General features: G+C 50.0%; 107 protein-coding genes and 1 pseudogene (2 of these 108 only partly in view). 42 read left to right on the forward strand and 66 right to left on the reverse strand.

Features of this window, described 5'->3' with window-relative positions; all coding sequences use genetic code 11:
* From DMB82_RS15250 to phoB, 4 genes are all read right to left on the reverse strand, one after another.
* On the reverse strand, nt 1–642 hold the 5' portion of the coding sequence (locus tag DMB82_RS15250) for a cobalamin-independent methionine synthase II family protein (RefSeq protein WP_103942507.1). Its footprint begins 465 nt before the window's first position; 642 of the gene's 1,107 nt are visible here — the first part of the coding sequence; the start codon lies at nt 640–642; the stop codon falls past the left edge of the window.
* A gap of 242 nt (nt 643–884) precedes the next feature.
* The gene (locus DMB82_RS15255; protein WP_102116796.1) at nt 885–1,823 is read right to left on the reverse strand and encodes a PstS family phosphate ABC transporter substrate-binding protein; all 939 of its coding nucleotides are present in this window, start codon (nt 1,821–1,823) and stop codon (nt 885–887) included.
* A 15-nt stretch (nt 1,824–1,838) separates the two neighbouring features.
* The gene (phoR, locus tag DMB82_RS15260; protein ID WP_102116797.1) at nt 1,839–3,161 is read right to left on the reverse strand and encodes a phosphate regulon sensor histidine kinase PhoR; all 1,323 of its coding nucleotides are present in this window, start codon (nt 3,159–3,161) and stop codon (nt 1,839–1,841) included.
* Nucleotides 3,162–3,188: 27 nt separating this feature from the next.
* Nucleotides 3,189–3,878 carry a phosphate response regulator transcription factor PhoB gene (gene phoB / locus DMB82_RS15265; protein WP_102116798.1) on the reverse strand — a complete coding sequence of 230 codons (690 nt, stop codon included), beginning with the start codon at nt 3,876–3,878 and terminating at the stop codon, nt 3,189–3,191.
* 294 nt (nt 3,879–4,172) lie between these two features.
* On the opposite strand from phoB, the gene sbcD reads away from it, so the two are divergent.
* From sbcD to rdgC, 3 genes are all read left to right on the forward strand, one after another.
* Nucleotides 4,173–5,411 (forward strand): exonuclease subunit SbcD, encoded by a 1,239-nt coding sequence (gene sbcD, locus DMB82_RS15270; RefSeq protein ID WP_116164573.1) that lies wholly within the window; start codon nt 4,173–4,175, stop codon nt 5,409–5,411.
* Entirely contained in the window at nt 5,408–9,091 is a 3,684-nt protein-coding gene (locus DMB82_RS15275) for an AAA family ATPase (RefSeq protein WP_116164571.1), read from the forward strand. The genes sbcD and DMB82_RS15275 overlap by 4 nt, the downstream gene beginning before the upstream one ends.
* Nucleotides 9,092–9,420: 329 nt before the next feature.
* The gene (rdgC, locus tag DMB82_RS15280; RefSeq protein ID WP_116155824.1) at nt 9,421–10,350 is read left to right on the forward strand and encodes a recombination-associated protein RdgC; all 930 of its coding nucleotides are present in this window, start codon (nt 9,421–9,423) and stop codon (nt 10,348–10,350) included.
* A 95-nt stretch (nt 10,351–10,445) separates the two neighbouring features.
* Here the strand turns inward: rdgC and DMB82_RS15285 are convergent, their stop codons facing one another.
* From DMB82_RS15285 to DMB82_RS15300, 4 genes are all read right to left on the reverse strand, one after another.
* A complete protein-coding gene (locus tag DMB82_RS15285; protein WP_102116802.1) occupies nt 10,446–12,236 on the reverse strand; it encodes a methyl-accepting chemotaxis protein in 1,791 nt (596 codons plus the stop codon).
* A 702-nt stretch (nt 12,237–12,938) separates the two neighbouring features.
* On the reverse strand, nt 12,939–13,223 hold the full coding sequence (gene ppnP / locus DMB82_RS15290) for a pyrimidine/purine nucleoside phosphorylase (RefSeq protein ID WP_005975968.1): 285 nt from the start codon (nt 13,221–13,223) through the stop codon (nt 12,939–12,941).
* Nucleotides 13,224–13,363: 140 nt separating this feature from the next.
* Complete coding sequence (aroL, locus tag DMB82_RS15295) at nt 13,364–13,885, reverse strand: shikimate kinase AroL (protein ID WP_102119323.1); 522 nt, start codon at nt 13,883–13,885, stop codon at nt 13,364–13,366.
* A 403-nt stretch (nt 13,886–14,288) separates the two neighbouring features.
* Nucleotides 14,289–15,338: a type II asparaginase gene (locus tag DMB82_RS15300; protein WP_010298495.1), complete on the reverse strand. Its 1,050-nt coding sequence runs from the start codon at nt 15,336–15,338 to the stop codon at nt 14,289–14,291.
* 754 nt (nt 15,339–16,092) lie between these two features.
* Between DMB82_RS15300 and pelI the strand changes: the two genes are divergently transcribed.
* Complete coding sequence (gene pelI / locus DMB82_RS15305) at nt 16,093–17,136, forward strand: pectate lyase PelI (protein ID WP_102119324.1); 1,044 nt, start codon at nt 16,093–16,095, stop codon at nt 17,134–17,136.
* A 104-nt stretch (nt 17,137–17,240) separates the two neighbouring features.
* Here pelI and uxuA read toward each other — a convergent pair whose 3' ends face one another.
* Nucleotides 17,241–18,431, reverse strand: coding sequence for a mannonate dehydratase (uxuA, locus tag DMB82_RS15310; protein WP_102119325.1), 1,191 nt, complete (start codon nt 18,429–18,431; stop codon nt 17,241–17,243).
* Between the two features lie 406 nt (nt 18,432–18,837).
* Complete coding sequence (locus tag DMB82_RS15315) at nt 18,838–19,572, reverse strand: FCD domain-containing protein (protein WP_102119326.1); 735 nt, start codon at nt 19,570–19,572, stop codon at nt 18,838–18,840.
* Nucleotides 19,573–19,782: 210 nt separating this feature from the next.
* Here DMB82_RS15315 and DMB82_RS15320 point away from each other — a divergent pair, with 210 nt between their 5' ends.
* The 5 genes from DMB82_RS15320 (at nt 19,783) to DMB82_RS15340 (ending at nt 24,141) form a co-directional block, all read left to right on the forward strand.
* A complete protein-coding gene (locus DMB82_RS15320; RefSeq protein WP_116164569.1) occupies nt 19,783–20,976 on the forward strand; it encodes an alpha/beta hydrolase in 1,194 nt (397 codons plus the stop codon).
* A 204-nt stretch (nt 20,977–21,180) separates the two neighbouring features.
* The gene (locus DMB82_RS15325) at nt 21,181–22,425 is read left to right on the forward strand and encodes a SpoIIE family protein phosphatase (protein ID WP_102119328.1); all 1,245 of its coding nucleotides are present in this window, start codon (nt 21,181–21,183) and stop codon (nt 22,423–22,425) included.
* A gap of 13 nt (nt 22,426–22,438) precedes the next feature.
* Entirely contained in the window at nt 22,439–22,993 is a 555-nt protein-coding gene (locus DMB82_RS15330; RefSeq protein WP_102119329.1) for a SiaB family protein kinase, read from the forward strand.
* A gap of 1 nt (nt 22,994) precedes the next feature.
* Nucleotides 22,995–23,447: a DUF1987 domain-containing protein gene (locus DMB82_RS15335; protein WP_116164567.1), complete on the forward strand. Its 453-nt coding sequence runs from the start codon at nt 22,995–22,997 to the stop codon at nt 23,445–23,447.
* Nucleotides 23,434–24,141, forward strand: coding sequence for a GGDEF domain-containing protein (locus DMB82_RS15340; RefSeq protein WP_102119331.1), 708 nt, complete (start codon nt 23,434–23,436; stop codon nt 24,139–24,141). Before DMB82_RS15335 ends, DMB82_RS15340 begins: the two co-directional genes overlap by 14 nt.
* Before the next feature lie 196 nt (nt 24,142–24,337).
* Here the strand turns inward: DMB82_RS15340 and mltB are convergent, their stop codons facing one another.
* From mltB to DMB82_RS15355, 3 genes are all read right to left on the reverse strand, one after another.
* On the reverse strand, nt 24,338–25,408 hold the full coding sequence (gene mltB, locus DMB82_RS15345; RefSeq protein WP_116156107.1) for a lytic murein transglycosylase B: 1,071 nt from the start codon (nt 25,406–25,408) through the stop codon (nt 24,338–24,340).
* 134 nt (nt 25,409–25,542) lie between these two features.
* The gene (locus DMB82_RS15350; RefSeq protein WP_102119333.1) at nt 25,543–25,884 is read right to left on the reverse strand and encodes a zinc ribbon domain-containing protein YjdM; all 342 of its coding nucleotides are present in this window, start codon (nt 25,882–25,884) and stop codon (nt 25,543–25,545) included.
* A 120-nt stretch (nt 25,885–26,004) separates the two neighbouring features.
* Nucleotides 26,005–27,627, reverse strand: a complete 1,623-nt coding sequence (locus DMB82_RS15355) for an EAL domain-containing protein (RefSeq protein ID WP_102119334.1) — start codon at nt 27,625–27,627, stop codon at nt 26,005–26,007.
* Between the two features lie 338 nt (nt 27,628–27,965).
* Between DMB82_RS15355 and fecI the strand changes: the two genes are divergently transcribed.
* The 11 genes from fecI to DMB82_RS15410 all read left to right on the forward strand — a co-directional run bounded on the left by fecI (nt 27,966) and on the right by DMB82_RS15410 (nt 37,894).
* On the forward strand, nt 27,966–28,487 hold the full coding sequence (gene fecI, locus DMB82_RS15360) for a ferric citrate uptake sigma factor FecI (protein ID WP_162847974.1): 522 nt from the start codon (nt 27,966–27,968) through the stop codon (nt 28,485–28,487).
* Nucleotides 28,484–29,440 carry a ferric citrate uptake sigma factor regulator FecR gene (fecR, locus tag DMB82_RS15365; RefSeq protein WP_102119336.1) on the forward strand — a complete coding sequence of 319 codons (957 nt, stop codon included), beginning with the start codon at nt 28,484–28,486 and terminating at the stop codon, nt 29,438–29,440. The genes fecI and fecR overlap by 4 nt, the downstream gene beginning before the upstream one ends.
* Before the next feature lie 92 nt (nt 29,441–29,532).
* Nucleotides 29,533–31,881, forward strand: a complete 2,349-nt coding sequence (fecA, locus tag DMB82_RS15370) for a TonB-dependent Fe(3+) dicitrate receptor FecA (protein ID WP_116164565.1) — start codon at nt 29,533–29,535, stop codon at nt 31,879–31,881.
* A 71-nt stretch (nt 31,882–31,952) separates the two neighbouring features.
* Entirely contained in the window at nt 31,953–32,867 is a 915-nt protein-coding gene (locus DMB82_RS15375; RefSeq protein WP_116164563.1) for a Fe(3+) dicitrate ABC transporter substrate-binding protein FecB, read from the forward strand.
* On the forward strand, nt 32,864–33,859 hold the full coding sequence (gene fecC, locus DMB82_RS15380; RefSeq protein ID WP_116164561.1) for an iron-dicitrate ABC transporter permease FecC: 996 nt from the start codon (nt 32,864–32,866) through the stop codon (nt 33,857–33,859). Before DMB82_RS15375 ends, fecC begins: the two co-directional genes overlap by 4 nt.
* Nucleotides 33,859–34,818, forward strand: a complete 960-nt coding sequence (fecD, locus tag DMB82_RS15385) for a Fe(3+) dicitrate ABC transporter permease subunit FecD (protein WP_102119340.1) — start codon at nt 33,859–33,861, stop codon at nt 34,816–34,818. The genes fecC and fecD overlap by 1 nt, the downstream gene beginning before the upstream one ends.
* Nucleotides 34,819–35,586, forward strand: a complete 768-nt coding sequence (gene fecE, locus DMB82_RS15390) for a Fe(3+) dicitrate ABC transporter ATP-binding protein FecE (protein ID WP_116164559.1) — start codon at nt 34,819–34,821, stop codon at nt 35,584–35,586.
* A 196-nt stretch (nt 35,587–35,782) separates the two neighbouring features.
* On the forward strand, nt 35,783–36,412 hold the full coding sequence (locus DMB82_RS15395) for a glutathione S-transferase family protein (protein WP_116156100.1): 630 nt from the start codon (nt 35,783–35,785) through the stop codon (nt 36,410–36,412).
* Between the two features lie 258 nt (nt 36,413–36,670).
* The gene (locus DMB82_RS15400) at nt 36,671–37,150 is read left to right on the forward strand and encodes an Hcp family type VI secretion system effector (RefSeq protein ID WP_010296476.1); all 480 of its coding nucleotides are present in this window, start codon (nt 36,671–36,673) and stop codon (nt 37,148–37,150) included.
* Nucleotides 37,151–37,221: 71 nt separating this feature from the next.
* Nucleotides 37,222–37,557 carry a hypothetical protein gene (locus DMB82_RS15405; protein ID WP_039557101.1) on the forward strand — a complete coding sequence of 112 codons (336 nt, stop codon included), beginning with the start codon at nt 37,222–37,224 and terminating at the stop codon, nt 37,555–37,557.
* Nucleotides 37,550–37,894: a hypothetical protein gene (locus DMB82_RS15410; protein WP_116164557.1), complete on the forward strand. Its 345-nt coding sequence runs from the start codon at nt 37,550–37,552 to the stop codon at nt 37,892–37,894. The genes DMB82_RS15405 and DMB82_RS15410 overlap by 8 nt, the downstream gene beginning before the upstream one ends.
* A 14-nt stretch (nt 37,895–37,908) precedes the next feature.
* Here the strand turns inward: DMB82_RS15410 and DMB82_RS15415 are convergent, their stop codons facing one another.
* The 9 genes from DMB82_RS15415 to DMB82_RS15455 form a co-directional block, all read right to left on the reverse strand.
* Nucleotides 37,909–38,703 (reverse strand): DUF4225 domain-containing protein, encoded by a 795-nt coding sequence (locus DMB82_RS15415; protein ID WP_116156346.1) that lies wholly within the window; start codon nt 38,701–38,703, stop codon nt 37,909–37,911.
* 805 nt (nt 38,704–39,508) lie between these two features.
* On the reverse strand, nt 39,509–40,426 hold the full coding sequence (locus tag DMB82_RS15420) for a nucleotidyl transferase AbiEii/AbiGii toxin family protein (RefSeq protein WP_105879248.1): 918 nt from the start codon (nt 40,424–40,426) through the stop codon (nt 39,509–39,511).
* Nucleotides 40,419–41,192 (reverse strand): type IV toxin-antitoxin system AbiEi family antitoxin, encoded by a 774-nt coding sequence (locus DMB82_RS15425; protein WP_044206245.1) that lies wholly within the window; start codon nt 41,190–41,192, stop codon nt 40,419–40,421. Before DMB82_RS15425 ends, DMB82_RS15420 begins: the two co-directional genes overlap by 8 nt.
* 244 nt (nt 41,193–41,436) lie before the next feature.
* Nucleotides 41,437–41,634 (reverse strand): HNH endonuclease, encoded by a 198-nt coding sequence (locus DMB82_RS20810; protein ID WP_105879411.1) that lies wholly within the window; start codon nt 41,632–41,634, stop codon nt 41,437–41,439.
* Between the two features lie 653 nt (nt 41,635–42,287).
* Nucleotides 42,288–45,725: an AAA domain-containing protein gene (locus tag DMB82_RS15435; protein ID WP_125176142.1), complete on the reverse strand. Its 3,438-nt coding sequence runs from the start codon at nt 45,723–45,725 to the stop codon at nt 42,288–42,290.
* A gap of 16 nt (nt 45,726–45,741) precedes the next feature.
* Entirely contained in the window at nt 45,742–46,197 is a 456-nt protein-coding gene (locus tag DMB82_RS15440; protein ID WP_105879246.1) for a hypothetical protein, read from the reverse strand.
* Nucleotides 46,198–46,206: 9 nt separating this feature from the next.
* The gene (locus DMB82_RS15445; protein ID WP_105879245.1) at nt 46,207–46,758 is read right to left on the reverse strand and encodes a hypothetical protein; all 552 of its coding nucleotides are present in this window, start codon (nt 46,756–46,758) and stop codon (nt 46,207–46,209) included.
* Entirely contained in the window at nt 46,755–47,990 is a 1,236-nt protein-coding gene (locus DMB82_RS15450; RefSeq protein ID WP_116164555.1) for a hypothetical protein, read from the reverse strand. Before DMB82_RS15450 ends, DMB82_RS15445 begins: the two co-directional genes overlap by 4 nt.
* Nucleotides 47,991–48,410: 420 nt before the next feature.
* Complete coding sequence (locus tag DMB82_RS15455) at nt 48,411–49,883, reverse strand: hypothetical protein (RefSeq protein WP_105879243.1); 1,473 nt, start codon at nt 49,881–49,883, stop codon at nt 48,411–48,413.
* A 1,035-nt stretch (nt 49,884–50,918) separates the two neighbouring features.
* On the opposite strand from DMB82_RS15455, the gene DMB82_RS15460 reads away from it, so the two are divergent.
* Nucleotides 50,919–51,380 carry a hypothetical protein gene (locus DMB82_RS15460; RefSeq protein ID WP_105879242.1) on the forward strand — a complete coding sequence of 154 codons (462 nt, stop codon included), beginning with the start codon at nt 50,919–50,921 and terminating at the stop codon, nt 51,378–51,380.
* A gap of 112 nt (nt 51,381–51,492) precedes the next feature.
* Here DMB82_RS15460 and DMB82_RS15465 read toward each other — a convergent pair whose 3' ends face one another.
* From DMB82_RS15465 to DMB82_RS15475, 3 genes are all read right to left on the reverse strand, one after another.
* Nucleotides 51,493–53,154: a DUF927 domain-containing protein gene (locus tag DMB82_RS15465; RefSeq protein ID WP_105879241.1), complete on the reverse strand. Its 1,662-nt coding sequence runs from the start codon at nt 53,152–53,154 to the stop codon at nt 51,493–51,495.
* Nucleotides 53,155–53,311: 157 nt separating this feature from the next.
* On the reverse strand, nt 53,312–54,100 hold the full coding sequence (locus DMB82_RS15470; protein ID WP_228400001.1) for a hypothetical protein: 789 nt from the start codon (nt 54,098–54,100) through the stop codon (nt 53,312–53,314).
* Between the two features lie 53 nt (nt 54,101–54,153).
* On the reverse strand, nt 54,154–54,348 hold the full coding sequence (locus DMB82_RS15475; protein WP_105879240.1) for a helix-turn-helix transcriptional regulator: 195 nt from the start codon (nt 54,346–54,348) through the stop codon (nt 54,154–54,156).
* Between the two features lie 232 nt (nt 54,349–54,580).
* Between DMB82_RS15475 and DMB82_RS15480 the strand changes: the two genes are divergently transcribed.
* Nucleotides 54,581–55,249 (forward strand): hypothetical protein, encoded by a 669-nt coding sequence (locus DMB82_RS15480; RefSeq protein WP_116164553.1) that lies wholly within the window; start codon nt 54,581–54,583, stop codon nt 55,247–55,249.
* Between the two features lie 80 nt (nt 55,250–55,329).
* Complete coding sequence (locus DMB82_RS15485; protein WP_105879238.1) at nt 55,330–55,638, forward strand: hypothetical protein; 309 nt, start codon at nt 55,330–55,332, stop codon at nt 55,636–55,638.
* A gap of 3 nt (nt 55,639–55,641) precedes the next feature.
* Here DMB82_RS15485 and DMB82_RS15490 read toward each other — a convergent pair whose 3' ends face one another.
* Genes DMB82_RS15490 through DMB82_RS15500 form a run of 3 tightly spaced genes read right to left on the reverse strand, consistent with a single transcriptional unit; the run spans nt 55,642 to nt 57,536 of the window.
* Nucleotides 55,642–56,574: a tyrosine-type recombinase/integrase gene (locus tag DMB82_RS15490; RefSeq protein ID WP_116164551.1), complete on the reverse strand. Its 933-nt coding sequence runs from the start codon at nt 56,572–56,574 to the stop codon at nt 55,642–55,644.
* A gap of 46 nt (nt 56,575–56,620) precedes the next feature.
* Nucleotides 56,621–57,073: a RadC family protein gene (gene radC / locus DMB82_RS15495; RefSeq protein WP_044206258.1), complete on the reverse strand. Its 453-nt coding sequence runs from the start codon at nt 57,071–57,073 to the stop codon at nt 56,621–56,623.
* A gap of 1 nt (nt 57,074) precedes the next feature.
* Nucleotides 57,075–57,536 (reverse strand): hypothetical protein, encoded by a 462-nt coding sequence (locus DMB82_RS15500; protein ID WP_044206263.1) that lies wholly within the window; start codon nt 57,534–57,536, stop codon nt 57,075–57,077.
* A gap of 188 nt (nt 57,537–57,724) precedes the next feature.
* Between DMB82_RS15500 and DMB82_RS15505 the strand changes: the two genes are divergently transcribed.
* A protein-coding gene (locus DMB82_RS15505; RefSeq protein ID WP_102119033.1) for an IS5 family transposase occupies nt 57,725–58,569 on the forward strand; the annotation gives its coding sequence in 2 pieces (ribosomal slippage) (nt 57,725–58,070 and nt 58,070–58,569; 846 coding nt in all).
* 10 nt (nt 58,570–58,579) lie between these two features.
* Here DMB82_RS15505 and DMB82_RS15510 read toward each other — a convergent pair.
* Nucleotides 58,580–59,002: a DUF2787 family protein gene (locus tag DMB82_RS15510; RefSeq protein ID WP_044206461.1), complete on the reverse strand. Its 423-nt coding sequence runs from the start codon at nt 59,000–59,002 to the stop codon at nt 58,580–58,582.
* A 327-nt stretch (nt 59,003–59,329) separates the two neighbouring features.
* The gene (locus DMB82_RS15515) at nt 59,330–59,830 is read right to left on the reverse strand and encodes a hypothetical protein (RefSeq protein ID WP_044206266.1); all 501 of its coding nucleotides are present in this window, start codon (nt 59,828–59,830) and stop codon (nt 59,330–59,332) included.
* A gap of 120 nt (nt 59,831–59,950) precedes the next feature.
* Between DMB82_RS15515 and DMB82_RS15520 the strand changes: the two genes are divergently transcribed.
* The 5 genes from DMB82_RS15520 to DMB82_RS15540 all read left to right on the forward strand — a co-directional run bounded on the left by DMB82_RS15520 (nt 59,951) and on the right by DMB82_RS15540 (nt 61,917).
* Nucleotides 59,951–60,229 carry a helix-turn-helix domain-containing protein gene (locus DMB82_RS15520; RefSeq protein ID WP_044206271.1) on the forward strand — a complete coding sequence of 93 codons (279 nt, stop codon included), beginning with the start codon at nt 59,951–59,953 and terminating at the stop codon, nt 60,227–60,229.
* Between the two features lie 2 nt (nt 60,230–60,231).
* Nucleotides 60,232–60,759 carry a hypothetical protein gene (locus DMB82_RS15525; RefSeq protein WP_044206273.1) on the forward strand — a complete coding sequence of 176 codons (528 nt, stop codon included), beginning with the start codon at nt 60,232–60,234 and terminating at the stop codon, nt 60,757–60,759.
* 13 nt (nt 60,760–60,772) lie between these two features.
* A complete protein-coding gene (locus DMB82_RS15530) occupies nt 60,773–61,132 on the forward strand; it encodes a hypothetical protein (RefSeq protein ID WP_044206275.1) in 360 nt (119 codons plus the stop codon).
* A gap of 25 nt (nt 61,133–61,157) precedes the next feature.
* On the forward strand, nt 61,158–61,316 hold the full coding sequence (locus DMB82_RS15535) for a hypothetical protein (protein WP_155278025.1): 159 nt from the start codon (nt 61,158–61,160) through the stop codon (nt 61,314–61,316).
* A 208-nt stretch (nt 61,317–61,524) separates the two neighbouring features.
* Nucleotides 61,525–61,917, forward strand: a complete 393-nt coding sequence (locus DMB82_RS15540) for a hypothetical protein (RefSeq protein ID WP_044206276.1) — start codon at nt 61,525–61,527, stop codon at nt 61,915–61,917.
* A gap of 125 nt (nt 61,918–62,042) precedes the next feature.
* Here the strand turns inward: DMB82_RS15540 and DMB82_RS15545 are convergent.
* Both DMB82_RS15545 and DMB82_RS15550 read right to left on the reverse strand, forming a co-directional pair.
* A pseudogene (locus DMB82_RS15545) lies at nt 62,043–62,189 on the reverse strand (IS256 family transposase); the annotation flags it as partial.
* A 194-nt stretch (nt 62,190–62,383) separates the two neighbouring features.
* Nucleotides 62,384–64,462, reverse strand: a complete 2,079-nt coding sequence (locus DMB82_RS15550; protein ID WP_228400002.1) for an AAA family ATPase — start codon at nt 64,460–64,462, stop codon at nt 62,384–62,386.
* A 50-nt stretch (nt 64,463–64,512) separates the two neighbouring features.
* Between DMB82_RS15550 and DMB82_RS15555 the strand changes: the two genes are divergently transcribed.
* Nucleotides 64,513–65,640: an ISAs1 family transposase gene (locus DMB82_RS15555; protein WP_102119602.1), complete on the forward strand. Its 1,128-nt coding sequence runs from the start codon at nt 64,513–64,515 to the stop codon at nt 65,638–65,640.
* Between the two features lie 51 nt (nt 65,641–65,691).
* Here the strand turns inward: DMB82_RS15555 and DMB82_RS15560 are convergent, their stop codons facing one another.
* The 3 genes from DMB82_RS15560 to DMB82_RS15570 form a co-directional block, all read right to left on the reverse strand.
* Nucleotides 65,692–66,135, reverse strand: a complete 444-nt coding sequence (locus DMB82_RS15560; protein ID WP_202902040.1) for a hypothetical protein — start codon at nt 66,133–66,135, stop codon at nt 65,692–65,694.
* Nucleotides 66,135–67,058 (reverse strand): hypothetical protein, encoded by a 924-nt coding sequence (locus tag DMB82_RS15565; RefSeq protein WP_044206284.1) that lies wholly within the window; start codon nt 67,056–67,058, stop codon nt 66,135–66,137. The genes DMB82_RS15560 and DMB82_RS15565 overlap by 1 nt, the downstream gene beginning before the upstream one ends.
* A gap of 241 nt (nt 67,059–67,299) precedes the next feature.
* Entirely contained in the window at nt 67,300–68,580 is a 1,281-nt protein-coding gene (locus tag DMB82_RS15570; RefSeq protein WP_044206287.1) for a tyrosine-type recombinase/integrase, read from the reverse strand.
* 239 nt (nt 68,581–68,819) lie between these two features.
* On the opposite strand from DMB82_RS15570, the gene mutS reads away from it, so the two are divergent.
* Nucleotides 68,820–71,378: a DNA mismatch repair protein MutS gene (mutS, locus tag DMB82_RS15575; RefSeq protein WP_208644335.1), complete on the forward strand. Its 2,559-nt coding sequence runs from the start codon at nt 68,820–68,822 to the stop codon at nt 71,376–71,378.
* A gap of 60 nt (nt 71,379–71,438) precedes the next feature.
* On the opposite strand, the gene nlpE is transcribed toward mutS, so the two are convergent.
* The gene (gene nlpE / locus DMB82_RS15580; RefSeq protein ID WP_102118262.1) at nt 71,439–72,134 is read right to left on the reverse strand and encodes an envelope stress response activation lipoprotein NlpE; all 696 of its coding nucleotides are present in this window, start codon (nt 72,132–72,134) and stop codon (nt 71,439–71,441) included.
* A 73-nt stretch (nt 72,135–72,207) separates the two neighbouring features.
* On the reverse strand, nt 72,208–72,762 hold the full coding sequence (locus DMB82_RS15585) for a YaeQ family protein (protein ID WP_102118263.1): 555 nt from the start codon (nt 72,760–72,762) through the stop codon (nt 72,208–72,210).
* Between the two features lie 240 nt (nt 72,763–73,002).
* Here DMB82_RS15585 and DMB82_RS15590 point away from each other — a divergent pair, with 240 nt between their 5' ends.
* Both DMB82_RS15590 and rof read left to right on the forward strand, forming a co-directional pair.
* A complete protein-coding gene (locus tag DMB82_RS15590) occupies nt 73,003–73,203 on the forward strand; it encodes a YaeP family protein (protein ID WP_010285748.1) in 201 nt (66 codons plus the stop codon).
* A complete protein-coding gene (gene rof / locus DMB82_RS15595) occupies nt 73,190–73,450 on the forward strand; it encodes a Rho-binding antiterminator (RefSeq protein ID WP_029367608.1) in 261 nt (86 codons plus the stop codon). Before DMB82_RS15590 ends, rof begins: the two co-directional genes overlap by 14 nt.
* A gap of 173 nt (nt 73,451–73,623) precedes the next feature.
* Here rof and tilS read toward each other — a convergent pair whose 3' ends face one another.
* The 19 genes from tilS to rpsB form a co-directional block, all read right to left on the reverse strand.
* A complete protein-coding gene (tilS, locus tag DMB82_RS15600; protein ID WP_116163940.1) occupies nt 73,624–74,976 on the reverse strand; it encodes a tRNA lysidine(34) synthetase TilS in 1,353 nt (450 codons plus the stop codon).
* Nucleotides 74,966–75,355 carry a VOC family protein gene (locus DMB82_RS15605; protein ID WP_116163942.1) on the reverse strand — a complete coding sequence of 130 codons (390 nt, stop codon included), beginning with the start codon at nt 75,353–75,355 and terminating at the stop codon, nt 74,966–74,968. Before DMB82_RS15605 ends, tilS begins: the two co-directional genes overlap by 11 nt.
* Nucleotides 75,356–75,481: 126 nt before the next feature.
* Nucleotides 75,482–76,441: an acetyl-CoA carboxylase carboxyl transferase subunit alpha gene (accA, locus tag DMB82_RS15610; protein ID WP_102118266.1), complete on the reverse strand. Its 960-nt coding sequence runs from the start codon at nt 76,439–76,441 to the stop codon at nt 75,482–75,484.
* 12 nt (nt 76,442–76,453) lie between these two features.
* Nucleotides 76,454–79,936 carry a DNA polymerase III subunit alpha gene (dnaE, locus tag DMB82_RS15615; RefSeq protein ID WP_116163944.1) on the reverse strand — a complete coding sequence of 1,161 codons (3,483 nt, stop codon included), beginning with the start codon at nt 79,934–79,936 and terminating at the stop codon, nt 76,454–76,456.
* 85 nt (nt 79,937–80,021) lie between these two features.
* The gene (rnhB, locus tag DMB82_RS15620) at nt 80,022–80,618 is read right to left on the reverse strand and encodes a ribonuclease HII (RefSeq protein WP_102118325.1); all 597 of its coding nucleotides are present in this window, start codon (nt 80,616–80,618) and stop codon (nt 80,022–80,024) included.
* 20 nt (nt 80,619–80,638) lie between these two features.
* Nucleotides 80,639–81,790, reverse strand: coding sequence for a lipid-A-disaccharide synthase (lpxB, locus tag DMB82_RS15625; protein ID WP_116156339.1), 1,152 nt, complete (start codon nt 81,788–81,790; stop codon nt 80,639–80,641).
* Nucleotides 81,791–81,793: 3 nt separating this feature from the next.
* Nucleotides 81,794–82,582, reverse strand: coding sequence for an acyl-ACP--UDP-N-acetylglucosamine O-acyltransferase (gene lpxA, locus DMB82_RS15630; protein ID WP_010284845.1), 789 nt, complete (start codon nt 82,580–82,582; stop codon nt 81,794–81,796).
* Nucleotides 82,583–82,586: 4 nt separating this feature from the next.
* Complete coding sequence (fabZ, locus tag DMB82_RS15635; RefSeq protein WP_005975923.1) at nt 82,587–83,042, reverse strand: 3-hydroxyacyl-ACP dehydratase FabZ; 456 nt, start codon at nt 83,040–83,042, stop codon at nt 82,587–82,589.
* Nucleotides 83,043–83,143: 101 nt separating this feature from the next.
* Complete coding sequence (gene lpxD, locus DMB82_RS15640) at nt 83,144–84,166, reverse strand: UDP-3-O-(3-hydroxymyristoyl)glucosamine N-acyltransferase (RefSeq protein WP_102118269.1); 1,023 nt, start codon at nt 84,164–84,166, stop codon at nt 83,144–83,146.
* A 3-nt stretch (nt 84,167–84,169) separates the two neighbouring features.
* On the reverse strand, nt 84,170–84,667 hold the full coding sequence (gene skp / locus DMB82_RS15645) for a molecular chaperone Skp (protein ID WP_012773638.1): 498 nt from the start codon (nt 84,665–84,667) through the stop codon (nt 84,170–84,172).
* Nucleotides 84,668–84,861: 194 nt separating this feature from the next.
* Complete coding sequence (gene bamA / locus DMB82_RS15650; RefSeq protein WP_102118270.1) at nt 84,862–87,306, reverse strand: outer membrane protein assembly factor BamA; 2,445 nt, start codon at nt 87,304–87,306, stop codon at nt 84,862–84,864.
* Nucleotides 87,307–87,341: 35 nt separating this feature from the next.
* Nucleotides 87,342–88,697 (reverse strand): sigma E protease regulator RseP, encoded by a 1,356-nt coding sequence (gene rseP / locus DMB82_RS15655; protein ID WP_102118271.1) that lies wholly within the window; start codon nt 88,695–88,697, stop codon nt 87,342–87,344.
* 21 nt (nt 88,698–88,718) lie between these two features.
* On the reverse strand, nt 88,719–89,576 hold the full coding sequence (cdsA, locus tag DMB82_RS15660; protein WP_116163946.1) for a phosphatidate cytidylyltransferase: 858 nt from the start codon (nt 89,574–89,576) through the stop codon (nt 88,719–88,721).
* A gap of 9 nt (nt 89,577–89,585) precedes the next feature.
* The gene (gene ispU / locus DMB82_RS15665; RefSeq protein WP_116163948.1) at nt 89,586–90,347 is read right to left on the reverse strand and encodes a (2E,6E)-farnesyl-diphosphate-specific ditrans,polycis-undecaprenyl-diphosphate synthase; all 762 of its coding nucleotides are present in this window, start codon (nt 90,345–90,347) and stop codon (nt 89,586–89,588) included.
* Between the two features lie 198 nt (nt 90,348–90,545).
* Complete coding sequence (ispC, locus tag DMB82_RS15670) at nt 90,546–91,742, reverse strand: 1-deoxy-D-xylulose-5-phosphate reductoisomerase (protein ID WP_116163950.1); 1,197 nt, start codon at nt 91,740–91,742, stop codon at nt 90,546–90,548.
* Nucleotides 91,743–91,985: 243 nt separating this feature from the next.
* Nucleotides 91,986–92,543 (reverse strand): ribosome recycling factor, encoded by a 558-nt coding sequence (frr, locus tag DMB82_RS15675; protein WP_116163952.1) that lies wholly within the window; start codon nt 92,541–92,543, stop codon nt 91,986–91,988.
* Nucleotides 92,544–92,678: 135 nt separating this feature from the next.
* Complete coding sequence (gene pyrH / locus DMB82_RS15680) at nt 92,679–93,404, reverse strand: UMP kinase (protein ID WP_005975910.1); 726 nt, start codon at nt 93,402–93,404, stop codon at nt 92,679–92,681.
* A gap of 154 nt (nt 93,405–93,558) precedes the next feature.
* Nucleotides 93,559–94,410 (reverse strand): translation elongation factor Ts, encoded by an 852-nt coding sequence (gene tsf, locus DMB82_RS15685; RefSeq protein WP_010296401.1) that lies wholly within the window; start codon nt 94,408–94,410, stop codon nt 93,559–93,561.
* Between the two features lie 134 nt (nt 94,411–94,544).
* Entirely contained in the window at nt 94,545–95,270 is a 726-nt protein-coding gene (gene rpsB, locus DMB82_RS15690) for a 30S ribosomal protein S2 (protein WP_102118277.1), read from the reverse strand.
* 344 nt (nt 95,271–95,614) lie between these two features.
* On the opposite strand from rpsB, the gene map reads away from it, so the two are divergent.
* From map to DMB82_RS15710, 4 genes are all read left to right on the forward strand, one after another.
* The gene (map, locus tag DMB82_RS15695; RefSeq protein ID WP_102118278.1) at nt 95,615–96,409 is read left to right on the forward strand and encodes a type I methionyl aminopeptidase; all 795 of its coding nucleotides are present in this window, start codon (nt 95,615–95,617) and stop codon (nt 96,407–96,409) included.
* Between the two features lie 113 nt (nt 96,410–96,522).
* Nucleotides 96,523–99,237 (forward strand): bifunctional uridylyltransferase/uridylyl-removing protein GlnD, encoded by a 2,715-nt coding sequence (gene glnD / locus DMB82_RS15700; protein ID WP_102118279.1) that lies wholly within the window; start codon nt 96,523–96,525, stop codon nt 99,235–99,237.
* 28 nt (nt 99,238–99,265) lie between these two features.
* Complete coding sequence (dapD, locus tag DMB82_RS15705; RefSeq protein WP_039490396.1) at nt 99,266–100,093, forward strand: 2,3,4,5-tetrahydropyridine-2,6-dicarboxylate N-succinyltransferase; 828 nt, start codon at nt 99,266–99,268, stop codon at nt 100,091–100,093.
* Nucleotides 100,094–100,376: 283 nt separating this feature from the next.
* Nucleotides 100,377–100,766 (forward strand): DUF3461 family protein, encoded by a 390-nt coding sequence (locus DMB82_RS15710; RefSeq protein WP_010284811.1) that lies wholly within the window; start codon nt 100,377–100,379, stop codon nt 100,764–100,766.
* Between the two features lie 72 nt (nt 100,767–100,838).
* Here DMB82_RS15710 and DMB82_RS15715 read toward each other — a convergent pair whose 3' ends face one another.
* The 4 genes from DMB82_RS15715 to syd form a co-directional block, all read right to left on the reverse strand.
* On the reverse strand, nt 100,839–101,294 hold the full coding sequence (locus DMB82_RS15715; RefSeq protein ID WP_102118280.1) for a flavodoxin: 456 nt from the start codon (nt 101,292–101,294) through the stop codon (nt 100,839–100,841).
* 66 nt (nt 101,295–101,360) lie between these two features.
* Nucleotides 101,361–102,149 (reverse strand): tRNA pseudouridine(65) synthase TruC, encoded by a 789-nt coding sequence (gene truC / locus DMB82_RS15720; RefSeq protein ID WP_116163954.1) that lies wholly within the window; start codon nt 102,147–102,149, stop codon nt 101,361–101,363.
* Entirely contained in the window at nt 102,142–102,492 is a 351-nt protein-coding gene (locus DMB82_RS15725) for a YqcC family protein (protein WP_102118282.1), read from the reverse strand. The genes truC and DMB82_RS15725 overlap by 8 nt, the downstream gene beginning before the upstream one ends.
* Before the next feature lie 833 nt (nt 102,493–103,325).
* Nucleotides 103,326–103,874: a SecY-interacting protein gene (gene syd, locus DMB82_RS15730; RefSeq protein ID WP_116163956.1), complete on the reverse strand. Its 549-nt coding sequence runs from the start codon at nt 103,872–103,874 to the stop codon at nt 103,326–103,328.
* A 70-nt stretch (nt 103,875–103,944) separates the two neighbouring features.
* Here syd and queF point away from each other — a divergent pair, with 70 nt between their 5' ends.
* The 3 genes from queF to xni all read left to right on the forward strand — a co-directional run bounded on the left by queF (nt 103,945) and on the right by xni (nt 107,322).
* Nucleotides 103,945–104,793, forward strand: a complete 849-nt coding sequence (gene queF, locus DMB82_RS15735) for an NADPH-dependent 7-cyano-7-deazaguanine reductase QueF (protein WP_102118284.1) — start codon at nt 103,945–103,947, stop codon at nt 104,791–104,793.
* A gap of 310 nt (nt 104,794–105,103) precedes the next feature.
* The gene (gene ppnN / locus DMB82_RS15740) at nt 105,104–106,468 is read left to right on the forward strand and encodes a nucleotide 5'-monophosphate nucleosidase PpnN (RefSeq protein WP_102118285.1); all 1,365 of its coding nucleotides are present in this window, start codon (nt 105,104–105,106) and stop codon (nt 106,466–106,468) included.
* Between the two features lie 71 nt (nt 106,469–106,539).
* Nucleotides 106,540–107,322: a flap endonuclease Xni gene (gene xni / locus DMB82_RS15745; protein WP_039552223.1), complete on the forward strand. Its 783-nt coding sequence runs from the start codon at nt 106,540–106,542 to the stop codon at nt 107,320–107,322.
* 53 nt (nt 107,323–107,375) lie between these two features.
* Here xni and rlmM read toward each other — a convergent pair whose 3' ends face one another.
* The 4 genes from rlmM to DMB82_RS15765 all read right to left on the reverse strand — a co-directional run bounded on the left by rlmM (nt 107,376) and on the right by DMB82_RS15765 (nt 110,775).
* Complete coding sequence (gene rlmM, locus DMB82_RS15750) at nt 107,376–108,476, reverse strand: 23S rRNA (cytidine(2498)-2'-O)-methyltransferase RlmM (protein ID WP_102118287.1); 1,101 nt, start codon at nt 108,474–108,476, stop codon at nt 107,376–107,378.
* Entirely contained in the window at nt 108,469–108,864 is a 396-nt protein-coding gene (locus tag DMB82_RS15755) for a DUF423 domain-containing protein (RefSeq protein ID WP_116163958.1), read from the reverse strand. Before DMB82_RS15755 ends, rlmM begins: the two co-directional genes overlap by 8 nt.
* A 103-nt stretch (nt 108,865–108,967) precedes the next feature.
* Entirely contained in the window at nt 108,968–109,891 is a 924-nt protein-coding gene (locus DMB82_RS15760) for a transcriptional regulator GcvA (protein WP_010296350.1), read from the reverse strand.
* A gap of 662 nt (nt 109,892–110,553) precedes the next feature.
* The gene (locus DMB82_RS15765; protein WP_005975888.1) at nt 110,554–110,775 is read right to left on the reverse strand and encodes a YgdI/YgdR family lipoprotein; all 222 of its coding nucleotides are present in this window, start codon (nt 110,773–110,775) and stop codon (nt 110,554–110,556) included.
* 183 nt (nt 110,776–110,958) lie between these two features.
* Here DMB82_RS15765 and csdA point away from each other — a divergent pair, with 183 nt between their 5' ends.
* Nucleotides 110,959–112,164 (forward strand): cysteine desulfurase CsdA, encoded by a 1,206-nt coding sequence (gene csdA, locus DMB82_RS15770; RefSeq protein ID WP_102118288.1) that lies wholly within the window; start codon nt 110,959–110,961, stop codon nt 112,162–112,164.
* A gap of 3 nt (nt 112,165–112,167) precedes the next feature.
* Nucleotides 112,168–112,641 (forward strand): cysteine desulfurase sulfur acceptor subunit CsdE, encoded by a 474-nt coding sequence (gene csdE / locus DMB82_RS15775; protein ID WP_102118289.1) that lies wholly within the window; start codon nt 112,168–112,170, stop codon nt 112,639–112,641.
* Between the two features lie 15 nt (nt 112,642–112,656).
* Here csdE and tcdA read toward each other — a convergent pair whose 3' ends face one another.
* Entirely contained in the window at nt 112,657–113,475 is an 819-nt protein-coding gene (tcdA, locus tag DMB82_RS15780; protein WP_116163960.1) for a tRNA cyclic N6-threonylcarbamoyladenosine(37) synthase TcdA, read from the reverse strand.
* A 68-nt stretch (nt 113,476–113,543) separates the two neighbouring features.
* Nucleotides 113,544–115,343 carry the 3' portion of a molybdopterin-dependent oxidoreductase gene (locus DMB82_RS15785; protein WP_116163962.1) on the reverse strand. Its footprint extends 459 nt past the window's final position, so 1,800 of the gene's 2,259 nt are visible here — the last part of the coding sequence; its start codon lies beyond the right edge, outside the window; its stop codon occupies nt 113,544–113,546.

Consider the following 115,343-nt stretch of genomic DNA (forward strand, 5'->3'; position numbering starts at 1 on the left):
TGCCGGATCTTCACCACGTTCACGAATCTGGCGTTTTTGATCGTCAGAGCACAGGTAGGCCCACACGGTGTCATCCAGTTGCAGGAAGCGGCAACCTGCATCATAAAATGCGTGGATCGCATCGCGCCAGGTTTGCGCTAGATCGTCGAAATAGTCAGCCAGATCGGGATAAACCGTCGCATCAATCGCTTTTCGTCCACCACGGAAATGCATCACGCTAGGACTTGGAATCGTCATTTTCGCGACGGCATCGCCAGAAATGCTGTTCAGGTAACGGAAATGATCGAGCATCGGATGCTGGGGATTGAAACTCACTTTATCCACAACGCGAATCGCATGGGATTTGGTCTGAATCCCGTTAAATTGAATACCGTGATCGGCTTCGTAGCGCTCCACGCCGTGCAAATCGGCAAAGAAGTCGAAATGCCACCAGGCACGACGTAGTTCACCATCCGTCACAACCTGCAAGCCCGCTTCACGCTGCTTTTCTACTACTCGCAGAATCTCACGATCTTCAATGCTACGCAGCGCAGCATCATCAATCTCGCCTGCCTGATGCTGAAGACGTGCTTCCTTAATCGCTGCCGGACGCAAGAAACTGCCGACGGTATCGGCACGGAAAGGGGATAAGGTATTCGCCATATGTCGCTCCTGACATGTTGCCAGCACCGCTCTTCGGGAAAGAAGTGTACTGACAGATAGTTTCAGTATGAAATATTTGCCCAGAGGGATAGTTACATTTAATCTTATTTAGCCATCTGGACGTCTAACTTTAAAGCTATCCTGTCACGTAGCGAATCACAGGGCAATAGAAGAATTTTCACGTCACATGAAGAAAGTTCATATGACGTGAAAACATCACAAATTCGTCGTGGAAAGAGGAATTATTGCGGCAGGCCAATCTGCTGACGCGCCTGACGACGCGTTTCTTCCGGCAGCGGTAAATAACCATCCTGATTCACCAGCGACTGCCCCGTTTCGGACAGCACACGATCTAAAAATGCCGCCGTCAGCGCTTCCAGCGGTTGGCTGGGCGCTTTGTTTACATAGATATAGAGATAGCGGGTGTAGGGATACAAACCGCTGCGGATATTTTCAGTCGAGGGGTAGATGTAGTCGGTGCCCTGTGCGGCTAACGGCAGCATTCTCACACCGCTGGTACGAAACCCCACGCTGGCATAGCCGATGGCATCGGTTGACGCCGCAACGGCCTGCACAACGGACGCCGAACCCGGCAATTCATTAACCTGAGGAAGGAAATCGCCACGGCATAGCGCCTTTTGCTTAAAGAACCCATAGGTTCCCGACGCAGAGTTTCGCCCATAGCGCAGTAGCGTGCGTTTTTCCCAACTGCCATGCAGGCCAAGATCGCCCCACTGTTTTATCGGCTGGTGGTTACCGCAGCGCTGCGTAATCGAAAAGATGGCGTCCAACTGCGACAAGTTCAGCCCAGGCAGTGGGTTATCCTGATTGACCAGCACGACCAGCGCATCCAGTGCCACCGGCACCGCCAGCGGCGGGTAACCATAATGCTGGACGAACGCCTCAATTTCGCTGGCCTTCATCGCTCTGCTCATCGGCCCAAGCTGCGCGGCTCCCGATGCCAGAGACGTCGGCGCAGAGGACGAGCCGGCGGCCTGAATCTGTAAATTCACGTTCGGGTAATGCTGGCTGAAATCCGCCGCCCAAAAGGCCATCAGGTTAGCCAGCGTATCCGACCCCGCGCTGGAGAGATTGCCCGCCAGCATCTGACGAGGCTGTGCGGAGCACAACGCACTGAGCAGTAGTAAAAAAGCGCTCGCAATACGAGTGGCGGAGATCATGGATAGCGTTTTCCGTCAGGCTGAAGGTTTCACCGTATTTTCAGCCAGAGAGGCAGGGACAATCAACCGATTCGGCAACGTAAAGACGAAACGTGAGCCCAGCCCATCCTCACTCATGATCTCCAGACGAGAATCATGATGGCTGAGCGCATGCTTAACAATCGCCAGCCCCAGCCCGCTGCCGCCCGTTTGTCGTGAGCGCGCCTTATCCACCCGATAAAAGCGTTCCGTCAGACGCGGCAAGTGCTCGGCCGCAATGCCCGGCCCGTTATCGCTGACCTGAAATTGCGCGCCCTGTGGGATCTTCTGCCAGCAAACTTCGATACGCGTTCCCGCTGGGGTATGGTTGACTGCGTTATACACCAGATTGGATACCGCGCTGCGCAGCTGTTCTTCATTACCAAACACGCGGAGGCTTTCATTCACACGAAAGACGATCTCATGACGCCCCTGACTCAGCGTCTGCGCTTCACGCTGCAATACGCGCAGCATCAACGGGATATCAACCTTTTCATTCAAATCGATTGCCGTCGCCGCCTCAATACGGGACAGGGTCAGCAGCTGTTTGACCAGCCCGTCCATGCGTCGGGTCTGCTCCTGCATGGTATTCAACGCTTTTCCGCGTAACGCCGCATCCAGCGTTTCTTCCTGCATCATTTCCAGATAGCCCTGCAACACCGTCAGCGGCGTACGCAGTTCATGGCTCACGTTGGCAAAAAAGTTACGTCTGGCGCCTTCAAGCTGGTGCATTTGCGTAATATCACGCGCCACCATCAATAGCTGGCCTTCGGAATAGGGCATCACGCGGAATTCAACATGGTGGGAATTATTCAACTGCAGCGTGAGAGGACGGCTAAAATCCTGTCCTTTCATGTAATTCGTGAATTCGGGATAGCGCAATAAGTTGAGGATATTCTGACCGTTATCTTCCGGCCAGCGAAAACTCAGCAGGTGCTGCGCCAGATGATTACACCAGAAGATCGTTCCTTCTTCGGTGGTGATCACCACGGCATCAGGTAAGGATTCGGCACCGCTGCGAAACCGTTTGATCAGGAGCGCCAGCTCACGGCGTCGGCGTCGATTACGCAACTGCATCTGATAGAGCCCGTAAAACAGCGGTTCCCAACTCCAGCGGCCGGGCGGCGGCGTCATGCTGCGGTCAACCCACAGCCAATACGAGAGTTTTAGCTGGTTATAAAAATTCCAGCACAGTAAGCCTAATACGGCGACCAGCAGAAACCAGGGCAGATAGCCAAAAATCAGCCCCAGCAGTAAAGCGGGCAAACAAAAAAAAGCCAGCTCCAATGCCAGCCTTTTCCAGGATAAACGTTCTAGCACGTTAATATTTCTCCGGTTACGATCACCTCAGTAACGCGTTGAAAAACGGTAGCCCGTTCCCCGAACGGTTTGCACCATTTTGTCATGTCCACTGGTTTCCAGCGCTTTACGCAAGCGACGAATATGGACGTCGACAGTACGATCCTCAACATAAACGTTAGTGCCCCAAACGTGATTCAGCAACTGTTCCCGGCTATAAACACGTTCAGGATGCGTCATAAAGAAATGCAGCAGTTTAAATTCCGTCGGCCCCATGTCCAACGCATGCTCCTCGGTCGTCACGCGATGTGAGGAAGGATCGAGGTTCAGGCCACGCATTTCAATCACTTCTTCCACCGCCATCGGTGAAATTCGGCGCATGACGGCTTTGATACGCGCCACTAATTCTTTGGGTGAGAACGGTTTGGTAATGTAATCATCCGCCCCCACTTCAAGCCCACGCACGCGGTCTTCTTCTTCGCCACGCGCGGTCAACATCATCACCGGGATATCACGCGTCAGCGCCTCGCGCTTCATATGCTTGATGAATTGCAGGCCCGACCCGCCTGGCAGCATCCAGTCCAATAACACCAGTTCCGGGAATGGCTCCGACAGTTGCGTCACCGCGCTGTCATAGTCTTCAGCTTCAACGGGTTGATAACCATTTTGTTCCAGTACAAAGCAGACCATTTCACGAATTGGTGCTTCATCTTCCACGACTAATATGCGTTTTGCCATTGTTAATCCTGTCGTTAATCATCGTCGCTGTTAGCAAGCGGAGGCATTATGCGTCAGTTTTATGACAGATTTATGAAAAGCACACGGACCGCTCTGCACGATTGTTACAACGCGTACATCCGATTTTTCGAGTCACTTTCCAAAAGCCTGATTCCACCGCGACAGCCGCCATCCCTGCTATATATAATCATGGCATTACGATGACAAAGCACCATGGCGACGACACACCCTTTCACATAATAAATAATGACAACGTTATCCACCGCAACGCGGCATGAATATCGAGAGAGCACGATGCGCATTATCCATACTGCCGATTGGCATTTAGGGCAATATTTTTATACCAAAAGCCGCGCTGCTGAGCATCAGGCTTTTCTAAACTGGCTTATCGTTCAGGTGGAACACCATCAAGTCGATGCCATTATCGTTGCTGGCGATATTTTTGATAACGGTTCGCCCCCCAGCTATGCGCGGCAAATGTATTATAGCTTCGTAGTCGCGCTACAGCGCACAGGCTGCCAGCTCATCGTTCTCGGCGGCAACCACGATTCTGTCGCGATGCTAAACGAATCGCGCGAGCTGCTAGCCTGCCTGAACACGCAAGTGATTGCCTGCGCCAGCGACGATCCGGCCCAACAGGTGCTCCTGCTAGAAAACCGTCAAAGACAGCCCAGAGCCCTGCTCTGCGCGATTCCTTTTTTACGTCCGCGTGATGTGTTGACCAGCAAAGCCGGGCAATCCGGGGATGAAAAACAGCTGGCGTTACAGGAAGCGATTACCGCGCACTACTTGCAGTGTTATCAACTGGCTTGCCAAAAGCGCGACGAGCTTGGCCTGCCGCTGCCGATTATCGCAACCGGACACCTGACGACGATTGGCGCAACCGCCTCAGAATCCGTACGCGATATCTATATTGGTACGCTCGATGCCTTTCCTGCACAGGCTTTTCCGCCTGCGGATTATATCGCGCTCGGCCATATTCACCGCCCGCAGCGCGTGACCCAAAGCGAACATATTCGCTACAGCGGCTCGCCCATCCCGTTGAGTTTTGATGAACTCAACAGCGAGAAATCCGTCTGTCTGGTGAGCTTTGCACCTGACGCGTTACCGCAAACGCCTCCGCAGATAGACATCCTGCCGATTCCCATGACTCAGCCGATGCAGTTGATTAAAGGTAGCTTGAGCGACATTGAACAACAGCTGGCCACCTTCAAGAACTATCAGGGCGACAAGCCCGTGTGGCTGGATATCGAGCTCAACACGCAGGATTATCTGAGCGACATGCAAAAACGCATTCAGACGATGACCGAGAACCTGCCCGTAGAAGTGCTGCTGCTGCGCCGCACGCGCGAACAGCGCCTGCAGGCGATTACCCGGCAGGACAAGGAAACGCTAAACGAATTAAGCGTACATGACGTTTTTGACCGTCGTCTGGTAACGGAGACAGACATGGAAGACAGCCGCCAACAGCGTGTTCGCACGCTGTTTAATCAGGTTATTGATGAACTGGAAAATAGCGAGACGGCCCAATGAAAATCCTCAGTCTGCGCTTAAAGAATCTCAACGCGCTGAAAGGCGAATGGAAGATCGACTTCACGCAGGAGCCGTTTTCCAGCAATGGCTTATTTGCCATTACCGGCCCGACCGGCGCGGGAAAAACCACGCTGCTGGATGCCATCTGTCTAGCGCTGTATCACGAAACGCCACGGCTTGGCCTGCTTTCCGCCAGCCAGAATGACCTGATGACGCGTAATACCGCTGAGTGCCTTGCCGAAGTCGAGTTTGAAGTTAAAGGCGTCGGATATCGCGCTTTCTGGAGCCAGCGTCGGGCAAGAAACGCCCCAGACGGCAATTTGCAGTCTCCCAAAGCCGAACTCGCGCTCATAGAAGACGGCAAAATTCTGTGTGAAAAGCTCAATGATAAGAAAGAGATGATCACACAGCTCACTGGTTTGGATTTTGGCCGCTTCACGCGATCCATGATGCTGTCACAGGGGCAGTTTGCCGCCTTCCTCAACGCCAAAGCAGACGACCGAGCGGAACTGCTGGAAGAGCTGACCGGCACGGACATTTACGGCCTGATTTCCGAACGCGTCTATGACAAGCACAAGCAGGCAAACGTCGCATTGAACACGCTACAGGCGCGCGCATCAGGGATTCAACTTTTAACCGATGAGCAGCGTCAGCAGGTGGAAGGACAGCTTGCCGAATTGCTCCAGCAGGAGCACCGGGGCAACGTCGAACGTGAGCAAGCGCTGACTACGCTGCGTTGGTTTGAGCAACTGACGCAGCAGCACACGCAGAAAACCAATACGCAGGCGCAACATGAAAGTGCCGAATCCGCCATTCAGCAGGCTAAACCGCAGCTCGACCGCTTAACTCACAGCGAACCGGCAGAAAAACTGAGGCCGCTACATCAGGAACGCGAGCGCTACCGACAGGAGTCCCTTGCGCTCGCTCAGAACCTAGAACAACTGACCGCGAAGCAGGCCGCCGAACAGGTGACGTTAACCGCGCTACGCCAGCAGGAAGAAAAAGCAGAGCAGGATGGTAGTGAGCACAAACGGGTACGACAGCAACAAGAGCAGGTGATCAACGAACAGGTTGTGCCACTTGACCATCGCATTACCATGCTGGAGCAGCAAAAAACGCAGCAACAGGACGAACTGGCAAAAACGCAGGCTCGTCTGCACGCCGATGAAAGTAAACAAACACAGACAGCGGCGGAACAGCAGCAGGCTACACAGCAGCTTGAACAGATCCAGTCTTACCGCCAGCAATACGCACATCATCAGCAGTGGGGAGAACAACTTCCTCTGTGGCGCACCCAGTTCCGACAGTTGCGCCAGCTTCAGTATGAGCAAGAGAAGCTGAAGCAAAAACAGGCGCAGCACACCGCACAGTCAGCAACATTACAGCAAGAGGCTGTGACGCTGGCGGCACAACAGCGTGAACAACAAGCAGTCGTTGATGCAGCCCGCCAACAATTCACGCAACACGATGAGACACGGCAACATCAGGAAGCCCACCAGTCGCTTTCCGCCCTGCAACAGCAGTTTAATCAACGCATTGACCAGCGCGCTGAACGCCAACGGCTCGCGACAATCAGCGACCAGTTCCAGCGTCTGCATGTCCGCAAGCAGCAGTACCTCACCAAACAGGGTGAGGTACAAGAGCATATCAGCCAATCGCAAATATTACTGAAACAGCAGCAGTCTGAACATGAGCAGCGCAGCCAGCATCTTGCCGATCTGGAAACGCTGCATCGGCAGGAAGAGCATATCGTTAAGCTGGAAGCCGAACGTCAACGGCTACAGGCTGGCGATCCTTGCCCGCTATGTGGTTCAACCGAGCATCCCGCTATCGAACGCTATCAGGCGCTGCAACCGTCTGAAACCCAAAGCCGCCTGACAGCGCTACAGCAGGAAGTGAACCAGTTAACGACAGCGCTGGCGAATACGACGGCACAGTTGGCCTCGCTAGAGCAACAGCGGGAACAGTTGCAACAGGACATCGCTCAGCTCGATAGCGAACATCACGCCTTGCTGCAACAGTGGCAAGATGTCAGTGAGCGCTTACAAGTTAACTACACGCTGGAACAACCGGATGAGATCGCAGCCTGGCTTACGCAAAATGAAGCCGAAGAACAGGCTATTCGACAGCAGATTACCACACGCGAGCAAGTGCAAAAACAGTGGCAGGAAAGTAAGGATTTACTGACTGCCACAGAGGCATTGCAGCGGGAACTCGACCAGAAAATCGCGCTCAACACCCAGCAACAAACTTCGCTAAACGTTACGCAGCAAGAGACCGAACAATCACTGCAAAACGTACACCAGCAAATCACGCAGCACATTCAGGAAATCACGCAGGCGCTGGCAAATGTGGGGCTTCTGCTGCCGGAAGCTGACGCACAGGATGACTGGCTAACTCAGCGTGAAAGCGAATGGCAAGACTGGAAAACCAAAGAGCAGGAGCAATCTCGCTTAGTTCCGCTGTTAGCCACACTGGAAAGCGATCTTCAGCATCTGAATCGCAGCGTGACCGAGGCAAAACAGCAGCTCCAAACGCAGCAACAGCAGTTGGAACAGCACCTCGCGTTGCTCAACGCGAGCCAACAAGAGCGACTGGCGCTGTTTGGGGATAAGCAGATCGTCGCCGTGCGCGAACAACTACAGCAAACCAGCCAACAGTATGACGATGCGCTCCGCCTAGCCCAGTCAGCTCGGCAGCAAACCGAAACGACGTTGAGCCGCCTGACAGGGGAGCTAGCGAGCACGCAACAGCAGTATGAGCAGAGCACCCGCAAGCATGAGAATGCGGCCGACCGCTTTAGTCAGGCCTTACAGCAAAGCACGTTCGCTGATGAAATGACGTTCCTCAATGCGCTGCTTGATGAGCAGGAACGTCAGACGTTGCAGGCATGGAAGGAAAAGCTGTACCAAAGCTTGCAGCAGGCGGCGGCACTTCACCAGCAGGCTGAGCGGGATCTGCTTGCCCATCAACAAAAGCGCCCCGCCTCATTGACGGAAGATGCCACAGAAGAAGCGGTACAGCAGCAGTTGGCAGCACTGGATGAAACGCTGAAAACCAACCTGCGGCAGCAGGGAGAGTTCCAGCACCAGTTAGCTGACGATAAACAACAGCGCCAGAACCAGCAGGATTTGCTCAATGAGATCGCCCAAAGTCAGCAAATGTACGACGACTGGAGCTGTCTTAATACGCTCATCGGCTCACAAAGCGGGCATAAATTCCGTAAGTTTGCTCAGGGGCTAACGCTGGATCATCTGGTTTATCTCGCTAATCTCCAGCTTTCCCGCCTGCATGGGCGCTATATGCTGAAACGGAAACCCGGCGACGAGCTGGAGCTGCTGGTGATGGATACCTGGCAAGCGGACGCCGAGCGTGATACGCGTACGCTGTCCGGTGGCGAGAGCTTTCTGGTGAGTTTGTCGCTGGCGTTGGCGCTATCCGACCTCGTCAGCCACAAAGCCAGCATCGACTCGCTGTTTCTGGATGAAGGCTTCGGCACGCTCGATGCCGAGACGCTGGATATCGCGCTGGACGCGCTCGATAACCTGAACGCCGCCGGTAAAACCATCGGCGTCATTAGCCATGTTGAAGCCATGAAAGAGCGTATTCCGGTACAGATCAAAGTGCAGAAGGTTAACGGCTTAGGCGTCAGTCGGCTGGCGCCGCAGTACGCCGTTTAGCCATTATTCCGTCTTCGGCCAGAGCCAGGCGGCTCCGCGTACCCCGCTGGAGTCGCCGTGTATAGCCTGCCGCTCAGGCGTTGGTAATCCACGGCAAACTCGGTGCCGGAGATAAACGTTTCAATATAATTTGAGTCGTGCTGCCAACGCACATGCAGCTTGAAGTATGACGGGGATAACTAGAGAAACCAATTAGTTGCCATTCAGAACGTGATGGTATTCCTCTGAATCTCGGTATTTTATTCCACATAACCGCCTCGAATTCGTTATCATGCGCGCAACATTACAAACCCGCGTGCAAACCTGCGCGCCCAGTCAGGGATAACACCATGTTGTGGTTTAAGAACTTAATGATTTACCGCCTAAGCCGGGACAGCGTACTGTCCAAAGATAACGTTTTGTCTGCGGACGAATTGGAAAAACGGCTCAGTGCTTTCGCGTTCACCCCGTGCGGCAGTCAAGATATGATGAAAACGGGCTGGGTATCACCGATGGGATCCCATAGCGATGCCTTAACGCACGTCGTAAATGGGCAAATCGTTATCTGTGTCCGCAAAGAAGAAAAAATCCTGCCGTCCCCGGTCATCAAGCAAACCCTTCAGGCCAAGATTGAACGCCTGGAAGCAGAACAGCACCGCAAGCTGAAAAAAACCGAAAAAGACTCGCTGAAAGACGAAGTGCTGCATAGCCTGCTACCGCGTGCGTTCAGCCGTTTCAGTCAGGTTTGGCTGTGGATCGATACGGTTAACGGCCTGATTATGGTCGATGCCGCCAGCGCAAAAAAAGCGGAAGATACGCTGGCGCTGCTGCGTAAAACGCTGGGCTCGCTACCTGTTGTGCCGCTGACGATGGAAAACCCCATCGAGCTGACGTTGACCGAGTGGGTTCGCTCTGGTGAACCGGCGACAGGTTTCGCACTACAGGATGAAGCAGAGCTGAAAGCCATTCTGGAAGACGGTGGCGTTATCCGCTGTAAAAAACAGGATTTGGTCTGCGATGAAATCGCCGTACACATTGAAGCAGGCAAACTGGTTACCAAGCTGGCGCTGGACTGGCAGGAACGGATTCAGTTGGTCTTGTCTGAGGACGGTTCGGTAAAACGCTTGAAGTTCTCCGATACGCTGCGGGAACAAAACGACGATATCGATCGGGAAGATTTTGCTCAGCGGTTTGATGCCGATTTTATTTTGATGACCAGCGAGCTGGCGGCATTGATTGCGAATCTGATTGAAGCATTGGGCGGAGAAGCCCAACGTTAATATTATCGTAGTATTAATACCATCGATTGTTAATATCATAGATGATTGCCCGCCACCGTTCTGGCAGCGGGCAATGCAACTCAGTGACGAATCCGTTAAACCCGGAATGCCCCAACCACAGCGTTCAGCTCTTCAGCCTGTGACTGCAACGCACCCGACGCAGCGGCAGATTCCTGCACCAGCGCGGCGTTTTGTTGCACCATCGAATCCAACTGTGCGACCGCTTTGTTAATTTCGTTGATGCCACGCATTTGCTCATCTGCCGCATGCGTGATTTCAGACATCACCGAACTCACCGTAGAGACGCCGCCGACAATTTCATTCATCGTGTCGCTGGCTTGACGAACCTGCACCGAGCCAGACGTCACGCTGGAGACTGTCGCTTCAATCAGCTCTTTAATTTCTTTTGCAGCCTGCGCACTGCGCTGTGCCAAACTACGAACTTCACCAGCAACCACGGCGAAACCACGCCCCTGCTCGCCCGCTCGCGCGGCTTCCACCGCAGCGTTAAGCGCCAGAATGTTAGTCTGGAATGCAATGCCATCGATCACGCCGATGATATCGCCGATTTTGCCAGACGCGACCACGATCTCTTCCATCGTGACAATCACATCGGATACCACCTTTCCGCCCGTACCGGCATCTTTCGACAGCAGTAACGCTTTAGCATTAACCTGCTGTGCAGAACCTGCCGACTGCGTGACCGCCGCAGAGATTTCTTCCAACGAAGCTGCGGTTTGCTGAATGCTCGATGCCGCAGATTCAGTACGCGCAGAGAGATCGTTGTTCCCCGCCGAAATTTCATCCGCCGCGACCTGAAGCGATGCGCTGATATCGCGAATCTGCATCATTACCTGACTGATTTTGTCGACAAAGATATTAAACGAGCGGGCAATTTGCGCCACTTCATCATGCCCTTCATCCGGCAGACGCTTCGTCAGATCGTTATTACCGTTGCTGATATCATCCATTGCATCACGGATTTGCAGCAAGCGCTTAAGCGTTGACGCAATAATGAAACCAATCACCAGCGTGCCCAACAGCGCGATAACGACCAGCGTGATGACAGAGGTAGACAGCAGAGAACGCATGCTCGCGGTGGCTTCGGCTTTATCCAACGCCACCAGCATGAACCAGTTCGTGCCAGCAATCGGTTTTGCCACCACAAGCTTTGTCGACCCAGAAAAATCGACATCACGGGCGCTATCTGCTGAAAGAATATCGTTCAGATCAATACCAGGGGCAATGTCGGTGATATTTTTCAGCGTCAGTTTTTCATCTGGGTGAGCAATGATCAGACCGCTGCGCTCGATGAGAACACCGAAGCTATCTTTAGCTGGGTTAATTGCTTTTACGTTTTCAATCACGCTTTTCATCGTGACATCGCTACCGACTACGCCTCTGACCGTTCCGCCTTGCACCACGGAAGCAACGAAAGAAACCACCAACGTATTCGTCACCGCATCAACGTAGGGGGCAGTGACCAGCGGTTTGCCCTCTTTCACCGCCTGCTGATACCAAGGCCGGACAGTTGGGTTGTAATCAGCAGGAATACCGCCAGAATCGGCAAACTTGGCCGTGCCATTAGCATAACCCATGTAGACATTCAGGAGGCCACCGGATGCCGCAATCTGTTTAAACAGCGGAATCGGATCCTCATCAGTGGTGACACGGTCATGCAACGCAGAGATCATCAGCGTTTTAGAAGAAACCCAGTCGCTAATAGCGATACTATGGCTTGTCGCTACCGCATTCAGCGTATTCTGGATCGATTCCTTATTGGCGTTATTGGCGATGGTGTAATTAAAAAAGGTATTGATAACAAGCGAAAGCACAACAATTGTCGAACAGGCCGCAAGAATGCGGGAACGCGTCGTTTTCAGCATAAAATACTCTTTGCATAGAATAGTTATACTATCCATAACGGCAGAGCAAAATAAAACTTGAATGCGATCACATTCCACAATCACCATTTATCTTAAAACTCAGAAAAAAAATTAATATGTTCAACCAAATCCTTATAAAAAAAAAGACATCAAATGGATTTTAAACCAACAAAACAGAGCATTAAACCAATTTAACAAAAATAAAAGGAATAAAATACTTATTAACCTACCATAATATAAAATTATCGGTCAATGCTGTAATCCGCCGCATTTTAACAATCATGGGATTATTCCTAATAGCTACAACATTCTTTTACGCTATTAATTAATAAACACCATTAAATAAAATAACTCATATATGGAATTAATGATGGGCGTGACAAAGATTAGATGACGCTTTTGTGACAGATAAACATGCTAGAAATAACCAAATATACTTTATTTTCTGTGGCAAAATCGCGATTGCCATTTTCAGTAGAGAGGTCACAATCCCAGCAGTATTGTGACCTCTACGCAGGCCGACCAGGATCAGAAAAGAATGGAACACGCGCATACTCGATTAATAGAACAACTTACTCAACGCGTTGTGACAACAGATAATATCCCACGCGACCTAAAGAGTGCCGAAAGGGTAAAAAAATGCCGCGTTATGTCGTACATAACGCGGCGAGCATGACCTAACCTACAGCGATAGAATAGAAATTACAGGTACTTACACAGATAAGAGGTCGGTTCGACCACCTGCAAATTGAACTCACTTTTTCCCGGAACGAAAAACGTTTCTCCCGGTGTGAAAACCTGCCAATCCGGTGCGCCTGGCAGCAGTACTTTCAATGCTCCGGTGATCACCGTCATTTCTTCCGGCTGTCCGGTTCCAAAGGTGTATTCACCCGCATCCATGACGCCGACACTGGCCCGGCCAATGCTGTCGCCTTCAAAACCGATTGATTTGACCTTCCCTGCAAAATACTCATTTACATTCAGCATAGCGCGGCACCCTATCATCGAAAAAATTCATGAAATTCATCTTAAAAGGAGAGTCGAGCCACTGTCACGATCTATTCATTGAAAGTTGGTGTTCGGTAACACTGACTGGTGATTATTTTGCCAGTGTCCAGCCCACCGGCCTATGCAGCCGACGAGCGCAGCACTTTCAACACGCTTGCCACAATCGCTTCCGGCGTTTGAGCTGCATCAATAACGTGATGCGCGACACCGCGATAAAGCGCCTCGCGCGCGGCCAGTACATCGGCCATTTCCTCTGCGATAGGGCGACCGGTCAACGTCGGCCGCTGGTTATCCTGCGGGTTTTCTTCCAGCCGCTGAGCCAGCAGCTCCGCATCCGCATGGAGGTAAATAACAGCGCCTTTCTCATGCATAAAGCGTCGATTGGCTTCCGCCAACACCATACCTCCGCCTGTTGCGACGATGCAGCGGTTGGACGTCACCTGCTGAAGCGCCAGACTTTCACGCTGGCGGAACCCATGCCATCCTTCCTGCGCAACCACATCAGCCACCGTCATATTGGTGGTCTGCTGCATAAACAGGTCGGTATCGACAAAGTCATATCCTAACGCCTGTGCCAGTTGATGCCCAACGGTGGTCTTCCCACAGCCTCTGGCACCAACCATAAAAATGGGGTGTGTCATGTAGTGACGTATCCTTCTTCTTTATCCCCCTCCACCATACTTCAAGCTGGACGCGCGTAGGCAGTCCCACCACTCGAATTATTTCGGGTATCAAAGATAAATAGGGGTGATTACCTGCTTTGTCGTGGGCTGAATCATACCGATAAAATCAATAGAGAGGGAAGTGACTTCTCAGTGAAAACGAAAAGTTGAATAACCAAAAGTAAAAATAGGATGACAGGAAATATACCCTAAATAATTCGAGTTGCAGGAAGGCGGCGAGCGAGGGCATCCCGATGAGCTTACTCAAGTAAGTGATTCGGGTGACTGAACGACGCCAACGCACATGCAGCTTGAAGTATGACGGGTATAAAAAGCCCCGCGTTTAAAGGCGGGGCCATCACACGACAAACCGATCAGGCGATTAATACGCGTGGAAATAATCCTGAATCACCGCTGGGTTCGTCGTTTTTGTCAGCGCCAGCATCAGCAAAATGCGTGATTTAGCTGGGCTCAGAGAATCGGCAACCAGACCCGGTTGGCCCGCATCCGGTGGCACGATGCCGCTGCCGGTACGGCTGGAGCGCACAACAACGATACCTTTGCTTTCCGCTTTACGGATACCTGCATCGCCGCGCTTGGATACAGAGCCTGCGCCCATGCCCGCATAGACAATCCCTTTTACACCGTGTTTGATAGAGGCGTCATACATATATTCTGGATCGTCCTGATAGCCATAAATAATGTCGACAGCTGGCAGTTTATCTACGTTGGTCACGTCAAATACGGAACGCGTGGTGTGAACTTTATCCAGACGCGTCTGGTAATAAACTTTGTCACCGATAATCACGCCCAGATAACCTTCTTCTGGCGCTTTAAAGGTGTCCAGCGTAGAAGCGTTGGTTTTGCTGATGAAACGAGCAGAACCAATACGGTCGTTCAGCACAACTAAAACGCCGCGACCGCGAGAGTTTTTATCCGCTGCCACTTTTACTGCGCCGTACAGGTTCATTGGGCCGTCGGCACTGATTGCCGTTGCCGGACGCATCGCGGCGGCAAAAACCACCGGTTTGTCACTTTTCACCGTCAGGTTCAGGAAGTAAGGCGATTCGTCGAGCGTATCCGTACCGTGCGTAATGACCACGCCATCAACATCGCTGCGTGCCAGCAGCTCGTTCACGCGCTTGCTCAGCTTCAGCAGAACATCGCTGGTCATATTTTCACTGCCAATGCTGGCAACCTGCTCACCTGAAATATTGGCAAGCGTTTTCAGCTCTGGTACTGCTTGAATCAGCGTCTCTACGCCCAGCGCACCCGCTTTATACCCCGTGGTTTGCGTATTGGCCGCAGCAGAACCGGCGATTGTCCCGCCTGTTGCCAGAATGACAATGTTAGGTAGATTTTCTGCCGCATTTGCCAGAGACGAAAAACAAACAAAAACAACAACGAATAATGCGTTAAATATCCTTTTCATAACCTATACCAACTTATTGAGTTAAGTGGCAGATCAGATACGTCAGGTGCCTGATCTGTAAGCAAAAACGTCAACTCTGTTAGCAGCCTGCCAACATTGGCGCTTATTCTGCCCCAGAATTCAACGAATTAATATATGCCTGTCAGACTTCACGCTAACGGTGTGTGATACCTCACAGCACGGTGTTCAGTCGCACCGATTTACGTTACCGACTAATCTGCGCCACGGCATCCTGCGAGGCTTAATTACGAGCTTTCCTCGTCAGTTCTGACAGCGTTCCCTGATGCATTTCCAGAAGCAAACGCCGATGCGCTGCACTTGTTATCTGAATTCACGCCCCAATTTATCAATAAAAGCATTCAGTTTTACATGAGGTTAAATGATCACCACAAATTAAATAACACATCAACGAAACGTGGAAACACACTGAATCCCATCACGCACAGCAATAGGCGAGTGATAAGATCCCTATCTCTTCAGTCCATTAATTTCTTTTATCCTTTAATAAGAACTTTTCGCGTGTTTATTAATTTCCAAAAAAATAATTAATAAAAATATAATAAACAATTAATAAAGTTAAATGAAAAATAATAACATGCTAAATCAAATAACCTGATTAACCTCAACAATTTCGTCGAATTATTATTCATTTCATATTCCCTGCTATATAATCATTTTCGATGTGCAAGGACTCCCTCTTTATTTGGAATAAATAAAGAGAAAAAATATCCGTTTAATTTACAAGGAAAAACAAATGTTTAAGTATTTAACACCGATATTTTTATGTACTGCTGCTTTCTCTTTTCAGGCTCAGGCGAGTGACACCATGCTGATGCTTCTGAAAAAAGACAATGCCACTTATTTAAGCTGGTCTACCGATGCAGGCAACGTTGTTCGCCAGGATGTGTATCGCAGCACCAGTGATAATCAGGCAGGCAGCGAAAAAATCGCAGAGCTCAATTCCACCGATAGAACCTTTACGGATTTAACCGCCAATCCGAAGTCGGATTATTGGTATTGGGTAGATACCGTTAGCGGCAATAAGAGTGTCCTGAAATCTAATGCCGCATCAACGGCACCAGCACCATTGCGCGCCGCGCCGCTTAAGGCTGCAAGCTCTGAATGTAAGGCCGGCGCAGTCATCAAAAACAAATCTGTTGACTGCGATGGGATTACTCTGGGTCTGAGCTGTAGCGGTGACAGTGATAAGCAACCTCCTGTTATCACGCTGGAAAATGCCAGCATCAAAAATCTGCGCATTTCGGCAAAAGGCGGTTCTGACGGCATCCACTGCGCAAGCGGCGACTGCCGTATTGAAAACGTGATTTGGGAAGACATCTGTGAAGATGCAGCAACCAACAACGGCAAAACCATGACCATCGTCGGCGGTGTTGCCCATAACACCACCAATGGCCCTGGTGGAAAACCGGACAAAGTGCTGCAACAGAATGCCAAAAACAGCCACACTATCGTTCAAGGTAACTTCACCCTGACTGGGCAACACGGCAAACTGTGGCGCTCTTGCGGTGACTGCACCAACAATGGCGGCCCACGTAACCTCACCATCATCAGCGCAACTGTTGACGGCACCATCGGTAGCATTGCTGGTGTAAACCGTAACTTTGGCGATATTGCTGACATCCGCGATCTGCGTATTAAAAACTACAAAGAAGGTAAACCCCCTGTATGTGAAGAGTTTACCGGTGTAGAAAAAGGTCAGGGTGAATCGCCTAAACACGGCGAGAAATGGGATACCAAGAACTGCAAAGTCAGCCGTTCAAACGTTAAAGCCCTGTAATTCTGCTAGCAGAATTCACACGTAACTAACTTCCTCTGGGGTCCTGACGCATCAGTCATCTACAGACCGTGCTACTAAGCACGGTCTGTTTCATTTCATTACCCTTACTGCAATTCGGTAAACAGCGTGCGCTTCAACGCCAACTCGACGCCACGCAGTTCCGCCAGCCCTTTCAACCGCCCAATTGCCGAGTAGCCGGGGTTGGTTTTCTTTTTCAGATCGTCCAGCATCTGATGCCCGTGATCTGGCCGCATCGGGATCGGACGGCGATCGCCCGCCTTCTGACGCCGCAGCTCTTCCGCCAGAATAGCCTTGATGATCGCCACCATGTCCACATCCCCCTGCAAATGCGCGCCTTCATGGAACGAGTTGGGATTGTCTTCCCGACAGGTGGCACGCAGATGGGTGAAATGCACGCGATCGCCGAACGTTTCAAGCATCGTCAACAGATCGTTATCGGCCCTTACGCCATAGGATCCTGTGCAGAAGGTAAAGCCGTTATGAAGGCTATCGACCGTCTGTTTCAGCCAGCGCATGTCGTCAATCGTCGACATCACCCGCGGCAACCCCAGGATCGGACGCGGTGGATCGTCTGGATGAATGGCAAGGCGAAGGCCGACGGCTTCCGCAATGGGCACAATCTCACGGAGGAAATGTCCAAGGTGCTCGCGCAGTTTCGCATGGTCAATACCGTCATATTCCGCCAGACGGTCTCGGAATTGCTCTAGCGTATAGCCCTCTTCAGAGCCCGGCAGTCCGGCGATAATGTTGCCCGTCAGGCGCGCGATATCTTCTTGGCTCATCGCACGGAAGTAGTCGGCGGCCTGTGCCTGTTCATCCGTCGTATAATCTTTTTCAGCACCGTGACGTTTCAGGATGTGCAGCTCAAAAGCCGCAAAGGCAATATGATCGAAACGCAGCGCTTTTGCACCATCCGGCAGAACGTATTCCAGATCGGTTCGCGTCCAGTCCAGTACAGGCATGAAGTTATAACACACCGTATCGATCCCGCACTGCGCCAGGTTACGCAGCGATTGCTGGTAATTGGCAATATGCTGTTGATAATTCCCCGTCTGCGTTTTGATCTCTTCATGAACTGGCACGCTTTCTACTACCGACCACACCAGCCCTTTCGCCTTCAATTCGGCTTTGCGCTTTTCAATCTCTTCAATCGACCAGATTTCGCCATTCGGGATGTGGTGCAACGCCGTCACCACGCCGGTCGCACCTGCTTGCCGCACATCATCCAGTGAGACAGGATCGTTCGGGCCGTACCAACGCCAGGTTTGTTCCATACTGAGTTACCTTTTTTCGCCAAGTGAGGGAGTTGTTTTCGTCACTTTCTTTCATCAATAAATAAGGAAAAGCCTACCTCACCGACACAGGCTGTCAAACGAAACTCGCGAATTGATTGACCAATTACACAAAAAATTCGTATTTTGGACTAACATCATGCGTAATAAAGCTGAAATCGTGAGGAGAAAAGTCAGAAATGGATTATTTGGTCTGACATCTTTTCTCTTCGTACACCGATGCAATGCCGGAGAGAAAATTCACACAGGGACACATACCCTAAATAATTCGAGTTTCAGGAAGGCGGCAAGAGAAGACATCCCGATGAGCTTACTTAGGTAAGTGATTCGGGTGGGTGAACGCAGCCAACGCACATGCAACTTGAAGTATGACGGGTATACAGGGGAATCAGGATTCCAGACGTGAGGGAACAGACTCGAACAGGTAGCCGTCGAAGGCTGGGTCGTCCACGTTGGAGATTTCCAGCAGTTTAATTTTTACATTTTCCAGATGCTGCCACATTGCCTGACGCGCCATGTTCACATCACGGCGAGACACGGCACGCAAGATTTGTTCATGATCGTCCAGCCACTGGCGCTGATAGCTGAAATCATCGGTATGGGAGTGAATGCCCTGCCACATTGGGCTGCGTTTACGCGCCTGCCACACCTCATACACCATATTGGCTAAGACGCTGTTTTGGGTAGACTGCGCCAGCAGGCAATGGAATTGTTCATCGGCGCTTTCATCCACGCTGCCGTTCTCAAGCGACGCCCGTTCTTGTTCAATGGCCTGCCGCATTTTCACGATGTCACTTTTGGTCGCCTGCATCGCGGCAAACGCAGCAACTTCGCCTTCCAGTAGCTGACGCGCCTGCATCAGCTCGAAGGGGCCATAGCCGCTGTCTACCACGCCGTCTTTTCCCTGCGCGGTCGGCAGTTGCATGACATAAACGCCAGAACCTTTACGCACCTCAATCAGCTTTTCCAGCTCCAGCATGATCAGGGCTTCACGCACCACACTGCGGCTGACGTTGTAGGTTTCAGCAATATCACGCTCAGGAGGCAAGCGGTCGCCAATCTGATAGTTTCCCTTCAGAATTTCCGCGCGAAGATTGTCGCCAATCTGCTGATATAAACGCATACCGCCATCCCTTTATTCAACATCGGCCATCGTAATATTGGCCTGACCAAAAGACAGAAAAAACGCCCAATTTGTCGGAAGTATAACATGAAGCCTTATAGCGCAGCACGTTGAGCAATCTGCATGATAAATAATTTCAGATATAGTGTTGTCGAAACGCCATATCCCGTTAGCGATCAGACTGATGTTGCCAGCAGGCAAGGAGCATAAATGACAATAAACGTATTCCGGTTCGTTTCGTGGGTAGTCTGGAAGCGGGCGATGACAGGACTGTTCGCCCTCATCGGCGTACTTTTCATGGTGGGATGCAACAGCAGCTCGCGCGACATCGCGCCATTAGGGCAAACGTCATTCGAGCGTTACCAGCAAGACACCACGCGCTGGGTCGCTGAGCATCGTGCCTTTCAAACCACGGATAAACAGCTGGAATTACGTTGGAATACGCCCAGTGAAACCCGCCCCATCGGCCAACCACATAAAGCCATTTTGCTGGTGCATGGGCTGGGTGACTCACCCGGTTCATTCACTGACATCACCCCAAAATTGGTCGAACAAGGCTTTCTGGTCAGAACCGTGTTGCTACCGGGGCATGGCACCCGCCCCGCCGATCTGTTGCACGTTACCGTCGACGACTGGCGCAACGTGGTCGCCGAGCAGGCTGCCATCCTCAGCAAAGAGGTCGATGAGGTGTATCTGGGCGGCTTTTCCACCGGCGGCAATCTGGTACTGGAATACGCTTTGCAGCACCCTGAAATCAAAGGGCTGGTGCTGTTCTCCCCCGCGATTAAATCCAACGAAAAATATGCCTTCATGGCACCAGTGCTGTCCGTGTTTACCGACTGGCTGATGCCACCGCGCCCTGGCTATCCTCAGCAGCTGGCAACCCGCTATATGCGCGTGCCGACCAACGGCTTCGCCCAATATTATTATTCCAGCAGCGGTGTGCGTTCAGAGCTTGCCAAAAAGCCTTATGACAACCCAGTGTTAATCGTGCTGGCGGAACATGATTCCGTCGTCGATACGACTTACCTTGTCGACACGTTCGATAAGCAGTTTACCCACCCACGCAGCCGTCTGATCTGGTATGGCGATCGCCCTGCCGGTATCCATTCCTCACGCGTGTTGGTGCGGACAGGCTCGCTGCCCGACTGGCGCATCAGCCAGTTCTCGCACATGTCGCTCCTGTTTTCACCAGAAAATAAGGAGTACGGCAAAACCGGATCAATCGTCATCTGCGCCAACGGCCAACCCCTGAACGACCTAGAAACCTGTCAGGATCGCAGCACGCTGTGGTATTCCGACTGGGGATACGTGGAAAATGGCAAAACCCATGTGCGCCTGACCTTTAACCCGTATTTCGACTGGCAAAATCAGATCATGGCCAACGTCCTGCACACGCAATAGCACGAGCCCCCTAAATAATTCGAGTTGCAGGACAAAACGTTATCGTTTTGAACAACACGAAGTGTTGACCCTTTAGGGAGAGGCTCAGAGATGAGCCGAGTATTGCCAACGCACCTGCGGCTTGAAGTATGACGGGGGCTGTCATCATTTGGTCATCAAGGGCATGTATTTTGGCTTAAAGATCAATACGCCCAAAGATTAACCATGATCGCCATGCCTGTTCCTTGCGCCCGACCACTCCTGCGGGGTACACCCGTGGCGCGAGATCTTTGCATTCCTCTGCCGGACGTTTCTCCTAACACCGACAACGCCACCGTATTGCAGTTATTCAGTAAGAATAAAGAGTGGGTCAGTCTGCCTGTGGTGGAGGATGGACGCCCTTTCGGCTTAATCAACCGCCATATTTTTCTCTCGCAGATGTCCCGGCCTTTTTATCGCGAACTGTACGACAAAAAGAGCTGCATCGCGTTTATGGATAAAAATCCGCTGATTGTCGATGCGCTGGCGTCATTGAACGACGTCGCGGATCAAACGGTGATTACCGGTGATAAATCGCTGACGGATGGCTTTATGATCACCGAGAACGGGCGTTATATCGGTATCGGATTAGGCATCGATCTGATCAAGGCCGTCTCCGATATGCACCTACGCCAGCATCAGCAGATTATGCAGAGCATCGAATATGCCAGCGTGATTCAGACAGCGATGCTGGCGACATCAACACAGGCGATGTCCCGCACGCTGGCCGACTGGTGTTTAGCCTGGGAGCCGCGAGACTGTGTGGGCGGCGACTGTTATGCCTTTAAAACCTATCAGAACGGCTGGCTTGCCGCCGTCGCGGACTGTACCGGACACGGCGTACCCGGCGCATTCATGACCCTGATTTTCTCTTCTGCACTGGAACAGGCGCTGACACAGCACGGTCCGATGCTGCCGGCGCAGTTATTACAGGCAATCAACCGTCATATCAAAGATACGCTGGGGCAGCGTGACGAAATGCGTCAGCTTGCTACCTCTAACGACGGCTGCGACGCGATGCTGGTGTTCTGCGATATGACGCGAAACACGCTGACGTTTTCCAGTGCGCGAATGCCCGCGTTCATGTTGCAACGCCAGACAGGACAGTTGACACCACTCCAATGCGATCGTATGGGCGTCGGCTATACCGAAACGCCTTATGACTACCAGTGGTCAAGCTATGAATTACCGCTTCATGATAACGATATGTTTTTCACCACCACGGATGGATTGACGGATCAAATTGGCGGAGAACGCCGGATTATGTTTGGTAAACGTCGCCTACAGGAGTACCTCCGACACCATCAACACCAGCCGATGCGCGAACTGGCTAACCAGCTCCTGTCGACACACAAGATCTACCAGGGCGATCAGACCCGACGAGACGATTTAACATTTTGGGGCTTCCGACATTGTTCGACTTTTGTTTAATCAGGCAGACAGAATGATGCCAAACATCAAATACACCGAATTTTTTTCACCCTCACACCAGCATGACATTACGCTGTATTACGTGGGCTATTTTTCACAAAACATCATCAGTTCACTGGCCGAAACCATGCGGCTACAGTTGGAGAAAAAACAGCTTCCTGCCGGCATCCGTCGCCGACTGTTTTCTACGTTCGTCGAAATGGTGCAGAACATTACCCGCTATTCCGCTGCACCGTTAACCGCGCGCGATCATACCGTCGAAGTCCGTCATGGTTCTGTGTGTCTGGGTTACGAAAATGGGAAATACTTCCTGTTGTGCGCCAATCCGGTACACCCCGACGATGTCGAGACACTGCGAGGACGTCTTGAACCGCTGCGCAATATGACGCTTGATGAAATCCGACTCGCCTACAAAGTCTCTCTGCGTGATGAAACCCCGTCATCAAGCAAAGGCGCGGATATGGGGCTGTTGACCGTCGCGCGTGATGCCAGTGAGCCACTCCAGTTTACGTTTCGGGCCGATGCATCAACGGGGCTATCTACGTTTTATCTGAAGGCAATCATTTGACATGAAAAATATAACAACCCTAAGCAACCTCTATATTTCGGGGACATCCTGTACCCCGACGGTTGATTTTCACTTTGACACACACTGTCTTTATCTTTCCGGCGAATCTTATCCTGAGAACGCTGCGGCGTTTTATCGCCCGCTGCTCACCGAGATTCAAGCGTATTTACATGCGTTAACACGCTACGCAGAAAAGATGCCGCCGGATGAAGCGCTGCCGAGCATCGAAATACACGTCTCCCTGATTTATTTCAACAGTTCCAGCACCAAGATGCTGTTCAGTTTATTCAACCAGCTTAATCAGGCTGCGGAACAAGCACTCTCGATTACGCTGTATTGGTATTACGACAAAGACGACGATATTGCGGAAGAATTTGGTGAAGAGCTTCACATCGATTTCCCTGCCCTAACCTTTCACAGCACGATTTTGAGTGATAACCATGAGCACAATTGAATTGTTTACACCGGAATACGACATTCTGCTCGCCGCGCGCAACATCGCTAACCAGCAGGAAAGACCAGCAGAAGTCTATCGCGACACGCTGCTGGCATTAACCGACCACTATCAGCGGTTGGTACGCGAGTCGCACCGCCTGATTTCGCGCAGCGACCGAGCGGAGAAAGAACTAAACCGTCTGAACGCGCAGCTCAATCAGTTGGCAGTCGAACTGGAGTACAAAGCCAGCCACGATCCGCTGACCAGCGTGTATAACCGCGGTGCGATTATTGAACGCATCAACCATGCGCTGGAACGCAATCAGGCGGCGCTCATCGTGCTGGATATCGATCACTTCAAGCAGGTGAACGATGCCTATGGTCACCCTACCGGTGACGCCGTGATCTGCGATCTGGTCTCGCGCGTGCAGCACGTACTGAATACCTCGAACAGCATTGGTCGCGTCGGCGGTGAAGAGTTCACCATCCTGCTGGAAGGGCACTCGCTCATACAGGCCGTCTCGCTCGCCAACCGCCTGCATCAGGATCTCAACAGAATGCCGCTCAGCGTGCTGCCGCAACAACGCGTCACCGCCAGCTTCGGCGTCAGTTGGGCACCGCAGAAAACCCGTTTCGATGCCCTTTACGGTGCCGCAGATGCCGCGCTCTATCAGGCCAAGGAAAAAGGCAGAAATAGAGTGGAATTTCAGTGAGTCGCAGCCTGGGCGATTGCCGTCGTCTTAACTCACGACCATACATAATAGTGGGTATCGGCTCCTCCGAGACAGACTCCCGCTATGCGTATAGCCTATGAATAGCAGCGTTATGGCGCACGAAACTGTCTCTGCGTCTGTATTGAAAATATGACGAAGAGACAGCCTGTAAAGGGAAAACTTAATCGCTCGGGCCTTAGCGCGCGCGGCCTACGGCTTCGCCTAGCTGCCATACAGCCATCGCGTAGTGCGTGCTGTGATTGTAGCGAGTGATGGTGTAGAAGTTCGGCAAACCGTACCAGTATTGATACCCCGTACCGATGTCCAGTCGCAGCAGGCTGGCTTCATTGTATCCCGCCAGCGAATGCTGTGGCGTCAGACCCGCAGCCTGTAGTTCCGTGAGCGAGTAGCGGGTATTGAAACCGTTCGGGAGCAGCGGCGCCTGACCGTTTGCCTGCACCGCGACAGGGGCACCTTTCACCCACCCGTGCGCTTTGAAATAATTGGCTACGCTGCCAATCGCATCCACCGGATCCCACAGGTTGGTATGCCCGTTGCCGTCAAAATCCACCGCGTAGTTCTTGAAGGATGACGGCATAAACTGCCCATAGCCCATCGCGCCAGCGTACGAGCCGCGCAAACTGAGCGGATCGTTGCCTTCTTTACGCGCCATCAGCAGGAAGGTTTCCAGCTCGTCCGCAAAGTAATCGGCACGTCGCGGGTAATCAAACGCCAGCGTTGCCAACGCATCAATGATGCGCGTTTTCCCCATCACTCGGCCCCAACGGGTTTCCACGCCAATAATGCCGACAATGATCTCAGGCGGGACGCCGTAAATGTTCTGAGCACGCTGTAGCGCATCCTGATATTGATTCCAGAACGCCACGCCGTTTTGCACGTTGTCTGGCGTAATAAACTGATTGCGATAACGGTTCCAAGATCCGTTAGGCCCTGAAGGCGGGCGCGATGCTGGAGCTTGCTTATCCATCAGACGGATCACCCAATCCAGACTTTTTGCCTGCACCAGCACATCATGCAGTTGCTGGCGATTAAAGCCATGCTCCAGCACCATTTTATCGACAAACCGTGCAGTAGCCGGGTTAGTCGCAAAATCACCGCCTAGCGGATGGACATTGTGTGCGGGTTCAAGCAGGAAACCACCTTTAAAAGGATTACCTGAAGGCGCTTCTGCGGGAGGAGGGGAAGGCTGACTGCTACAGGCCGAGAGCAAAATGAGCAGAGGGAGAAAACGAACCAAATGACGCATCAGATATCCGTATAGCCAGGTAAGAAATCAATACAGGCTATGGTAAAGGATTGTCTGATGTGAAAAAACCAGCCAGAGGTGAAAAAATGCAGCGCGCCGACCAGATGGAAGACCAGCGCGCCATCACACGCGAATCAGTTCTTCTTCACAAACTCGGATTTCAGCTTCATCGGGCCAAAACCGTCGATTTTACAGTCAATATTGTGATCGCCTTCCACCAGACGAATCCCCTTCACGCGGGTACCGATTTTCAGCGGCGTCGAACTGCCTTTGACTTTCAGGTCCTTAATGACTGTTACCGTATCGCCGTCCGCCAGCAGATTTCCGTTGGCATCTTTCACCACTAAACCGTCATCCTGCGCTGGTGCATCGCCTGCTGCCGACCACTCATTTCCGCATTCAGGGCAGTTAAGCATATCGCCTTCTTGCCAGGTATATTCAGAACTGCATTTTGGACAATGAGGTAACTGTTGCATGATAAACTCCTGAAAAATTCACAATAAAAAAGTAATAAATATCATTAGGTAACTTCCCTATTTTCGATATTTTACCTTTTTATGCATATTTTTGATAGTAAAGCCGCGTTTATCCTGACTTTACGGCTCATCTGACACCGTTTCGTCTCTTGCCGCCAGAAACGCAATCAATGCTTCTTTCGTTAGCGCTTTGGAATACAGCCAGCCCTGCGCATAAGCGACGCCAAGGCTTTTCAGATAGGCTTCCTGAGCCGGAGTTTCAATCCCTTCGGCAACAATATGCAGATTAAGGCAGTGTGCCATGCTGACAATATGAGACAGCACGATATCAGTCGGTGAATGGTCACTAATATTCCCCACGAAGGACTTGTCGATTTTAAGCTTATTGGCTTTTACCCGCTCAAGATACGACAGCCCAGAATAGCCGGTACCAAAATCATCAATGGCAACATCAATGCCTTTTTGTTGATACAACTCCACCATCGGTGCTGCTTTCTGAGGCTCAATCATGGATGATTCGGTTAATTCGACATTAACATTGGCACCATTAAGATCGTATACGGCAACCTGCTCCACGAGATAATTAAAAACAGACATATCCTCAAATTCAGCCGCCTCAAGATTAATAGAGACAAACATGTCAGGGTCACTTTCCTTCAGTACACGGGCCGTTTGTAGCGCCTGATTAATGACGAACAAGGTTAACTCTTTCATCAACCCAACCTGACGAATCATGGGAATAAAAGAGTCTGGCGTAATCAGATGACCGTCCGAATGACGCCAGCGAATCAGCGCTTCACACCCCACGACCTGCGCAGTATCCAATTTAATAATCGGCTGATAATGCAATTCAAACTCTTTTTGCCTCAGCGCCTGATTGAGAACATAGCGTGGACTTTGAATTACCAGAAATTTTCTGGAGATAACCTCTGATAGCAGCAGGGAAATTAGCATGAAAATGGGCAAGGAAGAGAAAAAAATCGTTAAGTAAAATAAAAAATCCGCAGATTTATCTGCCATAACCACCAAAGTAAAATCGCTATCCAGCAGTGGTTTCAGGACATAATATTTATCGTCAATATAAAATCTATCGGGGTTATTTCCCCCTGAAGTCAAACGTGAATAAATATGGCTACTCATCGAGTCCGATAGAATAACCCGACCATCCAGCTTATTTTTCGCCAGTAATGCATATTTGATATTATAGCTGTAGGAAGGAACATCCAGAAATGAACGTGGATTCAACACCACAAGATGACGCGTAGTACCAACATAAATCATCGGCTTATCTTTATTCAGCGGACTGTCGACTTTATACCAGATGTCATAGATGCCTTTATAACGGCAATCAGGCTCTGGAAGAAACATTGTATTAATGTCATTCAGCATTGAAGAACAGCGAAGCCGATTTCCATCGATATAGACCACATCCTGAATATAATCATTGTCGTAAGCAATTTTACGCAATAAATCCAGATGCGAATTATCACAATAAGGTGGATAGCTTTTTTCTAAAATATCGAGTGCAGATGTCGCCTGCAAGATTATTTTTTCAGCATGTTCAATGGTGACCTTAGAAAAATCATCCACTTCTCCTTCAAACTGTCTGAGCGAAAATGTCGAATAAACCGCAAGCACCAACGCAAAAAGCACAACCAACGTAAAAAACAGGCTGGAGGGTAATAAGAAAAAATTTTTCTTAAAATAGAGCGTTTGAAAATAGGCTAGCAGGCTTTTTTTCATAGGAGCGACGCATCATCATTATGAGAAATCCAACATAGCACACAACCCTTCCCGACAATGTAGCACTACCTCAAATAATTCTGATTTTAAGATGCCAGTAACCGTCGGATTCTGCGGCGCCTCTCAGCCAGAGGCTGACATCACTATTTGCTTTTCTATTTGCTTTTCTATTTGCTTTCTTATTTTCTTTCCTATTTACCTTAAAAAACAGACAGTTGCTATCCATCACTTTTTCTTATCACTATCGCATTGTGATTTAATTGTAATGAGAACCATTATCATATTAACATAACGCCCTATTATTGACTGTCGATACATTTTTTCTATCTCTGCCCATGATATCTGACCACGCCACTCCCTCTGCTGAACTGACGCTTGAATCACTCTATGGTTCGCATCACAGCTGGCTGAAGCATTGGCTAACGGGCAAGCTCCAATCCTCTTTTGACGCCGATGATATTGCTCAGGACACCTTCCTGCGCGTGATGAACGGCGGGTCGCTGACCGCAATCCGCGATCCTAAATCGTTTCTGTGTACCGTTGCCAAGCGCGTGATGGTCGATCTCTTCCGCCGCAATGCGCTGGAGAAAGCCTATCTGGACAGGTTGGCGCAGTTGCCAGAAGCGCTTGTCCCCTCACCAGAAACCCAGCAACAACAGCTTGAGACGCTCCAACAGTTGGATCTCATGCTCGATGGACTAGGCCACAAAGCACGGCAGGCGTTTCTGCTTTCCCAGCTTGATGGCATGGCCTACGGTGAGATCGCCACACGGCTGAATGTCTCCGTCAGCTCCGTCAAAAAATACGTTGCCAAAGCCACAGAGCATTGCGTGCTGTTCCGTCTGGAGCACGGGCTGTGAGCCTGACGCTGACCGATTCCCAGCGTCATGCTCTGCGCTCCGCCTCGCATTGGTATGCGGTGCTGAGCGACGAACACGTGAGCCCCCAGCAAATCGAGAAATGGCAGCAGTGGTATGAGCAAAGTCGGGATCACCAGTGGGCTTGGTCGCAGGTAGAAAACCTGCGTAGCCAGATGAACATCGTGCCTGGCAACGTCGCCCACCGCGCCCTTCAGGATACGCAACTTACCCGTCGCAGAGTGATGAAAGGTCTGTTACTGCTGTTAGGCGTGGGCGGCGGGTGGCAGCTTTGGCGTTCCGATATCGGAACAGGTCTACGGGCCGACTACACCACAGCGAAAGGCGCGATCCGTCAGCAGCGTCTGGAAGACGGAACATTGCTTTCGCTGAACACCGACAGCGCCGTCGATGTTCGCTTCGATCCACAGCAGCGGCGTATTCACCTCTGGTACGGCGAAATCGCGATTACCACCGGACAGGATACCAGCAGTCGCCCTTTCTACGTGCAGACACGACACGCGCAACTGACCGCACTCGGCACTGAATTTACGGTCCGCCAGGAAGCCGACAGCACGCTACTGAGCGTGCAACACCATGCGGTGAAAGTCGTACTGGCAGAAGATCCAACCCAAGAGCGCATCGTGCGGCAGGGTGAAAGCCTGCGCTTCAGCGCACGGGAGCTAGGCGAAACCCTATCCGCAGAGGAAGAAGAGAGCAACTGGGCACAGGGCATTCTCAGTTTCAGCAATAAGCCACTCAGCGAGGTGATGGCGACACTATCGCGCTACCGTCATGGCGTGCTGCGCTGTAGCCCTGAGGTCGCGACGCTGCGGTTAAGCGGCACCTTCCCGCTGAAAAATACCGATACGGTGTTACAGGTCATCGAGAAAACGCTTCCCGTTAAGATTCAGTATATTACCCGTTACTGGGTCAACATCCTTCCCGCAAACTAAACGATAACGAAAAAAATTATCATTCTTGATTGTCCTTTTTCTCCCTCTCGTTCGACTTAGGTGTATAGCATAAAAATGATGATGGAGACGTTATGACGCGCTTACGTGCCTTTCGTAAAGCAGCCCCTTTAGCCTTGGCGATACAGCTCAGCCTGCTGTCAACAGTTGGTCTCACGACAGGAATGGCCTACGCGGCGATTGCGCCCGCCACCGCACGCTACGATATTGCTGCTGGTGAGTTAGACAAAGTGCTCAACCACTATGCCGCCCGCAGCGGGATTACGCTATCGGTGGATGCTAACCTGACGCAGGGAAAACGCAGCAACGGCCTGCACGGCGACTACACCGTTGACGGAGGCCTGAAAGCTCTACTGGCGGGTAGCGGTCTGCAACTGAAAGCGCTGGGCGATAACGTCTGGACGCTGGAACCTATCCCAGTAGCAGCGGAAGAAACGCTGACGGTCGTTGGAGACTGGCTGGGTGAAGCGCGTGAAAATGACGTCTTTGAACATGCGGGCGCACGCGATGTGATCCGTCGTGAGGACTTCGCCAAGACCGGTGCCACCACGATGCGCGATGTCTTAAACCGTATGCCGGGCGTGTATGCGCCGGAAAATAACGGTACGGGCAGCCACGATCTGGCTATGAACTTTGGTATTCGCGGTCTCAGCCCGCGTCTTGCCAGCCGTTCCACCGTGCTGATGGACGGCATTCCAGTACCTTTTGCTCCCTATGGTCAGCCACAGCTTTCCCTCGCGCCCATTTCGCTTGGCAATATGGACGCCATTGACGTCGTGCGCGGCGGCGGTGCCGTGCGCTACGGACCACAGAGCGTCGGCGGCGTCGTGAATTTTGTCACCCGAGCGATCCCGAAAGAGTTTGGCATTAGCGCTGGCATAGAAGGCCAACACAGCCCGACGTCTTCACAGCACAATCCGAAAGAAACGCACAACCTGCTGGTTGGCGGCACGGCGGATAACGGTTTTGGCTCGGCGCTGCTCTATTCCGGCACGCGTGGCAGCGACTGGCGCGAACACAGCGCTACGCGCATTGACGACGTGATGCTGAAAAGCCGCTACGCGCCGAACGACGTACACACCTTTAACAGCCTGCTGCAATATTACGATGGCAGCGCCGATATGCCAGGCGGCCTGTCGCGTGCCGATTACAATGCTGACCGCTGGCAGTCAACGCGCCCATACGATCGTTTCTGGGGACGCCGTCAACTTGCCAGTCTGGGCTACCAATATCAGCCGGATCAGCAGCATAAATTCAACATTCAGGGCTTCTACACGCGCACGTTGCGCAGCGGCTATCTGGAACAGAACTCAATCATCACCCTGTCGCCACGCGAATATTGGGTACGCGGCATCGAACCCCGCTACAGCCAAAGTTTTACCCTCGGTTCTTCCGCTCATGAAGTGGGCGTTGGCTACCGCTATGTCAGCGAATCCACCCATGAGGTGCGCTACTTCACCAGCACCGCCAGCAAGACGTTGCCAAGCGCCAACAGCCCTATCGATCGCGAAACCCGCGCGGGTACAGAAGCGCACGCTTGGTACATCGACGACCGCGTTGATATTGGCAATTGGACGATTACACCGGGAATGCGCTTTGAGCACATCAAATCCCATCAGGACAACACGCTGAAAGGCACAGGCGAAGCGGTCAACTACAACGCACCGCTGCCCGCCTTGAACGTGCTCTACCACGTTAACGAGAGCTGGAATCTTTATGCAAACACCGAAGGATCATTCGGCACCGTACAGTACAGCCGAATTGGCAAGGCGGCTCAAAGCGGCAAAGTGGAGCCAGAAAAAGCGCGCACCTGGGAAATCGGTTCCCGCTACGACGACGGCGCGCTGACGGCAGAAATGGGCGTTTTTCTGGTTAACTTTAATAACCAGTATGACTCCAATCAGACCAACGATACCGTCACCACGCGGGGCAAAACCCGCCATTCTGGGCTGGAAACGCAGGCACGCTATCACCTCGCCGAGCTGTCACCTCGCTTAGACACAGTGTCGGTTTATGCGCGCTATTCGTATGTGAATGCGGAAATTCGCGAAGTGGGCAACACCTACGGCAATCAGGTGCCCTTCTCTTCAAAACACCGTGGCGGATTCGGCGTCGATTACCAACCGGGCAACTGGACGTTCAACCTGAACAGTGAGTTCCAGTCCAGCCAGTTTGCCAATAACGCCAACACCGTTGCCGAAAGCGCCGATGGCAGCGCCGGACGGATCCCAGGCTTTATGCTGTGGGGCGCACGCGCGGCCTACGACTTCGGCCCGCAGTTCTCTGACCTCAATCTGGCCTTGGGTGTGAAAAACCTGTTCGACCACGATTACTACACGCGCTCGAACAGCGATGACAACAACAAAGGCATTTATGCCGGCCAACCCCGCACCTTCTACATGCAGGGCTCGCTGAAATTCTGATTGTCACGTTATCACTCGCCGGGCATCTGCCCGGCCTGACTAACAATCATGACCTCTAACGGAGTTACACTATGTTTGCTCTACTTCGCGTCGCACTAATTACCACGCTTTGTCTGTTCGGACTAGGCCGCGCCAATGCCGTCACGGTGCAGGATGAACAGGGTTCCTTTACGCTCGACACGCCACCGCAGCGCATTGTGGTGCTGGAACTCTCTTTTGCCGATGCGCTGGCCGCGATAGACGTCAGCCCAGTCGGCATCGCCGATGACAACGATCCAGACCGGATCCTGTCAGAAATCCGTGAACACCTTAAATCCTGGCATTCCGTAGGCACGCGCGCGCAGCCGAGCCTGGAAGCCATCAGCGCATTGAAGCCGGATTTGATTATCGCCGACAGCAGCCGTCATAGCGGCATTTACACGGCACTGAAGGCCATCGCACCGGTGCTGTTACTGAAATCACGCAACGAAACCTATGAAGAGAATCTGCACTCAGCAGAGATCATCGGTAAGGTATTGGGGAAAGATAGCACGATGCAGACTCGTCTCGCCCAGCATCGCGAGACGATGAAAGGCTACGCTGCCCAGCTTCCCCAAGGCACGAATGTGGTTTTCGGCACCTCGCGCGAGCAGCAGTTTAACCTGTACTCCAGCGATGCCTACACTGGCAGCGTGCTGGCCGCACTTGGTCTGAGCGTCCCAAAACCGATCAACAATGCCCCGATGGCTTCCATCAATCTGGAACAGTTGCTGGCGATTAACCCACAGTGGCTGATTGTTACGCACTATCGAGAAGAAAGTATTGTGAAACGCTGGCAGCAGGATACGCTCTGGAATCTGCTGGAAGCACAGCAAAAACAGCAAATTGCCGCCGTTGACAGCAACGCCTGGGCGCGGATGCGCGGTATTTTTGCAGCGGAACGCATCGGCAGCGATACGGTGAAAATTTTTAAGCATCAGCCCGTTAGCGTCAGCAGCGAGCAATGAGGCTAGGTTTCCACCCGTTCTGGCGTTGGGGATTACCAATAGCGGCACTGCTGAGCGTGTTCTGGCTCAGCCTGTTCTGTTATTCCGCGATCCCCATTCCCGCCTTGAGTGCCGTCAAGGCACTGATTACGGGATCGCCCTCTTCACTACCGGAAGCGCTGGTGCTAAACCTGCGTCTGCCCCGCAGTCTGGTTGCCGTCCTGATCGGCGCCAGTCTGGCGCTGTCCGGCGCTTTGCTCCAGACCCTGACCCATAATCCGCTGGCATCGCCCTCTTTGCTCGGCATCAACAGCGGTGCGGCGCTGGCGATGGCACTGACCAGCGCATTCAGTTCTTCACTCTCCGGTTACCCCATCGCTTTTGTTGCTGCTATCGGCGGCGGCCTGTGCTGGCTGATGGTGATGGCGGCGGGCGGCGGCTGGCGACAAACGCTCGATCGTAATCGGCTGATTCTGGCGGGCGTCGCGCTTTCAGCCCTGTGCATGGCCTTAACCCGCATCACGTTGCTGCTGGCGGAAGATCACGCCTATGGCATTTTTTACTGGCTGGCGGGCGGCGTATCGCACGCACGCTGGGTGGAATTCTGGCAACTCTTCCCGTTTGTCATCACCGTCACTCCTGTTGTCCTGCTGCTGTCTAACCAGCTTAATCTGCTGAACATCAGTGACGTGAGCGCCCATACGCTGGGCGTCAACTTAGGCCGTCTGCGCCTAATCCTCAATCTGGCGGTGCTGATTCTGGTGGGTGCCTGCGTGAGCGTCGCCGGTCCGGTAGCGTTTATCGGCCTGTTAATTCCGCATCTGGCGCGTTTCTGGATCGGTTACGACCAGAGAAAGGTGCTCCCCATGAGCATGCTGATGGGCGCGGCGTTGATGTTACTGGCCGATCTGCTTGCCCGCGCACTCGCCTGGCCGGGCGAACTGCCTGCCGGTGCGGTGCTGGCCCTGATCGGCGCTCCCTGTTTCGTGTGGCTGGCAAGGAGGCGAGGATAATGCGCCCCGCAATTGTGTTTATCTCGATTACGCTACTGCTACTCGCCACCAGCATTCTGTCGCTGCGCATGGGCACGATTCCGCTGCCGTGGTCGGCGTTGATAAGCGGCTGGCACAGCACCAGCGAACATCATTATGTCCTGACGCAGTATCGCCTGACGCGCGTACTGCTGGCGCTGTTTGTCGGCGCAGCGCTGGCGATTTCCGGCGTGCTGGTGCAGGGGATTGTGCGTAACCCGCTGGCATCGCCGGATATTCTCGGCGTGAACCACGTGGCGAGTCTGGCGACCGTCGGCGCACTGATGCTGGTGCCTGCGCTGCCCGTGATCTGGCTACCGTTGCTCGCATTTATCGGAGGCATCGCCGGGCTGCTGCTCTTACGGCTCATCGCGGGAACATCATCCCCGATGCGGCTGGCACTCATCGGCGTCGCGCTATCCGCCACCTGGGCAAGCGTCACCGACTACCTGATTCTCTCCCGCCCACAGGATATCAACAACGCACTGCTGTGGCTGACGGGTAGCCTGTGGGGACGTGACTGGTCATTCGTGATGGTCGCGCTGCCTGTACTCTGCGTATTGATTCCACTCAGCCTGCGCTTTTGCCGCGATCTGGATTTGCTCGCGCTAGGCGACGACCGCGCCAGCACGCTGGGCGTCAATATCGGGCGCATTCAGTTCTGGGGATTGGCGCTCGCCGTGGCACTCGCCGCAACCAGCGTGGCGGTGTGCGGGCCTATCGGCTTTATCAGCCTTGTCGTACCGCATCTGATCCGTTATCTGGTAGGAGGCCGGCACCGCTGGCTCCTCCCAACTTCTGCCGTTACCGGTGCGTTGGTACTGCTGCTTGCCGATCTGCTAGCACGCACGCTGAACCCGCCGATGGAATTACCCGCAGGGGTGCTCACTGCCATTATCGGCGCACCCTGGTTTTTTTGGCTTCTCGTGAGAATGCGCTAAATGGAACTGACAACACAAAACCTGACGGCGGGCTATGGCGACAAGCGTATTCTTGACGGATTGTCGCTGTCGCTGCCCGCCGGAAAAATTACCGCCCTGCTTGGCCCCAATGGCTGCGGCAAATCAACGCTGCTGAAGTGTTTCGCCAAGCTGCTTACCCCGGAATCCGGCGCTATTCAGCTCGACGGCAAGCCGCTCTCTACGTTCTCTGCGCGCCAGCTCTCGCGCCATCTGGCGCTGTTACCGCAGCAGCATTTGACGCCAGAGGGGATCACCGTGCGTGACATGGTGGCCTACGGGCGCAGCCCTTGGCTGTCACTGTGGGGACGATTATCGCAGGACGATCGCCAGCACGTGCAGCGTGCGATGGAAAAAACGCACATCGTCGACCTCGCCGACAAACGGTTAACCGACTTATCCGGAGGACAACGTCAGCGGGCGTTTCTGGCGATGCTGCTGGCGCAGGATACCCCCGTCGTCCTGCTTGATGAACCGACAACCTATCTCGATATCAATCATCAGGTCGAGTTAATGAAGTTGCTGCGTGAACTGAATCAGGCGGGCAAAACGGTCGTCACCGTCCTGCACGATCTGAATCAGGCCAGCCGCTACTGCGATCATCTGGTGATGCTGGCAGGTGGACGTGTGATGGCGCAGGGCTCACCGCACGAGGTAATGAAACCGGCATTACTCCAGCAGGTGTTCAGCATTGATGCGGAGATCCACGCCGACCCTGTATCAGGCCAGCCGATGTGTGTGGTGCGGTGATAGCAGGTCATGTTTTTTATCCAGTATTCGTGGGCATAACTATCTCATAAAAATATTTATGCCCTCTCGAAAATAGCCTTGTTAGCCGTGAGCCAGCAGAACCGCTACTCTGCCTGTGTGACATGGGATCAATACGCGTAATGGAAACAACATCATGGCTATTAGCTCAAACCATCAGGACTTAAGGAAGCGCGATATGAGATTAAAATTGCATCATCTTAATGATTCACGGTCTGTTCGTATCCTCTGGCTGCTTGAGGAAGCGGGGATACCCTATGAACTCGTCAGATATCAGCGGGATGAAAAAACGCATTTAGCACCGGCCTCCTTGAGAACGATCCATCCTTTAGGTAAATCACCGTTGATTGAAGAAGATGGCAAGATCATTGCAGAATCCGGCGCTATCGTGGAATACCTGATCAATCGCCACGCAAAGCACCTAGCCCCGGATGCAAACGCTGCCGAATACATTGACTATCTGCAATGGATACACTTTGCAGAAAGCTCCGCCATGCTCCCAGTTTTATTGAAGATCTTCGGCGAGTTTGAAAAGAACACTGGCACTACACTGAATTTTCTCGAAAATTACGCTGACAACGAATTCGAGAAAGTCTTTTCATTCTTAGACGATTCGCTATCTTCACGGGAATTTATTGTGGGCGATAAACTGAGCGGCGCAGATATTATGCTGGGCTTTGTTATTAACACCGTCGTGGAGAGACTCGTTCCCAGCGAGCGCTTCCCGAATATTCAGCGCTACTCACAGCGCCTGAAAAATCTGCCGAGCTGGCAAAAAATTCAGGCCATTGAATCACGCGCAGAATAAGGGATCAGCGCGAGGCATCACGACATACTTTGGAAAAATTGCCAACGGCCTCGCGCGCCCAGCTTCCCCTCTTCTAATTAATATTAGTTAAATTAAAAATAATTATCATATTAATCAATTCAAAAAAAAGCATTTCAAGTTATATACATCGCCCGATAACCACTATTGACTCGTTGACTAAAAAATGCAGAAATTACCCTCCCATAAGGAAAAAGGATTTATGGGGGCTGGATTATGGACAACATTAAGGAATAAATAATGGCAAATTTGATCTATCTAAAACTCACCGGCATCAAACAAGGTCTAATCTCTGCGGGCTGTTCAAGTGCAGACTCGATTGGTAACAAGTATCAGATCGCTCATGAAGATGAGATTTTTGTTTATGAGTTAATGAATAGAATAACTCGACAGGATAATGTTGCTCTCAATCCCGTAGAAATAAGAAAGCCGATAGATAAAGCCACCCCACTTATTGCTCAGGCATTAGGCGATAACGAAAAACTAACCTGTGAATTTCTGTTTTACAGGACATCACAATCCGGTGGCAACGAACTCTATTTTAAAATGGTGCTGAGAGATGCGGTTATCAATGACATTCAGTTTTTTTATCCTAACTCATTGACACATAATGAAACCCAGCCACAGGAAAGTATTTCGTTCAAATTTGCATCAATCGAATGGGAGCATGTGGTAGCAAGAACCAGTTCTTTCCTCTTATGGACTGATTCGACTTACTAATACATAATTGATGGGCGATAGTGTTAAAATGTCTCTACGCCCTATCAAACACAATAAAATCGGGATAAAAAATGAATGATCAGGAAATGGAAAAAGAACTCTTAGAGAATGGCTTCACTCAGGATGATGTTAACTTCATGAGAAAAATAATCTCTCGTGGTGAGGATAGTGAAGAGACATTATTGATGTTAACGCACACGCTAAAAAACAGATTTCACACCGGATGCTTTTTATGCGTTGTTCTAATTACTATATTTATAGCAATCCTGACTATAAGAGATGACATTATTGTAATTTCGGTATATTTTTTATTTACACTTATTTTTGTTTTTATAGTCTATTATCTTACTCCAATGAAATTAGCATATAAGTCATATAAAATAATAAAAGAGAAAAAACATGAATGACCAAGAGATAGAAAAAGAGCTCTTAGAAAATGGGTTCACACAAAACGATATTGCAAAAATGAGAAATTTAATATCTCGTGGAGGGAATAGTGAGGAAACCTTATCGAGGTTAACACACTCACTGAAAAAGGCATTTTTAAATGGATTTTTCATATTAGCAATTCTTATCTCTTCATTTATTATCAATGCCATATTTAATATCTCCAATGATGGAGTGGAAGTATTGGTTCATTTTATCCTTACAGTATTTTTTATTTTACCTATATATTACCTTACCCCAATGAACTTAGCATATAAATCATATTCTTATCTAAAGAGAAAAAGTAAGATGGGCTGACTCAGCCCATTAGATTAAAGAGAATCATCTTTGTATATATCAGACATTATCCGTATCTTATTTCCAGCCCCAACCATCTTCAACATCAGCGATGCTCTGCTCATCGTGTTTATTTTTCTATAATAATCACTGGGAATATATCGAAAAAGCCGCCAAGCATCAGGTTTTAGTGTTAATTTGACGATACCATAGAATGAAGTGACAAGATCGACTGAGTGATAAGCCAACAGGCCTGATTTTTTATCAAACCCCAGAAATTCTGCCGTACGTATATAGCCAGACTTCATAAATCCAATTTCATTATCATCCCCAATAAGATGGAAAAAACTCTCTATGGATGAACTTGCACCAGTGAAGGCAATGTGAGCACCAATAAATCTCCCAATATATGTTGTTGCACCAGCAAGAATACCAAATCCAGAAACAAACTGAGCACCACCAACCATCACACCAATTGCATTTATTGTATAACCAATTTCCTTCTCTCTTTTCTCCATGTTGATGGTAATAAATACCTTGGCTTTTTCAAGAGAAAGCATTGTTCCCTGTTTTTCAATATTGGCACACTCTTCCTTGATGTTATTAATCGCAACCTGACATTCCGATGAGCTACTGGCATTTCTAACAATGTCCAGATTGCCATTAGAAAAACGTCGAATTTCATCCTCAAATTTTGCTTTAAGAAAGAGATCGTTAATATGACGAGAGGAAACAATTCTGGCCGTTTTTATTAGATCAAACGCGGCGGCCTGAGCCATGGACAAAAAATATTGATTATTAACGCTGTTTCTATTTAGGTAATTGTCCATATTTCGCATCCTTGACGTTAAAGAACATTGATAACCATTAATACCATTCCCTTGGTTATCTGTTCTGCTAATCAGCTAACTTTCAGCCCTTCGGCTCAATCCGTTGCTTTCTCAATTCCTGACGAGCCAGTTGTTTGAACCCATTGCGGAGACTGACACCTTATTTTACTACTGTAATCTTACCCTATGATTGACTTCGGCATTAGGCAAAAATGCCACCCATTATAAGCTCAATAACATTGATTGTTCCCCGATTTGACTTAATCCTCACCTTATTGACCTTATACCTTTTCCGGACAAACTTGCGAGCCGCCTCGCGCGCCTGAGCGATAGAGGAAAAATCGCATACGCATCCCGGTCCCAGTCTGGTAACGTCGTCTGACGCCAAATAACGGCCACCAGTGGTAAGATAGCGCATTCGCGGGTGATGTTTTTCATCCATCAGTCAGTATACTTCTGGCATTCCATTTCAATGCTCAGGTGATGCGCCATCAGCAAGGTTGACCATCAAACCCAGCGCCATCACCTGAACGAACAAAAGCGTTAAAACTGAGTAAAATCAATATGAATGAAGCCACAGAGAAGGACTTCACTGCCCACACACCAATGATGCATTGGTGTGTTAGTACTGATAAATAGAGATTATTTAGATAAAGTCAGTAAAACCTACGCTTTAACCTACACTTACGTAACCAGTTGATTTATCTGTTATTACTACCATGCTGTACTTTAGCTGATTAGTACGTGCGGTTTATTAAAAATCGCATAGTAACACTAAAGGTGAATGTACAGATAAAATGCTAAACTACCTTATCCACTCAGCGAGAACCGTCTCAAGCTTCGCCAACGCCTGAATATGCTTATCTTTTGGTATGCGCACAATATTTTGCAACTTCCACTTAACCGCGGGCAGATGCTGAATCTGATCTTCAGGCGCTAGACTCCAGTCCGGTTGACCACTTTTGAAAGACATCAAAAAGTCATAATCCTGCTGCGTGAATTGTGCTTTGAGGGCGGTGACCATCAAGTTGGGTATCGCATTGAGTTCTTCCAGAGAGACCGTATCGAATGTCATTCCGTTAAATTCATTTGCGTATGGCAAAGAAATATCTTTCCAATGAGGATCTAAGATTTCTGATAACGGGCGCTTATGTCCCAGTAGATAGGTGATGAAACCATTAAAAATGTGGCGATCAATACCTTGCGTTTCGAGTAGCATTTTGACGTCATAAAAATCACGGGGATGTTGCCTATCCAATGCAGCGCAAAGCTTTCCACCATAGAGATCGGCAAGCGATACAACCGGAATAGTAGCAAAACCGAATTCGTCTTCTACCGCTTCAACAACGTCACGTTCTTCTGGAGGATACAGTGTGCCTCGTGCAACAGGCGAAACTTCTATCTTTATCTGCGCCTCCGGAGAAGAAACCACAATGCGCATTTCATCAGGATTATTCGTTTGTAGTACCGCCGAAATACCAACCTGTTGTTGCAGTATTTCAGCAATCCGCGTCAAAGCAGCCCGAACATTTGGCAATGCCACATCTCTGCTTTCCAGCGGAATGTAAGCCAAATCGATATCAACCGACAAACGTGGAAAATCACGGACAAACAAGTTTATTGCCGTTCCTCCTTTTAGTGCAAAGCATCGCTCTGATGCCACTACAGGTAATGCGCTGAGCAGCAACGCAACTTGCCGATAATAAGGTGATTGCTTATCCATGTGAGATCCCTTTGCTAACAAAACGCTCTGGAACGGTGATCTGATATTTTTGATCCAGTTTGCCACCCGATACGATCTGCCGTTTTCCGGCCCCTAACTCAACGTTGGCTTTATCTATTCGCTTACCCCATGCATGAGCATAGTGATCGGCTAGAAACAGATAAAGGCGGTTAGTTTGCACTGCTCGACTAGATTGCAATAATACTTCAACTTTACGCGGACTCAGGTTTACCAGCCCCTGAAACAACTCCGCAGCGTGCTCAAATGAAAGCGAACCAGGGACTGCATTAGCAATCTCGTAAGCCGCTAGTTCCGGCACACTCGCTTTCAACAGCTCCCCTTTAATTTCGATCTCTGTCAGATACTTTTCATCATTCATATTGAGCTTCTGATTAGAAAGTAAAAGCCACTCGACATTGGGGAATTCTTTGAACCACTTTGGCAGAGAAGCTTTATCTTCTACACAGAGCCAAATGGCCTGATGCTTTAAGTGAAGATAATGAGATCGCCCCTGATAAGTCAGGCTAGTAAGCCCCGCCAGATGTACAGAAATCCCAAGCTGATTTTGCAAGCATAGAACGGCATCACTCCACTGCGCTTCACGCCCACTCCGCACGTATACCCCAGCACGTAGCTTTTGCAGCCAGTCGCTGTGCATATACTTATTGGCTAAAGAAGGGCTAATACCGTTTTTTGTCAGCCAAGACTGTAATACCAAAGAGCCCGGTGCAGTGTTCTGCAAAAGCCAGTTTAGTTTTGATGACATACATTCACTTTTGGTTTAATAAAAACATAAATAGTAAACTCTCGAGTTGAAAATATGTCAATAGTGATGGAGAGCAGCCCAACTACACTATGGGGTATGACTGAATAGCAACGGCTTTCGTAGCCATCCTTCATTGTAGGCATAAATATATTAACGTCCGCTGCTCACTCATGTCGGACAAATAGTCCACACGGGAGCCTGACCGCTAACTTTGATCCCATGACGCTTAAACAAAGCATCATGTTCATCCCCAGTTTTTTTGATATTCAACCCAGCGCAGGCCTAGTTTTTCTTTGTCCAGGTTATAAATCAGAGGTGTGATCGTCCTTCCTTCTAATTCAGGAAGTTCGGCTTCAACTCTGAAATGAACTGTCAGTGATTCAGGGTTAACGCCAATCAGGTGACGATCAAACAGCCTGTGCAGGGTTGGTGACAGCAGGATGCCATTAACTGCTCAACCGAAAGTGTGTTTTTGTCTCTGCACCGCTTTGCCATTGCTGCCTCCTTTGCCTGACAGACTTTCTCAGAATGCTCCTGAGCTTTAGTTAATTTACCCGATACCTAACACCGACATTTCGTAAATTACGCCGCCAGTTACGGACACATTTTGTCAAAGATTTAGTAAAGGACAGACTTCCGTTTTCACCCATTGCAGGTCATACGGTTCTTCAACCTGACCGCTTAGTGCCAGGAGCGGAAGTAACGTACGTTAGGATGATTTTTAACCTACAGAATAAGTAATTGATTGATTTAATGTAATCAGTTATCGCTTTTAAGTTATTGCGTAAGGTGATCTCATTACCTCAAAAGCCAGCCAAACACCGTATAGCGCAGGAGCAGCTCCTACTGCAACAACGTAACCTATTAAAAAATAGGCTTTTCGTACCGTATTTCCCGATTCACTCCGTATAGTGTGATTACAAGTCTGACACTACACCCACATAATCGAGTCTTTGCAGGGATGCTTAAACCTCAATTAGGCTTGGGTAAGAATATCAATCACCGTTCCGTTACCCTTGACACTTCTGGTCGGCACGTATATAGCTGAAATAGCAAACTGTATACGGCCTAAATTAATCAGAGAGATACGGTCATTTAATCGCTACTGATATTTTTCCCGTGTTGAGGTTGATGATTTTTCGACTTGTGCAAAATTTTACCCGCATCGGGTATCTGTTCGATCACTTCAGCAAAAAGATTACGTTCACCGTTAGGGGAACATTTTCTCTTCAGGAAAGTGTAATCCCCAAAAAAGATTAAGTTCTCCTTCGCCCGGGAGCATGCGACGTTTAAACGTTTCCAATCAAGAATAAAGCGCAGATTGCCATGGGTTCGCACCACAGAGTACAACACAATTTCGGCTTCGCTTCCCTGGAAGCTATCCACGGTATTGATTCGAATATGATAAGGACCTAACTGGTACTCACCGTTGCTTTCCTCACACACCTGTCCGAGTAGCGTACGCAACAACCTTTTTTGTGCGCCATATGGCGTGATCACCGCAACATTTTTATGTTCAGTACTCTTCTGCATTGCTAAATTGACCAAGAACGTTTTAATCGCCTTCGCTTCTTGATAATTTTTTTTGCTCGTCCCCTCCTGCTCTTCTTTACCCCGGATATCTCTCCATATCAGTGACTCAGGATAAATAAAGCCCGACGTATCTTTAATATGCCCATTGTGCAGTAAACGCTCCCCACCAGGGCTATAGAATAGCCGCGCAACAAGATCACCAATTGGCTTTGGCATACGAAATTGCTCGCTCAGGAAGCGGGTGGATGACTCAGGTAGTCGCGTATAAAGCGTTTCGAAAAAACTGGTTTCCAGGAAACACTTCTGTAAAAACGGCATTTTTTCGGCGGCATCATCCGTCTGTAACAGTGGCGCGACACTGGGAGGTAACTGAAAATGATCGCCGATCAGCACCACTTTTTTCCCCCTGAGCATTGGGATCATCAATTCAGGCACCGTTGAACGCCCAGCCTCGTCAATAATGACAATATCAAAACGTAGCTGATCGATACTCTGCTTACGAGAAGCAAGTCCGACACACGTCGCCCCTACAAGGTTGTTATTGCTCAGCAGCATCCAGATAAGCTCCTGATCGAGGCTGTTCTGGCCGTCTTCTTCGTCGTCAGGCCCTAATACGTCATAAAGCCATCTACAGGCCAAGGCTGCCTGCGCTTCTCCTGCTGCCGTCACTGCTTTTGTAGCAGCAGCCCGACTTTTTTGCACAAATTTATGCTGGCGCTGCTGAATGGTAAACTGACGTAATTTGCCCTCGACCTTATTTTCCGGACCAATACGCAGCAAACGAATCTCTTTGGTTTCTAGCTGTTGGCTATGTGACTCTATAAAGCGATCCAGAGCGTTATCCACCGCAGCATGCTGTTGAGACACCAGCAGAACTCGCGTTTCTGGGCGATAGGCATAAATCTGATGTAACAGTTCAACGATACAGGTGGTTTTCGCGGTACCCGGCGGCCCTTGGATCAGAGCGAGGTATTTTTCGCACAATACGGTTTCAATAACCTGTTTCTGAGCCGTTGTCAGTTGCTGGTTTTGCCATATAAATCCCTCACGCTGCCGTGCTTGCCAGAAACTATCTTGTTCAGCACTGTAGGATGCCGGGGCCAGCAGGATATCTTTTATCCGTGGCTCTACCAGTAAATCATTTCGAAAGGCGTCCAGAGCATCCCGCTGACGCTCTAAGGAAGCGTCCACCAGATACAAACTCAAACGTAACAGACATCGTTGTGGATCGGCATCGTATGCTGCCAGCATCGTTTTCGCCTTGGCCGCAGGCAGACAAAATGTAAATTGGCCGCCCTGCTCAGAGACACTCAACTGCCGTCTTTCATATGATGCCAGGGATTCCAGCCAGTTAAATTGTTCAGGAACCCCCTCTCCCCAGTAAGCAAGTCGACACTGAGGAGTGAATTTTGATTTCAAGACATCTCTGAAAGACTTCAGAAACGCATTAACTGCTGTCGACTGATCTGCCGCGGATCGGAAAACAATGATGACATTATATCCCTCCTGACTGACATCATCGATCGTCCCCAGCAGATGAAACTCATTCTGTTGTTGCTGGTAGTCCAGGACCTCTCCCCACTGAGCAAGCAATCGGGTTTGGGCCAGACGGGCTGTATTATCCTGGCGATGACTAGTGACGTTATTAATAAATCCGATTAATGCTTCCAGAGCGTCAGGGCTGCGTAACAATTGAGTTTCCAGACGTACATCTGCCGGGATCAAGGTAAAGGGTAATTCGTAACCTTCAGCATTAAGCTGGAAATCAGAGAAATGGGTCACCCGCAGGCAGGCCCCTTCAATATCTATCTGACATTCACAACAGACCTGGTTACGGGCAATGGTGATACCACTCTCGCTACTGGACAGAAGAAGCCAGGGTGTGGGATCATCCGCGTACAGCGAGGTTTGCCACTGTTCACGCAATTCCTTAGATTCCAGATAGAGATAGAGCTGCGAATTTTCAACGGTGCCAGGTTCAATATTACCCAACATGCAGATTTGAATTCGACGATTCTTCTCATCCCCCCCTGGAATATCATCCAGTTTCAGAGTGTACAAGTCAGGCCAGGCTTCGATAGTCTGCCCCGGGATTAAATCAATTAAGGGGTTACTCGTCAGTTGACGGGGTAAAAATGCTTTGATCGCCTTACCTTCCGTATTGGCCAGGTAACCCTTGTGCAATTTCTTTTCTATTTCAAACGTCAGGGGCTTTCCGGCGAGGATGTGATCAACATAGGCGATGCCCCGGGCAATACAGCCATAAAAAATCCGACGACCATTTTTGCCTGTTTTTTCGCTCAGGACCTGTATTGGAATGGCATCTCTTTGCTGATAGTTGAGCAACTGACTTTGTTGAAAATCATTGCTCCAGCCCTGCAGCCCCGTATTGTTGGATAAGTGCAGACGGCTGTTGAAAGGTAAATCCGCATCGATTTCGTCGTGCTCAATCAGCAACACTTTACCCGGATACAGCCATTCCGTAGGCAGTGTTGGTGAAGGCGGCTGCAGATTATTCAGGAGAGCCTCAAGCTGTTGTACATTGGGCTCACTCTCCAATGTGGCTCTATGCTTTTGAAGATCGTTTTTATACCAATCAATATAGGCTTTGTAGGCCTGTAACCTCGACAAAGCATCTTCAATTTTACAAAAGGTTTGCTGAAGAGCTCTACGGCGATAGGGGCTGAGCGTCTCTTGTCGAAGTTCAGCCTCGATATTACGCGGTAGGTGGCATAACTCGTCTTCAATTGGCTTGATTTTCGCGAACAACTCCTGTCGATGTGTTTCCAGCTTTGCCAGCGTCTGAGCAGTACTCCGTTTCAGTTGCTCCAGCTTATGTGTCTCACGTTCACGTTCGGCATCACGTAGTTGCTGGTTGCGGTGTTTTATATCATCACGCAGTTCATTATGTCTGCGTTCTTCCTGCTCTGTGGCGGAGTCCAGTACCCAGGCCACTGCTCCTGCAACAAGAGTGATACCGACGGCAATCAAGGGAAACACTTAAATGACCCCGCATTCACTGATCAGAGGAAGGTGTATGGAGACGCTCCAGCATTTCAAGATCTGCTGCTGTCGCGACCCCTTGTCGAATTCTTTCACGTAATAACTCGATAGTTTTCTCTCTCATCTCGTAGTCGTGCATCCATTCCTCATGTTTTTTGTCCGCTTTCTGACGGGAATTTTCCAGCGCCATACGCTCGGTAATTAACTCATCGTGGCGGATGGCTTGTTGCCGAAGGGCTATTTCTACTTCGTTATTTGACAGATGCATATCACGCAAGCTCTGCGCTTTTACCTGCTCGGTGCGCTCTTTTTCACTTGCGAGGCCCATGGCAGCACTAGCAATCTGATTCAAGGAGTTAAACATTTGAGAGACATCAATATCTGGCCTGGTAGAACTGTTAGCGCCGCCAGTTTTTGTCATTTTTGGAGGCTTACTTTTTTGCGGAACCTTTGCGGGCATTTTCATCATCGTATTCTCTTATGAATTTGGCTCATCAAAGGCTGCCACCAGACAGCTTAGCTGGGCCTGCATTAACTTATCGACACTGTTGACAAGTGCGAGGAGTTCGGGAGTCCGGGCATGAGGTTTATGGCGTATCTTTGTTAATTCAACAAACAGAAGGTCCATCGAATTACGATAGCCGCTAATCATGCGTAGAAGTTGCACCGATGACTGTCGGTCACGACGTAAAATAGCATCCAGCGCTTCCAGCCTGTTTTGTTGTTCCTCCTGCCAAACTTGCTGTTCTACCTGCAGTATCTTTCGGCAATTCTCGATTTGTTTGTCGAGGGCCTCTTTTTGAGACTCCAGTTGTGCGGTTATCTCTTTTGCTTGCTGGTAGCGTAAATAGGCACCAATACAATCCATCACCGAGCTAGCGGCATCCATCCATATTGCGGCGGCGTTCAAAGACTTTGCGCCTTTTGTTACCAGCTGAAACAGCGTTTTCCCAGCCCGTAGGTTGCGGGACTGTCGTTCAGTGAAAACATCGCCGAGTAAATTGACATCAAAAAGGGGGACCGTTTTCATTGTTCAGTTTCCGATAGCAACGCCACATTTTTGGCCAGTTCTTCGGCAATCGTCCCGAAACTTAGCGCGAGTTTTCGCGTCGCTGGCGCCAATGAAACCTCCTGGCCGATCAGCGGATCAACTGCGGGTGAAAACGCACGAATTTTTGCCAGTAACTCCGCTCGCGCCAGCATCGCCTCCAGTGGCCATGAACTGGTGGCATCACTCGGCCCGGCAGCATCGAGACTCTCTCCAGTCAGTAGACAAAATGCCTGACTCTGAGGAGCGGGTAGCGAAATGTCAGTCCCTAACCAGGGCGACAAACTGTAATTCAGACGGTAATTCACTATCGGTGCATATAACGATAATGATTTTGATTTTATCTCACCGAGAGGCAACCCTTTTGGCAATGTCAGTTCCAGGTAGCTACAAGATTTAACACTCCGGTCAATTTCCAGTCTGAAATCCCAGGCTTTATCCTGCTGATCGATGACATCATGAAAAGCGACATCGCATAACTGTTTCAACAACGGCAATAGCTCACCCTGGCTATTCTTTCCTGCACTGAGTCGCCGCGTGAGCCGCTGTTGCTGTAAGACACTGAGAATATTCCAGTCACTCTCAAATTCAGGTAAAACTGTTTTTGCCGATACAGCCTCTTTCGGCAGCAGGGCTTCATCACCGAGTACAAACTGAGAAGAGGAATAAGGATCGTAGCCATCAATCCAGAGGGAAAATTTTTGCCCTGCGAGGGTTGCAGCCTGTGCCATGATTTTTCCCTTAGGCGTAAGGGTTCTACTGGCAGGCTCATACCAATCAAGGCCAGCAAGGCGTTCAAGAATCGGCGATAGATGTTCGTTTGACAGTCCGGTAATACGCAGAACATCGTCAATACCGAATCCGTCTGTAGCTAACGATTGAAGAACAAACTGCGAAACTTTACCGAGATTAGAGAGGATCTGGTGGCGCAGGATTAAGGTATATTTGCGAAATGGAATAAATACTGCCAGCTCGGCAGGTAATTGAGAAGCAGCCCGCTCTATATGGGGTTCTGTATCATAACGGACTGGGTTATCCGAACCATGCCCTGGTTTTTTCACCACCACCTCAACCACAACTTTTGGTCTTGCCGATGCAGCGGACACATGAAGAGTCGTTTTTTTTGTGTTTTGTGATGAATGAGTGGGCTGTTGTTGAGTTTGCCCTATTGCAGCCAGAAAAGCACTCATATTAGCAAAAAAACCACTGGACATACTCTTTCTCGCAATCGTTAAGTTACATACAAACATACTGCAGGCAAAAATTAACGTTTGCGTCAGTACTGTAGATATAACTACATGTAACCAAAAATTTTATTCATAAAATGAATAATATAATTTTTTTGAGTCAATACAATTTTTATTCATATCCCTCAGTGTCAGGATAGTTATCATCCTCGCTGAAAATGTAATGATGCAATGGATATCCCTCCCTCAGCGCAAGTCCTGTGTAAGCATTCCTGTTAAACGGACCATTCTCTTTTAGAGTGTGGATTTACCCTTAAAGCAAACTTCCGCTCCTCGCTCAAAGCCGACATGGATCACCTGCTGGCTATGCACATCATGAAAGAGCTTTTCAAATATCTTGTCAAGTTTATCAACCGGGATAAACTTTAGCTAACTGAGTGGCTCCCTTTAATGCTTTTTCTCAATCAAAAGATATGGATGAGACCAGTCCGTAACCTTCTGGTGTGTAACAAACCCATCATGCTCCAGTGCGCACACACCCTTATGGCTGGCAACGTAATCGTATACGGCCTTGCTTTCCAACCCCTGTAACATGTGCGACAACAGCTTCCGGCGCATCACATCTGATTTCCAGCGTTTACGAGTTGCCACATCTTTAAAGGTAATGTTGAATGGTTGCCCCACCGCATTGGTAACGCATTTGCCATAACGGTTGGTTTTAGCTGTGCCTTCGTAATGATCCAACAGCACGGCCAGATCTCGCCTTAAGGGTTTCAGAAGGCGCTTCCAGTGTTCCAGTACTTGCTTTGCTTTTGTCTTACCTAACTCACGGTTCAACAACCGTCTGGTACTGGATTTTAGCGATAGCGTAACGAACCCGGCGTTGAATACGCTGGAGAACCTAAATTGCTTTACCAGCTCCTCCGCGACACGTAACACCCGGCAGATATAGCTCGTTTCCAATACTTTCAACGACTTTGCCGAAATACCAATACTCAGCAGTTCATGGCGAAGGATCTCAAGCTGACATCCCTTGATGTCATAATTATGCCCCCGTGCCAGACACGCCCACTTCATTTTAGACGGTAGACTCTGGAAGCCAGTGCCAACCTCAAAGGATCTCCCGCCAATGCTGGCCGTTTTATACGATTGCCTGTAAGAAACCGTTAACGGTGATTCCTTTACCAAATCTACACCTGTTTCAGCCAGTTGCGACAGGAAGTTAAAAATGAATATTTTGTTCTTATCTGTGGGATGTTTGCGATGATAAGCAAGTAGTGCATCCAGATTGATTTCAAGCGGCTCAAGGTTGTTCCATACACTCACCACGAGTTCCCTGAAGGCAGCGTTAGGGATATCGCGCTTAGACTGCTTATGTTTAGCATCCTGCCCACGGTCAATCGCAGCTCCAATCAGATCATCAAAGGAGTAACTTTTACGCTTGGTGAAAATGTCCGTCAGATAATGGTAGCGATCCTTACGGCTAAGGTATGCCTCCCTGTCATTTCCAAACAACTTATTCAGAAAACGTTTAGAAACAGCATATTCCCGGCACGAATGCTGAGCATTGGAATAACCGGTTAGTTTGATGATTCCAGCCTTTTCAAGTACTTCCATTGCACGCTCATGGGTCGGCCCACTTTTCTTGAATACTCCGGGAAGTTTCTCCCGACCCAACTCAAACGGTACTGGCACAGAATAAGACCATTTCTTACCCACCTGAATCTTTGCTTTTTTCCTGTTCTTACGACTACAGGTAGCGACACAAATAACGTGCTGGAGAAATACTGAAATATTACGATAAAAAGGACGCCGTAAACTTGGCACGCCATTATAAGGAATACTGAAAATAATCTTCTTGAAATAATCCAGCGTTGAATCTGTCACAAGAATATTGTTATGCGTAATGTATGACTTCATAATTCACCTGTATATAGAAACCAGAGCACCATGCCCTGACCCCATTTATTTACAACTGAATTACGCAAAATCACGCGTGAACCCAACAAGGTTCAGATGGTTATTAGATGATAATAATATTGGAGGCTGGAGCCTCATGATAGCTGATACAGGATAATGGCTATAGTATGGATAAACCATATATACAATATATAGAGATACAGTACCTATAGAGCTTAATAGATACAGTAATATACCTGGTAGACTGAAGGAGCGATTAATTCCCAGCTTAGCCAGAATGGGAGTAGCGGTCACCCCCAACGTTACCCGTTATTAGGCGGTATAATAACGGTCAGGGGCTAATAGATTGCGGTGGTAGACGCACGTTATTTCCTGGATTTCACTCAAAACCGCCGATCCTTGCCATCTTCAGGATCCGCAAAACCCATCGCCAGTTTACCCCTACCATTGTACGAGGTGCCAATCTGACGCCCAGCAACACCGGTAGTTAGCTGGTCAACCATAGCAAAACCTGGCAACGTTGGGCGGTTTAAAGCGGAGCTATTTCACAAATGATATATTTCTGCTCTGCCTCTAGCCGAGCAAGCGGTGAGGTGACCGACCTGTAAATCTGCCGAGTGATTCAGTGTGCTACAGGTAGATGATGAACCCCAGGACCAGGCATCAGTTCGTCGACTTATGACCTGATTATTGATGAAAATCGGTACACAGGCTCTGTAACTTCCAGCAGAGTTTAACAACCAGAAACCAAACGTGCCCATAGAATCGCAATCACTAAATCACTTTTTTTCAAAGCGCCAAATATTTTCGTCATCATTAGCCTGTCAGTGCTGAGTAGTGTTGATCGCCCATTTTCAGCAACTATGCGAGTTAACGCATCTACATACCCTCCCGATACCCTCTTTGAACGATTTCAGCGAAAAGCTCATCAACAAACCTTGTTGCGATTATGGGTATTCAGCGACAGAATGGTCACCATGTTGAACCCGTATTTCAACAGATTGCGATCACTTACAACGTAAGGTTAAGAGGCTTATGAATACCGATTTGATGCCCAATTTCTGGAAGCTGTCACATGGCTGGAAGGAGTTCTCATTCCTGGATATGGTCGAATGCATTGATGAAAAACTCGTCTACATCCATCGTACAACCGCTGGTAAGGGACAGTCGTCTGTCAGCCAAGCAGAGGAGTTTGCAAATGCTCCGATTGGTGATTATTTCTACCTAACTCACGGAAACCAAGGGGTGTACCTGCTTGGTCAATTCACAGGTCCTGTTAACTACTTCACAAAACATAGTGGCGGTTGGATGGACAGGCCGTTTCGTCTGATACTCAAGGCCAAAAATCAGGAAAGATACACAGGAGAGCAAAAATGGTGGACGCCAAACGATAACTCTACATTCACGAAAGTGCCACGTCATGAATATGAATTATTTGAAAAGCTGATTTTGACTCCCTATTTTGATGTTGATATGAAGAAATTTCGTAAAGCATAAGACGCTGATATGAAACCACTCTAAATAGGGATCGCAATTATAGATTAATATAGCCACCCCGAAATACATAGCAAAAAAGCCCTCAAAAAGGGGGCCTATGATTTGACACTTATTAATCAACAATAAGTTTATTTATTTCGCTGAGTACAAAACAGTAGCGCCGCTCATAACTTCCGTCAACATGCTTGATCTGGATGGTGCTGAAAGGCTTTTGAGAATCGGATAACATCAGCCCGCCACTGGTCATTTTGGGGAATATGTTTTTCCGAGCCTGCAAGCTAATTAAATTATGAACGAAATTCTTCTTAACAGCGATAACCTGAGTTTTTTTGATAAAATGAATAATAGCCATTTCATTCCTGGCATCCTCTGCGCTAGATTTCGAAAGGTCCAACAATTCATCAGAGGCCATAACTTTCATCAGTGCGTTAGGCAGCATTTCGGTTATCTTCAAGAGTGGATTACATTGATTAGCCACAGAATCAAGATAGCACTTTGATATAGCTTCGAGGATGACCCTAGGTCTGAACGGAAAGACTTTATATTTTGATGCAATAAAACCCGCCGCATAAGCCAGTGCGAACCGACTGGCAATACGCATGTCTATACCGGAGTTCATATCAACGCCATGCTTCTCAATAAAATAGTCCATCTCACTTTCTATTAACGCCTTAAGTTCCTCTGGATCACTTTGCAAATCGGCAACCAGTTTAGCCAGGAATCTGGGTTTTGCCGAACCATAATAACAGCGGGTGACACGCTTTATATCATTCGCCAGTTCGTTACCTGAATTACTCCCTGCTGGCAAACGCTCAAAAATCCCCAACCCACATCCCGCATCAGCGGGAACATCAATGACACGCACATTCTCACCGTTCAGACGTTCAATATTCCCTGCTTCTGCATGCTGTGCAAGACTCAGCTCTCCGGTACTAAATACCCCTACACGCCATTCAGGGACGTTATTTTCATACAGCGCAGACCTTAGCTTTCCTTTCCCTCCGGATAACGTATAAACCCGGTTTTGCATTATCCTGGCCGCAGATACAGGATCCTTGTCGAGTAACTTACTTTCATCAAGGATCAGAGTACTGTCGTTATGCGCAACCGCAATCTCTTCCAGCCCCTTATCTGTATTGCTCCACAATGTCACAATATCCGAAGGCCTGCCTGCTATAGAAGCCATCATCTCAGCTGATGAGCTCTTACCCATGCTACTGGTTCCCCAGAGATGAAAACCTCCACCTTCCATGTTAACTATTTTGAGTAATGGCCCTGTAAAGCCACAGCAAACCGCCAGCATCAGACGAGAGCTGTAGCCAGCCAGACTAGCCACCTGCTCCTTCCACTCTTTCAAAGTGCGCTGCTTCACTTCCTTTGGAAAATGATTTTTGGCAAACGGATTAAGAACCGGCTTATCTCCTTTTATTTCACCAACAATCCTGTCATCTGCACGCAGGTAGACCCCACAATTAAAACCAGGGCTGTTACACAGCATAAAATAGACTGAAACCGATTTAATTACCTCTTCGTAGATAAGCTCTTTATTGTTAGCCAGTAACGACGGTGGATATCCTGCTTTCAGTACAATTTTCATCACCTCATTTTTATTAGCTAGTGCTACATTTGGGATCACTGACTCAATGCATCCATTTGTATTTTCGCTATAAATGCTGACCAAGCGACAGGCGCTGTTGTTTTTCTCATTCATTCGGGAAATGGCAATAAGCTTAACGCCAATACCCTGAAAATCTTTTGTTTTTTTCACTTTCATATACCCACCATTTATTAATCAATTTTTCATTTTTTGACATGCGTAAACTTACTCACACAGAATAATGTGAGTAGTGTTGTATCAACGTTTCAACGGGTTTCTGCATTCCTTTGCGACTGCACTAACCTTTAATCGCTCTTGAAGGGATATTGCTCTCTTAGCTCATCAACAAATGATCACCATAACGTCTCACCTTATACATAAAGGTTAATGTCTGTATTCCCTGCTTATCCATCATCACTAATGAATGAGCATGCTGCCTGGGACGTAATCTGCGTTTTATAGTCCGGCGCTTAGGTTTAATACTCTTATCGTTGATAAATGTAAGCGTGTTTTCTTTATACGATTCAACACGCCACCATATCGTCTTAAATAAATAGCTTATTTGTTTCTCCGGATCATCTATTCCAGTGTCAAACATTGGTCTAGAAATGACGTTCTTTCTTACCGACATATTGCGTTTATTTTTCATCCTATTCCTAAGTTTATTTAATGCCTCCTCTTCATTGAAAGTGATTAAGTGAAAATGAGGTAGCCACAATCCGGTGTCTGTGTGGTAATCCATTTCGAAACCACCTATCACCATATACCTGAATCCACATTCTTTTAACCACCGCTGGAGACGTGCAATCAGAGCATCTGGCGACCATGCGGGTGCTTCTACATCTGTGAACGCATCCTGGTAGAAAACCAATGTCACATTGCGCCACTTGTGTGTCTTGCTGCATAAACGTAGAACTTCACGGGTCATCTTCAACCGATATCGCCTGCGGCATTCCGGGCATGCTGCGCTGTTACACGGGTATTTCGGGTGGCATTCTGTTAATTTTGCACAGAGCGTTTTGTAACGTGCTCCGGTATATGTGGATAAACTGGCTATCCTGAACGCCCTTTCCTTTCTTGCCTGCTCTGGCGTTTCAAAACCCGGTATTGACAACGCCAGCATCTCAAGTTCCTGAGACAGCCAGGCCAACGGGATTCGCCTATTCAATATCAACATTATTCCTCTTTTTTTGATGGCCTCTCATTAATCCATTTATAAATGTCTGCCTCATACCATGCGACAGCACGGCCCCCTGTTACTAATACCTGAAGGGGGAAATTTTTGCTGGCGAGCATCCTGTATAATGTCGCACGGGATATTGCACATAATCTTGTCACTTCATCTATTTTAATTAAACGGCCTTTATTCATAAGTCCTCCTACGTTTCGTTGAGAACATAATAGCGGCCTGAACGATACATACAATAGGCCTTCCTGGTCCATAAATTAGTGTGCCTCTCACATTTTAATAAGGTAAAGAGCAAAGATTGCTTTAATCCGTAAGATGGATTATTTATGTGATAAGCACACGAATGCTTTTTGCTCACCTGCCAAAATAAGATAATATTTTAATCTACCAAAATCAGGAACAACGGAGTTTAAAATGGAAAATATTAAATCAGAAAACACAAACAACAAGTTAGTCGAAAAAATAGTTAAACATTCGGAAGATCCGACTGAAGGAACTCATGCCAGGAAGACAAGAAGGTCCCGAAACGCCCGTTACAAGAGTGAAACGGAGTCAATCCATGAGAAATCGGGCTTCACAACGTTAAAGCTGCGTGTCGGGCAGGGTGTCATGCAAAAGCTGGAGGAAATCTACCGGGATCATCGGGGCTATGACCTGAATGAGACCCGTAAAGATCTGGATGCCCTCAGCAAAGTCGTCAGCTACTGCGTGAGTAAGTTCTATAAAGAAATGTATTTGCAGAAAAGTAAAGGTGCATTGCCTGACATTCTTCCGGCAAAGACACCGCGCGCACAGGAACTGTACGATCTGCATCAGGCTGTTGCCTACAGGGCCTTGTCTGGTTTGCCCCATCAGTTAATTGCCATTGAGATGCAAAACGACAGATACCAGTCTCCCGCGAATATCATTGCCAGTCGACGGGGTTCACGCAAAACGCCATTACCCTGGGATGTTTCTCAGGTTGATGATCTGCTGAGCATTCAGTGGGTAAACGATGAAATCAAGAAGCTTAATGAGAAAGGGATTCAATATCCCCCTATCCAGCCTGCTGCCGTGGATAATCTGAGTGATTCTGGAAAGTGATTTTGTGAAAAAGTGATTGGTGGTGGATTGCCTCAGAACGTGTAATGTTACTGCAACAGCGACTACAGGGGAAATAAACGATGACATTTGATATCGACCATGACGCACTTCGGGCCTCAGTATTCAAACAGCACTATGTTCCTGCTGTTGAATCTATCGGAAAAATTGGGCGTTACTGGTTTGGCGGAACGCGGCAATTAGCCTCAATGGTAGCAACATTACTTGAAGAAAGTGGGATGCCGATCATCTTATATAATGTACCCCCCCGCTGGGAATTCGTGGTTTACCTGGCTGAAAGTGGCGTTAATAGCGATGAATTAAATAAAATTGCTCATCGTCGGCATGAGCTGATTGAACAAGGTGTTGCAGAGCGGGACTTACCTCTTTAGCCGTCACCAGCATCTAACCCGCTTGCTGGCACTGATTTTCATAGCCTCACCACGACAGTCATAGCGCGTCGTCGTAGATATGTCGCTGTGGCCTGCCAGCTGGCGCACGGTATTGATATCCACGCCCTGCTCCAGCAACCGGGTGATGAAGGTGCGCCGCATATCATGCGGGGTAAACCGAGCAATGCCTGACCTGTGCTGTAACTCTGCCAGGATACCCGTTAACCCGGTTGTAGTCAGAGGCTGCCTGGAGGTCTTGCCGTTGCGCTGAATACGGTTAAACAACGCATCCCCGGCCTCTTTCACACCAACAATTTTCAGCCATGCGCGGATAGCCTTATTCACTGCATCCGCTACGTGAATTTCACGGTATTTTCGCCCCTTCCCTTGCCTCACTGTCAGGATACCGTTGTCATAGTCCCGGCGCTCAAGTTTAACCAGTTCCCCGGCCCGCAGACCCGTTCCACAAAGTGTCAGCACAATGGCGATATCACGACAGCGCCGTACCGATTGCGGATGCTGTTTAGCGGCCTGAATCAGTGCCCGGATTTCATGTCTGTCTAACGCCCTTCCCTTACGCTGGATATCGCCGCTCACGCGCTTAACTGACCGGATACGTGCCAACGTTTCGGCATCAAGGCAATTGAGGTTAAAGGCCGTCTGCGCCACGCCCCGGAGTGCTGACAGCGCCATGTTCACCGACGACACGGCGTAACCGTCATCCAGCAATGCCGCACGCACTTTAGCGACGGCGGCGTAGTTAAGTTGCTCCCACGGGTAACCTGCTGCATCTGCACCGCGTTTAAGTATGCTGGCGCTGCGGTTTAACAGGCTGGTGATACCCCGCCACCCCGATGGTGCCAGACCGTTGATATACGCATCGAACACGGTGGTTTGCACCACTGGCGCGGCCTGGCTCAACGCAGCCCTGCTCATGCGTCTAACCCGCAATAACGTACATTAAACCAAGTAACTTTCTGCATCACACCAGCCCTCGTTCAGCCATCGACACCGTTTCAGTCCCGGCCACGATAAAGTGGTCAAGCAACCGTACATCCAGCATTTCCAGCAACTCCTGTAGCTTTTTGGTCAACTGGATATCGCAACGGCTGGGCTCTGGTTGGCCGCTGGGGTGATTGTGAACAAGGATCGCGGCGGCGGCGTTATGTTTCAGCACACGCTTGATAACTTCGCGGGGGTGAACGCTGACCGAGTTTAACGTACCTCTGAACAGGATTTCGCGGTGCAGCAGTTGATTCTGATTATCGAGCAGGATGATGCCAAACTCTTCATGTTCAAGCGGCGCCAGCTCAACCATCACACATTGTCGAACATCATCAGGGGAACAGAGCTGAACGCCACGCTGGTAGTACCGGCTAATAATGTCACGCGCCTGATCGAGGATACGGGTTTCACGCAGGGTAAACATGGTCATATCAGAACTCCCGTTCAATGAAATAAATAGCATCAGGAAACAGCTGACGGCGGGTCACACCAGCACGTAGGGAGAAAGCTTTACGGGGCATTGTTGTACGTCCATTGCTGTCGAAGAAACAGAGCGTTTCCTCATCCATTTTGACCAGAAGAGACCAGTGAAATTGGTCGCTGAGCATAATCAGACGGGAGTGGTCAGAGACATCAAGAAACCGCTGCATTTCCCTGAAAAGTCGTCCGTCGGTTAAGCCACGCTTCGCGGCAAAGGGTTTAGTGATTTCAACCGGGAACTGGCGGCTGTAATACCCTTTCTGCAACACCTGAGCCATCAGCAAGTCGAGCCGATCCTCCCCAATCCCTTCAGTCAGCCATTCATGCAAAGGCCAGTGCTGCTGATAAGCCTGAACAAGCCGGTTCATTAACGGGCGTCGTTTCACCCTGCCGTCATACAGCCAGCTCAGCATGTTAACCACACAATAAGCACCGCAAAGACAGTCCAGCTCACCTTGTTGAGACGCACGTATCCCTCTGTCAGTCGTCACAGATAATTCTCCATAAAGTATTGATGATTAGTGTGGCGGGATTAGGGTGTGTCCCGTAACTATTTTTTGTACAATCAGGGACATGATTTCACCACAAAAAGTCCTTTAATTTGGCTCGTTACGATTTTCCCGATGACGCCTGGGCGTTGATTTCTCCCATGCTGCCACCTGAAAGAGGCTCTTCCCGAGGCGGGCGTCCTTATTTTGCGCACAGACATGTCATGAATGGCATATTTTGGGTGCTTTGCTCTGGCGCACCCTGGCGGGATTTACCTGAGCGTTATGGTCAATGGAAAACCATTTACAACCGCTTCAATCGGTGGTCTAAAGCCGGAATAATGAACAGCATTTTCAATAAATTACTCCAGATTCTGGATGAAAAAGCGCTGATTGACTGGGATGTTATCGCGCTGGATGGCAGTAACGTTCGCGCCCTGAAAGCGGCCGCGGGTGCGAAAAAAAACATCCCGATGAATGCGAGGACCATGGGCTGGGTCGCTCTCGCGGCGGCTTTGGCACCAAAATCCATCTGGCGACAGATGGCACAGGATTACCACTGAGTTTTTGCCTGAGCGGTGGACAGGCCCACGAAAGCCGATACGCGGAAAGGTTGCTCAACCGGGTCGGGATTATCCGAAAAAGCGGGCACCTGAAATCACGTCCGAAAGCGGTGCTGGCGGATAAGGGTTATTCAGGTAAAAACCTTCGCATTCATTTGAAAATGAAAGGAATAAAAGCGGTTATTCCGTTTAAATCGAATGAGAAGGCCAGTCAGGACGGACGTCGCCCCCTCGACACGCGCCTGTACAAAAAACGCAATGTCGTGGAGCGCTGCTTTGCGATACTTAAAGAAAATCGCCGTATTGCCACCCGCTCGGAGAAAACAGCCAGAAACTACCTGAGTATGCTAAAACTGGGAGCGATCAGGTTATTTTTAAAACGGTTGTTAAGTTAAGGGACACGGCCTAGCTTTCCCAGAGGACAGTAATGGTGTAAGCGTTCATGGCGTGATACTGAATAAAGTTACTCTGCCACAGTTCAAATAACTCTTTTCCGGCGTTAATAGGCAGATCACCAACATGAGCAAGAAAAACATATTGCTGACTCCAGCTTATATCAATTTCCTTTTCCAGTTCGGGGTATACCGTCCCCATATAACTGAAGTCAGTGATGTAATCAAAATGCCATTCACCATTGCGTGAAATAAGCCGTATTTCAACAGGGTGGTAACCTCCACGTTCAGCACTGTAAGTCAGGTCTTTAAATAACAAACTAACAGCAGCTATTCTGGTTTTATGCGACGGGGGATTACCCATCTCTTTAAATAACAAATCAATCAGTGCTTGTTTGACCGGAAGGGAATAATCTTCCTGATGTATTTTATTCATTTTTATCTCATACATTATTTGATAGATAACCCATCAGTTTCATTCACTGGTTTTTAAATAAAGTAAGTTTAAACATAGCATCTATTTATAGATACAGTCAGACTGATATTCTTTAAATACAGTTAACCCTCCAATAAAGGATTAAAAAATCGAAAATTTAATTAAATAATAATTTGAATGACTAGCTGGCTGCTAACAATAACACTTTCCAGTAATGGCATTATATCAAACTGATATATTACGAGCAAATAGTTTCATAAAGAAACCATTATTAAGTAAATTAATAAAGAAGGAAATAATTCAGGGAAATAAGAGTGCCAGCGCAGACTATTGCTTCGAAATAATCTCCAGCAATTGTTTACGCTGCTCTTCCGAAAACGCCAGTAACTGGTGCGCCAGTGAAATCACTTCTGTTGGCAAAGTAGGCTGGGTCAGCGCAAGATCGTCAGCCACTTGTTCAAGCGCCTGCTTCAACAAACGGTCACGGGAATGGGGCTTCATCGTCTTGAATAGTTGAACCCAGAGATTAAGCTGTTCGTCAGTACCATAAGGAGAAGCGACAGAGTGGGTGGCTTGCTCTGCCCGCTCACTTTTCAACGACATTCCCGCAGCGCGAATATGGTACTCAAAGCCTTTATGCCCTGTTCTCTTTCTCCTGATTTCCGGGTGCATAGCGGCTAGCTTTTCCAGACGTAGGCGGCAGCCCTTTGCCGTACTCGGCATCCCCGGTTTACCTGCAAAATCCAGTGCTGTTAGCCACTGTTCATCATCATGAACGCTATCACTTGGGCTCTCTTGAAGAGACGGTACATTCAAAATATTTTTCATGAATTTAATCCAGAATATCAATACGTTAAAAGGAGTCCCAACAAAAACCACAAAGAGAACTTGATAAGTTCCTTTTATTCGCATTTAATATCCCTGTACTGATACAGAGGAGTTAACACTGTGAATAACCACGTAGCATCGCAAAAAAAGCGAACTAAAGGAAGGGCTAAGGATTGGCACAGGGCCGACATTGTGGCTGCGTTGCACAAACGTGGGTTGAGTCTGGCTCAGTTATCTCGCGATCAAGGATTAGGCTCTCGCACACTGAATAATGCCTTCAGTCAGCACTATCCGAAGGCTGAACGGTTGATAGCCGCGGCTCTAGGGATGATGCCCGAGCAGATATGGCCCAGCCGCTATTCCAATAAAATGCCTTCCAACCACACAGGCAAGGAATAGCTATGGCGACCACGATCACTTCGGTAATGGAAAGCTTTGAATACTTCTTTCATTCCCTTTATCGCCCTGAGTTTGTAAAAACACTGCGCTTAAATGAGTGCAGTGAAAGGGAACTACTTCCTCTGGTACGCTGCTACCTTTTAGGGTGTTTCTCCGATGATGTTTCACCGGAGGTGAAAGGGAAACTCCCTGGCTCTATTACGGGGAACGGCTATATCGATTTTGTGATAGATGATGTCGCCGTAGAGTTTGCAGTGCGTAAGCCCACCGCAGCCAAATCGACGGTATCTGCCACTGTTAACAGTACGGAAATGAAGAAGCTGATGACGTTCGACGGTAAGGCGTTGCTGGTACTGTTCGACTTCTCCACCACACCTTATTCAGAAGCCCAAATAGAGGCTTTCCGCGACTGGCCCTCGCTAGGGAAAGGTAATCATAAAAAGTCTGCATTTAACGTCGCCTATTTCTATGTTGAAAAACGCAGACCGCTAACACTCGGGAAAATCACTAAAAATATTCGTATTAACTGACAAGGAATCAACAATGAAACATGTTGTTTTAGCCACCCTGCTGTCGAGCACATCAGCACTGGCAACCGCCGCAGAGTACGTCAAACCAAACGGTGCCCTAACACTTGCAGAAGGCGGTAATGGTGTGGAATTCAGTATTAATGCTGCGAGTAAAGATGCTTCCGGTATCTGCAATATGGAAGGTTCAGCACAATCCATTAGTGCTGGAGAAAACCAGAAACATCGCTGGCTTTATAACGATACATCGAGTCAGTGTGTCGCTGTTATCAGCGAGCAGAAGAACGGTAAAGTAACAGTAATGACCAAAGGATGTGAAGGTTATTGCGGTATGACCGCCGCTGGAGCAATGGATGGGATTTATCGGAAGAAATAGCAATGAAATCAGGAGAGGATAAACAATGAACATAATAACAGGCGCAGCTATCGGTGCCATTGTTGTTTGCATCTGGCACGTCATGCAGCTTACCCGTCGTGTTGAAAAATTGGAGCTTTTAATAAAGCCAAATATCGATTCACAACTATCAGCCAGTAAAGAAAATGAGCGGAATAGTGAGTGAGGAATCCCGTAAAGCATTTAATCTGAAAATGAATATGAAATTTTATAAACAGCCTTTTAATTTTATTTCTTAGAAAAAAATAAAAAATCTGGATATTAAAACAATCCCGTCTCACTTCCGTATAGGCTACAACCGTGCAGCCAGGTTGTTGGGCGCATTCGCCTGAAACAAGGCATTGCTGGAAAAATCATCAATAAGGATTAACTCAATGAATATGCGATTAGCATTACTGTTTATATCTGCAAGTCTGTTAGTTGGCTGCGGAGACAATACACCTGAATGCAACAGTGATGATGCTAAAAATTTGGTTGCTGACATTGCTCATAAACAAATTAATAAGCAATTCGAGCAGCTAAGAAATTCTCAGATGTCAGGAATGGTGCCAGCTAATACTGACAGCCTTCTGCTGAAGGTTATCAACGTTCGAACATTAAGCCATAACTCATCAATAGATACTTATCAATGCGCCGCCAGTCTTCAAATGACCATGACAGATGAGCAATCTAAACTACCTAACACAACAGAGATACCGATAACCTATGATATTCAAAAGACAGATGATAATAATGGGAAATTCTATATAAACGTATCTGGTTTATAATCACCTTAGCTAACATCAGGGTTCCTTTTGGGTGAAGTAATTGATGCTTTATCCCAAAAGGATAATACCATGAAAAAGATCGTCACATTCGACCTTGCAAATAATTCTGTGTAATTGCCATCCGATTAAAGGTGGTCGCTCAGGCGGTCACCGAACTCGATAATAAAACCGCTCATCGTCAACCACCAGTTCTGGATTGGCATACTCCATTTTTTCGACGCCGACTGTATCGCCGGATAAACCACTTTCCGCACCAAGTCGTCCGTCGAGAACTGTAGTGGTTCACAAAACCAGACGCGCAGCAGTCATTGCTGATAACTTATCGGATACAAAAAACTGACGATGGTAAAGAACATTTCTGTATTAATGTTCCGGGGCTATAATTGCATTCATTAGTAACTACTAAAGGCCATATCAGCGCCTTTAGTAGTTAATGAAAAAGTGTAGCCCATTGAAAAATAAAACTTCAAGATGCAACTTTATCTGCCGTTATCAATTTACTGCTTAGTGTGATTAGGTTGTAATTAACACCTCTAGTAGACTCAGTGAAAACCTCCTCGCTTTCGTCAAACGAGGCTGCGACAATACTTTGCAAACCATGTTGACTAGCTAATGTTCTTAGTAATTTATTGAAGCCATTAGTACCCATAGAATGTTGGGCGGGCTCGTCAAATATTATAACCCCAGGGTGATTACCATTGTTCTTTTTAGAGGCTATAAAAACAGATATTAAGTAAGACCAAATCAACCTTACAAAATCACTAGCGGAAGAATCCGTTTTTAAATCAATTTTCTCTTTAGTTTTTATCTCACGCAGCTCCAAGCCCGATAGAAACGGAGATAAAGTATCATAATTAATCTCCACATCGGATACTGGAGCACTTCGATATCCAAAATCACTAGCCAGTATTTTAAAAGATGCATTAAGATCTTTCAATTTCTTGATGTCATTTACTGTATAGGTACTTTTTGGTAGTTTTGATAATTCACCAAGTTTATTTTTATATACCTGACTCACTAAAACCATTTGTTCTAATATTTTAGTAATAACTTCCTCATCATTTCTTAAGGTTTTTATTTTTTCTTCAGCTTGAATTTTAACCCTTATATCCTTTTCAGAGATTGAGTCGCTATTCTTAATGTCTACTTTTGATGATAAGATAATTCCCCGCACACGTACTATCTCATCTCTAATGTTTTTTAATTCACGATCTCGTTGCAATATAATGTGATTTGAACCATTAATATATTTATTTAGCATTTTTAACTGACTTTCGAGATATGCTATATTTTCGGTAATACTCATAGGCTCTAAAGCATCGTCCATTATTAATAAAGAATCTTTAATTGGAGAATGACAGGTAGGGCAAATGTCTTTTGCAACACTCAAATTGCTTTCCGCACCAAAATCTTTCAATTTTTTAGCAACTTTATTATTATTCAGATCTTCAATTATTTGAGTTTTACTACTCTCATATTGAGAAACATTACTCTTCTCATTCAAGATATCACGATATAATACATCCTGAACTGATAATAACCTCATCAATTCAGCCTGCTCAGTTTCAAGAGAATTAATAAGCAACTCTGTTATTGGTTTAACAGGCTTCCTCAAATCTTCAACTTGGCTATTTAGTTCTATTAATTTCTGATTTATATCAACAAGAGAATCATCATTGGAATATTTAATGCTCGCAAGATCTTTATTGAAATCTACAGGTACTTTATCATCTATACCACTAACAACTAATGAACTCCTCTCTGAGACCAACCTAATTTCAGTTTTAAGTTCAGACCATTCATGATGTAACTTTGATATTTCACTCTGTACTATATTTATTGCCTTCTCATTGGAGAATGTTTCGCAATCAAGTAAATATTCAACAACTCTTTTTCTTACATTCCTTATTGCATAATAAGGTATATTTGCGATGTAATCAGTCCATCCTCTCTTTTGCTCAACAAATAGGGCAGCAAAGATCGTTTGAAGATATAATTTACTCTCTCCGCCTTTATTATCCGGTACTAAAGGCAATTCTAATCCTAAAAAATCTTCCATGTATCTGAAAAAACCAGTTTTTATGTTTTGTGCCGAGCCTTTATCATGGAGATAAGTATATTCAACAGAGTAATTGTCATTCGGTATAGACAAATAAGCCCCATCTATGATTTTAACTAATTTTGTATCATAGTCAGTTGATCTTATAGCTCTGTTAATAGTAATAATCCGCTTACCGTTAGAAACCTCTAAATAAACGGATGAATTAATTATCGGGATCTTTCTGCTGCCTTTTGAATGATTATCAACTATATGATCCCTCAAAGCATAAGGCATAGTAGATGCCCCTTCTCCGCCGAGAAGCTCTTCCATACCAAAGGCATAGAATATAGCTTGAATTAAAGTACTTTTACCTGATGAATTATTACCTTTAATTATATTCAGGCCATCAGTAAATGCGCATTTAAAACCATAATCGCCGGAATCAGTATCTATAGATAGCAGGGCAAGATCATGAACGTTTTTTGCACAATTCGACGTCAACATTGACCTGACGAGTCGACTATGATCTTATGCTCCTCTTTTGAGGAGTGACCATGAATTTAGATACCATCAAAGCGCATTTCAGTATCATCCGCGATGAACGACAAAGCGCAAAAGTGGATTACCCACTGTTTGATATTTTGTTTGCTTCAATCTGCGCAGTGATAGCGGGAGGCCAGGGCTGGACTGACATTCGTGAGTACGTTCTCGGCCATCATGACTGGTTCCTTAAACAGGGCTTATTTGAAAAAGGTGTGCCCGTTGATGATACCTTTGCTCGCCTAATTTCAAATATTGAGCCCGCTGAATTCCGCGATTGTTTTCTCGCCTGGATGAAAGCCGTGCACAAGTTAACCTGTGGTGAAGTCGTCGCTATTGATGGCAAGACTTTGCGCGGCTCTTATGACAGAGACGACAGGCAAAGCACCATCCATATGGTAAGTGCCTATGCCAGCGCCAACCAACTCGTATTGGGCCAGCTTAAAACTGATGCTAAAAGCAATGAAATCACCGCGATACCCGCGCTGATTCAGATGTTGGACTTGCGAGGTGCCATCGTGACAATTGATGCGATGGCCTGTCAGACCAAGATTGCCAAGGCGATTACGAGCAAAGGTGGCGACTACTTATTGGCAGTTAAGGGCAATCAAGGCAAGTTAGCGGCAGCGATACAGGCCGCTTTTACCCCACATCGGCGCGCGCCAATTGACAGGGGCATATCTCAAGTTGAGAAGCAGAAAAGCCGAGTGGAGGCACGCACTTACCATGTACTGGATGCCAGTGATATGGTTGGGGATTTCTCTGCCTGGCTCGGGCTAACCAGCATAGTCATGGTCGAAAGTTACCGCGCAGCAAAAGGCAAAGCGCCAGAGTTGGAGTACCGCTACTACATCAGTTCAGCCAAACTAACCCCAGAGCAGGCCGGAGATGCGATACGGGCCCATTGGGGTATCGAGTCCATGCATTGGATTTTAGATGTCAGTATGCGAGAGGATGCTTGCCAGATTTACCGAGAAAACGCCGCAGAAAACTTGGCAGGGTTAAGGCACATGGCGCTGAACATGCTCAGAGCCGAGCCAACGAAGATTAGCGTACCGATGAAACAAAAACGCTGCATGATGAAACCCGTGTTCTTGGAGCAAGTTCTTATGGCTGGATTAACGTCAATGGTTAAATGTTGATCACTCATGCGGACGCCCTGCTATAGATAGTTTAAATTTATTAATTTTCATCTATTCTTTCCAAAGGTTGGTAGCAGCTTCAATCATTTTTTCTGTTATCTTTAAACCTATTTTCTTTAAAAAGATAGTCTCATCATAGAATAAGTCATATGAATTGCTATTATTTATAAAACACATACCTTTAGGCGCAAGCTTGAATGAAGTCCCAGATTTAATAATTAAACCTTCTGCAATCGCAAATTGCAACGCAAAATTTACAGAAGGATCTATCCCCCATACACTCGGTATCTCAATCTTCTTTTCAACAGCATTTAATAACATTTCCTTACGTTGTTCATCTTTCAATACCCATGCAAAAAGATGCAACCTTATTAAACTTGAGCATTTCCCTCTGGATGCCAGATCCAATACCAAGAGAATCTGGCCAATTTTAAATAAAGGGCGAAAACCTGCATATATGGGCATTGGTTTTCGTTTAAATGTCACTCGACTCATTAGTTTAACTCCAACGGACATAAAGCTATCCATTTTGCAACCAAGCTATCGACAAGGCTATGCCTTTCAGGATCACCAAGCATTGGAATAGATTCTTTTATTCTTAATGCCAAAACACCCTTAATTCTTTCAATCAATTGCTCAGGCAAAGCATCCCAAGTAATGCACAATTCCTCTATTTCATTCTCATACTGATTGATGACTCTTGCCAATTCAAAATAAATTAAAGCAGAGTCTTTTTCAATTCTCCTTAGCAACACATCGCCAGCAAGAAATTTCTTTTCTGTTAAAACATTAAGTTTCTTGTGCTTTTCAGAATTTAATGAACCATCAATAACGCATCGTTTTTCATTTTTTCTTTGGATATTAAGTTCCATTTCTTCAGTAGCTGAGTCGAAATAGTCCAATTGCTGAGGTGTGATATCAAAAGTTATTTTACTACCTTTTAAGGTCATGATCTCTTGAATTTCATGTATGTAAAAATCTATATCTTGAACATCTACTTCAAAATCATCAGAAAGAAAATCCAAAGATAACGCTCTAATTTCTTCTTGTTTTTTTACAATATGCGAAAGGATCTCATTACGGTTAATTTCTGGGCATAAAAAGATCCATTTTTTTATTTTACAGTCTCCAAGCCTCTTTTTTAGCTCATCTTTATATGTATTAAGCTTGGCAAGATCTCTAGTAATTTTGTCACGTTGTTTTTCATAAAGCTCCTCCTGCGTATACACCTTCTCAGGACAATAGCACTGAATAGCTATACCATAGTCTTTAACAAAACCCTCAATACCATAATCGCCTGGAGAAGCAGGCATTTCCTGATAACCAAACTGCCTATAGAGCTTTTTGAAAACTAGCTGGCAAATCTCTTCCCACAAGTTTCCGTCCATCGGACCAATTTTAGTAATGTAAGATGACATTCATTCCCCCCTAATACTCGACGACAATTACAGCCAGCACGAGAGTTCGCCGTCTAATTCGTTGCAGATTTGCTCATTAACAACAATGAACTGTGTTTTTATACAGTTTAATATCGAATGACCGCCTGTTGATTATCTAAGCAGATTATTAATAACCTAGTTATGCTTAAAAAGGAATAAGGCTGACTTGTTTTGCTAATATTTTTGACTCGTCGCCTTCATGCAATAATATGTCATTGCTTCAATATATACTTTCGAGATAATTTGCCCACACTTGCAACCACTTCTTGCACTCAGCATCATACTTATACAGGTTATAAATCCCCTCTACACCGCCGCGAGTATGCCCCAGCACAGCCTCCGCAACTTCATTTGGGCATTGCAAACGGGATAGCCCTGTCCGCACTGTACGACGCAGGTCGTGTGGCGTCCAGTGAGGTATATCAAGCATTTGACCGTTTTCACGTAAACGCCATGAATTTTCAGTCAGGTATTTCTGCTGAATGGGGAGTTTAGTCGCTTGTGAAGGAAATAAATATTTATCGGAGGTGAGGCGCAGAATTTTAAGGAAGTCGATAGCCTGAGTCGATAGCTGAACGTACCGCTCTACTCCAGTCTTGGTTTCTCGCAGATGTATCGTGCCCTTTTCGAGATCCACATCATCCCAAGCCATATTGCAGACTTCACCTGTTCGGCACCCAGTCCAGAGCGTCAGTCGCAGCACATTTTTGATTGTTGGCGTAAATGAAGAACCAGGAAGCCAATGAAGGAATTTAGCTAACTCTTTCTCACTCAGAATTCGAGTTCCACGTTCACAGGTCAGTTTGATATTAGTCTGGCGTAGACTCGACTTTGCCAATAGCGCAGGGTTAGCAAAGCTGTCATCGAAGCGCCCTAAGCCAATTGCAAATTCATAGGCAGAGGATAGTTCACGTAACAAATTACCTGCCTGAACTTTGGCACCGCGTTCAATCACACCGTTGACCAGTTCGACGATATCTTTACGGGTGATGTCCGCTGCAACACGCGCCCCTAGCTTAGCAACCGCATCATTTTCCAGAGTTCGACGGACTTCCTTTTGCCCTTTCTTTTTACGCGCTCCTGGAATGATTTTTCCATCAGCATTTTTACGATCTTCTATCCGTTCAGTCAGATACAGCTCAACCAAGCCTTCAACCGTCAGCACTGCCGCTATCGGTTTTTGACTCTCCTCCAATAACCGTTGCTTCTCATCTTTCAGCTCAGACGCCGGGCAGCGCCCTTCGTTTCTGATTAATTTGAGCTCTTGCAACTTCATACGAGCCATTGCAAGCGAGGTTTGCGGGAAGCTTCCAATTTTTACCTGTGACAGCTTATTGGTCACTGGGCTAGTATAACGGTAGAAAAAGGTCTTGATACCCGAAGCGCCGCAAGTCACACGTAAGCCTCGGTTTTCACCTGTATCAGCCTTATTTTTGTCCGTAGGCTTCATCATTTCGATAGCTTTGGATGACAAAGGTTTGCCTGCTGGTTTATCTGTCATATAAGATCCATTTTATGGCTAACCACTTGATTTACTAAAGCTAAAAACCAGCTTTTCTTTCCAAGTGTAGGTTGTGCATTTATTTAGTGTAATTATACCATAACCTACATAACAACCTACACTTTGACCTACACTAACAAGTGGGTTTTAGTGATTTTTTATGAGACAACGTGATACTTAATGAGAACAATTAAAATCACAATTCACTTTAAATTCAATGGAATAAATAAACCATGTCTATGATTGACAATAAAAATCTAGATTCACACACACCAATGATGCAGCAGTACTTTAGGTTAAAGGCTGAACATCCGGAAATCCTGCTGTTTTACCGCATGGGCGATTTTTATGAGCTGTTCTATGACGATGCCAAGCGGGCTTCTCAACTGCTGGATATCTCGCTGACGAAGCGCGGTGCCTCCGCAGGGGAACCGATACCGATGGCGGGCGTTCCTCATCATGCCGTTGAAAACTACCTTGCCAGACTGGTGCAAATGGGCGAATCCGTCGCTATCTGCGAACAGGTTGGCGATCCCGCCACCAGCAAAGGTCCGGTAGAACGCAAAGTTGTACGTATCGTCACGCCAGGAACCATCAGCGACGAAGCACTATTGCAGGAAAAGCAGGATAACCTGCTGGCCGCAATCTGGCAGGACGGTCGGGGGTTCGGTTATGCCACCCTGGATATCAGCTCAGGACGTTTCCGCGTGAGCGAACCAGACGATCGGGAAACCATGGCGGCTGAGTTACAGCGCACCAATCCGGCGGAATTACTCTATCCTGAATCTTTCGAGTCCATGGATTTGATCGAAAATCGCCATGGGCTTCGCCGTCGTCCACTGTGGGAATTTGAACCGGATACTGCACGCCAGCAGCTTAACCTGCAATTTGGCACCCGCGATCTGACCGGTTTCGGCGTAGAACAGGCCAAGCTCGCATTACGGGCCGCTGGCTGCCTGCTACAATATGCGAAAGACACCCAGCGCACCTCGCTGCCGCATATCCGCGGGATTACCATGGAGCGCCAACAGGACGGCATCATCATGGACGCGGCCACCCGCCGTAACCTTGAACTGACGCAGAATCTGTCCGGCGGCGTGGAAAATACGCTGGCCGCGGTGCTGGACTGCACAGTGACGGCAATGGGCAGCCGGATGCTGAAGCGCTGGATTCATATGCCCAGCCGCGATATTGAGGCGCTCAAACAGCGTCAGCAGGCTATCAGCGCGTTACAGGACATTACGCCCGATCTACAACCCTCTCTGCGGCAGGTCGGCGATCTGGAGCGTATTCTGGCGCGACTCGCGTTGCGCACAGCACGCCCGCGCGATCTGGCTCGTATGCGCCACGCTTTCCAGCAGTTCCCCGCTATTCGTGAGCAGCTTGCGCCACTGGATACCGATTCCGTTCGTCGTCTGGTCAGCCTGATTGGGCAATTTGATGAGTTACGTGATTTATTGGAACGCGCGGTTGTCGAAGCACCGCCCGTGCTGGTACGTGACGGCGGCGTTATCGCGCCGGGCTACCATACAGAGCTGGATGAGTGGCGCGCACTGGCTGACGGTGCCAGCGATTATCTGGACCGTCTGGAAATTCGTGAACGTGAAAAGCTGGGGCTTGATACGCTGAAAGTCGGCTTCAACGGCGTGCACGGTTATTACATTCAGGTCAGCCGTGGTCAAAGCCATCTGGTGCCGATTCATTATGTACGCCGCCAGACGCTGAAAAATGCCGAACGCTATATCATTCCCGAGCTAAAAGAGTACGAAGACAAAGTTCTGACCTCGAAGGGCAAAGCATTGGCGCTGGAAAAAGCGCTCTACGATGAGCTCTTCGATCTGCTGTTGCCCCATCTGGCTGAACTTCAGCAAAGCGCCGCCGCGTTGGCAGAATTGGACGTTCTGGCGAATTTGGCCGAACGTGCCGATACGCTGAATTACGTCTGCCCGACGCTGAGCGATAAGCCCGGCATCAAAATCACGGGCGGTCGTCACCCTGTCGTCGAACAGGTGCTTCGTGAACCGTTCATCTCTAACCCTCTGTCGCTGGCACCACAGCGTCGCATGCTGATTATCACCGGCCCCAACATGGGCGGTAAAAGTACTTATATGCGTCAGGCCGCACTGATTGTGCTGATGGCGCACATCGGCTGCTTTGTGCCTGCGGATCAGGCGGTGATTGGCCCCGTCGATCGTATTTTCACTCGTGTGGGAGCCGCGGACGATCTGGCCTCTGGCCGCTCCACCTTCATGGTGGAAATGACAGAAACGGCGAATATTCTGCACAATGCCACGGAAAACAGTCTGGTATTGATGGACGAAATCGGTCGCGGAACCTCCACCTATGACGGCCTGTCGCTGGCCTGGGCCTGTGCCGAAAATCTGGCGAACCGCATCAAAGCGATGACGCTGTTTGCAACGCACTACTTTGAACTGACCACTCTGCCGGAAAAAATGGAAGGCGTAGTGAATGTGCATTTAGATGCGCGCGAACACGGCGATACCATCGCCTTTATGCACAGCGTACAAGATGGCGCAGCCAGTAAAAGTTATGGCCTTGCCGTCGCCGCACTGGCTGGTGTCCCGAAAGAAGTGATTAAGCGCGCACGCCAGAAACTGAAAGAGCTGGAAACGTTATCGAATAATGCGTCATCCAGTCATATTGACGGCGCGCAGCTGGCGCTGCTAAGCAATGATGAGCCGTCTCCGGCGATTGAAGCGCTGGAAGCCATCGATCCTGATGCGCTCACGCCACGTCAGGCGCTGGACTGGCTGTATCAGCTAAAGAAAATGCTCTAACGTGTAATGATGGATGTAAAAAAGGCACTGAAATCAGTGCCTTTTCTTTTTAACGCTGTATCAATCTATCTGCGTATCGCAGTTTGCTTGGGCGTTCATACGTGCGTTATCGCTGCTGTTAGGGACCACCGCTTTCACCCTCTGCCCTTCTTCCATTGATGGAATCACGGCAAAATGTGCGGTAAAGGAAACCAGTACCGGTTCACCTGCCGACGCCGTAGTACGAAGATACAGTCTTTCAAGCACGGCATTACTCGCTACCACAAACGTTTTCCCTGTCACGCAGTCAGAGAAGGTCGCAGCATCTGCCAGATAGCGGTACATACCCTTCATCGACATCGGCGTATCCGGCAATGCCTGCTCGGTTGCCGTCAGTTGGCGAGGAAGCGAAGAATTGATGGGCAACCCTTGCTGATCCAGCATTTCAAGAGAGTTATCAACCGGGCGGAAGTAGCGTTTTTCACCCGAACTCTCCGTCAACACCAGCTTGTCGGCAGTGCGCCGCCATTGCCCATAGGAAGCAAACGTGTTGTTGCCCTCTCGAGTCGTTTGATACTGTTCACGCAGAACAAAAGTCCCGTCTTTTTCCAAAAACAGCGACGTATCAATCCCTCCGCAGTCCGCACAGGCTAAAACGCCACGATAACTTTGCGCCATTGGTTTAAGGGTTTCTTCCTGAGCTTGTGAGCGGGTATGACACCCGATCAATCCAGAAATCCCTGCAATCAACAGCACACCGATAGCCAGTTTTTTCATCATTATTTTCCTGCCGTCTCTGCCCTGTTTTTATCGTTCTTACTCAACGTTCTGGAATATATCCAATCGGTTATCATCCCTGAGTCTGAGGAATTTTCCACTCAGAAAATGCTATTTCCAGACTATTCTTGTCGTCAGATAACCAGATCGTGCCTTCCTGTATCGTTGCCTGCAATGCCATGGTGCGTTGAACCAGTCCGGCAAGCTGAGTCAGCTGATTATCATCCAAAAAGCGGATAGCCAGATTCTTGTACCCAGAGACCTTACCCGATATTGCGCTCCACCAAACCTGTGCCGCACGCTCGCTATAAGCGTACAACATCACGGAACGCGACTGGTTGCAGGCTTTCTTGAGCCGTTTTTCATCCGGCAGACCTAGCTCAATCCACAGTTCCAGTTCCATCGTATCATTACGTCGCCAGATTTCCGGTTCATCATCTGCGCTGAGCCCTTTGGTAAAACGCAGGTTTTCATCAGCATGGCAAATCCACGCTAAAAGCCGCAGCATCATACGCTGCTCAGTTTCAGACGGATGCTGCGCTATCGTCAGGTTCACGTCGTGAAAAAAATTCCGATCCATATCGGCAATATTGATTGCTGCTTTGTAAACCGTTGCTTTTAATGCCATCAGTGACCTCTTATTTATTCCCTCCTAGTTTACTTGAGTTAGCGCCATCCTCACAGTAAAGGTGATATCTGCCACGTAACCGATAGATTAGGCCTCTAAGGACTACTGATATCCTGTTAGTGCCTATGCTATAGTCGGTTTGATAAATAGAGTTTATCTTCGTAGGCTTACAACATCGCGCACCACAGCAAGTGATGATGCATGAATATCTACCGAGCTAAGCTTTCAAGGGAGGATATAGTGCAAGAATACTGTGAATTAGTACGTCGCTTATACGCAGAGATCGCCAGTGGCGATCTGGGCTATATACCCGATTCGCTGGGTTGTGTTTTAAAAACCCTGGATGGCATTGCTGCGAATGATGCGTTGCCATCCTCCGTCAGGGAACAGGCCGCTTTTGCCGCCGCTAACTTATTGGTGAGTGATTATGTCAATGAGTAATGAATATCAACCCATCAACTGTGATGATTACGACAGCCTGGAAGCCACCTGTCAGCAGAATTTGACGCTGACGCTGGAACTACGCAATGGTGAAGTTGTGACCGGTAAAGCCAGTGATATGATCTCACGTAAGCAGGTCGAATATCTGGTGATTGAAGCCTCAGGCACAACGCGCGAGCTGCGTCTCGACCACATCGTCAGTTTCAGTCATCCTGAAATCGGGAAGGTCGTCGTCAGCGAATCCTGACAGACTTCTCCTTTCATTCAGCGGCAAACGCTGAACCCATGCTTCCCAAACGGACAACGCAGGTTGTCCGTTTTTATTTCAGTACTAGCCTCAGCGTCAGGCTTTTCCCTCAGCTTTTTTCCCCTGGCTTATTTTCCCCTGGCTTATTTTTCCCAAACTTACTTTTCCCAAACTTACTTTTCCCAAACAATGCGCCATACAGGCTGGTTTTCTCTCGCCTGCCCTTCTCGCGTGACAAATCGCCCCACTGCCGCAATCAGTTGCTCGTTGTAGAACACCAGCGGCGTACGGTCACGCCACCAGGGCGGAACGCCCAATTCCTGCCAGAGTTTCTTGATTTGTCGCCCATGTGCTCTGCCAACAATATGCACGGTTCCGCTGATCGAAAAGCGAATGCTCACCGCCTCACTGTTTTCCGGCGCGCGAATCGCCACTCCGCTATCGGCCAGCGACAGCGTGCCCAGATTATCGGGTAGCGACAACGGGCATGACGGCGATTGCCACGAGATAATGCAGTCTTTGAGTGACGTCATCAGCGGCAGCAGGTAGAGATACTGCCGAAAACGGCGAACCTGCATCTGATTCAGTTGCAATACCGGTTCTGCATCCTGACGGCTTGTCGCAACCTCATCCCAGAGCCGTTGTAATTGTTCACGTGCTGGCATCGTCGCCCCTCGCTGCGCCAACCAGCGCCGCAAGAGTGCAAAACGACGCACCGGACTTAGCGGCAGAAGCCCGTCAATGCTCAGCGCACCATCCGCCTGGCATAGCGCCTGCAATGACTCCTCCAGCAGCTCATCTAGCAGCTGTTCCTGTTCGGCACAAAGCTCGGCGCTACGCGCTACGGCGGAGGAGAAATGCGGCCAGCGCTGCGTCAATCGCGGTAAGATTTGGCGACGTAGGAAATTACGGTCGAAACGTTCATCCTGATTGCTGTCGTCTTCAATCCAGTCAAGCTGATGCCGCTGCGCATAGGCTTCCAACTGCAAGCGAGAAATGCTTAACAGCGGACGCACAAGACGATGCTGACCGAGCGTTGTACTGTTACCGAGAAGAGTACTAGCCGCCATCGCAGATAATCCGGCAGGCCCACTGCCGCGTTTCAGCGCCAGTAAAAAAGTTTCGCTTTGATCATCAAGATGCTGCGCCGTCAACAAGATTTCCCCGTCTTGCAGATGCGCTTGCAAAGCCTGATAACGTGCCGTTCTGGCCGCGGCTTCTATACCGCCGTTCTGCGCTTCAACCTTCACCGGCAGCGAGGCAAAGGGCACCTGCCAGCGTTCACACTGCTGGCGACAATGTTCAGCCCAGCTATCGGCCAGCGGATTTAAACCATGATGGATATAAGCCGCACGAATAGGCAGCCCGGAACGCTGACGCACAGCCACCAGCAGATGCAATAGCACGCTAGAGTCCAGACCACCGCTGTAGGCCAACAGGATCGACTCGCATCCGGCCGTTTGCGTCACAATCGTCTGGAGTAATCCATCATCAGGTTCGGTGCGGTTCACGGTATCAGATCTCATACAGTTCTAAAGGCAAGCCGTCAGGATCGGAGAAAAAGGTGAAGCGCTGCTGCGTTTCAGGATCGATCCGGACAGGTTCACAGATAACGTCAGCCTGCTCCAGCGAGGCGACAGCCTGTTCTACGTTAGCCACAGCAAAAGCCAGGTGGCGCAGGCCGCAGGCTTCCGGACAACTCACCCGCGCGGGCGGATGAGGGAAAGAAAATAGCTCAATGGTATAGCATCCATTCAGCGAGAGATCCCCTTTCCACGACTGCTGTGCTTCACGGTAGACCTCGTTGTTCAACGTAAACCCTAGCACATCACAGTAAAATGCCTTGCTGCGTTCATAGTCAGAGGCAATCACCGCAATGTGATGGACATCGAGCAGCTTCAGCATGCTTCAAACCCTCATAGCAAAAAATCCGCTGTCATTTCTGACAACGGATTTTAAAAGTAACACCAGAATCACCTGATTGATAACACATCAATCAGACAATCGCCTTATCAGCAGTAACCACTGTACTTAACAGTAACCATAGTTCATCAAACGCTGATAACGGCGGTTCAACAGTTCTTCTTCTGTCAGGCCGTCGAGATCGAGCAGGTCGGCCAGCAGTTGTGCTTTCAGCGACGCTGCCATCACTGGGACATTACGGTGCGCCGACCCCAGCGGCTCAGGGATCACGGTATCGATCAGTTTCAGCTCTTTCAGACGCGGCGCAATAATGCCCATGGCTTCCGCCGCCAACGGCGCTTTATCCGCACTCTTCCACAGGATAGACGCACAGCCTTCCGGTGAAATCACCGAGTAGGTGCTGTACTGCAACATGTTGACCTTGTCACCCACGCCGATAGCCAGTGCACCACCAGAACCACCTTCACCGATAACGGTACAGATGATTGGCACACGCAGCGTCGACATTTCACGCAGGTTGCGCGCGATAGCTTCAGACTGACCGCGTTCTTCTGCGCCAACGCCCGGATAAGCGCCCGGCGTGTCGATGAAGGTGATGATCGGCATCTTGAAGCGATCGGCCATTTCCATCAGGCGCAGCGCTTTGCGATAGCCTTCCGGTGCAGGCATGCCGAAATTACGGCGAATCTTTTCTTTGGTCTCACGCCCTTTTTGATGACCAATGATCATCACCGGACGCCCATCCAAACGGGCAATCCCGCCGACAATGGCTTTATCATCGGCATAGGCACGATCGCCAGCCAATTCATCAAAGTCGGTAAAGATATGCTTAATATAATCAAGCGTATAAGGACGTTGCGGATGGCGCGCTAATTGCGCAACCTGCCAGGCACCCAAATCGGCGAAGATTTTGCGCGTCAGTTCAACGCTCTTCTCACGCAGGCGCTGGACTTCTTCGTCCAGATTAATATCTAATTTTTCGTCTTGACGGCTGACTGCGGTCAGCGAGTCAATTTTCGCTTCCAACTCTGCAATCGGCTGCTCAAAATCAAGAAAATTCAGACTCATAGTATTCCTATATTAGTCAAATTCCAGTTCCACCTGCTCATTACCCACTAATGTGCGCAGCTCGTTCAGTAGCGCATCGGCAGGCGTTACACGCCATGCTGCGCCGAAACGTAGTCGGGCACGCGCATCTTCACGCTGGTAATAGAGATGCACTGGGATCGTCCCCGATCGATGGGGTTCCAACGATTGGCGGAGACGGTTTAATAGCTGGTCATCAATTTGCCTGTCAGTCAGCGAGATAGCAAGCCCGCGCGCGTATTTTTCCCGCGCTTCACTGATATCCATTAACTCTCGGACGGTCATTTTAAGCCCGCCGCTGAAGTCATCAAAGCTGACCTGTCCACTGGCGATAAGGATACGGTCTTTCTCAAGTAAATGCTGATATTTTTCCAATGCATCGGTAAACAGCATGATCTCAAGCCGACCGGAACGATCGTCCAATGTACAGACACCAATACGGTTACCCCGCTTGGTTACCATGACGCGAGCCGCCAACACCAGCCCAACAGCAGTGGTCATTTTACCCCGATCCGTCGGGTGCATATCTTTCAAACGCACGCCACCGGCATAGCGTTCAATTTCCTTAATATATTGCGTGATCGGGTGGCCGGTCAGATACAGCCCCAACGTTTCCCGTTCACCATCCAGCACCACCTGCTCCGGCCACGGCGGCACCGAACTGTAGGATTGCTCAACCTGTTCAGGCGCGTCGGCCAGCACACCGAACATATCCACCTGACCAATGGCTTCCGCTTTCGCATGCTGATCGGCGGCCTTCAGCGCATCAGGCAATGAATTCATCAGCGCGGCGCGATGTGGCCCCAGACGGTCGAATGCCCCAGACATAATCAACTTTTCCAGCACGCGGCGGTTCAGCTTTTTAATGTCGGTACGCGCGCAGAGATCAAACAGCTCTCTAAAATAGCCGCCCTGATTACGCGCCTCGATAATCGCCTCAATCGGGCCTTCCCCCACGCCTTTAATCGCGCCGATGCCGTAAACAATCTCGCCATCGTCATTAACGTGGAAGTGATACAGCCCGCTGTTGATGTCCGGAGGCAGGATTTTTAACCCCATCCGCCAGCATTCATCAACCAGGCCGACCACTTTATCCGTGTTGTCCATATCGGCCGTCATTACGGCCGCCATGAATTCTGCCGGATAGTGCGCCTTCAGCCATAGCGTTTGGTAAGACACCAGCGCATAGGCCGCGGAGTGAGATTTATTAAAGCCATAACCGGCGAATTTTTCCACCAGGTCAAAAATCTTAACCGCCAATTCGCCGTTCACGCCGCGAGATTTGGCACCATCTTCGAAGCCACCACGCTGCTTCGCCATTTCGACCGGGTTCTTTTTCCCCATCGCACGACGCAGCATATCCGCGCCGCCCAGCGTATAGCCTGCCAGAACCTGCGCAATCTGCATGACCTGTTCCTGATACAGGATAATGCCGTAGGTCGGCTCCAGCACAGGCTTAAGTGACTCGTGCTGCCATTCGATATCAGGATACGAGATCGCTTCACGACCGTGCTTACGGTCGATGAAGTTATCTACCATGCCGGATTGCAATGGGCCAGGGCGGAACAGCGCCACCAGTGCGATCATATCTTCGAAACAGTCGGGCTTAAGGCGTTTGATTAGGTCTTTCATGCCGCGCGATTCAAGCTGGAATACCGCCGTGGTTTCCGAGCGTTGCAGCATGTCGAAGCTTTTCTTATCGTCGAGCGGGATCGCCGCAATATCAATCGGCTCCTGCCCTTGCTTCGCGCGACGGGCGTTAATCATCCTCAGCGCCCAGTCGATGATGGTCAGCGTACGCAGGCCAAGGAAGTCGAACTTCACCAGCCCAGCATATTCGACGTCGTTCTTATCAAACTGGGTAACCGGATGGTTTCCTTCGGAATCACAGTACAGCGGTGCAAAATCGGTAATCTTGGTGGGGGATATCACCACCCCACCCGCATGTTTACCCGCGTTACGCGTTACCCCTTCGAGCTTGCGCGCCATATCGATGAGGGCCCTAACTTCTTCATCGGCCTCATAAATTTCTGGCAGCTGCGGTTCAGCAGCAAACGCTTTTTCCAGCGTCATACCCGGATCGGGCGGCACCAGCTTTGAAATGCGATCGACAAACCCATAAGGGTGTCCAAGCACGCGCCCGACGTCACGAATCACCGCTTTCGCCGCCATCGTACCGAAGGTGATAATCTGCGATACCGCATCACGTCCGTACATTTCCGCGACGTGATCGATGACCTTATCGCGTTTTTCCATACAGAAATCGACGTCGAAGTCAGGCATGGAGACACGTTCAGGGTTGAGGAAACGTTCGAACAGTAGATCGAATTCAAGCGGATCCAGATCGGTGATTTTCAGCGCGTAGGCGACTAACGACCCCGCACCGGAACCACGTCCCGGCCCAACAGGCACATCGTTATCCTTCGACCACTGAATAAACTCCATGACGATCAGGAAGTAGCCGGGAAATCCCATCTGGTTGATGACGCCCAGTTCAATATCCAGACGCTCATCATATTCAGGCCGACGCTCAGCACGCACTTCCGGATCGGGGAACAGGAATTCGAGACGTTCCTCCAGCCCCTTTTTCGAGCACTGAACCAGAAAATCTTCCGTGCTCATGTCGCCCGTCGGGAACTGCGGCAGGAAATACTCACCCAGACGAATTGTTACGTTACAACGCTTGGCAATTTCAACGCTGTTCGCCAGCGCTTCGGGGATATCCGCAAACAGCTCGCACATTTCCTCTTCGGAGCGCATGTACTGCTGCGGGCTGTAATGACGTGGACGTTTGGGATCGTCAAGCGTGTAACCGTCGTGAATCGCTACGCGAATTTCGTGAGCGTCAAAATCATCGGTGCTGATAAAGCACACTTCATTGGTCGCCACCACGGGCACCCCGTGCTTCGTCGCCAGCTCGACGGCTGCGTGCAAATAGCTTTCTTCATCGGGGCGGGACGTGCGGATCAGTTCCAGATAGTAACGCTGGGGGAAGTGTTCCTGATAGAAGGCCAGACACTGTTCGGCCTGCGTCTGGTTACCGCGCAGCAAAAATCGGCCAACATCACCTCGGCGGCCGCCAGACAGTAAAATCAGCCCTTCCTGATGCTCAATCAGCCAATCTCGGTCAATCGTCGGCCCAGCAGCGCCATAGCCTCGTTGATAAGCATGGGAAATCAGCAGCGTAAGATTCTGGTAGCCAGCATTATTCATCGCCAGAACGGTAAGATGCGCGAGCTCATCACCCAATTCGTCGCTTTCGACACAGAAATCTGCGCCGATAATGGGCTTGATTCCCGCACCATGCGCGCCGCCATAGAATTTAACCAGCCCACACAGGTTGGTAAAATCGGTAATCGCCAGCGCTGGCATGCCGAGTGCTGCCGCTTTTTTTACCAGCGGACCGACTTTGGCCAGCCCATCGATCATGGAATAGTCACTATGAACACGCAGGTGAACAAAACGTGGTTCGGCCATCTCCAGATCCCAGAATTTATCGATTAGTCAGCATGGCAACGACACGCTTACGCACGCACGCCACACCGAGAGTGAATGATGATGTTTACGCCAGACCTAGTGCACGTTTGACTGGCGCGAAGCTCCGACGGTGAAACTCAGTGGCACCCAGTGCGGCCAGTTTCTCCAGATGAAAAGCCGTTGGATAACCTTTGTGTTGGGCAAAACCATAAGCGGGGAAGCGTTGATCTAACTCGACCATCTCACGATCGCGAGTGACTTTCGCCATAATCGAGGCCGCGCTGATTTCTGCCACGCGGCTATCCCCTTTTACGACCGCCTGAGCGGGCATCGGCAGCGCCGGGCAACGGTTGCCGTCAATGAGAACAAAATCAGGCACGACAGCCAATCCAGCCACCGCACGCTGCATTGCCAGCATGGTAGCATGCAGGATATTCAGTTGATCAATCTCTTCCGGCTCTGCCCGACCAAGGCTCCACGCCAACGCCTTCTCTTTGATTTCATCATAGAGCGCCAGCCGACGTTTTTCACTCAGCTGTTTAGAGTCCGCCAGCCCAACAATTGGCCTAGTCGGATCAAGAATCACCGCAGCCGTTACGACCGCGCCAACCAGAGGGCCACGGCCCACTTCATCAACGCCAGCGATACAGGTCGCCTGCGGATAGATAAATATTTCACTCATGATTTTATTGGATGGTTTTACTAACATGGCTTTACTAATTCCAGTACCGCCTGAGCCGCCTGCTCATCGGCGTTACAGCGAATCTGCTGATGCAAATCCACAAACGTTGCGCGTAGCTCAGCCATTTCTTCCGTATCGGAAAACAGCGGCAGCAGCGCAGCAGCCAACTTATCCGGCGTACAATCGGTCTGTAGCAATTCCGTCACCAGCTCCCGCCCAGCCAGCAAATTCGGCAGCGACACCCACGGCGTTTTGACCAAGCGCTGTGCTAGCCAGAAGGTAAAAGGCTTCATGCGATAACCGACAACCATCGGGCATTTAGCCAGCATGCATTCCAGTGCCGCCGTACCGGATGCCAATAGTGCCGCATCACTGGCAATCATGGCTTCTCGCGCCTGCCCATCCAGCAGATGCACGCGTAGATCGGGCGCCACGCTACTTTTTATCCGCTCAAACTGTTCACGCCGCTTGCTGTTGACCAGCGGAACCACGATTTCCAGATCGGGAAAATGCTGGCGCAGTAGCACAGCCGTATTGAGAAAATCTGCGCTAAGCATTTCAACTTCTGCACCGCGACTGCCCGGCAACAGCGCCAGACAATGCACATCGGGCGCAATACCCAACGTCGCGCGTGCTGCCAGTTTATCGGGATGCAGCGGCATCGCATCGGCCATCGTATGACCGATAAAGCGACAGGGCACATTGAAACGATCGTAAAACGCTTTTTCAAAAGGCAAGAAGGCCAGCACCAGATTGGTCGCTTTACCTATTTTGAAAACGCGTTTTTGCCGCCATGCCCACACGGAAGGGCTGACGTAGTGAATGGTATTGATACCGCGCTGCTTGAGGTTGCCTTCTAGCGTGATATTGAAATCAGGGGCATCAATGCCGACAAAAACATCAGGTTGAAGTTCGCTAAAGCGCTGGGTTAAATCCCGCCGAATTTTCAGCAGGCGAGGAAGGCGTTCAAGCACCTCAACAATGCCCATGACAGCCAGCTCTTCCATCTCGTACCAGGCTTCACAGCCTTCGGCCTGCATACGTGGCCCGGCAACGCCGACAAACCGCACATCCGGCACCTTTTCTTTTAGCGCCCGGATCAGGCCTGCGCCAAGGATGTCGCCGGAAGTTTCTCCGGCGACCAGCCCAATAGTCAAAGGACGTGACGACATGGATTAACGAATGATGCCGCGAGTAGAACGGGCAAAGAAATCGGTAAACGCCTGCACAGCTGGGTGTTCAGCAGCCAGCGCTTCAATTTCCGGTTTCACTTCGTCCAGCGTTCTACCGCTGCGGTAGAGCAGCTTGTACGCGTTACGAATCGCGTGCAGGGTGTCTTTCTCGAATCCACGACGCTTCAGGCCCTCAATGTTCAGGCCGAACGGCGTAGCGTGGTTACCCTGCGCGATCACATACGGCGGCACGTCTTGCGCCACACCGGAACATCCACCCACCATGACGTGAGCACCGATAATGCAGAACTGGTGCACGGCCGTCATCCCACCGATAATCGCAAAATCATCAACGGAAACGTGGCCACCCAGCGTCGCATTATTCGCCAGAATACAACGATTACCCACGACGCAGTCATGTGCGATATGCGTGTTGATCATCAACAGGTTATCGCTACCGACTTTAGTCAACCCACCGCCCTGTGTCGTGCCACGATGAATCGTGACGCTTTCACGGATGCGGTTACGATCGCCAATCTCAACGCGGGTCGGTTCCCCGGCATATTTGAGATCCTGATTCACTTCACCAATTGACGTGAACTGATAGATTTCGTTGTCGCGACCAATTTTAGTGACGCCATTGACGACGACATGTGATTTCAGCACCGTCCCCGCACCGATCTCAACCTGAGAACCGATATAGCAGAACGGGCCAATATGAACGCCAGCACCAATAATGGCACCGTCTTCAACAATCGAACTAGGGTGAATAAAGGCGGTTTGATCAATCACGTTATCAGGACTCCCGACGGCGAGCACACATCATTGACGCTTCACAGGCCACTTCGCCATCAACTTTGGCAACACCTTTAAAGCGCGCAACGCCGCGACGCTCTTTGATGAATTCAACTTCAAGGATCATTTGATCGCCTGGCTGTACCGGGCGCTTAAAGCGCGCTTCGTCAACAGCGGCGAAGTAATACAGCTCACCCGGCTCCAGTTTGCCTACGCTTTTAAACGCAAGAATACCAGTAGCCTGAGCCATGGCTTCCAGAATCAACACGCCGGGAAAAATCGGTTTACCCGGGAAATGCCCCTGAAAGAAGGGTTCGTTGAAAGAGACGTTTTTCACCGCCCGCAGAAACTTACCTTCTTCAAAATCCAGTACCCGATCAACCAGCAAAAACGGGAAACGGTGCGGTAATAATTCTAAAATCTCTTCAATATTCAGAGTATGAGTGTCAGTAGTCAAAATACTCTTCCTGTCCATAAAAACTGATGCCATCAACAACACGGCCTGCGCAGACCCTAAATTAGGTGTCTTCAGGCAGGCCGCAAATAAAACGCGAGTGATTAAACGTTATCGACTTTTCGTTCAACGGCTTTCAACCGTTTGCTTATCTCATCAATATTCATCACCAGCGCTGCAGTTTTGCGCCACACTTTGTTAGGTTGCAAAGGAATGCCCGAAGAGTATACCCCAGGTTCTGTGATGGGTCGCATGACCATCCCCATTCCCGTTACCGTCACTTTATCGCAGATCTCCATGTGCCCGTTAATCACGCTGGCACCACCGATCATACAATAACGACCAATTTTCAAGCTCCCCGCCATAATGACGCCACCCGCGACCGCGGTATTGTCGCCAATCACGACGTTGTGCGCAATCTGGCATTGGTTATCAATGATAACACCATTGCCAATGACCGTATCATCCAACGCACCACGATCGATGGTTGTGCTCGCGCCAATCTCAACTCGATCGCCAATTCTGACCGTTCCCAACTGCGGGATCTTAACCCAGTTGCCGCGATCGTTGGCATAGCCAAAGCCGTCAGAACCGATCACGGTTCCCGACTGGATCAGGCAATGCTCACCCAGCGTAACGCGGTGATAAATCGTGACATTTGCCCACAAACGGGTACCGGCACCAATGCGGGCATCTTTGCCGATGAAGCAGCCGGGGCCAATGACAACGCCATCACCCAAGTGTGCACCAGATTCGATGACGGCATGTGCACCAACGGACACGTTCTGGCCCAGCGTCGCATCTGGAGCAATAACCGCACTCGGCGCAATATCGGTTGCTGGCTGCGGCGTAGTGTCCAGGAGTTGTGCCATGCGCGCATAGGTGAGATAGGGATTCTTCACTACCAACGCAGCAACCTGACAGTAAGGTAAATCCGCTTCCGTCAGCACGACCGCTGACGCTTGCGTCCCGGCCAGTTGCTCACGGTAACGACTGTCGGAAAGAAACGTAATTTGCCCAGTTTTTGCCGAATGCATAGAAGCAACACCAGTGATGACGATATCGCCATCACCGTGTAATTGTGCATCCAACTGTTGAGCTAACGCGTCCAGTCGAATTGAATCCATGGTTTATTTAACCTGTTTCAGCACATCGGCAGTAATGTCTTTCGCATTGGCGACATACGCAACCGCGTTAGCGTCAATCACAACATCATAACCTTCTTTGGTTGCAACGGCTTTCACCGCATCCTGGATACGGCTCAGGATTTTGTTACGTTCTTCCATCTGACGACGGCGGTTGTCTTGGTCAAAAGCCTGCGCTTTGGTAGAGAACTGTTCGCGCTGCGCCATGACGTCTTTTTCCATTTTGCTGCGATCGCTCGCTTTCATGGTAGAGCCATCACGCTGCAGCTTCTGCATCTTGGTCTGTAAATCGTTTTCCATCGATTGCAGTTCAGAAGCACGGCCTTTGAATTCGTTTTCCAGCTGTTTGCCGACGGTTTCACGCTGCGGCAGCTGTTGGAAAATGCTGGAAACGTTAACAACGGCAATTTTGTCAGCAGCCTGAACGCTGGCTGAAGCAGCCAATGCTAAACCGAGGCCTGCGGCACATAACCACTTTTTCACTATAAACTCCTCAACCTAACCTAATTTGTGTCTTAACACTTTAATTATGAGCATCGCGTCATGGTATGAACGTCTTATGAGCAATCATTCCTATTCATGAACTATTCATATCAACGAACTATTTATATCAACGACATGCTCGTCTCAACGAATCACGATGCGACATTCCCTGCATACGATCTATTGACGTCACACTACCAGGTTTTACCAATGTTAAACTGGAATTGTTCCGACTTGTCTCCATCGTACTTTTTAACCGGCTGGGCATAGGAGAAGACCAATGGCCCAAGCGGAGACATCCATTGCAACGCGATACCACTGGAAACACGGAAGTTACTTGCTTTGCTGTAATCCGGTACGCCTGCGTCAATCGTTTCCTGTGTATTTTTCCAGTTGGTATCCCATACCGTACCGCCATCCACAAAGAAGGACGTACGTACGGAGCTCGCGTATTTATCACTGATGAACGGCGTCGGTACGATCAGTTCCGCACTCAGTACGGCCATCGCGTTACCACCCACGGCATCATCTATATTGCTTGAGTCAATCGGGCAAGCAGAATAAGAACCAAAGCCAGAACCTACAAGACTCGCTGGACACTTATAATACGCCGCTTTAGGCCCAATCGTATTCGACTGGAAGCCACGTACTGTACTGGAACCACCAGCATAGAAGTTATCGTAGAACGGCACTTCTTTACTTCCGATACCATCCGCAAAGCCTGCACGCGTACGGCCCATCACCACCCAGTTACCGCTATCGCTCAATGGGTAGTAGCTCGTCGAATCAAACGTCAGTTTGTAGTATTCGTTGTCCGAACCCGGCACAGCGATCTTGGCATTCGCTGACGCACGCGTTCCTTTCGTCGGGAAGTAACCGCGATCCAGATTGTTATACGACCATCCGGTATTCAGGAACAAATCGTTCGCTTTGAAATCTGCACTGGATTTAACATTCTCACCAACTACGGACGGATTAACCCCGACAGAATCCAGATAACGCCACATCGCCACCTGCGGTCTCATATCCGACAGATCGTTATGCACATAATCCAGACCAACACGCAGTGAGTTATTCTCGTTAATCGGGAAGCCCAAGGTGCTGCCAACGCCATAGCTCACGTTGGTGTAGTCGGACAGATCGGCGTCTGACGCCTCAAATTTGTTATAAAATATGCGGCCACCGAGGCTAACGCCATCAACGGTAAAGTACGGGTCGGTCAGTGACAGCTCAACATACGTCTGATAGTCATTTTTCGTCCCGCTGATACCAACGGAGTTACCCGTTCCCAGCCAGTTGTCCTGCTGAACCCCAGCCTGGAAGCTCACGCCACTTTCTGTACCGAAACCGACACCAAAGTTGAATGTGCCCGTATTACGCTCTTTGACTTTATACGTTACATCAACCTGATCGGCCACGCCGGGAACGCGCTGCGTTTCTACATCAACGCTTTCAAAGTATCCCAGTCGGTTCAGACGCTCTTTGCCCTGCTCAACCAGATCGTTGCCTAACCAGGCACCTTCCATCTGACGCATTTCACGGCGCAGAACGGAGTCTTTAGACGTGTCGTTACCGTCAAAGCGGATATGACGCACATAGAAACGGTTACCCGCATCGACGTTGATGTTTAATCTCACCGTCTTGTCTGCGTCATTAATTTCCGGCTGAGTGACCACGCGCGGATAGGCATAGCCATAACGGCCCAGCAGTTTCTTGATGTCCTCTTCCATCCGGGTCACTTTCGTCCCGTTGTAGAGCTCACCCGGTTCAATCTTCGTCAATCCTTCGATTTCCGCAGAGTGACCAGCCAGATTACCTTTCACCGTGACGCCAGACAGCTTGTACTGCTCGCCTTCTGTCATATTGATGGTGATGTAGATGCCTTTTTTATCTGGCGTCAGACTCACCTGTGTGGAATCGATGTTGAAACGTGCATAGCCGCGATCCAGATAGAAACTCCGTAACGTTTCCAGATCGCCAGACAATTTTTGTTTCTGGTATTTACGATCGCCGACCACGTTCCACCACGGCACTTCATCACGCAGTTGGAAACGAGAGATCAATTCATCAGAACTGAACGCTTTGTTACCGACAATATTAATCTGCTGGATCTTGGCGGAAACGCCTTCTGTGAAAACCAGTTTAAGGTCTACGCGGTTACGCGGAAGTGGCGTGACAACGGCTTTAACCGACGCACTGTACTTGCCCACGCTGTAGTAGAAATCTTCTAGTCCTTTTTCGATGCTAGTGAGCGCAGTGCGGTCTAACGCTTCACCGACGCGCACGCCAGAGGCCTCCAGGTTTTCTTTCAGCATGTCGTCTTTGACTGACTTATTGCCGGAAAACGTGACGCTGGCGATGGTTGGACGTTCTTTCACCTGCACAATCAGCGTTTCGCCATCACGCAGGACACGAACATCTTCAAAATTTCCGGTCGCAAACAAGGCACGGATGGTGTTACCGATATCATCGTCACCGATGGTATCACCAACGCGGACTGGCATACTGAGTAATGCCGCTCCGACGGCAACCCTTTGCAGGCCCTCGAAATGAATGTCCTTCACTACGAACCCGTCTGCACCGTATACGGTTGCGCTGCTAAACAGCAGCGACGCTATGAGCAACTTTTTGATCGCCATCGTTGTTATGCGTTTTTCCTAACCTAATCCCACGCCTAGAGACGAGAGAAATCATTGAAAAGTGCGAGTCCCATTAACAACATCAGCAACACTGTACCAATGCGATAGCTAACGTCCTGCACACGCTCAGAAACCGGCCTGCCCTTCAACTTTTCAACCGCAAGAAAGAGCAGGTGTCCACCATCCAATACCGGCAGAGGGAACAGATTGATGATCCCCAAATTGACGCTGATTAAGGCCAAAAACATCAGGTAATAAATCAATCCATAATCTGCTGACATTCCTGCGCCCTGAGCAATCGAAATGGGACCACTCAGGTTGTTCAGCTTAACATCCCCCATAACCAGTTTCCCTAACATACTGACGGTCAATTTCATCAGTTGCCAGGTTTTATCTGTTGCCTGGTAGATCGCACTGAACGGCCCATACTGGCGCACAGTCCTGTATTCTTCGGGCAGCGGCGTCACACTTGGCATAACGCCTGCCAGCCCTTCAACTCTGCCACTTCCCACAGATTTGCTGTCTGGCGTTAACGTCAGCGGGACGGTTGAGCCGTTGCGCTCCACTTCCAGAGCAATAGATTGTCCGGGGTTGTCACGCACGGCGATAACAAAATCACGCCATTGTGCTAGCGCTTGCCCGTCGACTTTAACGATCCTATCTCCGACTTGCAAACCTGCTTTTTCCGCCGCCGATCCGACCTGCACCTGATGCAGTACCGGCTCGATTTGCGGACCACGCGGGATAATCCCGAGCGAGGCAGCAGGATCTTGCTTATCAGGCTCAAACTGCCACTCGCGCAAATCCAGCGTTTTCAGGACGACACGGTCGGAGCCTAAAGGTGCAGTTCCGATCACGACATCGCTATCACCGATTTTACCGATCAGTGCCAGACGTGCGCTATCCCAATCAGGCGTTTCGATGCTATCAACGGATTTTAGTTCCATTCCCGCCGACATTTCCGCCTGCGCCGCGATGGAGTTGGGCAGTATTTCACCGACGACTGGACGCACGCCCGGTACGCCGATAATAAACACCAGCCAGTACGCCACAATCGCAAACAGAAAATTGGCAATCGGCCCAGCGCTGACAATAGCCGCACGTTGCCAGACCGTTTTACTGTTAAATGACTGGTGACGAAATTCTGGCGCAACGGTATCGACGCGCTCATCCAGCATCTTCACGTAGCCGCCAAGTGGGATCAGCGCAATCACGAATTCTGTACCGGTACGATCGCGACGACGCCATAGCGCACGTCCGAAACCGACGGAGAAGCGTTCGACCTTCACACCACAGCGGCGCGCTACCCAGAAATGCCCAAATTCATGGACAGTGACCAGCACACCCAGTGCGATGATAAACGCGGCAAGATTCCAGAGAAAACTCAGCATAAATAGCTCTACCGCTTTATTCTAAGCCACTTTAAACAGCAGCAGCATCAGGCAAGAGAACACAGGAACCGCAGCCGTCAGGCTGTCGATACGATCGAGCACACCACCGTGCCCCGGAATCAAATGGCTACTGTCTTTGATGCCCGCCTCGCGTTTGAACATACTTTCCGTCAAATCACCCAACACCGAGGCCAGCGCAGCGGCGATAGAACAAATCAATAACGTCGATGGCGCTACCGTTAATGGCGCATACAGGCTAAACAGCACAGAGATGAGCGCTGAGGTTGCCAGGCCACCGAGAAAGCCTTCCCAGGTTTTGCCCGGCGAAACTTTTGGCGCGAGTTTACGCTTACCAAACAGTTTACCGAACATGTAGGCACCGCTGTCCGCGCCCCACACCAGCAGCATGACGTACAGCAGCCACCAAGCACCCGCGAATGGGTTAATCGCGTAATGGTAATGACGAAGCGAGACCATCCCCCAGAAAAATGGCACGATCGTCATAATACCGAACACCAACCGAAATGTACGCGAATGACGCCAGAATGAGGCGGAGGCTGGATAGAACAGCACCAACAGCAGCGCGACACCCCACCACACCAGTGATGACCAGAGCGCGATGCTGATTTGCGGAATATGCACGGAATAATGGTAGGCCGGGAGTGATAACAGCATCAGTGCCAGCAAGAAACCACACAGGATCGCGAGCCATAAGCGTTGGCCATAAGAGGCAAACCCCGCCAGCTGACCCCATTCCCATGCCGCCAGCATACACACAGCCAGCGTAACAAGCGTGAATCCCAGAGGAGGCAGCAAGAAAAGTGCTGCAATAACAATCGGGATCAAAATAAAAGCAGTAATCAGGCGATACTTCAGCAAAAGTTCCCCCTAGGATGCATCAGCATCGTTAGGTGTTGTTCCCCCGAAGCGGCGCTCGCGTTGTGCAAAAGCATTCAGCGCACCTTCAAAGACTTGTTCATCGAAATCAGGCCAGAGGACATCAGTAAAGTAAAGTTCAGCATAAGCAATTTGCCACAGAAGAAAATTACTGATGCGGTGTTCTCCACCGGTTCTGATCACCAAATCAACCGGAGCCAGATCATGCAGACAGATGTACTGACATAATGACGCTTCATTAATGCTATCAGGGCGCAGAATGCCTTCCTGCACCTGCTCTGCAAGTTGCCGTACTCCCTGAATAATATCCCAACGGCCGCCATAATTCGCGGCAATATTCAGTGTGAGCCCCTGATTCTTTTCCGTCAGTACTTCTGAACGACGAATTCGCTCTTGTAAACGCGGACTGAAGCGGCCGATATCGCCAATCACTCGCAAGCGAACATTGTGCTTATGCAGGCTTTTCACTTCGCTGTCCAGCGCTCTAACAAACAGTTCCATGAGTGCGGAAACTTCCTGCGCCGGACGGTTCCAGTTTTCACTGCTAAATGCGTAAAGTGTCAGTGCATCCAGCCCTTGGCTCACTGCAAAACTGACCGACCGTCGCACAGCCTTTACACCAGCCTGATGGCCAAAAATCCGCATTTTCCCCCGGCTTTTCGCCCAGCGACCATTGCCATCCATGATAATGGCAACATGCCGCGGCCCGGCGGGTGGCAGATCGTTAGTATTTTTTTGATTATCGGACGGCATAACGCGTACTTATTTCCTCAAGCAAGAAATACAACAGTTCTTCCGTAACATCAGATCCCGTTAGCGCAAAAAAAGCCGTGAACGATCACGGCTTAGCTTCACGGTCGATTAAACAACTTTCGCATAATCAACCATTGAGTGGCGCAGACTATACCACCTCCACCGCACATGAACAAATTGTGCCACGGCGTTATCCAGCTATCGCGCGTAATGTGTCAGGGTCTGTGTTGCGACCTGTCTGGCCCAGCGGTCGATGAACAGAACATCATCAACGCTGGCGGGTTCTGGCAATGTAAGTTGTTCAATGACATGCCGATTTACCGCCGCGATATCCGTAAAACGAATCTGCGCCTGCAAGAATGCTGCCACTGCAACTTCATTCGCCGCATTCAGTGCCGTAGTGGCCGACTGACCATGATTACAAGCATCAATAGCGAGCTGTAAACAAGGATAGCGCGCATAGTCCGGTGCCAAAAATGTCAGCGCGCCAATCTGGCAAAAATCTAACGCTTTTACCCCCGATGTCACACGTTCAGGATAAGCCATTGCATGAGCAATCGGCGTACGCATGTCGGGCGATCCTAACTGCGCCAGAACGCTACCATCACGGTAACGCACCATCGAGTGAATCACTGACTGCGGATGAATAATGACTTCCATCTGTTCGGCAGAAGCATTAAACAACCAGCGCGCTTCGATATACTCCAGCCCTTTGTTCATCATCGTGGCAGAATCAACCGAAATTTTGCGCCCCATTGACCAGTTTGGATGCGCGCACGCCTGATCCGGCGTCATGTCCGCCAACGCCGACACCGGAGTTTCACGAAACGGTCCACCGGAACCGGTCAGAACAATACGTTCGACCCCATGCTGCGACAATGAAGCGTAGCCTAATTGGCGCTGAATTTGCTCAGGTAAACTCTGAAAAATCGCATTATGTTCGCTATCAATTGGTAAAAGCTGTGCACCACTTTGCGCCACGGCGTCCATGAAGAGACGTCCGCAGGTGACCAGCGATTCTTTGTTCGCCAACAAAACCTGTTTTCCAGCATGAATTGCCGCTAGCGTTGGCAATAGCCCTGCGGCCCCCACAATCGCGGCCATCACCTGATCGACACCATCCAATGCAGCAAGGTCACATGCTGCTTGTTCTCCAGCCAGCACTTCCGTCTTACAACCATATTCCGCCAACTGCTGGCGCAGGGAGGTTGCAGAGGCTTCATCAGCCATTGAGGCATAGGCGGGTTGGAAAGTGAGGCACTGCTCTAGCATCAACTTGACGTTGTACCCGGCGGATAACGCGCGTACGGCAAATTTATCGGGATTGGCTTTAATCACTGCCAGCGAACTGACGCCAATAGAGCCGGTGGAACCAAGAATTGTCAGTTGCTTCATTAAAAATGCTCTGAATAACCGGATTTGATGACAGGAAGGTACACGAGTCTGAGGCGATTACCATGATATATCTCTGCTATCGATCACAGTCACGATAACCGCAGGCATATACACAGCAAAAAATTGTTTACTACCCAGAGGGGCTAGCCTTCACCCATTCCTTGTATAACCATAAAACAAAGCGCCGCCGGAAAAAGAGGGCAAGCCCACAGATTCCCTGCGACGCACTATCCAACAGGCTGATTAGAACTCCATCAGCTCCGCTTCTTTTTCTGCCAGTGCGACGTCCACTTTCTTAATGAAGTTGTCAGTCAGTTTCTGCACGTCGTCCTGAGCGCGACGTTCTTCATCTTCACTGATCGCTTTGTCTTTCAACAGTGCTTTAAACTTGTCGTTAGCATCACGGCGCACGTTACGTACGGAGATACGCCCCTGTTCTGCTTCGCCACGCACCACTTTGATCAGATCTTTACGACGTTCTTCCGTCAGAGGTGGCAACGGAACACGGATTACAGTACCAGCAGAAGACGGGTTCAGGCCGAGGTCGGAAGCCATGATCGCTTTCTCAACCGCTGGGCCAAGCGAACGATCGAATACCGAAATCGCCAGCGTGCGGGAATCTTCTACGACAACGTTAGCAACCTGACGCAGTGGTGTCGCGCTGCCATAGTAATCAATATGAATACCATCGAGAATACTAGGCGATGCACGGCCGGTACGGATTCTGTTGATCTGGTTTTTAAACGCTTCAACACATTTGTCCATGCGCGTTTCAGCATCTTTTCTGATTTCATTAGTCACGTTGTGAACCCTTGAAAACTGGTTGCCTGGCAGGCCATGTCAGTACATGACCCGGTGAATAATTAATGCCAGCGTGCGGCTGGCGTATAGAGCAATACTGAGAATATATTACCCTATAATCGGGATTAGCCGTTATTACTGACTAATCAACGTCCCTTCTTTTTCACCCATGACAACGCGACGCAGTGCGCCAGGTTTGTTCATGTTGAAAACACGGATCGGCAAATTATGGTCGCGTGCCAGCGTAAACGCGGCAAGATCCATCACTTTCAGCTCACGTTCTAACACGTCTTGATAGGTTAGCGTTTCGTACATCGTCGCTGAAGGATCTTGTACCGGATCGGCAGAATAGACGCCATCGACTTTTGTCGCTTTCAATACGACATCCGCTTCAATCTCAATGCCGCGCAGGCAAGCCGCTGAATCCGTGGTGAAGAAAGGGTTGCCTGTTCCAGCGGAGAAAATCACTACGCGGTTATTACGCAGCAGGCTAATCGCTTCTGCCCAGCTGTAATTGTCACAGACGCCATTCAGGGGAATGGCAGACATCAGACGAGCGTTCACATAGGCACGGTGCAACGCATCACGCATTGCCAGACCATTCATGACGGTCGCCAGCATTCCCATGTGGTCGCCCACAACGCGGTTCATACCCGCTTTAGCCAGACCCGCGCCACGAAACAGGTTACCACCGCCGATAACTACACCGACCTGAATGCCTAACTCAACCAGTTCTTTCACTTCCTGAGCCATGCGATCCAGAATGCTCGCATCGATACCAAAACCTTCAGTTCCCTGTAAAGCTTCGCCACTGAGCTTCAGCAGGATTCGTTGATAGACGGGTTTTGCATTGGTTGCCATGGTGTTCTTATCCTACAGGCTGTCGTCGTATTGGGGGGTTGTAAAAATCAAAACTGTTCCACCCGGCCCCTATCTGAATACAGGAAACCAAGCGTACTAAAACTCTTTGGGCTGGATAAAAAGGAACCGCCAACTGGCGGCTCTTTTTTTGCTATTAAGACTGCTTGCTCATCGCTGCAACTTCAGCAGCAAAGTCAGTCTCAACTTTTTCAATACCTTCACCCACTTCGAAACGGATGAAGTTAGTCACGTCAGCGTTGTGCTCTTTCAGCAGTTGGCCAACAGACTTGGCTGGATCCATAACGAAAGGCTGGCCAGTCAGAGAAACTTCGCCGGTGAATTTCTTCATACGGCCTTCAACCATTTTCTCTGCGATTTCTTTCGGCTTACCAGACTGCATCGCGATTTCCAACTGAACTTGGTATTCTTTCTCTACCACTTCAGCAGACACGTCTTCTGGCTTAACGAATTCAGGCTTGCTTGCGGCAACGTGCATAGCCAGGTGTTTAACCAGCTCTTCGTCAGCGCCTTTAGCAGCAACCAGAACACCGATGCGCGCACCGTGTTGGTAGTTACCCAGAACTTCGCCTTCCAGAGCAGAAACGCGGCGAATATTGATGTTCTCACCAATTTTAGCAACCAGCGCAACACGCTCTTCTTCGAACTGTGCTTTCAGCACGTCAACATCAGTGATTTTGCCTGCAACAGCAGCATCCAGCACTTTGTCAGCAAACGCCTGGAAACCACCGTCTTTAGCAACGAAGTCAGTCTGGCAGTTAACTTCCAGGATCACAGCGTAGTTACCGTCGATCTTAGTCTTGATCACGCCATCAGCAGCAACATTACCTGCTTTTTTCGCCGCTTTAATCGCGCCGGATTTACGCATGTTTTCGATTGCTAGCTCGATGTCGCCATTAGCTTCAACCAGCGCCTTCTTACATTCCATCATGCCCGCAGCGGTACGCTCACGCAGCTCTTTTACCAGGGATGCGGTAATTTCAGCCATTCTAAAATCCTCGGAAGATTTTTTCTGCCTGGTCGTCACGACCAAACAGCTTTAAAAGTGAAAAAGGGGCCATAAAAAGGCCCCTAACCAAACTAGTACTACCTGGTTAATAAGGGCTCAACGAGCCAGACTTATTATTCAGCTTCTACTAAGCCTTCTTCTGCCTGCACAGCCAGATCTTGAGAACGGCCTTCGCGGACAGCAGTAGCAACAGCGCTCAGGTACAGGTTAACTGCACGAATTGCGTCATCGTTACCAGGGATGATGAAGTCAACGCCATCTGGATCGGAGTTGGTATCAACCACTGAGAATACCGGAATACCCAGGTTGTTAGCTTCTTTGATTGCGATGTGCTCGTGATCGGCGTCGATAACGAACAGCGCGTCTGGCAGACCGCCCATATCTTTGATACCGCCCAGGCTGTTTTCCAGCTTGTCCAGTTCACGAGTGCGCATCAGCGCCTCTTTTTTGGTCAGCTTGTCGAACGTGCCGTCTTGAGATTGGGTTTCCAGATCTTTCAAACGTTTGATGGACTGACGAACGGTTTTCCAGTTAGTCAGCATACCGCCCAACCAACGATGGTTCACGAAGAACTGATCGCAGTTGTTGGCCGCATCTTTTACCGCTTCGCTTGCTGCGCGCTTAGTACCAACGAACAGAATTTTGCCTTTGCGAGAAGCAATTTTGCTCAGCTCAGCCAGAGCGTCGTTGAACATTGGTACAGTTTTTTCAAGGTTGATGATGTGAACTTTGTTACGTGCACCGAAGATGAATGGCTTCATTTTCGGGTTCCAGTAACGGGTCTGGTGACCAAAGTGTACGCCAGCCTTGAGCATATCGCGCATGGAAACAGTTGCCATGATTACCTCTATTAATTAAGTATGGGGTTATGCCTCCACATGTCCCATTGCGCCGACCCCATCCGGTGAAACACCTCAGGAGCACCCCGGCGAACGTGCCGACATGTGTGTGTTATTTACACAAAGTGAGTTTAGTCGATGTCGTTGAATACCGTATAACCGATATCCAGCCGGATCATCGGCGCGCTTTATACCATAAATCCCCCAACGACACCAACATTTGTTATTCAATTGTCCACAAATCAGAATGATAGTTTGGCAAGCAAACGGCATGGCTGGTAACATAAGTTATTAGTTATCGCTCTTAATTTTTGTGCTTAACAGGCACCTGCGGACAATCATCAATGGCAATTTCAATTAAAACTCCTGAAGACATCGAAAAAATGCGCGTAGCTGGCCGTCTGGCTGCCGAAGTCCTGGAAATCATCGAACCCCACGTGGTACCGGGCGTAAGTACTGCCGAATTAGACAGAATCTGTCACGATCACATCACCAACAAGCAGCAGGCCATTTCAGCTTGTCTGGGCTACCACGGCTTCCCGAAATCCGTCTGCATCTCCATCAACGAAGTGGTGTGCCACGGCATTCCTAGCGAAGAACGCATTTTGAAAGATGGTGATATCGTCAACATCGACGTCACCGTAATCAAAGACGACTTCCACGGCGATACGTCAAAAATGTTTATCGTTGGCAAACCGACCATTCTGGGTGAGCGCCTCTGCCGCATCACGCAGGAAAGCCTCTATCTGGCGCTGAGAATGGTTAAGCCGGGCATTCGACTGCGCACGTTGGGTAAAGCGATCCAGCAGTTTGCGGAAGGGAATAACTTCTCCGTAGTGCGTGAGTATTGTGGTCACGGCATCGGCAAAGGCTTCCACGAAGAGCCACAGGTGCTGCACTACGATGCAGACGACGGTGGCGTCGTGCTGCAAGCGGGTATGGCATTCACGATCGAGCCTATGCTCAATGCCGGTGATTACCGTATTCGTACGATGAAAGACGGCTGGACGGTAAAAACCAAAGATCGCAGCTTGTCGGCACAGTACGAGCATACTATTGTGGTAACCGATAACGGCTGCGAAATAATGACGTTGCGAAAGGATGACACCATCCCCAACATCATCACGCATGAACAGTAAACACGAAGCCGGCAGACGCCGGCTTTTTTATGGTGTGCAGAAAGCACGCCCCCCTACGGGCCGTCGCAAGCGACGTTGAAAAACGCGCTCTGCGTTTTTTTATGGGCTGCGCTATGACAGATAACCGATTTTCGCCAGACAGTACACCACCTGACGCTGCCTCATCAAACAGCCCTACAGATCCTATTGCACCCGCGCAGTTGCCCGCATCACCGCTGACCTATGCAGATGACATGCTAGATTGTCAGACGTTAAAACAGCAGTTGGAACTGTTTCAGCTTTGGCTCGGTTCAGAATTCCGTTCCGGCGTCAGCGCAGAAAAGTTGATTGATGCCAGAACGTTGTTCATCGATCGCCTGTTGCAGCGGCTGTGGTACTTCTACGGTTTTGAAAATATCGCCCAAACATCGCTCGTGTCTGTTGGCGGATATGGCCGAGGAGAGCTGCACCCGCTTTCCGATATCGATGTGCTGGTATTAAGCCAGAAGGCGTTGAGTGAAGAACATTCCCAGCGCGTCGGCGAATTCATCACCCTACTGTGGGATTTGAAGCTGGAAGTCGGCCATAGCGTCAGAACGCTGGAAGAGTGCTTACAGGAAGGACGCGCAGACATTTCCGTCGCAACAAATCTGATCGAATCCCGCATGATATGCGGTGATGTCGCCCTGTTTCTTACGCTGCAAAAACACGTGTTCAGCGATGAATTTTGGCCGTCAGCCACGTTTTTCCCGGCAAAAATCGCCGAACAGCAGGAGCGTCATCAACGCTATCACAGCACCAGCTACAATCTGGAACCCGACATCAAAAGCAGCCCAGGCGGGCTACGCGACATTCACACGTTGCTGTGGGTGGCGAGACGCCACTTCGGCGCGACTTCACTCAATGAAATGGTGGGTTTCGGCTTTCTGACAGAAGCGGAGCGTAAAGAGCTGAACGAGTGTCAAAGCTTTTTGTGGCGCATCCGCTTCGCTTTGCATCTGATCCTGCCGCGTTACGACAACCGGTTGCTGTTCGACAGGCAGTTGAACGTCGCACAGCTACTGCAATATCAGGGCGAAGGCAACACGCCAGTCGAGCGCATGATGAAGGATTTCTATCGTATGACGCGTCGCGTCAGCGAGTTGAACCAGATGCTGTTGCAACTCTTTGACGAAGCGATTCTGGCGCTGGATGCAAGTGAAAAACCTCGCCCGATTGACGATGAATTTCAGCTACGCGGCAACCTGCTAGACCTGCGCGATGAAAACCTGTTTATCAAAAAACCGGAAGCCATCATGCGCATGTTCTACCTAATGGTACGCAACCGTGACATCAGCGGCATTTACTCCACCACGTTGCGCCAACTGCGCCATGCTCGTCGCCATCTCGCCAGCCCGCTTTGCACCATCCCAGAAGCGCGCCAGCTGTTCATGAATATTCTGCGCCATCCGCATGCGGTAAGCCGTGCGCTGCTGCCAATGCATCGCCACAGCGTGCTGTGGGCCTATATGCCGCTGTGGGGAAACATCGTCGGTCAGATGCAGTTCGATCTGTTTCACGCCTATACGGTGGATGAGCACACGATCCGCGTTTTGCTCAAACTGGAAAGCTTCGCCGGCGAGGATACGCGCCCCCAGCATCCGCTGTGTGTAGAGCTCTACCCTCGTCTGCCCCAGCCTGAGTTATTGCTGCTGGCCGCGCTGTTCCACGATATCGCGAAAGGCCGTGGGGGCGATCACTCTGAACTGGGCGCGCAGGATGTGCTGGAGTTTGCGGCGCTACACGGGCTGAATTCGCGTGAAGCGCAGTTGGTTTCCTGGCTGGTGCGCTGCCACCTGCTGATGTCCGTCACCGCACAGCGTCGCGACATTCAGGATCCCACTGTCATTCAGCAATTTGCCACCGAAGTGCAGAGCGAAACCCGCTTACGCTATCTGGTCAGCCTGACAGTTGCGGATATCTGCGCCACCAATGAAACGCTGTGGAACAGTTGGAAACAGAGCCTGTTGCGTGAGCTCTATTTCGCGACGGAAAAACAGCTGCGCCGCGGCATGCAAAATACCCCAGATTTACGCGAACGCGTCCGGCATCACCGCTTGCAGGCGCTGGCGCTGCTGCGCATGGACAACATTGACGAAGAAGCGCTGCACCACATCTGGAGCCGCTGTCGGGCCGATTATTTCCTGCGCCACTCGCCAAACCAGCTTGCCTGGCACGCGCGCCACTTGCTGGAGCATGACGTCAACAAACCGCTGGTGCTGATCAGCCATCAAGCTAGCCGTGGCGGTACAGAGATTTTTATCTGGAGCCCAGACAGGCCATATCTTTTCGCGGCGGTTGCCGGTGAGTTAGATCGACGCAACCTCAGCGTGCACGATGCGCAGATTTTTACCAGCCGCGACGGCATGGCGATGGATACGTTCATCGTGCTGGAACCCGACGGCAGCCCGCTGGCGCAGGATCGGCATGAAATGATACGTCACGCGCTGGAACAGGCGCTGACACATCGGCACTATCAACACCCGCGCGTACGCCGACCGTCGCCCAAGCTGCGTCATTTCAGCGTACCAACGGAAGTCAACTTCCTGCCGACGCACACGGACAGACGCAGCTACATGGAGCTCAGCGCACTCGATCAACCAGGGCTGCTGGCACGGATCGGTGAAATTTTTGCCGATCTCAACCTGTCGCTGCACGGCGCGCGAATTTCCACAATCGGCGAGCGGGTAGAGGATCTTTTCATTCTGGCCGACAGCGACAGACGGGCATTAAAGCCGGATTTACGCCTTAAATTGCAAGAACGGTTGACAGAAGCCCTTAACCCAAACGATAAAGTATCATTGAGTTAATTTTTACAATCAGGAAAGAGAAATCAGGATGCACCAACAATTACAGAACATCATTGAGACGGCTTTCGAGCGCCGCGCTGAAATCACTCCGGCAAACGCAGACACCGTCACGCGTGAAGCCGTCAATCAAGCTATCAACCTGCTGGACAGCGGCGCCCTGCGCGTTGCAGAGAAAATCGACGGCCAATGGGTTACCCATCAATGGCTGAAGAAAGCCGTGCTGCTCTCTTTCCGAATTAACGATAACCAACTTATCGAAGGCGGAGAAACACGCTTTTTCGACAAAGTACCCATGAAATTCGCTGACTATGATGAAGCGCGTTTCCAGCGTGAAGGCGTGCGCGTTGCACCGCCGGCCAGCGTGCGTCGCGGTGCCTATATCGCACGTAATACCGTGCTGATGCCGTCTTACGTCAACATCGGCGCTTACGTTGATGAAGGCACGATGGTGGATACGTGGGTAACCGTAGGTTCTTGTGCTCAGATCGGTAAAAACGTTCACCTGTCCGGCGGCGTCGGCATCGGTGGTGTTCTGGAGCCGTTACAAGCGAACCCAACCATCATCGAAGATAACTGCTTCATCGGTGCGCGTTCTGAAGTCGTGGAAGGCGTTGTCGTTGAGGAAGGTTCCGTCATCTCTATGGGCGTGTTCATCAGCCAAAGCACCCGTATTTACGATCGTGAAACCGGTGAAATTCACTATGGCCGCGTCCCAGCGGGCTCCGTTGTGGTTTCCGGCAACCTGCCGTCCAAAGATGGCAGCCACAGTCTGTACTGTGCAATCATTGTGAAGAAAGTGGATGCGAAAACCCGCGCGAAAGTGGGAATCAATGAGTTATTACGCTCCATCGACTAAACTAGAAACGGCGGGTTATTCACCCGCCGTTTTTTTATGCTCGAACGATAAGTTATTTATATGTTCCCTAAATAATTCGAGTTTCAGGCAGGCGGCAAGCGAAGGACAAATTCGTCTGGAACGAATTTGACCAGCCAGCGGCTGGCCTTCGGTGAGAGACAGGATGTCTCTCATTTCATCCCGATGAGCTTACTCGGGTAAGTGATTCGGGTGACTGAACGCAGCCAACGCACATGCAACTTGAAGTATGACGGGTATATCTAAAAACCGAGAAGGTGACGCTATGTACGACAATCTAAAAAGCCTGGGCATTACCAATCCCGATGATATCGATCGCTATAGCCTGCGTCAGGAAGCAAACAACGACATCCTAAAAATCTATTTTCGTAAAGATAAGGGCGAGTTTTTCGCTAAAAGCGTGAAGTTCAAGTATCCACGCCAGCGCAAGACCATCGTGGCAGACAATTCTGGACAGGGCTACAAAGAGATCAACGAGATCAGCCCAAACCTTCGCTATGTAATTGATGAATTGGACAAAATCTGCCAACAGGAACAGGTTGAAGTCGATCTGAAACGCAAAATCCTTGACGACCTGCGTCATCTGGAAAGCGTGGTTTCCAACAAAATTACCGAAATCGAAGCAGATTTAGAGAAACTAACCAAGAATCGCTAAGCACGATTATCTCAACAGGCCGCAACGAAAACGGGAGCGCGACAGGCTCCCGTTTGTCATTTCAGCACGGCATCACTGCGCATCAACCAAATCAGCCCATGCTTCAACCCACGGGCATGAAATCACTTCCGGCTCTGGATGCTCGACTGCATCAACGTCCAACACATCGCCCAGACGCTTAGCACCGATTTCCTGCAATAAGGCATCGAAAAGATGGCCACCCGCGCAGAAATTCGGGTAACTGCTGTCACCCAGCGCAATCACGCCATAGTGCAGCGCGGGCTGGTAACCGCCTTTATCACGCAGTGCGGCATAAAGCGGAACAATAGAATCAGGCAACTGGCCTTGTCCCGTCGTCGACGTGACAACTAAAACCGTCTGCTCGCGGTAGTCCAGCCAGGATTCCAGCGTCGCATCTTCAAAGACCTTAACCTCATGGCCACGATCCTTGAGGATATTTTCGGCTTCTTCGGCCACCAGCAATGCATTCCCGTAGACCGTACCAACAAAAATACCAATCTGCGCCATGCTTCTGACTCCCTGTTTAATTCGATATGTTGGATATAAAAGTAATACGGCAGTAATAAGACAGAGCTACTGCCCAGCGAAATGATCGCTATCCTGACCTGAGTCGGCAGGAAACTCAACCCCTTCAAACTCAGGGAGAATCCCCTGCCAGCCAAACTGTGTCATCACGCCCTGCCACGGCGCATCCCAACGCGCCTGCAACGTCAATGGCTGACCGCTCACCGGATGATTCAGTTGCAACTCGCTGGCATGCAGCATGAGCCTGCCGCAGGAGAAGTGCGATTCCATGCCGCGATTGTGTCGCAGGTCGCCGTGCGCGGTATCGCCAATAATCGGATGGTGGATATGTGACATATGGCGGCGGAGTTGGTGCTTGCGTCCGGTCTGTGGTTTCAGCTCCATCAGACTGTAGCGTGCCGTTGGGTAGCGGCCGATGGCGACCGGCATTTCGACCTGCGCCAAGGAACGGTAATGCGTGACAGCAGGCTGCGGCGCCTTATCAGGATTGGTAAACTTGTCGGCGATCTTGTCCAGCTCTTCAGTGAGCGCATAATCGATCACACCATCATCCAGCACATAGCCCCGCACAACGGCATGATACATTTTTTGCATCTGGTGTGATTCAAACTGCTGTGATAGCGCACGGGCCACCTCGCTGGACAACGCGAGCAGCAACACGCCGGATGTCGGCCTGTCGAGACGATGAACGGTATACACGTGCTGGCCGATCTGATCGCGCACGGTCTGCATCACCACGACTTTTTCTTTGCGATCCAGCCAGCTACGATGGACTAACCAGCCACTGGGTTTATTGACGGCAACCAGATGCTCATCCTGATAAATAATCTCAAGCATCGTGCACTGCGCCATCCTGTACATCGGGGGCGAATAGCTCATCGAGCAGTTTGATACGCAACAGAACCGCCGCTGTTTCTTCTGGCGACCCTTCCAGCGCGTCTTCGAAATAAGGCAGTAAAGCCAGTTCAGCGGGCAGCGCCAGATCGCTGTCCAATAACGCATGCATGCGCGGCAAAAAAACCCACTGCAACCACTCTTCGGGTTTCATGGTATCGAGGCTAAAGGGCTCCGTGCTGTTAAACGCCTGCTCTTCCGGTGGGACAACCTGCCAGAAAGCGCTTTCCCTCAGTGCGCGCTCAATATCTAATAATGACTGACGAATCTGGTTCTCTCTGCTCATGCGGTTTCTCCCCCTTGACGCCAACAGTAATGGCGGCAAAGCATAGCACTGATATCAGCCAGTGCCCAATCGTCGCATGTTGGCGATACGCTATCGATGATACCCCCTCCAGTCACAGGCAAAAAATTGGGGGTACTGATTGCTCAGTACCCCCGGTTCGTTTTATAGCTATCCCGCTACACATTTGCATCCCTGCTCATCCGTGAAAACTTTTCCTTTTTGGTCGTCCTAACCCACAATCCTTGCTGGCGTCCCACTTTCTTCCTGACGTTTCCATCCTGTATCTTCCGTGATTCAATCCCTTTAGGCTCCTGCCCCACCGATATTCCTAATCGGCTCTCGGTCTCCTTCCTGGAGGTGTCCCTGATTTCATCCTGAAATCATGTTTCTTCCTGAAAACTGTTTTTCTTCCTGAAAACAACGCTTCTTCCTGAAACGACTGTTTCTTCCTAAAACAGTGTTTATCCTTAAAACAGCGTTTCTTCCTGAAACAATGCCTCTTCCTGAAACAATATCTCTTCCTGAAACAATATCTCTTCCTGAAAACAACCCGAGTGCAGTAACGTTATTTTGTTACCTATAGTAACTGTTACACACACTGTAACCGGTTACTAACTTAAGTAATAAGATGTATTAATTGTCAGCTTTCAGCAAGGGGTAATTGACAGTGTTTCTCAACACCCCTTAAGTGACACTGCGAATTTTTATTGTAATTAACTAATTAATAATGAAAAAATTAAAATGAAACATATTTTCAACATTAAAGATAAGACATTTCTTACAGAGAATGTAAGAGATCTCTCACAAAGCAGAAAGTGAAATTCGATTAACCATTAGACCGCTAACGGCTTAAGGCCAGAAAGAAACACCGCCAGCGTTGGCGCTAAAGTCTGACGTTTTTTCGTGCCAAATTCTTCCAGGATAATTTCCCCAGAAACATTACACAGCGACACCATTGTCAGCTCCGAATCGGTTGTCGCTAAAAACAGCGTCGGAGTGAGCTTAAGGCGCTTCTGCGTTAATAAATGACCAATCAGATTCTCCTGCATCCGAGTGAAATCCTCTTCGCTCCACACCTGCAACAACTGGCACGATAGCGAATCAAACTGCGCCGCCATATCCCCAGCATACTGCGCGGTGTAAAAAGCATGAACATCAGGATGCAGGCTGATTTCCAGCGCACGTTCCACACCATCCAATGCGGCTGAAGGAACAAAAGGCTGCGGCAGCCAGTGAACGGTATCGTCATGATTTTCGACAATACACGGGGAAGGTATACCGTAAAGCGCTTCACTGGCAGGCAAATGCCCCTTTTCCTGCTGCCAACAGGCAACATAGCGCTGGGTAAACGCCGCCAGCGCTGAAACAACCTCATGCTCCATAATTTTTCTCATCACTCTTTTAGTCAGGTTACACTATTCGCCATCACGCTTATCACATCAAGGTAACAGCATGTCCGTCTATGACAAGCATCAGGCCCTGAGCGGGCTGACACTGGGCAAACCCACTCCCTATCATGACCGCTATGATGCCGCACTTCTGCAACCCGTGCCACGTAGCCTGAACCGCGATCCACTCGGCATTTATCCTGACAGCCTGCCGTTTCATGGTGCGGATATCTGGACGCTCTATGAGCTTTCCTGGCTGAACAATCGCGGCGTACCTCAGGTAGCCGTTGGTGAAATGCATCTCAATGCGGAAAGCCTGAATCTGATTGAATCAAAAAGTTTTAAGCTGTATCTGAACAGCTTTAATCAAACGGCATTCGACAGTTGGGAAAGCGTTCGCGCAACGTTAGCCAAGGATCTGGCGCATTGTGCACAAGGGGATGTCAGCATCACGCTTTTCAAACTCAACGAGCTTGAAGGCCAGCCACTAGCGGGATTCACAGGCGAGTGCATCGACGACCAAGACATCCAGATCGACAGCTACGACTTCAACGCCGACTATCTGGCGACCAACGAACAGGACGCGCCAGTCGTTGAAGAAACGCTGGTCAGCCACCTGCTGAAATCCAACTGTTTGATCACCCATCAACCCGACTGGGGCTCGGTACAGATTCACTATCGCGGCAAGCGTATCAACCGTGAAGCACTGCTGCGCTACATTGTCTCATTTCGTCATCATAACGAATTTCACGAACAGTGTGTGGAACGAATTTTTAACGACATCATGCACTATTACCAGCCGGAAAAGCTCAGCGTGTATGCCCGTTATACCCGCCGCGGCGGGCTGGACATCAACCCGTGGCGCAGTAACACCCCGTTTACTGCACCAAATGGCCGCCTGCCGCGCCAGTAACCGGCCGATAAATCTCAGGCTTGCACGGATATATGCGTAGCGTCACGCAAGTTAGGCAGCAAACTTCTGCCAACATTGGAAAAAATGATGGCAGCGCGTTAAGGTGGTGTGCCAGACAACAAAAGATCCATAACGTCTGAACGGTGCTCAAGTAGGTTTCATTTAGGCCGAGGTATTTAACGCATGCGCGTAGCGCCTTAAATGAATGACATTCGTGCCGTGCTGCTGAAACGTCGAGCGTGTAATAACGGAACGTGCTCTCGGCAGCCAGCATGGCATCGCGAATTATATTGCGTTTCAAGGAGCAAAATTGATTACACATATCAGCCCATTGGGATCGATGGATTTGTTATCGCAGTTGGAAGTGGACATGCTGAAAAGCACAGCCAGCAGCGATCTCTACCGTTTGTTTCGCAACTGTTCCCTCGCCGTACTGAATTCTGGTAGCCAGACAGATAACAGCAAAGAGCTACTGTCTCGTTATGAAGATTTTGATATCAACGTGCTGCGCCGCGAGCGCGGCGTCAAACTGGAATTGGTGAACCCGCCGGAAGACGCCTTCGTTGACGGCAACATCATTCGCGCCTTGCAGGCTAACCTGTTCGCCGTATTGCGCGACATTCTGTTCGTCAATGGCCAAATCGCCAGTGCAGGTCGCTATCAGAACCTGAATCTGGAAAATTCCGCCCATATCACCAATCTGGTGTTCTCTATCCTGCGTAATGCCAGAGCGCTCCACGTCGGGGAAGAACCGAACATGGTGGTCTGCTGGGGCGGCCACTCGATTAATGAAATCGAATACCAGTATGGCCGTAAAGTGGGCAGTCAGCTCGGCCTGCGTGAACTGAATATCTGCACGGGCTGCGGTCCGGGTGCGATGGAAGCGCCAATGAAAGGTGCTGCCGTCGGTCATGCGCAGCAGCGCTATAAAGAAGGACGCTTCATCGGCATGACTGAACCGTCCATCATTGCCGCTGAACCACCGAATCCGCTGGTCAATGAACTGATTATCATGCCAGATATCGAAAAGCGTCTGGAAGCGTTTGTCCGTATCGGACACGGCATCATTATTTTCCCCGGTGGGGTCGGAACGGCGGAAGAGTTCCTCTATCTGCTGGGCATTATGATGAACCCAGAAAACAGCGAGCAGGTGCTGCCGATTATCCTGACCGGGCCAGAGGAAAGTGCCGACTATTTCCGCGTGCTGGACGAATTCATTGTTAGCACGCTGGGCCGTCAGGCGCGTCGTTACTACTCGATCATCATTAATGATGCAGCAGAAGTCGCCCGTCAGATGAAGAAAGCGATGCCACTGGTGAAAGAAAGCCGCCGCCACACGGGCGATGCCTACAGCTTTAACTGGTCACTGCGCATCGCACCCGATCTGCAACTGCCTTTTGAGCCGACACATGAAAATATGGCCGCCCTCAATCTGCATCCGAATCAGCCGGCTGAAGAGCTGGCTGCCGCGCTGCGCCGGGCGTTCTCCGGTATTGTGGCCGGCAACGTGAAGGAAGTCGGTATTCAGGCGATTGAGCAACGTGGGCCGTACAAAATTCACGGCGACCCGCAGATGATGAAAAGCATGGATACGCTGCTACAGGGCTTTGTCGCACAACAGCGCATGAAGCTGCCCGGCAGCGCCTATATCCCCTGCTACGAAATCTGCGCCTAACGGTTCACCGCTCGATCGTACCTCTGTGGGGAAGCCTAGCTTCCCCCTCTTATCACATCAGGAATTACGCGATGCCCGTCCATTTGCTGATTGTCGACGCGCTCAATCTGATACGTCGCATTCATGCGGTACAAGGTTCGCCTTGTATCACGGCATGCCAACATGCGCTGCATCAACTCATACAAAACAGTCAGCCTACGCACGCGGTGGCCGTCTTTGATGATGAAGATCGCGATACCAGTTGGCGTCACCAACTCTTGCCTGACTACAAGGCAGGACGCACGCCAATGCCGGAGAATCTGAAGCAGGAACTCCCGCAGATTAAAGCGGCCTTTGCCGCCGTTGGTGTAGCCAGTTGGCATAGCCCCGGCAATGAAGCCGACGATTTGGCGGCTACACTGGCCGCCAAGTTGTCATCCGCAGGTCATCAGGCAACGATCGTGTCGACTGACAAAGGGTATTGCCAGCTACTGGCTCCACACATTCAGATCCGGGATTACTTTCAGAAACGCTGGCTGGACCTGCCGTTTATCGAACAGGAGTTTGGTGTGTCACCGCAGCAGTTGACGGACTACTGGGGGCTAGCTGGCATTAGCAGCAGCAAGATTCCGGGCGTAGCAGGCATCGGCCCTAAAAGTGCCACACAGCTTTTGCAACAGGCAGGAAGTCTGGAGGCGCTGTATCAACAGTTGGATACCGTACCGGAGAAGTGGCGTAAGAAGCTGGAGCAGCATAAAGAAATGGCGCTGATCAGTCGTCAGGTCGCGACGCTACGTACCGATTTAACGCTTAATGGCAATCTACAACAACTGAGGCTGCCAGTGCAGAATAGCGCTCAGCCGCATTCTCACTAGCGGATGAATACGGATGCGTACCTGAGTAACCTCAGATACGCACCTGCTCGAAACTATCGCTCGTCGCGACGGCCGGGCACCGCGCTCCAGAAACGACGAACATGCACGGTGATTTCCTCACGGTCATGGTACAAATGCTTGGCATGCACTTCAGCATTAACGCCATTTTCGCTCAAGCGCTCACGCAGCATGGCCAGATTCTGTGAAACCTCTTCATAGCGCTTCTTCATCGGCAACTTCAGGTTGAATATCGCTTCACGACACCAGCCCTTGATCAGCCAATCACTCATCAGGCTGGTGACTTTCGCGGGCTTTTCCACCATATCGCACACCAGCCAATACACGTTATTACGCGGCACTTCAAAGCGGAAGCCATCCGCCTGATGGTGCATCACCTGTCCGGTATCCATCAGGCTCGGTGCCATTGGTCCGTTGTCTACCGCATAAACCATCATACTGCGTTTAACCAGTTGGTAAGTCCAGCCGCCGGGGCAGGCACCTAAATCCACCGCATACATGCCGCTGCCCAGACGCTCATCCCACTCGTCGGCAGGAATAAAGACGTGAAACGCTTCTTCCAGCTTAAGCGTCGAACGGCTTGGCGCATCAGAAGGGAACTTGAGGCGTGGGATCCCCATATAAAACGGTGAATTGTTATTGCTATAAGAATAACCGGCATAGCAGCAGCCGGGCGCAATAAACAGCACATGCAGCACCGGACGATCCGCTTTTTCATAACCCAGCAGAATTTTGTGCTCACGCAATGCCGCGCGCAGCGGTACGGTGAATTTGCGGCAGAACTTCATCAGCTCTTTGCTTTCATTGGTGTCGGGAACTTCGACGCGCAGCTCTCCCGCGCGTTCAATGGCTCCCGTCAGCATACCCACGATTGGCGTGATGCGGTCTTCTGACGGCAGATCGCGCAGCAGTTCACCGCTCAGGAACATCTGGCGGGCAAAAATCAGTTCATGAAACGGCAGCGTTTTGACCAGACGTTCAGCATCTTCATGCTGATAGCATTCAAACACAACGTAGCCACTGTTCTCTTTTACCCGCGCGAAGCCGAAAGCATTATGCTGCGTGGCTTTTTCCGTTATTTCCGCCGCACACTCTTTCTCAAACCCAGGGCGGCAATACAAAATGACTTTATTCATGGCGTTTAGCCTTTCTCTTCAGACGCAGTGCGCCAACCAATATTAATATCCACCCCACCAGAAAACAGGCTCCGCCAATCGGCGTCACATAAACCCACAGTTTCAGGTGAGAAAGCGCCAGACAGTACAAACTTCCGCAGAAGAGTACCGTTCCCAACGCCAGAAAAACGCTGCTCCAGTAAAACCACAGATTGGTTCGCTGTTGCATCGCAACCGCTAACGCCAGAATCGCCAGCGTATGAAATGCCTGATATTCAAGGCCGGTATGTAGCCAGCCCAGCTCCGTTGCGCCCAGCGTTTTGCTGAGAACGTGAGAGCCAAACGCGCCCAGCGCGACAAAAGTGAAGCCGCTGATAGCAGCAAACACCAGCATGAAACGACTATTCATCGTAGTTACCTATAATCGTTGTTATCTATCATCGTAGCGACCTGCATGGGTTATCTACGTGGGTTATTTGGTCAATCCCTCTTCGACAACCAGCGACACGGCTTCAGCGCGTGCCGTTGTCATAGCGGAAGCGAAATTTTTCCTGTTCGCTGGCTGCCCGCGCCAGAATCCAATGGCGAAAGGCGGCTATTTTACCCAGTTCTGCCTGACTGTCATGACATACCAGATAAAAAGCATTCCGGCTGACCAGCACATCGTTAAACGGACACACCAGTCGCCCGGCTTCGATTTCCGTCTGTGCCATCACATTATTCGCCAGCGCCACGCCCTGCCCGTGAATCGCCGCCTGCAACACCATCGCGCTGTGGCTGAAAATCGGCCCTTGCTGCACGTTAATCTGCACGCCAAGCTGGCGCGTATAGGACAGCCAGTCACGACGCGACGCATCATGCAGCAGCGTATGTGCCACCAAATCATCCGGCGTTTTTAACGGGTGATTCCCCGTCAGCAATACGGGCGAGCAAACCGGCAGCAGATATTCGGCATACAGCTTTTCAACCCGCAGCCCCGGCCAGTTTCCCCGACCATAGAAAATCGCGACATCCACATCATCCGCCAGACGATCTTCATCGCGATCCACCGCCTGAATACGCACATCAATCCCCGGATAGTCGGAGTTAAAACTCGAAAGACGCGGCACCAGCCAATGAATAGCAAAGCTGGGCAGCAAGCTGACCGTTAACGCGCCTTTGGCGCTGCGGGATTGCAACTTACGGGTTGCCTCATTCAAAGAGGAGAAGATCTCTTTGATATCAAGATAGTAACTTTGCCCCTCTTCCGTCAGTAGCAGGGAGCGATTACGACGGCGGAATAATTTAAGCCCCAGGAAATCTTCCAGTGACTTAATCTGGTGGCTGACGGCAGCCTGCGTGACAAACAGTTCTTCTGCTGCTTTGGTAAAACTTAAATGGCGAGCCGCCGCATCAAAAACGCGCAATGCGTTGAGCGGAGGGAGACGTTTTGACATGAATGAAATCTTTTGGTTTACGCTAAATCAGCGATTTATCAGGCACATTCGTACCCAATAACGCTTAAGATGCAGAAAGGCGACAATCGGAAATCGCCCCAGTCGCTCCGCTGTCTGCGCGTTCAAAGCCATCGACAGCGGCCAACCTCTCTACAACGAAAAGATGACGGGTACATATATTAGTTTTTGTAATCCGAGACATTATAATTTGTCCGTTGAGGATGTACCAGCAAATACCTATATTAGCGCAACTTCCTGGGCCGGAACGAAAAGTGCGGAGGGGTGACCTGAGGTGCTTTTGGCTTGTGGTTGTGATGTTGTGTTTGCTATTTGTTTGTCTGCCTTTTGCAGATGTGGTAGCGAGTCTACCCTGTTCACTTCCTGTACATTTACCCTGTCTGTCCAAAGTGATTTTTTATGTAGCACCGCGAATTGCGGTGCTTTTTTTTGCTTACGTTTCACACCTGAATGCTATGACACGCTGATCTAGCCTCTGGCATAACTTAACAGGCAACGTGTGATGATATACCCGTCATACTTCAAGTTGCATGTGCGTTGGCTGCGTTCACTCACCCGAATCACTTACCTGAGTAAGCTCATCGGGATTCCTTCTCTTGCCGCCTGCCTGAAACTCGAATTATTTAGGGTATGAGCAAGCGGCACTATTTCCCTTTCGCCATTTCTTTCACATTATCACGGTTAATTTGCTGCTGCTGACCGTAGGCATCGGTATAGCTGATCATACCCGTCTCATCATCAACCTTCGGTTTCCCCTCTGCGACGATGGTACGACCGTCATTAGTATGCATGACGTAATTACTGGAACAGGCTGCCAGAGAAAACGCCATCACGATAGCGGCAAAAATAGAAATTTTATTCTTCATAGTTAACCATCAATGAATTTAAATGTTTTCTAGTTAACCTTATTCATCAGGAAATCCTGAAAATTAACACTTTAAAGCGTAGCAATAGTTGCTTTTTTTTCCATAAAATCGCATTAGGCATAGTCCTAAACTTGTCTCTCTCGACAAAATGGGACAGGATCTGCCCTCCAAAAGAGGATGCTCATGACACCGTTTAACCCCGCCACCTTTCGCCAACAGTTTCCCGCTCTCCAGCATTCGACTGTCTATCTTGATAGTGCCGCGACCGCACTGAAGCCGCAGCCCGTCATTGATGCGGTGCAGGCGTTCTATGGTAGCGAGAGTGGTACGGTGCATCGCAGCCAGCATCGCGGCGCGCAGGCGTTAACCCAGCGTTTTGAAGGCGCTCGTGAGCAAGTCGCCACGTTACTCCACGCCGACGATCCGCGTTCCATTGTCTGGACCAGAGGCACGACGGAAGCGATCAATCTGGTCGCGCAGAGCTATGCGCGCCCTCGCCTTCAACCGGGCGACGAGATCGTCGTGAGCGAAGCGGAACACCACGCTAACCTTATTCCGTGGCTGATGGTGGCGCAGCAAACGGGCGCTAAGATCGTGAAGTTGCCGATAGGCGCGGACTTGTTACCGGATATCGAACAGTTAGCCACGCTGATCACGCCAAAAACCCGCCTGCTGGCGCTGGGACAGATGTCAAACGTGACAGGTGGCCAGCCCGATCTGGCGCGGGCGATTGCGCTGGCTCACCGCTATGGTGCGGTAGTAATGGTTGACGGTGCGCAGGGCATTGTTCACTGCCCGCCCGATGTACAGGCACTGGATATCGATTTCTATGCGTTTTCCGGGCACAAGCTTTATGCTCCAACCGGGATCGGCGTGCTGTACGGCAAAACTGCCTTACTGGAAAGCATGATGCCGTGGCAAGGCGGCGGGAAAATGATGACGCAGGTTTCCTTTGACGGCTTCAAACCGCAGGCGATTCCACAGCGTTTTGAAGCGGGAACCCCCCACATTGCTGGCGTGCTTGGCCTGTCTGCGGCACTAGACTGGCTGACCACGCTGGACTGGCACGCCGCAGAGCAGCACAGCCAGCAGTTAGCACAGCTTGCCGAAACGCATCTGGCGCAGTTCCCCGGCTTTCGCAGCTTCCGTAGCCCGCAGTCCAGCGTATTGTCCTTTGATATTGCCGATGTGCACCACAGCGATTTGGTTACGCTGTTAGCCGAAAGCGGCATCGCACTTCGTGCTGGGCATCACTGTGCGCAGCCATTAATGGACTCGCTCGGCGTCAGCGGCACGCTCCGTGCCTCGTTTGCCCCCTATAACAACCAACAGGATGTTGCTGCACTCATCGCCGCAGTGGGCAGCGCCCTTGAATTATTGATCGACTAAACCATGACCCAGACAACTGACACTATGCATCCTTTTGACTACATGCATCCTTTTGGTCACCACACCACCGTCGCCGACCTGCTGGCGCGATTCGATGCCTGCCGCGCGTGGGAAGATCGCTATCGGCAGCTCATTTTGCTGGCAAAGGCGTTACCAACGCTGCCCGACGTGCTGAAAACCGAGGAAGTTTCATTATCCGGCTGTGAAAATCGCGTCTGGCTGGGTTATCAGCGTCAGGAAGACGGCAGGCTGCATTTTTACGGCGACAGCGACGGGCGCATTGTGCGGGGATTACTGGCGGTATTGTTAACCGCCGTTGAAGGAAAAACGCCAGAAGCGCTATTGCAGCACGATCCGCTGGCGCTGTTCGATAGCCTGGGGCTACGCGCTCAGCTCAGCGCTTCACGTTCAAGCGGGCTGGCGGCGCTGGCCGCCAGAATCAAGGAAATTGCCGAACAAGAGGCTTCACTCAAATAGAACCATTCAGGCTATTTATTTCTGCAATTCAGACGCCCTTTCTCTTTTCGCTATCATCTTCTTCAGCGCATGAGATACCGCAACAAACCCAAAGGTTGCGGTAACCATTGTCGCGGCGCCAAAGCCTGACGCACAATCCATCCGCATCACCCCATCGGCCGTGCTGCGAGACGCACAGACGGAGCCGTCAGGCTGCGGATAAACCAGCGGTTCGCTGGAAAATACGCAGTCGATCCCCAGTTTCCCTTTGCTGTTCTTCACCACGTTAAAATCGTTCTTGAGCCGTTCACGCAGCTTGGCGGCCAGCGGATCCTGAATGGTTTTCGCCAGATCGACCACCTCAATGCGGGTCGGATCGATCTGTCCACCCGCACCGCCAGTTGTCACTACAGGGATCTTATAGCGGCGACAGTAGGAGAGCAGCGCCGCCTTCGGGCGCACGCTGTCGATGGCATCAATCACATAGCTGAAATTCTGGTCGAGCAGCTCGGCCACGTTTTCCGCGCTGATGAAATCATCCACGCAGGTGACGTGACATTCTGGGTTGATCGCCAGAATACGTTCAGCCATCACTTCCGTCTTCGACTGCCCAGTATGCTGACGCAGCGCGTGGATCTGCCGATTGGTGTTACTGACACACACATCATCCATATCGATCAGTGTGATCGCGCCGATGCCGGTACGAGCCAGCGCCTCAGCCGCCCAGGAGCCGACGCCACCAATGCCAATCACGCAAACGTGAGCCTGAGAAAACAGCGCCAGCGCCTGTTGACCATATAACCGCGCGGTGCCGCCGAAGCGTTGCAAATAGGCTTCGGATAATTGCGTACTCATTCAACCAACCTTACGAAAACAAAATCACAGGAAAATAAAACAGCGAGAAAAAGCGGCTCAGGATAGCGCTAAACCCGCACGACATCTACCAGACAGCTCATAGCATTCGGCCCCTGCGTCAGCGGCGAGGTGCCGATATCCAGCGTCAGTACATTTGCATTTCCTGATTGTTCAACCGGATGCCACGTTTTCTGGCCGAAGCCGGGTTCAAACCAGGCACCGGTGGACATAATCACCACGCCCGGCGTGACGCCGTCGGTAATCTGTACGCCCGCCAGAATACGGCCACGCGCGTTTCTGACTTCCACCTGAGAACGGTCGACGATATCCCGTTTGGCGGCATCCTGCGGGTGCATGTACAGCGTCTCTTTTCCTGCGGTTTTATTCGCAGCAACCTGCGGCGTAGCAGCCAACTGACTGTGCAACCGGTCAGATGGCTGAATGGAAATAAAGTGCAGCGGCCATTCTTCCGAGCTTTTGGCTCCCAGCCATTCAACGGGAGGCTGCCACTCAGGATGCGGCGCAAAATCGGCATAGCCATAGCTGGCGATGGCCGAGCTGAACAGTTCAATTTTACCGCTTGGCGTACTCAGCGCATGCTGCTGCGGATCGCGGCGGAAATCCTCAAAGAACACAAACGGCTTTTCATCCATTGGGATTTCTACATGTCCCTGCTGCCAGAATTCCTCAAATGACGGCCAGCTGTCAGCGGCATCCCGCTGCCTTGCTCGGCATTCGTCATACAGATGTTCCAGCCATTGCTGCTCGCTACGGTTTTGCGTGAATGCGTCGCCATAGCCCAGACGCTCCGCCAGTTCGCTGAAGATATCCACGTCATTACGCGCCTGATGCTGCGGCGCAATCGCCTGATGCATGGCAAAGATAAAGCGATCGCGGGACGACCCGCCGATGTCATTACGCTCCAGCGTGGTGGTGACGGGCAGCACGATGTCCGCCATCTGCGCCGCGGGCGTCCAGACGATATCCTGCACAATCACCGTATCCGGCTTACGCCAGCCGTCCACCAGACGGTTCAACTGCTGGTGATGATGGAATGGGTTACCGCCCGCCCAGTGAATCAGATGAATATCGGGATAAGTATGGGTTTCGCCCTGAAAGGTATAAGGCGTTCCCGGATGCAGTAGCATATCGGCAATACGTGCCACGGGGATCGCCTGCCCCGCGTTCGGGGTTGACGGAGACGCGGGCGCAGGCGTTGAAATACGCTCGTTGCCGACGCTGTTCATCGAACCGTGGCCGAAGGAGAATCCACCGCCCGGTAACCCCACCTGTCCCAGCATGGAAGACAGCGCAATCATCATCCAGTAAGGCTGTTCGCCACGGTGTGCGCGCTGCACGGAGTAAGAGCAGGTAATAAAGCTGCGTACGCCAATTAACTGCTGCGCCAGACGTCGGATGCACTCGGCAGGAATACCCGTGATGTCGCTGGCCCATTCGGGGGTTTTCACCACACCGTCGCCGCGACCGTGCAAATAGTCACTCAATTGCTCGTAGCCAACGCAGTAGCGTTGCAGGAAATCCTTATCGTCAGCGCCCAAACGTTGAATCTCATACCCCAGTGCCAGCATCAGGGCGACATCAGTATTCGGGCGGATTGGAATCCACTCGGCATTCACAAATTCAGGACAATCATCGCGCATCGGGCTGATGTTAATGACAGGAATGCCTTTCGCCACCAGCGCTTCCAGCGCAGGCTTAAGCGTATGGTGCCCAGCACCGCCGGAGGCCACCTGGGCGTTTTTCAGCGCCAGACCGCCAAACGCGAGGAAAATATCACAGTGCTCGGCGACGCTGCGCCATTCGGTTACTTTGCCCGTCAGCGGGTGGAAAGTGCCGATCACGTACGG

The sequence above is a fragment of the Pectobacterium aquaticum genome, assembly GCF_003382565.3.
Lineage (GTDB): Bacteria > Pseudomonadota > Gammaproteobacteria > Enterobacterales > Enterobacteriaceae > Pectobacterium > Pectobacterium aquaticum.

Coding starts and splice junctions, on each gene's coding strand:
- DMB82_RS15460 (WP_105879242.1), top strand. CDS start 50,919: ATGAATACCGATTTGATGCCCAATTTCTGGAAGCTGTCACATGGCTGG.
- rlmM (WP_102118287.1), bottom strand. CDS start 108,476: ATGAATAAAGTCATTTTGTATTGCCGCCCTGGGTTTGAGAAAGAGTGT.
- DMB82_RS15300 (WP_010298495.1), bottom strand. CDS start 15,338: ATGAAAAGGATATTTAACGCATTATTCGTTGTTGTTTTTGTTTGTTTT.
- xni (WP_039552223.1), top strand. CDS start 106,540: ATGCCCGTCCATTTGCTGATTGTCGACGCGCTCAATCTGATACGTCGC.
- mltB (WP_116156107.1), bottom strand. CDS start 25,408: ATGCGTCATTTGGTTCGTTTTCTCCCTCTGCTCATTTTGCTCTCGGCC.
- DMB82_RS15415 (WP_116156346.1), bottom strand. CDS start 38,703: ATGGACAATTACCTAAATAGAAACAGCGTTAATAATCAATATTTTTTG.
- DMB82_RS15255 (WP_102116796.1), bottom strand. CDS start 1,823: ATGATCTCCGCCACTCGTATTGCGAGCGCTTTTTTACTACTGCTCAGT.
- DMB82_RS15470 (WP_228400001.1), bottom strand. CDS start 54,100: ATGCTGGCGTTGTCAATACCGGGTTTTGAAACGCCAGAGCAGGCAAGA.
- rnhB (WP_102118325.1), bottom strand. CDS start 80,618: ATGAGTGAAATATTTATCTATCCGCAGGCGACCTGTATCGCTGGCGTT.
- rseP (WP_102118271.1), bottom strand. CDS start 88,697: ATGCTGAGTTTTCTCTGGAATCTTGCCGCGTTTATCATCGCACTGGGT.
- DMB82_RS15525 (WP_044206273.1), top strand. CDS start 60,232: ATGGCGACCACGATCACTTCGGTAATGGAAAGCTTTGAATACTTCTTT.
- DMB82_RS15475 (WP_105879240.1), bottom strand. CDS start 54,348: ATGAATAAAGGCCGTTTAATTAAAATAGATGAAGTGACAAGATTATGT.
- tcdA (WP_116163960.1), bottom strand. CDS start 113,475: ATGAGTACGCAATTATCCGAAGCCTATTTGCAACGCTTCGGCGGCACC.
- map (WP_102118278.1), top strand. CDS start 95,615: ATGGCAATTTCAATTAAAACTCCTGAAGACATCGAAAAAATGCGCGTA.
- DMB82_RS15565 (WP_044206284.1), bottom strand. CDS start 67,058: ATGTCATCTTACATTACTAAAATTGGTCCGATGGACGGAAACTTGTGG.
- DMB82_RS15335 (WP_116164567.1), top strand. CDS start 22,995: ATGAAAAATATAACAACCCTAAGCAACCTCTATATTTCGGGGACATCC.
- DMB82_RS15450 (WP_116164555.1), bottom strand. CDS start 47,990: ATGTCCAGTGGTTTTTTTGCTAATATGAGTGCTTTTCTGGCTGCAATA.
- DMB82_RS15420 (WP_105879248.1), bottom strand. CDS start 40,426: ATGGATAAGCAATCACCTTATTATCGGCAAGTTGCGTTGCTGCTCAGC.
- DMB82_RS15585 (WP_102118263.1), bottom strand. CDS start 72,762: ATGGCATTAAAAGCAACGGTTTACAAAGCAGCAATCAATATTGCCGAT.
- DMB82_RS15400 (WP_010296476.1), top strand. CDS start 36,671: ATGGCAAATTTGATCTATCTAAAACTCACCGGCATCAAACAAGGTCTA.
- accA (WP_102118266.1), bottom strand. CDS start 76,441: ATGAGTCTGAATTTTCTTGATTTTGAGCAGCCGATTGCAGAGTTGGAA.
- uxuA (WP_102119325.1), bottom strand. CDS start 18,431: ATGGAACAAACCTGGCGTTGGTACGGCCCGAACGATCCTGTCTCACTG.
- ispC (WP_116163950.1), bottom strand. CDS start 91,742: ATGAAGCAACTGACAATTCTTGGTTCCACCGGCTCTATTGGCGTCAGT.
- DMB82_RS15285 (WP_102116802.1), bottom strand. CDS start 12,236: ATGCTGAAAACGACGCGTTCCCGCATTCTTGCGGCCTGTTCGACAATT.
- fecD (WP_102119340.1), top strand. CDS start 33,859: ATGCGCCCCGCAATTGTGTTTATCTCGATTACGCTACTGCTACTCGCC.
- DMB82_RS15340 (WP_102119331.1), top strand. CDS start 23,434: ATGAGCACAATTGAATTGTTTACACCGGAATACGACATTCTGCTCGCC.
- sbcD (WP_116164573.1), top strand. CDS start 4,173: ATGCGCATTATCCATACTGCCGATTGGCATTTAGGGCAATATTTTTAT.
- bamA (WP_102118270.1), bottom strand. CDS start 87,306: ATGGCGATCAAAAAGTTGCTCATAGCGTCGCTGCTGTTTAGCAGCGCA.
- DMB82_RS15315 (WP_102119326.1), bottom strand. CDS start 19,572: ATGCGTTTATATCAGCAGATTGGCGACAATCTTCGCGCGGAAATTCTG.
- tilS (WP_116163940.1), bottom strand. CDS start 74,976: ATGAGATCTGATACCGTGAACCGCACCGAACCTGATGATGGATTACTC.
- radC (WP_044206258.1), bottom strand. CDS start 57,073: ATGACCATGTTTACCCTGCGTGAAACCCGTATCCTCGATCAGGCGCGT.
- DMB82_RS15540 (WP_044206276.1), top strand. CDS start 61,525: ATGAATATGCGATTAGCATTACTGTTTATATCTGCAAGTCTGTTAGTT.
- ppnP (WP_005975968.1), bottom strand. CDS start 13,223: ATGCTGAATGTAAATGAGTATTTTGCAGGGAAGGTCAAATCAATCGGT.
- lpxD (WP_102118269.1), bottom strand. CDS start 84,166: ATGGATTCAATTCGACTGGACGCGTTAGCTCAACAGTTGGATGCACAA.
- DMB82_RS15480 (WP_116164553.1), top strand. CDS start 54,581: ATGGAAAATATTAAATCAGAAAACACAAACAACAAGTTAGTCGAAAAA.
- DMB82_RS15765 (WP_005975888.1), bottom strand. CDS start 110,775: ATGAAGAATAAAATTTCTATTTTTGCCGCTATCGTGATGGCGTTTTCT.
- pelI (WP_102119324.1), top strand. CDS start 16,093: ATGTTTAAGTATTTAACACCGATATTTTTATGTACTGCTGCTTTCTCT.
- tsf (WP_010296401.1), bottom strand. CDS start 94,410: ATGGCTGAAATTACCGCATCCCTGGTAAAAGAGCTGCGTGAGCGTACC.
- DMB82_RS15715 (WP_102118280.1), bottom strand. CDS start 101,294: ATGGCGCAGATTGGTATTTTTGTTGGTACGGTCTACGGGAATGCATTG.
- DMB82_RS15320 (WP_116164569.1), top strand. CDS start 19,783: ATGACAATAAACGTATTCCGGTTCGTTTCGTGGGTAGTCTGGAAGCGG.
- DMB82_RS15500 (WP_044206263.1), bottom strand. CDS start 57,536: ATGCTGAGCTGGCTGTATGACGGCAGGGTGAAACGACGCCCGTTAATG.
- aroL (WP_102119323.1), bottom strand. CDS start 13,885: ATGACACACCCCATTTTTATGGTTGGTGCCAGAGGCTGTGGGAAGACC.
- DMB82_RS15550 (WP_228400002.1), bottom strand. CDS start 64,462: ATGTTGACGTCGAATTGTGCAAAAAACGTTCATGATCTTGCCCTGCTA.
- DMB82_RS15535 (WP_155278025.1), top strand. CDS start 61,158: ATGAACATAATAACAGGCGCAGCTATCGGTGCCATTGTTGTTTGCATC.
- DMB82_RS15325 (WP_102119328.1), top strand. CDS start 21,181: ATGATCGCCATGCCTGTTCCTTGCGCCCGACCACTCCTGCGGGGTACA.
- DMB82_RS15725 (WP_102118282.1), bottom strand. CDS start 102,492: ATGAGCAGAGAGAACCAGATTCGTCAGTCATTATTAGATATTGAGCGC.
- mutS (WP_208644335.1), top strand. CDS start 68,820: ATGATTGACAATAAAAATCTAGATTCACACACACCAATGATGCAGCAG.
- DMB82_RS15375 (WP_116164563.1), top strand. CDS start 31,953: ATGTTTGCTCTACTTCGCGTCGCACTAATTACCACGCTTTGTCTGTTC.
- csdE (WP_102118289.1), top strand. CDS start 112,168: ATGACCCAGACAACTGACACTATGCATCCTTTTGACTACATGCATCCT.
- DMB82_RS15445 (WP_105879245.1), bottom strand. CDS start 46,758: ATGAAAACGGTCCCCCTTTTTGATGTCAATTTACTCGGCGATGTTTTC.
- queF (WP_102118284.1), top strand. CDS start 103,945: ATGTCCGTCTATGACAAGCATCAGGCCCTGAGCGGGCTGACACTGGGC.
- glnD (WP_102118279.1), top strand. CDS start 96,523: ATGACAGATAACCGATTTTCGCCAGACAGTACACCACCTGACGCTGCC.
- DMB82_RS15560 (WP_202902040.1), bottom strand. CDS start 66,135: ATGAGTCGAGTGACATTTAAACGAAAACCAATGCCCATATATGCAGGT.
- DMB82_RS15510 (WP_044206461.1), bottom strand. CDS start 59,002: ATGAATAAAATACATCAGGAAGATTATTCCCTTCCGGTCAAACAAGCA.
- phoB (WP_102116798.1), bottom strand. CDS start 3,878: ATGGCAAAACGCATATTAGTCGTGGAAGATGAAGCACCAATTCGTGAA.
- fecE (WP_116164559.1), top strand. CDS start 34,819: ATGGAACTGACAACACAAAACCTGACGGCGGGCTATGGCGACAAGCGT.
- DMB82_RS15485 (WP_105879238.1), top strand. CDS start 55,330: ATGACATTTGATATCGACCATGACGCACTTCGGGCCTCAGTATTCAAA.
- DMB82_RS15455 (WP_105879243.1), bottom strand. CDS start 49,883: ATGAAGTCATACATTACGCATAACAATATTCTTGTGACAGATTCAACG.
- DMB82_RS15570 (WP_044206287.1), bottom strand. CDS start 68,580: ATGACAGATAAACCAGCAGGCAAACCTTTGTCATCCAAAGCTATCGAA.
- lpxB (WP_116156339.1), bottom strand. CDS start 81,790: ATGTCGTCACGTCCTTTGACTATTGGGCTGGTCGCCGGAGAAACTTCC.
- DMB82_RS15755 (WP_116163958.1), bottom strand. CDS start 108,864: ATGAATAGTCGTTTCATGCTGGTGTTTGCTGCTATCAGCGGCTTCACT.
- DMB82_RS15405 (WP_039557101.1), top strand. CDS start 37,222: ATGAATGATCAGGAAATGGAAAAAGAACTCTTAGAGAATGGCTTCACT.
- dapD (WP_039490396.1), top strand. CDS start 99,266: ATGCACCAACAATTACAGAACATCATTGAGACGGCTTTCGAGCGCCGC.
- csdA (WP_102118288.1), top strand. CDS start 110,959: ATGACACCGTTTAACCCCGCCACCTTTCGCCAACAGTTTCCCGCTCTC.
- fecA (WP_116164565.1), top strand. CDS start 29,533: ATGACGCGCTTACGTGCCTTTCGTAAAGCAGCCCCTTTAGCCTTGGCG.
- rdgC (WP_116155824.1), top strand. CDS start 9,421: ATGTTGTGGTTTAAGAACTTAATGATTTACCGCCTAAGCCGGGACAGC.
- DMB82_RS15515 (WP_044206266.1), bottom strand. CDS start 59,830: ATGAAAAATATTTTGAATGTACCGTCTCTTCAAGAGAGCCCAAGTGAT.
- DMB82_RS15760 (WP_010296350.1), bottom strand. CDS start 109,891: ATGTCAAAACGTCTCCCTCCGCTCAACGCATTGCGCGTTTTTGATGCG.
- dnaE (WP_116163944.1), bottom strand. CDS start 79,936: ATGGCCGAACCACGTTTTGTTCACCTGCGTGTTCATAGTGACTATTCC.
- rpsB (WP_102118277.1), bottom strand. CDS start 95,270: ATGGCAACTGTTTCCATGCGCGATATGCTCAAGGCTGGCGTACACTTT.
- DMB82_RS15275 (WP_116164571.1), top strand. CDS start 5,408: ATGAAAATCCTCAGTCTGCGCTTAAAGAATCTCAACGCGCTGAAAGGC.
- DMB82_RS15425 (WP_044206245.1), bottom strand. CDS start 41,192: ATGTCATCAAAACTAAACTGGCTTTTGCAGAACACTGCACCGGGCTCT.
- DMB82_RS15555 (WP_102119602.1), top strand. CDS start 64,513: ATGAATTTAGATACCATCAAAGCGCATTTCAGTATCATCCGCGATGAA.
- pyrH (WP_005975910.1), bottom strand. CDS start 93,404: ATGGCAACCAATGCAAAACCCGTCTATCAACGAATCCTGCTGAAGCTC.
- truC (WP_116163954.1), bottom strand. CDS start 102,149: ATGCTTGAGATTATTTATCAGGATGAGCATCTGGTTGCCGTCAATAAA.
- DMB82_RS15530 (WP_044206275.1), top strand. CDS start 60,773: ATGAAACATGTTGTTTTAGCCACCCTGCTGTCGAGCACATCAGCACTG.
- syd (WP_116163956.1), bottom strand. CDS start 103,874: ATGGAGCATGAGGTTGTTTCAGCGCTGGCGGCGTTTACCCAGCGCTAT.
- DMB82_RS15355 (WP_102119334.1), bottom strand. CDS start 27,627: ATGAAAAAAAGCCTGCTAGCCTATTTTCAAACGCTCTATTTTAAGAAA.
- DMB82_RS15410 (WP_116164557.1), top strand. CDS start 37,550: ATGAATGACCAAGAGATAGAAAAAGAGCTCTTAGAAAATGGGTTCACA.
- DMB82_RS15440 (WP_105879246.1), bottom strand. CDS start 46,197: ATGATGAAAATGCCCGCAAAGGTTCCGCAAAAAAGTAAGCCTCCAAAA.
- DMB82_RS15350 (WP_102119333.1), bottom strand. CDS start 25,884: ATGCAACAGTTACCTCATTGTCCAAAATGCAGTTCTGAATATACCTGG.
- nlpE (WP_102118262.1), bottom strand. CDS start 72,134: ATGAAAAAACTGGCTATCGGTGTGCTGTTGATTGCAGGGATTTCTGGA.
- fecC (WP_116164561.1), top strand. CDS start 32,864: ATGAGGCTAGGTTTCCACCCGTTCTGGCGTTGGGGATTACCAATAGCG.
- rof (WP_029367608.1), top strand. CDS start 73,190: ATGTCAATGAGTAATGAATATCAACCCATCAACTGTGATGATTACGAC.
- DMB82_RS15330 (WP_102119329.1), top strand. CDS start 22,439: ATGATGCCAAACATCAAATACACCGAATTTTTTTCACCCTCACACCAG.
- DMB82_RS15605 (WP_116163942.1), bottom strand. CDS start 75,355: ATGCTGAAGCTGCTCGATGTCCATCACATTGCGGTGATTGCCTCTGAC.
- DMB82_RS15395 (WP_116156100.1), top strand. CDS start 35,783: ATGAGATTAAAATTGCATCATCTTAATGATTCACGGTCTGTTCGTATC.
- ispU (WP_116163948.1), bottom strand. CDS start 90,347: ATGCCGTCCGATAATCAAAAAAATACTAACGATCTGCCACCCGCCGGG.
- DMB82_RS15710 (WP_010284811.1), top strand. CDS start 100,377: ATGTACGACAATCTAAAAAGCCTGGGCATTACCAATCCCGATGATATC.
- DMB82_RS15465 (WP_105879241.1), bottom strand. CDS start 53,154: ATGAAAGTGAAAAAAACAAAAGATTTTCAGGGTATTGGCGTTAAGCTT.
- DMB82_RS15490 (WP_116164551.1), bottom strand. CDS start 56,574: ATGAGCAGGGCTGCGTTGAGCCAGGCCGCGCCAGTGGTGCAAACCACC.